Source organism: Rhodohalobacter sp. 8-1, from assembly GCF_038150125.1.
GTDB lineage: Bacteria > Bacteroidota > Rhodothermia > Balneolales > Balneolaceae > SW132.
On sequence record NZ_JBBVMF010000012.1, the window covers coordinates 1 to 115,343 of the forward strand.

Annotated in this window: 90 protein-coding genes and 1 pseudogene (1 of these 91 running past the window's edge); 56 read left to right on the forward strand and 35 right to left on the reverse strand. The window is 44.4% G+C overall.

What is annotated here, in order from left to right:
• Window positions 1–155: 155 nt before the first annotated feature.
• From AABW11_RS12750 to AABW11_RS12760, 3 genes are all read left to right on the forward strand, one after another.
• Window positions 156–1,679, forward strand: a complete 1,524-nt coding sequence (locus AABW11_RS12750; RefSeq protein ID WP_340105494.1) for an acyl-CoA dehydrogenase family protein — start codon at window positions 156–158, stop codon at window positions 1,677–1,679.
• A 64-nt stretch (window positions 1,680–1,743) separates the two neighbouring features.
• Window positions 1,744–2,412, forward strand: coding sequence for an SIR2 family NAD-dependent protein deacylase (locus tag AABW11_RS12755; RefSeq protein WP_340105495.1), 669 nt, complete (start codon window positions 1,744–1,746; stop codon window positions 2,410–2,412).
• A 1-nt stretch (window position 2,413) separates the two neighbouring features.
• Window positions 2,414–3,304: an SGNH/GDSL hydrolase family protein gene (locus tag AABW11_RS12760; protein ID WP_340105496.1), complete on the forward strand. Its 891-nt coding sequence runs from the start codon at window positions 2,414–2,416 to the stop codon at window positions 3,302–3,304.
• A gap of 88 nt (window positions 3,305–3,392) precedes the next feature.
• Here AABW11_RS12760 and AABW11_RS12765 read toward each other — a convergent pair whose 3' ends face one another.
• The 3 genes from AABW11_RS12765 to AABW11_RS12775 form a co-directional block, all read right to left on the reverse strand.
• Window positions 3,393–3,878, reverse strand: coding sequence for a BAPKO_0422 family outer member beta-barrel protein (locus AABW11_RS12765; protein WP_340105497.1), 486 nt, complete (start codon window positions 3,876–3,878; stop codon window positions 3,393–3,395).
• A 98-nt stretch (window positions 3,879–3,976) separates the two neighbouring features.
• On the reverse strand, window positions 3,977–4,642 hold the full coding sequence (locus AABW11_RS12770; RefSeq protein ID WP_340105498.1) for a hypothetical protein: 666 nt from the start codon (window positions 4,640–4,642) through the stop codon (window positions 3,977–3,979).
• Between the two features lie 59 nt (window positions 4,643–4,701).
• Window positions 4,702–5,397, reverse strand: a complete 696-nt coding sequence (locus AABW11_RS12775) for an SDR family NAD(P)-dependent oxidoreductase (RefSeq protein WP_340105499.1) — start codon at window positions 5,395–5,397, stop codon at window positions 4,702–4,704.
• Between the two features lie 188 nt (window positions 5,398–5,585).
• Between AABW11_RS12775 and hisC the strand changes: the two genes are divergently transcribed.
• The 6 genes from hisC (at window position 5,586) to AABW11_RS12805 (ending at window position 13,182) form a co-directional block, all read left to right on the forward strand.
• Entirely contained in the window at window positions 5,586–6,680 is a 1,095-nt protein-coding gene (hisC, locus tag AABW11_RS12780) for a histidinol-phosphate transaminase (RefSeq protein WP_340105500.1), read from the forward strand.
• A 17-nt stretch (window positions 6,681–6,697) separates the two neighbouring features.
• Window positions 6,698–8,785: an alpha-ketoacid dehydrogenase subunit alpha/beta gene (locus tag AABW11_RS12785; RefSeq protein ID WP_340105501.1), complete on the forward strand. Its 2,088-nt coding sequence runs from the start codon at window positions 6,698–6,700 to the stop codon at window positions 8,783–8,785.
• A gap of 140 nt (window positions 8,786–8,925) precedes the next feature.
• Window positions 8,926–10,764: a sensor histidine kinase gene (locus tag AABW11_RS12790; RefSeq protein WP_340105502.1), complete on the forward strand. Its 1,839-nt coding sequence runs from the start codon at window positions 8,926–8,928 to the stop codon at window positions 10,762–10,764.
• Between the two features lie 213 nt (window positions 10,765–10,977).
• Window positions 10,978–12,210: a 6-bladed beta-propeller gene (locus tag AABW11_RS12795; RefSeq protein WP_340105503.1), complete on the forward strand. Its 1,233-nt coding sequence runs from the start codon at window positions 10,978–10,980 to the stop codon at window positions 12,208–12,210.
• 376 nt (window positions 12,211–12,586) lie between these two features.
• Window positions 12,587–12,793 (forward strand): type II toxin-antitoxin system VapB family antitoxin, encoded by a 207-nt coding sequence (locus tag AABW11_RS12800; RefSeq protein ID WP_340105504.1) that lies wholly within the window; start codon window positions 12,587–12,589, stop codon window positions 12,791–12,793.
• Complete coding sequence (locus AABW11_RS12805; RefSeq protein WP_340105505.1) at window positions 12,793–13,182, forward strand: PIN domain-containing protein; 390 nt, start codon at window positions 12,793–12,795, stop codon at window positions 13,180–13,182. The genes AABW11_RS12800 and AABW11_RS12805 overlap by 1 nt, the downstream gene beginning before the upstream one ends.
• Window positions 13,183–13,292: 110 nt before the next feature.
• On the opposite strand, the gene AABW11_RS12810 is transcribed toward AABW11_RS12805, so the two are convergent.
• A complete protein-coding gene (locus AABW11_RS12810; protein WP_340105506.1) occupies window positions 13,293–16,550 on the reverse strand; it encodes an amidohydrolase family protein in 3,258 nt (1,085 codons plus the stop codon).
• A 433-nt stretch (window positions 16,551–16,983) separates the two neighbouring features.
• Here AABW11_RS12810 and AABW11_RS12815 point away from each other — a divergent pair, with 433 nt between their 5' ends.
• The 3 genes from AABW11_RS12815 (at window position 16,984) to AABW11_RS12825 (ending at window position 19,396) form a co-directional block, all read left to right on the forward strand.
• Complete coding sequence (locus AABW11_RS12815; protein WP_340105507.1) at window positions 16,984–18,153, forward strand: BF3164 family lipoprotein; 1,170 nt, start codon at window positions 16,984–16,986, stop codon at window positions 18,151–18,153.
• An 82-nt stretch (window positions 18,154–18,235) separates the two neighbouring features.
• Window positions 18,236–19,036 (forward strand): 6-bladed beta-propeller, encoded by an 801-nt coding sequence (locus AABW11_RS12820; protein WP_340105508.1) that lies wholly within the window; start codon window positions 18,236–18,238, stop codon window positions 19,034–19,036.
• Between the two features lie 27 nt (window positions 19,037–19,063).
• Window positions 19,064–19,396 (forward strand): hypothetical protein, encoded by a 333-nt coding sequence (locus AABW11_RS12825; RefSeq protein ID WP_340105509.1) that lies wholly within the window; start codon window positions 19,064–19,066, stop codon window positions 19,394–19,396.
• Window positions 19,397–19,465: 69 nt separating this feature from the next.
• Here AABW11_RS12825 and hisE read toward each other — a convergent pair whose 3' ends face one another.
• Window positions 19,466–19,765: a phosphoribosyl-ATP diphosphatase gene (gene hisE, locus AABW11_RS12830; protein ID WP_340105510.1), complete on the reverse strand. Its 300-nt coding sequence runs from the start codon at window positions 19,763–19,765 to the stop codon at window positions 19,466–19,468.
• 5 nt (window positions 19,766–19,770) lie between these two features.
• The gene (gene hisF / locus AABW11_RS12835) at window positions 19,771–20,544 is read right to left on the reverse strand and encodes an imidazole glycerol phosphate synthase subunit HisF (protein WP_340105511.1); all 774 of its coding nucleotides are present in this window, start codon (window positions 20,542–20,544) and stop codon (window positions 19,771–19,773) included.
• Window positions 20,545–20,992: 448 nt separating this feature from the next.
• Between hisF and priA the strand changes: the two genes are divergently transcribed.
• The gene (gene priA, locus AABW11_RS12840; RefSeq protein WP_340105512.1) at window positions 20,993–23,416 is read left to right on the forward strand and encodes a replication restart helicase PriA; all 2,424 of its coding nucleotides are present in this window, start codon (window positions 20,993–20,995) and stop codon (window positions 23,414–23,416) included.
• Between the two features lie 154 nt (window positions 23,417–23,570).
• Window positions 23,571–24,548: a DNRLRE domain-containing protein gene (locus AABW11_RS12845; protein WP_340105513.1), complete on the forward strand. Its 978-nt coding sequence runs from the start codon at window positions 23,571–23,573 to the stop codon at window positions 24,546–24,548.
• 2 nt (window positions 24,549–24,550) lie between these two features.
• Here AABW11_RS12845 and AABW11_RS12850 read toward each other — a convergent pair whose 3' ends face one another.
• Window positions 24,551–25,429 (reverse strand): hypothetical protein, encoded by an 879-nt coding sequence (locus AABW11_RS12850; protein ID WP_340105514.1) that lies wholly within the window; start codon window positions 25,427–25,429, stop codon window positions 24,551–24,553.
• A 366-nt stretch (window positions 25,430–25,795) separates the two neighbouring features.
• Between AABW11_RS12850 and AABW11_RS12855 the strand changes: the two genes are divergently transcribed.
• The 9 genes from AABW11_RS12855 (at window position 25,796) to AABW11_RS12895 (ending at window position 36,378) form a co-directional block, all read left to right on the forward strand.
• On the forward strand, window positions 25,796–26,413 hold the full coding sequence (locus AABW11_RS12855; protein ID WP_340105515.1) for a hypothetical protein: 618 nt from the start codon (window positions 25,796–25,798) through the stop codon (window positions 26,411–26,413).
• A gap of 131 nt (window positions 26,414–26,544) precedes the next feature.
• Window positions 26,545–28,467, forward strand: a complete 1,923-nt coding sequence (locus AABW11_RS12860; RefSeq protein WP_340105516.1) for a CBS domain-containing protein — start codon at window positions 26,545–26,547, stop codon at window positions 28,465–28,467.
• 48 nt (window positions 28,468–28,515) lie between these two features.
• Complete coding sequence (locus tag AABW11_RS12865; RefSeq protein WP_340105517.1) at window positions 28,516–30,417, forward strand: CBS domain-containing protein; 1,902 nt, start codon at window positions 28,516–28,518, stop codon at window positions 30,415–30,417.
• Window positions 30,404–31,561, forward strand: a complete 1,158-nt coding sequence (locus AABW11_RS12870; protein WP_340105518.1) for a succinylglutamate desuccinylase/aspartoacylase family protein — start codon at window positions 30,404–30,406, stop codon at window positions 31,559–31,561. Before AABW11_RS12865 ends, AABW11_RS12870 begins: the two co-directional genes overlap by 14 nt.
• An 86-nt stretch (window positions 31,562–31,647) precedes the next feature.
• Window positions 31,648–32,520, forward strand: coding sequence for an SMC-Scp complex subunit ScpB (gene scpB / locus AABW11_RS12875; protein ID WP_340105519.1), 873 nt, complete (start codon window positions 31,648–31,650; stop codon window positions 32,518–32,520).
• A gap of 79 nt (window positions 32,521–32,599) precedes the next feature.
• On the forward strand, window positions 32,600–33,058 hold the full coding sequence (locus tag AABW11_RS12880; RefSeq protein ID WP_340105520.1) for a MerC domain-containing protein: 459 nt from the start codon (window positions 32,600–32,602) through the stop codon (window positions 33,056–33,058).
• A complete protein-coding gene (locus AABW11_RS12885; RefSeq protein ID WP_340105521.1) occupies window positions 33,055–33,384 on the forward strand; it encodes a hypothetical protein in 330 nt (109 codons plus the stop codon). The genes AABW11_RS12880 and AABW11_RS12885 overlap by 4 nt, the downstream gene beginning before the upstream one ends.
• Before the next feature lie 611 nt (window positions 33,385–33,995).
• Window positions 33,996–34,184, forward strand: a complete 189-nt coding sequence (locus AABW11_RS12890) for a hypothetical protein (protein WP_340105522.1) — start codon at window positions 33,996–33,998, stop codon at window positions 34,182–34,184.
• Window positions 34,185–34,551: 367 nt separating this feature from the next.
• On the forward strand, window positions 34,552–36,378 hold the full coding sequence (locus AABW11_RS12895) for a DUF5060 domain-containing protein (protein WP_340105523.1): 1,827 nt from the start codon (window positions 34,552–34,554) through the stop codon (window positions 36,376–36,378).
• Window positions 36,379–36,631: 253 nt separating this feature from the next.
• Here AABW11_RS12895 and ppgK read toward each other — a convergent pair whose 3' ends face one another.
• Window positions 36,632–37,420, reverse strand: coding sequence for a polyphosphate--glucose phosphotransferase (ppgK, locus tag AABW11_RS12900; protein ID WP_340105524.1), 789 nt, complete (start codon window positions 37,418–37,420; stop codon window positions 36,632–36,634).
• Window positions 37,421–37,540: 120 nt separating this feature from the next.
• On the opposite strand from ppgK, the gene AABW11_RS12905 reads away from it, so the two are divergent.
• Window positions 37,541–39,595, forward strand: coding sequence for a prolyl oligopeptidase family serine peptidase (locus tag AABW11_RS12905; RefSeq protein WP_445263774.1), 2,055 nt, complete (start codon window positions 37,541–37,543; stop codon window positions 39,593–39,595).
• A 365-nt stretch (window positions 39,596–39,960) separates the two neighbouring features.
• Here the strand turns inward: AABW11_RS12905 and AABW11_RS12910 are convergent, their stop codons facing one another.
• Window positions 39,961–41,517, reverse strand: a complete 1,557-nt coding sequence (locus AABW11_RS12910) for a sugar porter family MFS transporter (RefSeq protein ID WP_340105526.1) — start codon at window positions 41,515–41,517, stop codon at window positions 39,961–39,963.
• Window positions 41,518–41,712: 195 nt separating this feature from the next.
• Here AABW11_RS12910 and mnmH point away from each other — a divergent pair, with 195 nt between their 5' ends.
• Genes mnmH through AABW11_RS12925 form a run of 3 tightly spaced genes read left to right on the forward strand, consistent with a single transcriptional unit; the run spans window position 41,713 to window position 44,059 of the window.
• The gene (gene mnmH, locus AABW11_RS12915; RefSeq protein ID WP_340105527.1) at window positions 41,713–42,735 is read left to right on the forward strand and encodes a tRNA 2-selenouridine(34) synthase MnmH; all 1,023 of its coding nucleotides are present in this window, start codon (window positions 41,713–41,715) and stop codon (window positions 42,733–42,735) included.
• Window positions 42,732–43,763 (forward strand): selenide, water dikinase SelD, encoded by a 1,032-nt coding sequence (gene selD / locus AABW11_RS12920; RefSeq protein ID WP_340105528.1) that lies wholly within the window; start codon window positions 42,732–42,734, stop codon window positions 43,761–43,763. Before mnmH ends, selD begins: the two co-directional genes overlap by 4 nt.
• A gap of 56 nt (window positions 43,764–43,819) precedes the next feature.
• The gene (locus AABW11_RS12925; RefSeq protein ID WP_340105529.1) at window positions 43,820–44,059 is read left to right on the forward strand and encodes a hypothetical protein; all 240 of its coding nucleotides are present in this window, start codon (window positions 43,820–43,822) and stop codon (window positions 44,057–44,059) included.
• A 61-nt stretch (window positions 44,060–44,120) separates the two neighbouring features.
• Here AABW11_RS12925 and AABW11_RS12930 read toward each other — a convergent pair whose 3' ends face one another.
• The 8 genes from AABW11_RS12930 to AABW11_RS12965 all read right to left on the reverse strand — a co-directional run bounded on the left by AABW11_RS12930 (window position 44,121) and on the right by AABW11_RS12965 (window position 53,180).
• Window positions 44,121–44,612 carry a hypothetical protein gene (locus AABW11_RS12930; RefSeq protein WP_340105530.1) on the reverse strand — a complete coding sequence of 164 codons (492 nt, stop codon included), beginning with the start codon at window positions 44,610–44,612 and terminating at the stop codon, window positions 44,121–44,123.
• The gene (locus AABW11_RS12935; RefSeq protein ID WP_340105531.1) at window positions 44,560–44,808 is read right to left on the reverse strand and encodes a hypothetical protein; all 249 of its coding nucleotides are present in this window, start codon (window positions 44,806–44,808) and stop codon (window positions 44,560–44,562) included. Before AABW11_RS12935 ends, AABW11_RS12930 begins: the two co-directional genes overlap by 53 nt.
• A 585-nt stretch (window positions 44,809–45,393) precedes the next feature.
• Complete coding sequence (locus AABW11_RS12940; RefSeq protein ID WP_340105532.1) at window positions 45,394–47,199, reverse strand: FG-GAP repeat domain-containing protein; 1,806 nt, start codon at window positions 47,197–47,199, stop codon at window positions 45,394–45,396.
• Between the two features lie 55 nt (window positions 47,200–47,254).
• The gene (locus AABW11_RS12945; RefSeq protein WP_340105533.1) at window positions 47,255–48,334 is read right to left on the reverse strand and encodes a YncE family protein; all 1,080 of its coding nucleotides are present in this window, start codon (window positions 48,332–48,334) and stop codon (window positions 47,255–47,257) included.
• A 172-nt stretch (window positions 48,335–48,506) separates the two neighbouring features.
• The gene (locus AABW11_RS12950) at window positions 48,507–50,876 is read right to left on the reverse strand and encodes a choice-of-anchor B family protein (RefSeq protein ID WP_340105534.1); all 2,370 of its coding nucleotides are present in this window, start codon (window positions 50,874–50,876) and stop codon (window positions 48,507–48,509) included.
• Between the two features lie 290 nt (window positions 50,877–51,166).
• Complete coding sequence (locus tag AABW11_RS12955; RefSeq protein ID WP_340105535.1) at window positions 51,167–51,610, reverse strand: RES family NAD+ phosphorylase; 444 nt, start codon at window positions 51,608–51,610, stop codon at window positions 51,167–51,169.
• Between the two features lie 26 nt (window positions 51,611–51,636).
• Window positions 51,637–52,089: a type II RES/Xre toxin-antitoxin system antitoxin gene (parS, locus tag AABW11_RS12960; RefSeq protein WP_340105536.1), complete on the reverse strand. Its 453-nt coding sequence runs from the start codon at window positions 52,087–52,089 to the stop codon at window positions 51,637–51,639.
• A 497-nt stretch (window positions 52,090–52,586) separates the two neighbouring features.
• On the reverse strand, window positions 52,587–53,180 hold the full coding sequence (locus AABW11_RS12965) for a hypothetical protein (RefSeq protein ID WP_340105537.1): 594 nt from the start codon (window positions 53,178–53,180) through the stop codon (window positions 52,587–52,589).
• 181 nt (window positions 53,181–53,361) lie between these two features.
• On the opposite strand from AABW11_RS12965, the gene AABW11_RS12970 reads away from it, so the two are divergent.
• From AABW11_RS12970 to AABW11_RS13005, 8 genes are all read left to right on the forward strand, one after another.
• Entirely contained in the window at window positions 53,362–55,641 is a 2,280-nt protein-coding gene (locus AABW11_RS12970; protein ID WP_340105538.1) for a TonB-dependent receptor, read from the forward strand.
• A 73-nt stretch (window positions 55,642–55,714) separates the two neighbouring features.
• The gene (locus AABW11_RS12975; protein WP_340105539.1) at window positions 55,715–56,362 is read left to right on the forward strand and encodes an HmuY family protein; all 648 of its coding nucleotides are present in this window, start codon (window positions 55,715–55,717) and stop codon (window positions 56,360–56,362) included.
• 142 nt (window positions 56,363–56,504) lie between these two features.
• Window positions 56,505–58,205, forward strand: coding sequence for a sirohydrochlorin chelatase (locus AABW11_RS12980; RefSeq protein WP_340105540.1), 1,701 nt, complete (start codon window positions 56,505–56,507; stop codon window positions 58,203–58,205).
• Between the two features lie 256 nt (window positions 58,206–58,461).
• Complete coding sequence (locus tag AABW11_RS12985) at window positions 58,462–58,962, forward strand: hypothetical protein (protein ID WP_340105541.1); 501 nt, start codon at window positions 58,462–58,464, stop codon at window positions 58,960–58,962.
• 173 nt (window positions 58,963–59,135) lie between these two features.
• A complete protein-coding gene (mnmA, locus tag AABW11_RS12990) occupies window positions 59,136–60,272 on the forward strand; it encodes a tRNA 2-thiouridine(34) synthase MnmA (protein WP_340105542.1) in 1,137 nt (378 codons plus the stop codon).
• 57 nt (window positions 60,273–60,329) lie between these two features.
• On the forward strand, window positions 60,330–61,079 hold the full coding sequence (locus AABW11_RS12995) for a hypothetical protein (RefSeq protein ID WP_340105543.1): 750 nt from the start codon (window positions 60,330–60,332) through the stop codon (window positions 61,077–61,079).
• A 5-nt stretch (window positions 61,080–61,084) separates the two neighbouring features.
• Window positions 61,085–61,816 (forward strand): 5'-nucleotidase, encoded by a 732-nt coding sequence (locus tag AABW11_RS13000; protein WP_340105544.1) that lies wholly within the window; start codon window positions 61,085–61,087, stop codon window positions 61,814–61,816.
• A complete protein-coding gene (locus AABW11_RS13005; protein WP_340105545.1) occupies window positions 61,816–62,748 on the forward strand; it encodes a bifunctional metallophosphatase/5'-nucleotidase in 933 nt (310 codons plus the stop codon). Before AABW11_RS13000 ends, AABW11_RS13005 begins: the two co-directional genes overlap by 1 nt.
• A gap of 2,139 nt (window positions 62,749–64,887) precedes the next feature.
• Here AABW11_RS13005 and AABW11_RS13010 read toward each other — a convergent pair.
• The 3 genes and pseudogenes from AABW11_RS13010 to AABW11_RS13015 all read right to left on the reverse strand — a co-directional run.
• Window positions 64,888–65,757: an anti-sigma factor gene (locus AABW11_RS13010; protein ID WP_340105546.1), complete on the reverse strand. Its 870-nt coding sequence runs from the start codon at window positions 65,755–65,757 to the stop codon at window positions 64,888–64,890.
• A gap of 5 nt (window positions 65,758–65,762) precedes the next feature.
• Entirely contained in the window at window positions 65,763–65,858 is a 96-nt protein-coding gene (locus AABW11_RS20155) for a hypothetical protein (protein ID WP_445263775.1), read from the reverse strand.
• Between the two features lie 53 nt (window positions 65,859–65,911).
• Window positions 65,912–66,307, reverse strand: a pseudogene (locus tag AABW11_RS13015) (sigma-70 family RNA polymerase sigma factor); the annotation flags it as partial.
• Window positions 66,308–66,704: 397 nt separating this feature from the next.
• Between AABW11_RS13015 and AABW11_RS13020 the strand changes: the two are divergent.
• Together AABW11_RS13020 and AABW11_RS13025 are read left to right on the forward strand one after the other, a co-directional pair.
• Window positions 66,705–67,580 carry a DUF808 domain-containing protein gene (locus AABW11_RS13020; protein WP_340105548.1) on the forward strand — a complete coding sequence of 292 codons (876 nt, stop codon included), beginning with the start codon at window positions 66,705–66,707 and terminating at the stop codon, window positions 67,578–67,580.
• 111 nt (window positions 67,581–67,691) lie between these two features.
• Complete coding sequence (locus tag AABW11_RS13025) at window positions 67,692–68,876, forward strand: metallophosphoesterase (protein ID WP_340105549.1); 1,185 nt, start codon at window positions 67,692–67,694, stop codon at window positions 68,874–68,876.
• A 33-nt stretch (window positions 68,877–68,909) separates the two neighbouring features.
• On the opposite strand, the gene AABW11_RS13030 is transcribed toward AABW11_RS13025, so the two are convergent.
• Window positions 68,910–69,974, reverse strand: coding sequence for a branched-chain amino acid aminotransferase (locus AABW11_RS13030; RefSeq protein WP_340105550.1), 1,065 nt, complete (start codon window positions 69,972–69,974; stop codon window positions 68,910–68,912).
• A 101-nt stretch (window positions 69,975–70,075) separates the two neighbouring features.
• On the opposite strand from AABW11_RS13030, the gene AABW11_RS13035 reads away from it, so the two are divergent.
• The 4 genes from AABW11_RS13035 (at window position 70,076) to AABW11_RS13050 (ending at window position 76,771) form a co-directional block, all read left to right on the forward strand.
• Entirely contained in the window at window positions 70,076–71,422 is a 1,347-nt protein-coding gene (locus AABW11_RS13035) for a M24 family metallopeptidase (RefSeq protein WP_340105551.1), read from the forward strand.
• 142 nt (window positions 71,423–71,564) lie between these two features.
• A complete protein-coding gene (recQ, locus tag AABW11_RS13040; RefSeq protein ID WP_340105552.1) occupies window positions 71,565–73,745 on the forward strand; it encodes a DNA helicase RecQ in 2,181 nt (726 codons plus the stop codon).
• Window positions 73,746–73,762: 17 nt separating this feature from the next.
• Window positions 73,763–74,437, forward strand: coding sequence for a uracil-DNA glycosylase (locus AABW11_RS13045; protein WP_340105553.1), 675 nt, complete (start codon window positions 73,763–73,765; stop codon window positions 74,435–74,437).
• A 660-nt stretch (window positions 74,438–75,097) separates the two neighbouring features.
• Window positions 75,098–76,771, forward strand: coding sequence for a T9SS type A sorting domain-containing protein (locus AABW11_RS13050; protein WP_340105554.1), 1,674 nt, complete (start codon window positions 75,098–75,100; stop codon window positions 76,769–76,771).
• A gap of 337 nt (window positions 76,772–77,108) precedes the next feature.
• Here the strand turns inward: AABW11_RS13050 and ppc are convergent, their stop codons facing one another.
• Window positions 77,109–79,904, reverse strand: coding sequence for a phosphoenolpyruvate carboxylase (ppc, locus tag AABW11_RS13055; RefSeq protein ID WP_340105555.1), 2,796 nt, complete (start codon window positions 79,902–79,904; stop codon window positions 77,109–77,111).
• Window positions 79,905–80,175: 271 nt separating this feature from the next.
• Between ppc and AABW11_RS13060 the strand changes: the two genes are divergently transcribed.
• The 5 genes from AABW11_RS13060 (at window position 80,176) to AABW11_RS13080 (ending at window position 84,315) form a co-directional block, all read left to right on the forward strand.
• A complete protein-coding gene (locus tag AABW11_RS13060; protein ID WP_340105556.1) occupies window positions 80,176–81,528 on the forward strand; it encodes an MFS transporter in 1,353 nt (450 codons plus the stop codon).
• A gap of 311 nt (window positions 81,529–81,839) precedes the next feature.
• Complete coding sequence (locus tag AABW11_RS13065; RefSeq protein WP_340105557.1) at window positions 81,840–82,025, forward strand: histone H1; 186 nt, start codon at window positions 81,840–81,842, stop codon at window positions 82,023–82,025.
• Between the two features lie 115 nt (window positions 82,026–82,140).
• Entirely contained in the window at window positions 82,141–82,293 is a 153-nt protein-coding gene (locus AABW11_RS13070; protein WP_340105558.1) for a hypothetical protein, read from the forward strand.
• Between the two features lie 71 nt (window positions 82,294–82,364).
• Window positions 82,365–82,844 carry a PH domain-containing protein gene (locus AABW11_RS13075; protein WP_340105559.1) on the forward strand — a complete coding sequence of 160 codons (480 nt, stop codon included), beginning with the start codon at window positions 82,365–82,367 and terminating at the stop codon, window positions 82,842–82,844.
• The gene (locus AABW11_RS13080) at window positions 82,837–84,315 is read left to right on the forward strand and encodes a PH domain-containing protein (protein ID WP_340105560.1); all 1,479 of its coding nucleotides are present in this window, start codon (window positions 82,837–82,839) and stop codon (window positions 84,313–84,315) included. Before AABW11_RS13075 ends, AABW11_RS13080 begins: the two co-directional genes overlap by 8 nt.
• A 28-nt stretch (window positions 84,316–84,343) precedes the next feature.
• On the opposite strand, the gene AABW11_RS13085 is transcribed toward AABW11_RS13080, so the two are convergent.
• A complete protein-coding gene (locus AABW11_RS13085) occupies window positions 84,344–84,715 on the reverse strand; it encodes a response regulator (protein WP_340105561.1) in 372 nt (123 codons plus the stop codon).
• A 321-nt stretch (window positions 84,716–85,036) separates the two neighbouring features.
• On the reverse strand, window positions 85,037–87,949 hold the full coding sequence (gcvP, locus tag AABW11_RS13090; protein ID WP_340105562.1) for an aminomethyl-transferring glycine dehydrogenase: 2,913 nt from the start codon (window positions 87,947–87,949) through the stop codon (window positions 85,037–85,039).
• 392 nt (window positions 87,950–88,341) lie between these two features.
• On the opposite strand from gcvP, the gene AABW11_RS13095 reads away from it, so the two are divergent.
• From AABW11_RS13095 to AABW11_RS13105, 3 genes are all read left to right on the forward strand, one after another.
• Window positions 88,342–90,327, forward strand: a complete 1,986-nt coding sequence (locus AABW11_RS13095) for an LVIVD repeat-containing protein (RefSeq protein ID WP_340105563.1) — start codon at window positions 88,342–88,344, stop codon at window positions 90,325–90,327.
• Between the two features lie 165 nt (window positions 90,328–90,492).
• A complete protein-coding gene (locus AABW11_RS13100; RefSeq protein WP_340105564.1) occupies window positions 90,493–91,635 on the forward strand; it encodes a YncE family protein in 1,143 nt (380 codons plus the stop codon).
• A gap of 98 nt (window positions 91,636–91,733) precedes the next feature.
• On the forward strand, window positions 91,734–92,564 hold the full coding sequence (locus AABW11_RS13105; RefSeq protein ID WP_340105565.1) for a ZIP family metal transporter: 831 nt from the start codon (window positions 91,734–91,736) through the stop codon (window positions 92,562–92,564).
• Between the two features lie 64 nt (window positions 92,565–92,628).
• On the opposite strand, the gene AABW11_RS13110 is transcribed toward AABW11_RS13105, so the two are convergent.
• Together AABW11_RS13110 and AABW11_RS13115 are read right to left on the reverse strand one after the other, a co-directional pair.
• Complete coding sequence (locus AABW11_RS13110) at window positions 92,629–93,267, reverse strand: DUF2459 domain-containing protein (RefSeq protein ID WP_340105566.1); 639 nt, start codon at window positions 93,265–93,267, stop codon at window positions 92,629–92,631.
• 54 nt (window positions 93,268–93,321) lie between these two features.
• The gene (locus AABW11_RS13115; protein WP_340105567.1) at window positions 93,322–94,248 is read right to left on the reverse strand and encodes a 2-hydroxyacid dehydrogenase; all 927 of its coding nucleotides are present in this window, start codon (window positions 94,246–94,248) and stop codon (window positions 93,322–93,324) included.
• A gap of 693 nt (window positions 94,249–94,941) precedes the next feature.
• Between AABW11_RS13115 and AABW11_RS13120 the strand changes: the two genes are divergently transcribed.
• From AABW11_RS13120 to AABW11_RS13130, 3 genes are all read left to right on the forward strand, one after another.
• Window positions 94,942–95,364 carry a LexA family protein gene (locus AABW11_RS13120; protein ID WP_340105568.1) on the forward strand — a complete coding sequence of 141 codons (423 nt, stop codon included), beginning with the start codon at window positions 94,942–94,944 and terminating at the stop codon, window positions 95,362–95,364.
• Between the two features lie 44 nt (window positions 95,365–95,408).
• On the forward strand, window positions 95,409–96,677 hold the full coding sequence (locus AABW11_RS13125) for a Y-family DNA polymerase (RefSeq protein ID WP_340105569.1): 1,269 nt from the start codon (window positions 95,409–95,411) through the stop codon (window positions 96,675–96,677).
• A 368-nt stretch (window positions 96,678–97,045) separates the two neighbouring features.
• The gene (locus tag AABW11_RS13130) at window positions 97,046–97,912 is read left to right on the forward strand and encodes a M28 family peptidase (protein ID WP_340105570.1); all 867 of its coding nucleotides are present in this window, start codon (window positions 97,046–97,048) and stop codon (window positions 97,910–97,912) included.
• 51 nt (window positions 97,913–97,963) lie between these two features.
• On the opposite strand, the gene AABW11_RS13135 is transcribed toward AABW11_RS13130, so the two are convergent.
• Entirely contained in the window at window positions 97,964–98,251 is a 288-nt protein-coding gene (locus tag AABW11_RS13135) for a 4a-hydroxytetrahydrobiopterin dehydratase (protein ID WP_340105594.1), read from the reverse strand.
• Between the two features lie 225 nt (window positions 98,252–98,476).
• Here AABW11_RS13135 and AABW11_RS13140 point away from each other — a divergent pair, with 225 nt between their 5' ends.
• Complete coding sequence (locus AABW11_RS13140) at window positions 98,477–99,292, forward strand: CheR family methyltransferase (RefSeq protein ID WP_340105571.1); 816 nt, start codon at window positions 98,477–98,479, stop codon at window positions 99,290–99,292.
• Between the two features lie 65 nt (window positions 99,293–99,357).
• Here the strand turns inward: AABW11_RS13140 and AABW11_RS13145 are convergent, their stop codons facing one another.
• The 6 genes from AABW11_RS13145 to AABW11_RS13170 form a co-directional block, all read right to left on the reverse strand.
• Window positions 99,358–99,711, reverse strand: coding sequence for a metalloprotease family protein (locus tag AABW11_RS13145; RefSeq protein ID WP_340105572.1), 354 nt, complete (start codon window positions 99,709–99,711; stop codon window positions 99,358–99,360).
• A 365-nt stretch (window positions 99,712–100,076) separates the two neighbouring features.
• Window positions 100,077–100,244 (reverse strand): hypothetical protein, encoded by a 168-nt coding sequence (locus AABW11_RS13150; RefSeq protein WP_340105573.1) that lies wholly within the window; start codon window positions 100,242–100,244, stop codon window positions 100,077–100,079.
• A 34-nt stretch (window positions 100,245–100,278) separates the two neighbouring features.
• Complete coding sequence (locus AABW11_RS13155) at window positions 100,279–100,455, reverse strand: hypothetical protein (protein ID WP_340105574.1); 177 nt, start codon at window positions 100,453–100,455, stop codon at window positions 100,279–100,281.
• Window positions 100,456–100,537: 82 nt separating this feature from the next.
• Window positions 100,538–100,843, reverse strand: a complete 306-nt coding sequence (locus AABW11_RS13160; RefSeq protein WP_340105575.1) for a hypothetical protein — start codon at window positions 100,841–100,843, stop codon at window positions 100,538–100,540.
• A gap of 17 nt (window positions 100,844–100,860) precedes the next feature.
• The gene (locus AABW11_RS13165; RefSeq protein ID WP_340105576.1) at window positions 100,861–103,053 is read right to left on the reverse strand and encodes a peptidase domain-containing ABC transporter; all 2,193 of its coding nucleotides are present in this window, start codon (window positions 103,051–103,053) and stop codon (window positions 100,861–100,863) included.
• A 12-nt stretch (window positions 103,054–103,065) separates the two neighbouring features.
• Window positions 103,066–104,259 carry an HlyD family secretion protein gene (locus AABW11_RS13170; protein ID WP_340105577.1) on the reverse strand — a complete coding sequence of 398 codons (1,194 nt, stop codon included), beginning with the start codon at window positions 104,257–104,259 and terminating at the stop codon, window positions 103,066–103,068.
• Between the two features lie 478 nt (window positions 104,260–104,737).
• Here AABW11_RS13170 and AABW11_RS13175 point away from each other — a divergent pair, with 478 nt between their 5' ends.
• The 3 genes from AABW11_RS13175 (at window position 104,738) to AABW11_RS13185 (ending at window position 113,407) form a co-directional block, all read left to right on the forward strand.
• Entirely contained in the window at window positions 104,738–106,267 is a 1,530-nt protein-coding gene (locus AABW11_RS13175) for an MFS transporter (protein WP_340105578.1), read from the forward strand.
• An 85-nt stretch (window positions 106,268–106,352) separates the two neighbouring features.
• Entirely contained in the window at window positions 106,353–107,948 is a 1,596-nt protein-coding gene (locus AABW11_RS13180) for an AbgT family transporter (protein ID WP_340105579.1), read from the forward strand.
• 608 nt (window positions 107,949–108,556) lie between these two features.
• Window positions 108,557–113,407 carry a T9SS type A sorting domain-containing protein gene (locus AABW11_RS13185; protein WP_340105580.1) on the forward strand — a complete coding sequence of 1,617 codons (4,851 nt, stop codon included), beginning with the start codon at window positions 108,557–108,559 and terminating at the stop codon, window positions 113,405–113,407.
• 105 nt (window positions 113,408–113,512) lie between these two features.
• On the opposite strand, the gene leuB is transcribed toward AABW11_RS13185, so the two are convergent.
• Complete coding sequence (gene leuB / locus AABW11_RS13190) at window positions 113,513–114,613, reverse strand: 3-isopropylmalate dehydrogenase (protein WP_340105581.1); 1,101 nt, start codon at window positions 114,611–114,613, stop codon at window positions 113,513–113,515.
• A gap of 195 nt (window positions 114,614–114,808) precedes the next feature.
• Window positions 114,809–115,343: the 3' portion of a 3-isopropylmalate dehydratase gene (locus AABW11_RS13195; RefSeq protein WP_340105582.1), read on the reverse strand. Its footprint extends 47 nt past the window's final position; 535 of the gene's 582 nt are visible here — the last part of the coding sequence; its start codon lies off the right edge, out of view; it ends in the stop codon at window positions 114,809–114,811.

Consider the following 115,343-nt stretch of genomic DNA (forward strand, 5'->3'; position numbering starts at 1 on the left):
AGTAGGTCGCCGCCTCATCGTTTTTCCAAAGCCCCTCGTCGCTCCGCGACAGGGGCTTTTTTTTTGTTAAAAATGCATTTCAAGGACACGTTTTCTATATTTAAATAGTTATACAGTACTAAAAACTACTCAAAAGTATAAAAACGAGCATTATTGTGGAAATAGACGTAATTCAACCCGCTTCAGTAAAAAAAAACATCTCACTTTTTATTTCTGACTATAAAGAAAAGTTATCCGAACTTTTCACTGAAAGAAATAATGAAAATGAACTTGCAAGTACCCGAGGAATCCCACCTTATGTAATGCGTCAGGTTCTGGATTGTAAACCTCTATCTGCTTTTATTCCTTCTGAATACGGAGGAAGAGGCGCAATTACTTCTGAAGCTCTTCAAATGCTGGAAACGACTTCCTACCAGTCCTTACCATTATCCTTGATGATGGGTATAAATGGGGCCTTGTTTCTGCAACCTCTGGCAAATTATGGCCATCATGAGGCTCAGGGAACCGTTTTCAAAAAATTTATCGAAGATAATAACATGGGAGGGCTTATGATCACTGAACCCGAGTATGGATCAGATGCACTCCGTATGCAGACTGGCTTTACTCATGATGATCAAAGAGAAGAGTACAATATTGAAGGGTTGAAACATTGGGCAGGACTGACCGGCTGGGCTGATTATTGGTTAATAACTGCTAGAGGAGTTGATAAAGATGGTAACCTAAGCAGAGACATTGCCTTTTTTGTACATGATACGGCCCAAGGCGGAATAGAAGTCCAGGAATATTATAAAAATCTGGGCCTCTTAATGCTTCCCTATGGTAAAAATAAATTGGATATTACTGTACCTGAAGAGTATAGACTGCAACCAAATTCTACAGGTGTCAAAATGATGCTTGATATACTACACCGTAGCAGACTACAATTTCCGGGTATGAGTACGGGATTTCTTCATCGTATGATGGATGAAGCAATAGACCATTGTAAAGACAGAGTTGTAGGCGGTATGAGCCTTTTTAATTATGATCAGGTTAAAGAGCGTCTTGCAAATCTGCAATCATACTTTACGGCAAGCTCTGCGATGAGCTACTTTACATCTACAAATGTTCCACTTAAAAAGGACACATCAAAAATGGATCTTGCAGCAAACTCAATTAAGAGTGTTGCAACTGACTACATGCATGAAGCATCTCAATCTTTGATGCAGCTTGTAGGAGCTAAGGGGTACCGTGAAGACCACATTGCAGGTCGGTCTCTGGTCGATAGCCGTCCGTTTCAAATCTTTGAAGGATCGAATGATATTCTTTATCAGCAGATCTCTGAGTCTGTACTGAAAGGTATGAAAAAGTCTAAAGTTCAGAATTTATATCAATATTTGAAAGAATATTCTCTGACCAGCCTGGCTGCAGATCATTTCAAAGAGCAGCTCAACTTCAGAATTGATCAAAAAATTGCACAGCGAAAAATGGTTCAGCTTGGGCGAGCTATCGGACGTATTGTAACGATGAATATGACCATAAAATTGGGAGAAACCGGGTTCAACGGCGATCTTATCTCAAACAGCCTCAAAAGCTTAACAAATGAAATTGAGATGCTTGTCGCGCGATATAGCTCAGAACCACAACCGGATATTATTACAGATTATCACTCTGAAAGTAATTGGTCACAGTATCTTAAGTAAATAGTATTATAGAAATATTATTTCTCCAAAAAAAAAATCACTTGTCGTTCTATCTGGTGCAGGCATGAGTGCTGACAGTGGCCTGTCAACCTTCAGAGACTCCGGCGGCCTTTGGGAAGGCCATGATATTGAAGATGTAGCAACCGTTCGCGGATGGAAAAAAGATCCTGAACGTGTCCTTGATTTCTATAACAAACGACGAAAACAATCGGGTGAGGCTACACCAAATAAGGGTCATAAAGCACTGGCTGAATTGGAGGATTATTTTGATGTTTCCATAATTACCCAAAACGTTGATGATCTTCACGAAAGAGCAGGGTCTTCACAAGTGCTACATTTGCACGGTAAACTTAGCGAGGCAAGAAGCAGCCGTGACCCGGATCAAGTTATAGATATAGGGAGTGATCCGATAGATGTTGGAGATAAAGCAGAAGATGGAAGTCAACTGAGACCCAACGTGGTATGGTTCGGAGAGGCAGTACCAAATATTGAACCCGCATCTGCGATGGTTTCGCAGGCAGATTTGATGGCAGTTATTGGTACATCTCTGGTAGTTTATCCCGCTGCTGGTCTGATTGATTTTGCAAAACCGGAAATTCCTAAGTTTATAGTAGATCCTTCGCAACCACAGATTCAGCTTGGTGATAAATGGACCTACATTCCGAAGCCTGCTAAGACCGGCGTTCCTGAATTGAAAAAGATATTAATTTCTAAATTTAGTAAAGACGATTGACATGAAGAAAGCAACAAATGAAGAGAAAGAAGCATTAGAGAAATATTTGCTTCAATTCTTAAATATTGAAAAGCAGTTCCCACTTCTTCCAGGAATCTCAAATACAGAGGCAGTTGCTAATTTATTTGGGCTGGAAGAGTCTGAACTTATAAAGCTGAGGGATACGTTTAAACAAAATGCTAAGGAAGCTGCATTAGAACTTTTGAAAGACGATGATGTTACTGACTGGCTGGATCAACTCCCTTTTAAGCCTGATGATACGATTATTGCCATTGGTGATTCATCTACAGATGACCTGCAGAGCTGGTTTCAAATTTTAAGAGAAATATTAAATATATACGTACCAGAAGCTGATTTTACATTTATAAACGCAGGGCATACAAATGACACCAGCACGGAGGCATTACGAAGACTTCACAGAGATGTGCTGAGTTATGAACCTGATTGGGTAATTGTTTCATTGGGGATGTTCGATGTCATGCGGTTGTCGATAGCCCCAAAACGAACACTCCTGCCCTTATCTGAAACTTGGGAAAATCTGTCAACGATTGAGGATGCAATTCGTGAGGTCACTGATAACCCGGTAATCTGGATTACACCGCCACCTGTAATTCCGGGCCTGCTTGACAAAATGGAGCTTTTCGATTTTGATATTTCTGATGAAGACCTTGCACAAGTTCGTCAAATCATAGCGGGTAAAACGGGGTATATTGTAGATCCGACAGGCAAGCGGATGGGAAATCCACCGGAGGCATGGTACTACCTGAGTGATGGAATCAACCCATCCTTATCTGGACAAGTCAACACAACAAAAGCCATTTTGTACACATTGGCGACAACGAATGAGGAAAAAAAAGGGTCACAGATGGGCAGTGCCGAGTCACTTGAATAGGTGTTGGACAGTATAAAGAAATATTTATGAATTTGTTTCGGAGTTTTGGCAGGAGCAAGTTTGATTGATGTTTGGCCTGAATTCCTAATCAGAAATAGTATCGGATTCCTACGCCACCATTGCCGGCAAATTCTATGTCCGGGCTTATATCTATGATAGGGACAGCTTCAACGAATAGATCAAATGGCGCATTTTCGAATACGTAATTTAACCCCAAGGGCACTCTAATACCCGCAGTAGCATTACTTGAAAAGATAATCCGGGCGCCAACTCCGAAGTAAAATGCAAGATTTTCGTTGTCGTTGAACCAGTTATGGTGAAGATAATCGGCATGAAGATGAACGGCTTCGTTCCTGTCTGAAAGTGACCAGGCAGCTCCAATGTCGAATGCTGAACGGCTATCAAACCAAGACTTGACCGTTACACCAGTAGGCTCACCAAACATTAATCCAAGTCCAAAATTGTGGGTACCGTTATTATTGGCCTGTGCATGTGCTGTATCTGCAAAGCCGACGGTTGCCAACAATATTGCAAGCGCTATTTCTGCAAAAATTTTTTCCGACTTGCTTTTCATAAAGTCTTGATTATTGGTTTTAAAATTTAGAAAACCCTTTCTGCTACAGAAGAATAATTTTACAGACGGATTTTTGTGCAGCAATGAAGTCAATGCTTTCAGAAATTACCGCCAATCGATAATAATTTAACACCGGGATTTATTTTGTAACCCACAGATTTATTACCGGTTGAAAAGGTTTGATACAGCGCAGGTTCGCCAATGCCAATGTCCAATCTACCGGTTTCAAATTCTAGAACTGAGGAGCGGTTTAAGAAAGCGTTTGCGGTAAAATCGCTGTTGCGCTCTGACAGTAAAAAAGCATCGACCAGCCCGAGACCAAATCCCGCCCAAACACCTGCGCTGCCTCCGTACTGAAGTCCGTCAACGATAGGTTTGTTTTGAATCAACATCACTGCTGTTCCTAGTACAGCGCCTCCTGCTGCACCGTACATTGTATCAAGCAGTATTATTATGGATGAGTTATTACCATCATTAAAAAGGCCGGAAATGTAGAATTGCTGTCCTTGGGGTAGAGTGGCGATATCGTAAACAGCAATGCCTGCACCACCAAGAATACCGGCACCCAATCCGATTCGAAGGGGTGCGAAATCGTCACTATTTTGCAACCCCATCACACCAACACCTAAGAATGTACCTGTAACAGCCCCATTGAGAACATTCCCACCCAGCAGATCAACTGTTTGTGCAGATGCCGTTTTTTGGAATGGAGATAATGAAAATAGTAAAATACTGAATAGTATTGTTGTTACAGATATCTTCATAAAAGACTGATTTTTTAAATTTGTTAGGTGGTCTGTAATGTAAAAATTATTGGTTACGCTCAGGATGGATCCGCTAATGAAACCGGTAGTACTTTACCATTGTAAAATGTATGCCCATTTTCCAAAAAGTTACTAATATACCGGCCCATGTCTCCTGCTGTAACAGGTGCATCCATACCAGGGAATGCGGATTCAAGCATTTCAGTCTGAACGGCTCCCAGGCAAAGACAATTGCATTTAATTTGTTTATCCTGAAGTTCACCAGGTAAGCATTCTGAGAATATAGAGAGTGCTCCCTTTGCCACGCTATAGCCGGTTAAACCGGGAAATTTACTACTGCCCTGGAATCCTCCCATACTACTGATGTTTAAAATATGGCTTCCCGGATTAAGATATGGCAAAAGGTCCCTGGTTAGGAAAACAGGAGCAAGCAAGTTTACATTCAGTTGTTGTTGCCACTCATCATTCGTTAGTTCCCGGAATGGTTTGTTTATAAGAAGGCCTGCATTGTGAACGATTCCATCGAGAGTTAAACCCTTGTCGTTAAAATGTTGAACAAGTTCATTACGGTTCTGTTCCAAGGTGATATCTAAGGCGTTTGTATATATCTGTTCAGGATATAACCCCCGAAGCGACGATAGCTTGTCCTGGGATCTTGCGACTGCTGTAATCAGGTGATCGTTTTCAGCAAGATATTTGACAACTTCAAATCCGATGCCGCGACTGGCACCCGTAACTAAATAGTGATTGGCCATACTGACTATGTTTTGATTAAATTTAAATGTAAGAACAATATCATAATCATATCATTCAAATAATAAATTGCATTTGAAAGCGCTTTCTTTGTTTCTTCCCTGTGATTTAGTGATTTTTGAAAAGAATTAAAAATGCAGCTTCATTATAAAATGCGTTAAATGAAACTGGAAAAAGAGTGTGACTTATTTTGATTGAAATACCGAAACGAATTCGGAATTTGACACCCTATGTGGCCGGTAAAACAATTGCAGAAGTAAAAAGAAGGTATAATGTAGATACCATATCCAAACTTGCATCCAACGAAAACAGGCTCGGATGCAGCCCAAACGTGCATCAGTCTGTTGTAAAAGCACTGGAGGAGATTCAGGATTATCCAGACCCGCTTGCCTATGAGTTACGATTAGAACTGGCCAAACGAAATGGCGTAAATGAGAGCGAAATTATTGTCGCTGCAGGCTCGGAAAGTATTCTCTCAATATTATGCCGATCGCTTTTGAGCAAGTCAAATAATATAGTAACAGCTGATGCTACATTTGTTGGAATTTATGTGCAGGGAGGCGTAATGGGAGCCGAAATAAAAAAAGTCCCTGTTACATCTGGATATGAATTTGATACGGAAGCCATGCTGGAGGCGGTTGATCATAATACAAAGATGATTTATATCGCAAATCCTAACAATCCTTCAGGTACGTATATAGGGAAGGATGAGTACGCATCGTTTATAGACCGTGTGCCCGATCACGTGTTGGTTGTTGCTGATGAAGCATACTTTGAATATGCAAGGCATGTAGAGAATTACCCGCATGCACTGAATTACAGAAGAGAAAATGTGATTGTAACCCGAACCTTTTCAAAAGGCTATGGGCTTGCCGGGTTCAGAATCGGCTATGCCATTGCACATAATGACTTGATTAGCCAGTTGTTGAAATGTAAGCTTACCTTTGAACCCACAACACTGGCCCAGGCTGCTGCTTTGGCAGCGGTAAGAGACGATGAGTTTTTAGAAAAAAGTGTTTCATTAGTTGCGAAAGAGCGGGAAAAACTTAGGTTATTTTTTGATGATAACGGTGTTGAGTATGTACCTTCAATCTCAAATTCTGTTATGATGGTGTGCAACTCCGAGAAAAAAGCAGGGCAAATTACACAGGCTATGCTTGAAAAAGGAGTTATCCTACGACAGTTAAATGCATTTGGGCTCCCTCATTGTGTACGAATCACTATCGGAACGGAGCAAGAAATGAATCACTTCAAAAAAAGTTTTGTAGCGATTCGGAATAGTTAGTCAGATTTTTAATTTCTATGGCATCAAAAACAAATAATTTACCGGCGAATAAGATTGACTGGAAAGAGGTATCGAGATTGATGCTGCTTTCCCGGGCATTAGATGATAAAGAAGAAAATGAGCTGGTTCCCGATAAAAAAGTACTGTACCAATTTTCGGCCAGAGGCCATGAACTCGCTCAAATTATATTGGGTCAGTATTTAACTCAATCCAGAGATTCGGCCAGTGCTTACTACCGCTCCCGGCCGCTGATGCTTACACTGGGCCTTGCACTCGAAGATGCGATGGCAGCTCCAATGGGAAAAAGTGGTAGTTACAGCGATGGGCGGGATATTGGCGTGGTATGTAATCTTCCCGGTAACGGAGGCCCAACTGTGCTTCCTATGGCGGGAGATGTAGGCTCGCAGTACACGCCGGCAATAGGCTGGGCTCAAGGGATTGAGTATCACAGGAAAACACTGGGTAATGAAGAGTATGCAGGCGCCATTTCTGTAATATTAGGCGGCGACGGATCGGTAGCCACAAATGGATTTTGGTCGGCTATTACCATGGCAACGACACTGCATTTGCCGGTTCTATTTTTTATTGAAGATAACGGGTTTGGAATATCTGTGGGAAGTGAACTTCAGACGCCAGGAGCTAACATTGCGAATAATCTTCGATCGTTTAAGAACCTTCGCATTTTTGATGGTGATGGCACTACTCCCAATGATGCCGCAGAACTCATAGAAACGTCCGTATCGTATGTGCGCGATCGCAAAGGCCCTGCTTTAATAAGGTTGACGGTTCCGCGATTAAACGGGCACTCTTACCAGGATAATCAGTCATATAAAGATGATGAACTTATCAAAAAAGAGCAGAAGAACGATCCGCTCAAAAAGCTGAAATCGTTTGTTGTACCCAAAATTTTGTCGAAAGAGGAGTGGGAGAAACTTGAGCAAGAAACTAAATCAGAAGTAGATAGAAACGCCGAAAAGGCCTGGGACCGTGAAGAACCGTCTACTGACAAAGTGACCCGATTCGTAAAGTCAGACGGTGTAAACGGAGAGTCAGAAACTCTTCAGAAAGTTGGCGGGCTTCGGGTTGATGGATACCAACGGCCTGATGAGTCAGAAAAGACGGCGCCTGAGAAACAGAGAATAAATATTGTTGAGGCGGTTCGACGCACTTTGGATGTTGAGCTTCATCAAAATGACAGGGTGATTGTCTTTGGTGAAGATGTGGGAGAGAAAGGGGGCGTGCATGCAGCTACAATGGGTCTTCAAAACACGCATGGAGATGAGCGAGTATTTGATACAAGCCTTTCTGAAGAGGGGATTATTGGCCGCGCCGTTGGCCTGGCATATTCCGGTTTGATGCCTGTTGCTGAAATTCAGTTCCGGAAATACGCCGATCCTGCAACCGAACAGCTCAAGAATTGCGGAACTATACGCTGGCGGACAGCAAACAAATTCGCGGCTCCAATGGTCGTTCGGATGCCTGGTGGTTTTGCAAAATGCGGCGACCCGTGGCACAGCGAATCGAACGAAGTATTCTTTTCCCGTATGATAGGCTGGAGTGTGGCTTATCCCTCTAATGCTGAGGACGCTGTTGGATTACTGCGTTCAGCTATGAGGGGAAACGACCCGGTCATTTTCTTTGAGCACAGGAATCTACTGGATTCAAAAGCAGCACGAAAACCGTACCCGGGAGATCAGTATATTGTTTCGTTTGGGAAAGCATCACACCTGAAAAAAGGGGACGACTTGACCGTAATAACCTGGGGGGCCATGTGTGAGCGATGCATAGAGGCAGCGGATAACGGAGGATTTTCGGCTGATATTATAGATTTGCGGACTTTGTCTCCCTGGGATAAAGAAGCGGTTTTTGAATCGGTGAAAAAGACGAATCGTTGCCTGATTGTGCATGAAGATACACAAACGGCGGGTTTTGGAGCTGAAATATCATCTCAAATCACGGAAGAGTTATTTAAATATCTTGATGCACCGGTTCACAGGCATACAATGCCCGATATACCGATGCCCTACAATGTTGGCCTGATGAATTCAGTACTTCCTGATTCAGATTCAATAGAAAAATTGATGAATGATCTAATTAAGTTTTAAACTAATTATTCAAAAATAGTATTAATTTCTGCGTATTTTAGGATCATAACTAAGAAATTTATTTATTGAATTTTAGATATTCCGGTCGATAACTACGTTGACTTAATGCTCTGATTGGTTTTAACTATTCCCTGTTTTACATGCGTCTTGGAACAAAGCTTTTATCAAGTTTTCTGGCGGTAGCACTGTTAGTGCTTATTACGGGATCCCTATCATACTATCTCAGCAATGAGATTAAAAACGACCTCATCGATGAAAGCCAAAAAAGTGCAACGGAGCTCCAGATTCTGACGGAGATGACGGTTACCCTACAGAACACTATGTTATACACGCGTAACTTTCTCACGGAAAGTGAAAAATTGCGTCAAGGAGATCAATCGCTTAGTACCTCATCGCAGGTTCGCCAGGCTCGTGAGATGATACTTGAAAGCACGAATCGGTTTCAGGAGGCGCGTGACAATTATTCCGGCACATCTGATCGTGATGTGCTTGAAAACCAGGAACTGCTGGATCTTCATCAGCGAATGGACGTGCTGATGGACTCCCTGATGGTTGCCTACGGACCATACCGAGGTTTGATTGATGAACTTCTCGGGCAGGATATGGAGGAAGACTATGGCGAGGAAATATTCAACGTTACCATCGAGCCTTACTTCAGAAATACGCTGCTTCCGCTTTTGCAGAATCTTCGAAACAATTCTAATCTCTTTCTTGATTTGCAGCAGGCCAAGCTTGAAGCCAAGGCTGATCAGACTGTTCGGCGCATTATACTAATAACAATCCTCGGATTTGCCGCTTCGCTTCTGTTTGCGTTTATTATTTATCGATCGATAACCCAGCCCGTGAATACGCTTACCTCGGCAGCTAAAAAAATCGGGAATGGAAACCTTGATCAACGGATAAAATTAAGGTCGAAAGATGAGCTCTCAAGACTGGCTGATACGTTTAACCAGATGGCAGAAAACCTGAGTAAGAGTATGGTTTCACGTTCCTATGTGAACAATATCATCCAGTCAATGGGGGATATGCTGTTTGTGACGAATGACGAGGGCGTGGTCCAGATGTCGAATAAAACGGTACACCGGAAGCTTGGCTATAATAACGGTGATCTTAATAATTTTTCAGTCTGGAATATTCTTGAAGAAAACGAGAGGGATCGAATTCGGCAAACGATCTTAACGAACGACCTCGCTGTTAACGAGATCGAAACCAAAATTATATCAAAAGAAGGTCACATTCTTCCCGTAATATTATCCACCTCGGTTCTGAGTGACGAGGTCAGCGATGATGTTCGGCTGGTGTTTGTTGCGAGTGATATCAGCGTGCAGAAAGAGTCGGAGCTAAAGATCAGTGAATCGCTGCATGAAAAGAATATTTTACTGGCCGAAATTCATCACCGTGTCAAAAATAATTTGGCAGTTATTTCCGGCTTGCTACAGATGCAGATGTGGAATGTGGAAGATGAAAGCGCAAAAATAGCTCTTCAGCATAGTCAGCTGCGAATACAGTCGATTGCACTGGTTCATGAGAAGTTATATCAAAATGAGACTTTTGCCGATATCAATATTTCAGATTTTGCAAGAGAGCTTGTGGATGCGGTGTCTGAGTCGTTCAAGCAGCCCGAACAAGAGGTGGAACTAAACTACAACATGGATAATATTAAGATGAATATTAACCAGGCGGTGCCGCTGTCGCTGCTGCTGAACGAATGTATTGTGAACTGTTACAAGCATGCGTTTGCGGGACGAGACGCCGGCGAAATTGATATCGACCTGGGACTAAAAGGCGATAAGGTAAATATACAGGTTGCCGATAACGGTCACGGCCTGCCCGTTGATTTTGACTTCGAAAAACAGCAGTCGCTTGGCGTTACGCTCATCCGCACGCTTGTAAGCCAGCTGCGCGGCAATGCCCGCTACGAATCCAACGGTAACGGGACTCGTTTTTCCTTTGAGTTTAAGCTTGAAGAAGTGGCTTGACGGGGTTATTTATCTGACTTTTCTTTCTTAAAAAACCTTCAAGGTTTTGCTCCGAAGGGATCGTTTTGCGAGAATCCTTGGAGGTTTGGTGTCTTATTTATCAGAATTACAGACACTCATCTGAAATTTTTTTTATCAGAACGGTTGTAGTAATCCCGAAATTTTTCTGTATTTAAAAAGATAAAACCGTCCTATCTAATTGAAAGATCCGTCATGACGTTTGATCAATTTATAAAGAGTGAATTTGAATTTATCTCATCCTTTGGTCCCGTTTTTCTCACCTTCGTTGCCCTATTATTTAGTATTTCATTTGGGGCAGAAACAAGTTTTGCACAAGAACTGTCGGTCGATTTCCATGAAAAGAAATCTATTACAGAAGATCCCGACAACTTTTTTCTGAGTGCTTTAATCAGTGTGAATGTTGACAATGATTTCAACATGTATCTGTCTGATTATTCCCAGAATGTCGTTCTTAAGGTTGACAGTACCGGCAACTATATCGACACTATTGTGAAAAACGGTAGTGGGCCCGGGGAGGTAAATAGCATTTACTCTGTGATGGTAGATAAAAGACTAAGCAACGTAATTATAGCTGACAGGCTAAATGCAAGGATTTCAAAACTGGATCTGAATGGAAATGAAATGCAAGCCATAACGATAAATCCAAGTGAAAATAATATCCCTGTGGCTATGACAAAATTTACCGATGGCAATTATCTGTTTTTATTCTCCTTAAGCCCTAAACAGAACTTGAGGTCAATTAAAGGGATAGACACATTTTTCCATATTTACAATCTCGACGCCGGGGAAAGAACTCAATCGTTTGGAGACCGAGAGAACCTTTTGGATAGTCTATCATATTCAAATGGAATTGCCGCAGCTTTTACATCGTCAAGAATAGGTTCGGTCAAATTGTTAAGCGATGACCAACTTCTTTATGCACCTTATGTATATGGAGGAACTATGCTTAAGCATCGTAAAGACGATGAGGGAGACTGGAAGTTATCTCGTAAAGTAACAGGCAATTCACTGAGCAGGCAGGTAGCGATTGATTTTAATTTCGAGGACTATCTGGATAACAGAAAAGCATACAGAGATAAAACTCCTCGAAATATTAGTACTTCAATGGGCGAGGGAAAAAATGCGGCAGGCATCATCAATTATTACTCTGGTGGTATCTATCAAACATCTGATTATATAATGCATTTTTATATTTCTGAGGATGAATTTGAAGATACGTTCAGGCATACATTACATGTAGAATTGTTTGATGATGAACTCAATTTCTTAAGTTCGCATACCCTCTATGAGGGGCAGGTTGGTGAAATATTAGCCGGCGGCGTGACAGACATGGATAGCGAAGGCAATTTTTACATGCCTGTTCGCCACTTATCACAGCCTGAAAAAAATAGAGCAATGGTATTTAAACTGGAGATAACTGAGTGAGTTTATATAGAAAAACCTCCAAGATTTTGGAAGCCTTGGAGGTTTGGGTCGATCACTTAATTCTTAAGTTGAATTGATGTCCCTGTGACCCCTCAGATCATCTTCAGAATATTTCTGATGATGATCATCTCCCCTCCCCGGAAGTTGGGTCGCAAGCGCGAGGGGAAAGCTTGTTAATGCCTTTTTGCATGTTCTCTGCAATGAGAGTCGTTATTCAATAATATTGTGCTATTTAAGTGCTAAAAACAGCTTGTCCTGAATTGAAATGATCAAAATTATATAGAGAGAATGCTCTGAATATATTGAGTGTGGTTTGACATTTTCAGGCACATAAAGTATTGTTCATATATAATCATGCATTTATACATAAATATTTATGAGAACCACATTAGATATCCCAAAAGAGCTAATAGACGAAGCCATGAAGGCAACGGGCGCGAAAACGAAGAGTCAGTTGATTAGAAACGCGCTTCAGGCTGAAATCGACCGCGTAAAGCGAAAGCGACTGATTTCAAAAAAAGGAACGGTGGATCTGGATATTGATCTGGATATTGATCTGGATAGTATCAGAGACCGAAGCTGATGTCGAGATACAATGTGCTTATTGACAGCTCAGTATGGATTGAGTATTTCAAGTCCGGAGGGATCGAAAAGCTGGACCGCCTCATAGAGGAAGACCTCGCATGCATCAACGAACTTATATTCACAGAACTGGCATCTGCATTGACGTCGAGAAATGAGACAGCTATTCTTGAAGGACTGTTGGCACTATCGATGATTCCTCTAAATATTGACTGGGGAATTGTCCGCGATTACCAATTGATGAATTTGCAAAATGGGATTAACGAGGTTGGTATCCCTGACTTGATCATATTACAACAGGTCATAGATGAAAAAATAACATTGTTCAGTTTTGATAAGCACTTTCAATTGATGCAGAGCCGCCTCAATTTCGATCTGATTTTGAAATAAAAAAACCTCCAAGGTTTTGCCCCTACGGGATCACTTTGCGGGAAACCCTGGAGGTTTGATGCTATCTCTTAGTTCTTAAGCTGAATTGAAGTTCGTGACACCTCTCTGTTTTAATGCCCGTGAACATGTCCGTTTCCAAAGCCATCGGCTTCGATGATGGAGTGCCAGTCGAACTGTTCGCTGTAGCCTTCGCGCTCCCACCAGAAGGGCAGACGCTCGTTTTGGTAGTTGCCAATCTCATTCATGGTTGAGGCGTCATACAGCCGGCCGTTGACCATCGTATAAACCACATTTTCGGTGTCGTAGATATCTTCCAGCGGGTTGCCGTCAATCACAATGAGGTCGGCCAGCTTTCCGGGTTCTAACGATCCCAGGTGTTCGCCAACTCCGATGTAGTTGGCTCCATTTATGGTCGCCACTTTCAGCGCATCATGATTGCTCATGCCAGCCTGAGTGAACATCCAGGTCTCCCAGTGGGCAGCGAGTCCCTGAAGCTGTCCGTGCGCGCCGATATTCACGGTCACGCCGCGATCATGAAGTTCTTTGGCTGCTGCTGCACTTGCAAAGTGTCCCGCTTCGTACTCCTCTTCCGGCACCATGGTTCGGTGTCTGGAACGTGAATCTACCACGCCACGCGGCGTGTAAGTGAGCAGGCGCTCTTTTTCCCATACATTGGTGTGCTGGTACCAATAGTACTCACCGCTCATGCTGCCGTAGTTCACGACAAGCGTGGGCGTGTATCCTACATCCGATGCACCCCAAATTCTCAGGACATCTTCATAGAGCGGATAAATCGGCACGTTGTGTTCAATACCGGTATGGCCGTCAAGGATCATACTCATGTTGTGCGTGAAGGTTGATCCGCCTTCAGGCATCACATTTACGCCCAGTTCGCGGGCAGCTTGCAGGATTTGCTGTCGCTGATCACGCCGCGGCTGGTTGTAGCTTTTTACAGAGGTGGCGCCGAATGCCTGCGTTCGCCGGACTGCAGAACGAGCGTCATCAAGATTATTCACAACGGTTTTCTGCACGTTTTCAGCACCATAAAGAATACGTCCAGTAGAGAAAATTCTCGGGCCAATCATCGTGCCGGATTTTACCATCTCTGACTGAGAAAAGATCATTTCCGTGTTGGATGACGGGTCGTGTGATGTTGTAACGCCATAGCCAAGATTGGCAAAATAGTGCCACTGCTGCTGCGGGCTGAGTCCTTCGCGGAAGTTGCCGATATGGGCGTGGGCATCTACCAGACCCGGCATGATAGTTTTACCGTCTACGTCTTGAACAAAAGCACCATCCGGAATAGTGATCTCATCAACAGATCCGATCGCTTCAATCCGGTTGTCCTCAATCAGGATCGTGCCGTTTTCTATCACTTCATCACCGTTCATCGTAATGATGTGCGCATTCGTGAACGCAATAAAACCTGATGGTTTATCCGTTTCAAGCTCCAGGCCGATTGAAATGCCGTCGTTTGGTCCAAGCGGAAGTTCCTCGCCGGAATCACCGCTTAAAAAGTCGAATGCTTCTTCCAGCTCAATAGAGTAGTAGGTTTCACCCAGCGTCCAGTTCAGGCGTTCGCCATCTGCTGACCACTGAAGGTTGTAGCCGGCGTCCCGGGCCACGTGTGTGACAGGAAAAGATTTTGTGTTTGCATGTAGGTTCAGCTCCGATCCTGTTTTTGGCATCGGCGCGATGTATACCTTATAAAGCTCGGTGAATGCAATCCACTCATCATCAGGACTTGGCGTGAAATTGATGGCGTACTCTGATGTGAAATGGTGTTTTTCATCTTCGCCATTTAGATTCACACTTCGGAAATTGGTGTAAGCCTGGTAATAAATTCTATCGCCGGTTGAGTTAAATCGTGGCGTGCTGCCGCCATCGCTAATCATTGTCAACTCACCGCCGCTAACCGGCATTGTGTAAATGCCCGCGTTTTGAGTAAAAGCATATCCCTGGTGATTGTTGCCTGATTCCCGCCTGAAGACAAGCGTTTCCCCATCAGGAGAGAATGAAGGCTCCCTATAAATTCCTTTTACATCCGTAATGGTTTGCGGCTGTGCATTTCGTCTGTCCATCCGCAATGTTTTGATCTTTCCAAGTTCTCCATCATCCCAGCTGACGTAGGCAATCATATTTCCATCAGGCGAAAATGCCGGTTCAAATTCAAAGTTTTCTTCATCAGTCAGCCGCTCAGGCGTGCCGTCCGGAAGATCTTTTTTATATAGGTAGCCGGCGGCATTGAACACGAGTGTTTCTCCATCGGGTGACGTGACGGCGTGGCGAATGGCCTGAGCGGTAAATGTGTCGGGTGCGGGATCAAATTCATGCTGAACGGCTTCTGCGATATCGTGATTCATCTGCGCCGTAAATGGAATCTCTTCAATTTCAAGACTTTCAACGTTCAGCTTGTGGATGCCTCCCTGTGCCCAGAAGATGAGGTTCTCTCCGTCGGGCGTCCAGTTAAAGTTGGTATAGGGTCCGAAAATGGCCCATGCCTGCTGTTGGTCCATGCTTAGGCCGTCAAACACCGGCTTTTCAATGCCTGTCTCCAGGTCACGAACGAACATCACTGACTTGGTCCGTACCCGTTTGATGAACGCCATTTTCGATCCCTCAGGTGAAATAGTAGGCGAGATCGCGCCGCCGGGTCCACCGGTTACTCGTTCAATATCACCCTCTTCGCGGTCATACCGGTTGATTACATAAATTTGGCTGTTCGGATCTTTATTATACTGGAAATATCCGCCGGGATACACATCCTGGCTGTAGTAAACGTATCGTCCATCAGGCGAGACAAACGGCTGACCGGCATCCTGCTGATCATTCGGTCGTTCGGTGAGCTGTATCCCGGATCCGCCTGTTATATGATACATCCACATTTCGCCGGCACCCAGTGAGCGGGATGATGTAAAGTGTTTTCTGGCCACAAGATAGTTTCCGTCCGGCGTCCAGAATGCGTTGTTCAGCAGCCGGAAGCTTTCCTCGGTCACCTGCCGTGCATCCGAGCCATCACGGTTCATCACCCAGATGTTGTCACCGCCGCCGGCATCACTGGTGAATGAGATTTTGGAACCATCTGGGCTGAAACGTGGCTGAATTTCGTACGCCAATCCATCCCTCAGAAGCACTGCATCTCCGCCGTCAATCGGCATGATGTAAATGTCGCCAAAAAGGTCAAACACGATTTCATTGCCGTCCGGACTTACATCGAGGTTCATCCATGTTCCCTCTGACGTTTCAAAATTTACGTTTGTGGTTTCAGCCCTGTGTTGAGTTACATCCCATTCATCTTCACCTTCATCCTGGGCAAATAGATTTGTGGCGAATATCAGACAAAAGAGTAGAAGCAGAAGATGTTTCATAGTAAATATGTTTATTGAAAATCTGTTTAATTGATGTTACTAAAAGTTGAGGAGAATTTTGGGATATAATTGTAAGAAATTGTACAGAGGGTTCAGCTTAAAGCATTTTTAAAATTGTCTTTTTTAAGGTGTTGAGCACGATTACGGTTATCGCAATTCATTTGAAAGATAATTAGAAAGTACTCAAATCCAGCTCTTCATCATTGGAGTATTATTATGAACACTTTAGCTCGATTTTTGCAAATCTGTCTTTTCTGATAATTTTACTTCTCGTGCATTGCAAAATTGCCTGGGTATCGTTGATGAGATCATAGAAATGCCATTAACGTTATAAATGAACTAAATTGTGAAAAAAGAGTCTTGTCTTTTAAAAAAACAATCCGCATCATCATACCTACTATTAAAATCGTATTAAATTAAATTACTACAATCCATGATTCGATCGACTCACCTTTTCACATTATTAATAGTTCTTCTTGCAGCAATGTTTACCTCGTGCAGCTCAGGAACAATGGAGATTGACATTCCTGAAGATGTCGCCGAATTAGAAAATGTTGCTGTTTATTCCGGCGATGCAGCCCCTCTACACGATATTACCTTTAAACGGCAGGCGCGGTTTGGTGATAGTGGCGACATTTATATTGGATCAATGGCGGGCGTGGCGGTTACCGATGACGGCACGCTGTTCCTGGCTGACCGCACGGAAGCTGTCATACACATTTATAGTGCATCCGGCGAGTACCAATCATCCATTGGAGGCAAAGGTGAGGGGCCAGGCGAATTTCTTTCAATATCCAGCGTGAGATTGTACAATGGAAAGCTTTTTGCGCTTGATACTCAGCAGCAGCGCGTGTCTGTATTTGATGCAGCAGGGCAAAGCTATCTTCGGTCTCATACGCTCAGCGGGGGCACTCAGGATTTAAGTGGTTTTCCGGTGGCGGCTGAGCCATTATCAGACGGCCGTTTTTTTGTCCTGTACAACACCATGCAGCGAGAGGATGAAAAGTTTTATCGCAGGTATATGCCACGAATTATGGATGCAGAAGGAAATACCCTCGCGTCTGAATTTATTGAATTTCCACGTAGCGAAATGCTGATGCTTCAAAGTGATAATATGATTCGCATTACATCCCTTCCCTTCCTTGGAGAGTCTCATATAGGGTTCAATCAAAATAAGGAGGTTGTCACCGGGTTTTCAGATCGCCTTCTGTTACATGTGATATCGCTCGACGGAGATACGCTCCGATCGATTTATCATTCAAATTCGCCGCCTCTGCTCAATCGTGCCGAAATGCTTGCCAAAATAGAAGATGAAACTTCCAGGAAAGAGATTAGCGCAATGGATATTCCGGAGACACGGCAGGCGTACGAAACGTTTTACGTTGATGATGAAAACCGGATTTGGGTTTCGATAACCACAGAAGATATTGACGTAAATGACTGGTGGGTCCTGTCAGAATCAGGTGAAAAACTATCGGAATTCAGTCGTACTGCGACAGACAGGGTAATGTTCGTGAATGCCGATCACATATATTTTATGGAAACGGATGAGGATACCGGTTTACAGGAGATTGTGAAGTATATCTATAGCTTTGATGGATAGTTTGGAGAAAGGTGAAAAGGGAGAAGGCAAAAGTGAAAATGGGATTTAGGTTATTTTAACTATCATTAATAATATGGGTGTTATGGTTAGATTGTGTGTTAGTGCGTTGGTATTTGTGATTTTAGGGTGTTCGTCGGAACCGGAGATTGATCTTCCTGAAGAAGTGGCGGCGCTTGAGAATGTGTCTGTTTTTTTGGCTGATAGTGAGCCTGAGATGGAGTTGACTCTCACAAAGGAAGTAAGTTTCGGAGATACCGATGAACTGTTTCTTGGTGGTTTTCTCCGATCCGTTACGGATAAAGATGGCCGGGTAATTCTGGCCGATTTTCATCAAACACAGCTCCATCTCTACAATGCTGACGGTAGTTACAACCGCCCCATTGGACGCGAAGGTGAAGGGCCGGGAGAATACAGGCAGATCGGTACTATGCGAACTGGCGATCAATTTTTACACCTGATGGATCGCGGGCTAAATCGAATCACCCGCTATGATCTTGAGACCTTCGAAGTGGCGGGAGAAGCCTCTCTTGCGATTAAACAAACAGAAGGTGAGAACTTTCGATACCCTCAGGATTTTCACCTGACAGATAATGATGAGTATTTAATTTTAGTTGGCAGCGGATTCAGCGCCGGGGTGACTGATGACAGCCGCAGACCGACTGGTGGTCTGAAACTTGGCTGGAACGGCGATTCGCTCTCAACAGAAAGCCTGTTCTCATTTGATGCTTCCGAGGCCCTCGTGCATCGGGAAGGCGGCAGCATGAGGGTGATGAGCGTTCCCTACAAACGGTCCAGCGTTATCTCCTTTCAGAATAACCAACTCATACACGTTTGGAACGAACATTTTCTATTAAGCTTATATGATGAAAATGGTGAGTACTAAAGAGCTATTTATTATCCCTATCAAAACATGCCACTTGAAAGAGGAGAAGTACTGGAAATGTATGATGACCGCGACGAAGAGTGGTTTAGTATGGTACGAAATGACGACATGCCGGACACCTGGCCGTCATGGAATACATTTACGGTAGATAAGGAAGCCCGGATCTGGATTGAACGGCTGGTGGACGACTCAGAAAATACTGTTCTTCATGTACTCTCAGAAACAGGAGAACTCCTTTGCACAGTACGATGGAACAGGGAAAAAACCATTCAGGATATTAAGAATGGATACCTGTATTCATCGGAAGAAAACGACATGGGACTGCGCAAGATTGTTAAATATGCGGTTTCAATGGAGTGAAATATCAGGACCTAACACGAAACAAGTCAGACTCAGAGATTTCTCTTTTACCGAGTCTGTACAGTCAATCTATTTCTTACTCCGCAGCATCATCTCCTGAATCACGGTATCGAGCGGGATTCCACGCTCAACAAGAAGAACCAGCAGGTGATATATCAGGTCGGCTGATTCATTAATGACCTCAGACTGCTTCTTGTTTTTAGAGGCGATGACCGTTTCTACAGCTTCCTCGCCCAGTTTCTGAGCAATTTTATCAATTCCTTTTTTGAACAGTTTTGATGAATAGGAGCCTTTTGGCATCTCCTCTTTACGGCTGATGAGCAGTCGTTCGAGGTCGTACAAAAATTCAATTTCTTCTTTGGTATCCATATTTTTTAGTCAGTTGAGTTGTGAAGAATTCGCACGTCAATGCCTTCTTCCTGCATTTTCTTTTTTAATTCGTTGATTTCAATTTCCCTGAAGTGAAAAATACTGGCGGCCAGAACCGCGTCTGCTTTTCCGATGGTTACGGCATCACAGCAGTGCTGCTTGGTGCCGGCGCCGCCGCTTGCAATAACAGGGATTGTAATTTTTTCGTTAACCTCTTTGAGCAGATCCAGGTCAAATCCTGATTTCGTGCCATCGCGGTCCATGCTGGTCAGCAGAATTTCACCTGCTCCAAGCTGCTCTGTTTTTTGAATCCACTCGATAGCGTCGAGGCCGGTCGGTTTGGAGCCGCCGCTGATGTAGACTTCCCAGTGATCATCGGCCCGTTTTGCATCCACAGCAGCCACAATAGCCTGAGATCCGAATGCATCAGATGCCCGCGTAATAAGATCGGGATCGCGAACGATTGCGCTGTTCAGAGAGACTTTATCGGCCCCGGCTTTTAAAATATCTTCAATTTCATCAACGGTTTTAATACCACCGCCAACAGTAAATGGGATGTTAATATGCGCGGCAATGTCTTTAACCAAAGCAACCAGTGTTTTCCGTTTCTCCTTTGTGGCGGTAATGTCAAGGAATACAAGCTCGTCGGCTCCTTCTTCTGTATATCGCTGCGCAAGTTCCACTGGATCGCCTGCATCACGCAAACCGACAAAGTTCACCCCTTTTACGGTTCGGCCGTCTTTAATATCTAAGCAAGGTATAATTCGTTTTGTAAGCATAAATCAAGACAAAGAAGATAAAAAGATTTGCCGTAAAGTTGGATGGGAATCTCTTTATTTAACGAATGCGTTATCGTGAGTTTAATAGATGATCAATTGCCACATTAAGATACGTTATTTAGACCAAATTTAAATCGGTCGCGTGGAGAAACTTATGTGATGGGCTATTTCGTTAGATAAATGAACACGAATCAAATACGGAGAAACCATGGACAAGCCAGTAAAATGCCCTGAATGCGGAGCCTCAGCAATTGATCCCTGCCAAAAGAAACCCATCAAGCAGGATGAATGCGTTCGGCAAGAATAAATTGACATTAATTTTAGGATTTAGATAGAGCCGCGTTTCTAAAACGCGGCTTTCTTTATGTAAAGAAGTAAAACAATTGAGTCGCCGGGTGTACTGCAGGACTTTTATTCCATTTCAGTTTGAGATTCTTTAGTTTCGGGCATGCCAATCACATATGCCGACATTGCTTTTCCCACCGCTGTCCGACAAGTGTTTACCTACGAAACCCGATATGAAACCATTCAGCCCGGAATGAGAGTTTGGGTGCCATTGCGCAAAGAGTTCGCAATAGGAATGGTAGTGAATGTTCACACCGAAAAACCCTCCTTTAAAACGCGTTCTATTGAGCGGGTGCTCGACAGTGATCCCATCATGACACCCGGAATGCTGCAGCTCACGGAATGGATTCACAGGTTCTATTATTGCAGTTGGGGAGAGGCCATCCAGGCGGCCCTTCCCGTGGGGTTGAATTTTTCATCGGAAAAAGTACTCCAGGTGAAAAAGGGCTACAAGGGTGATCCCGATTCCAGGGACCTGGAAATGCTCGATGAAATAGAACAGAACCGCTACACTCAAAAGGCTGCAGAAAAAAGATGGCGGGAAGGGATTGAGAGGAAGCGTCTTAAGAAATTGATAAAAAAAGAATGGGTGACGGTTTGGGAGAAGCCACGCCAGCGAGTCGATTACAAAAAGATAAAACACTGGACTATTCCTGACTCTGTAAACCCGGAAGAAATTAAAGCAGAGTTATCGGAATCGGACAGGAACAATAAGTGGGTTCAGGCTTTTCTTGAACTTTCTGAAATGGACCTGCCGCTGCCGCATCGCGAGTTATTGGATGAAGGGCTGTTTACTCCCTACACGCTCAAACGGATTGAAAAGGAGGGATGGATTGTATCAAAAGATTTACCCGTAAAGGGACCTGAAGATTACAAAGGGATTCATCAACCCGAGCTCATTAAAACGCTCTCTGGCCAGCAGCAGGATGCTTTTGAACAGATAAAAGCGACATTGGAAGCCCGGGAGTTTAAAAGTTTTCTCCTGTTTGGCGTGACCGGTTCCGGCAAAACAGAGGTCTATATTCACGCTTTGAAATACGCGCTTGAGCAAGGCCGGGGTGGGCTTGTTCTGGTACCTGAAATTGCACTCACTCCACAAACAGTTCAGCGGTTTTTCCAGATCTTTGGTGACCAGATTGCTGTTTTACACAGCCGAATGAGCGAACGTGAGCGGTTTGAAGCGTGGAAGAGCCTGAGGTCAGGCGAGAAGAGAATTGCGATTGGGCCGAGGTCGGCGGTATTTGCCCCGGTACAGGATGTGGGACTCATTGTGGTAGATGAAGAACACGACACCTCGTACAAGCAATACGATCCGGCGCCAAGATACAACGCCCGGGATGTAGCTGTGATGCGGGCACATATGGAGGGCGCAGTTGCCGTTCTTGGATCGGCCACGCCCGGTATGGTATCCGTAAAAGCGGTGAAAGAGGGTAAGCATGATCTTCTGCACCTGCCGCTACGCCCTACTGGGTCAATGCCGGAGGTGAAGATTCTGAATATGATTGAGTATAAATCAGCCATGCGGGGGCCGCTCACAGTTGAACTACATCAAGAGATTGAAAAGTGCCTTGAGCGAAAGGAACAGGCTATTTTGCTCTTTAACCGACGTGGATACGCATCATACTTGCAGTGCGAAGATTGCGGCCACATACCGCAGAGTCCGGAAAGTTCAACGAGCCTGACCTATCACAAAAAGAAAAATATATTACTCTGCCATTACAGCGGGTATTCGCGGCGGGCCGACACGAGGTGTGAACTCTGTGGGTCAGAAAACCTGAAAACGAAAGGGAGCGGCACTCAGCAAGTGGAGGAAGAAATCGCCGAACTGTTTCCTGATGCGCGACTGCTGAGAATGGATCGGGATACGACATCCGGAAAGCACGGGCATCAAAAAATTTACAGGACGTTTCTGTCAGGTGAGGCAGATATTTTGATTGGAACACAAATTGTAGCCAAAGGCCTCGATTTTCCAAACGTGACTATTGTAGGCGTGATTAATGCCGATACGGAACTGGCATTTCCGTCCTTTCGATCTGGGGAGAGGATGTATCAGTTACTTAGCCAGGTAGCGGGGCGGGCCGGGCGTGCAGAGAAACCGGGCGTTGTGTATGTTCAAACCTGGAAACCGGAGCACCCTGCTATCAAGTGCGCAAAAACACACGATTTCAAAGCCTTTGCCCGGCATGAAATGGCCGAACGGAATATGCTTATGTTTCCACCATTCTCCCGGCTTGTGGTATTTCAGTTCAAAAGCCCTTCGTGGAGCAGTGTTCAGCAGATTGCGGAGACGTTTTGCGATGCCATTCGGCTCGTGATTGGTGAAGAGACAGTATCGGGCCCGTCGCCGTCGGTCATTGAATGGATGAACGGCCAGTACCGCTGGGAGGCAAACATCAAGCTAAGCCGCAATTTTAACGCCCACAATATGGAGCGTATTTTGGACGGTATTTTTGATCAGTATGGCCGAATGAAACCTAAAGGCTCAAGCAAAGTAAGAATCAATGTAGACGTGGATGCTGTGGAATAGAGATTAATTCAGTTTTTCTAATAGATAGATGCCCTAAGCAAAAAGCAAGACAGATTGTTAGAGACTTTTGATGATTATTGTCTCAATGTTCTGTTAATTGATTATATGAAACACGTGAGAGTTGGAAAATCTCAAAAAAATAAAATCAAAAGATATGAAATCAATATTACAGTCTATAGCCTGCCTGATGGTCTTAATACTGTCCTCAGGAACGATAATGGCTCAAAATGTTACTGAACTTACACCCTCAAAAAATAATACGCTTTACGAATCTGCGGAAGGAGATCTGTGTAATGGGACAGGTGATTATATTTTCGCAGGAGTCACAAAAAACGGAGATATCAGAAGGGCACTACTACAGTTTGATTTGTCAGAAATTCCTGAAGGTTCTCAGATTGAAAGTGCAGAGCTGAAGCTTGTGATGAACATGACAATTGCCGGCACGAAAAACATGACCCCCCATGAGGTGTTAACAGCATGGGGAGAAGGAAGTTCTGACGCAATCGGACAAGAAGGCGCTGGAGCGGAGGCTACACCGGGTGATGCAACATGGGTTCATACTCTCTATCCTGATCAAAACTGGAGCAGTACGGGGGGCGATTTTAACGATACGGTTATAAGCTCGGCTGATGTAGACGCAAATGGAAGCTATACCTGGGCCTCAACACCTGAATTTGTGTCTCTTATTCAAAAATGGCTGGAATCTCCGGAGGATAATTTCGGCTTGATTTTAATTGGAGATGAATCAGAAACAACAACAGCAAAACGGTTCAGCAGCCGGCATAATCCCAATGAAGGAGATCGGCCAATATTGAGAATTGAATATACCGCTGAGACTACTTCTACAGATATTTTTGCTGAGCGGCCTGACAGAATTGAGCTGCATCAAAACTATCCGAATCCATTTAACCCAACGACCACAATTTCATTTTCACTACCGGAAGCATCTTTTGCCGAGATTGCAGTTTACGATATGCTTGGCCGGAAACTTCAATCCGTTCTGAATGAACGGGTACAGGCAGGTAAGCACTCAGTTGCATTTGATGCATCAACGCTTTCAAGCGGCGTGTATATGTACATACTTCAAACAGAAAACCAGCAACTTACACGTCGGTTTACGGTGCTGAAATAAACTTATCTCCCGAATGGGATTGTTATCCCAAGCCAGGGAATTCCTACAAAGAAGCCGAGATCTTCAAGCGGACGAAGCAGAGCGAAATCCACGGCGAAATTTTCAGGCGCCCAGCGTACCCCGAATGAGACCATTCCGCCGGCGCCTGTATTCGGCACAAAATAGTTTTCACTGATTAGAAAAATACTCTTTCCTGTGCGGTACATGCCGCTGATATTAACAACCGGCGTGCTTGATATTTCGCCTTCTCCATAGGCGTATCCGAGTCCTATGGTGGCGTTTTTATCGGCGTTTCCGACTGTGCCAGTTCCATATAGCAGTCCACCACTTCCGCCATCTTCACCGATCACTCCGCCAACAAGTGCGCCAGCCGACAAATGAACTAAATCATTGGCGAGGGGAATTGATAGTTTTGGCATAATCCAAAAGGGAGTAACGGGTGATCCGAACAGAAACAGGGGGACGGTACCGGCTCCTAATGAAAAGTTATTTGTTATCCCGTAGTTGACGTTATTAAATAAGATCCATGTGTTTTGATAGTATCCCTGTCCTTTTTTTATGCCAAGTGCATTCGGCGCAAACAGGTAGCGAGTGCTTTGTGGATTTTCGTGCCAGTATTGGTTGTCTCGCATTCTGTCTCGATCAAGCAGCGTCATTTCTTTGATATTTTCCCGGCTGATTGTAATATCGCCGGCAGAGTCGGTTAGGATAGTGACATCTTCATTGGTCTCTGATATTAAATCTCCGATAAATACATTGCCGTCAACAGTCTCGATGCGGTAGGTTTCTGATTCCTGGGCTGCTACTGATTCTGGCGCAATAAAAAGAACGACACTAAGAATTGAGAATATTAAAATACTGATAGATTTAGAGGAGATCATTTTTTATTAATTAGGTGTATGATGGGGTCTGTAAATTTTAGTGGTTGGTAAAGCTCTGAGTTAAGATGTGATACCTTCATTAATCCGTTGAGTATCAAGGCAAAACGTTCATAGAATGCTTTGCAAACTCCTCTGTCGGCTGGTTTAGTTCCGAAGGAATACCTTTTGGGGCCGGCTGATAGGTGCCCTAACCCGTCAGTCAGCTCAAGCAGCTTACAGACGGGTAGTAATGCAAAACCCTATCATAAAATGTATGCTGATTTAAATATCATTGAAATTATTATATCATAATAAATTACTTTTCATTATCCTTGAAATTATAATGATTTGCTAATGTACATCAACACGTAAAATCCGGAGACCGATATGGGTATTACAATACACTATAGAGGGAAGATTGACAGAATTAATGATGTAGCTCAATTGAGCACAGAGATCAAGGAGTATGCAGATATTCTGCAGTGGGATTCACGTCAGTGGAAGGAGAATTGGAATTTGCCAAATAGTGCCGCCCTTGAAAAAAATAAAGATGGATTAGCACTCTCGGGCCATATTCCCATTCGGGGAATTTCACTATTTCCTGATCCGAATTGCGAGCCATTGTTCCTGACTTTTTGCAGGGATGGAACTATGGCGAGCAGCATGAATATGGTAATTATGGCTGAAAAGGACTTTGATTCGGACGGCATATGGCTGAGCACAAAAACTCAGTTTGCTTCAACAGATATACATATTTCAATCATCAAACTACTGAGATTTGTGAAGTCAAAATATGTATCTGACCTGGAAGTTCGTGATGATGGTAGGTATTGGGAAAGCGGGGACGCTGCGAACCTTGAAGAACGTTTTCAACGGATTGGCGCTGCGATAGATTCTCTTCCGGGTGCCCTCAACCTTATCCCCCAAAAAGAGTTAAAGAATAAGACTCCTGAAGAAATTGCCGATTTTATTGAGAATATGATCAAGAGAAAATTCGGGAAGTAAGTCTAAACGATTATCTGATTTGCAGCAAAAGGTGCGCAGATTGAAACGTGAAAGTGTGCTGTTAAAATAAGACTTGCTTTAAGGCCCAAATATTTAATTATTAAAGCATTCCTTCATTTAATAATTTTTCTATGGGCGAAGAGCGTGTTAAGGTACCTGAGTCGAAAGAACAGTCGCAAAAGTTCCTCAAATATTTGCTTCGTGATGTACGGGCGATGGGGCGTATGCTGAAAGAGGGTTGGTTTGAGATCGATAATATCCGGATTGGAGCAGAACAAGAGCTTTGCCTTATCGATAGAAACGCCAAACCGGCACCTATTGCCATGGAGCTTCTCGAGGTTCTCAATGATAAAAGCTTCACCACAGAACTCGCCAAATTTAATCTTGAGACGAACCTGGACCCGCTGCTTTTTGAGGGGAAATGCCTCTCTCAAATGGAAACTAATATTCAAGATAAACTCGAGTACATCAGGGAAACCATCAAGCAGTTTGATGGAGATGTGGCTCTCGCGGGTGTTCTGCCTACTATACGGAAATCCGATCTCGATATTGAAAACCTGACGCCACTGCCCCGCTACCGCGCTATTTGTGATGCCATCAATAAACTGCGGGGAGAGGAGTACGATTTGCGAATACAGGGAGCTGATGAGCTTTTGATGAGATTTGATACCCCGCTTCTTGAGGCATGCAATACCGGGTTTCAGGTACACCTGCAGGTTAACCCCGATGATTTTGTTCAAAAATATAACCTGGCCCAGGCTATCACCGGGCCGGTTTTAGCCAGTGCCGTAAACTCGCCGCTTCTGTTTGGGAAGCGCTTGTGGAAAGAGACCCGCATTGCGTTGTTTCATCAATCGGTGGATACGCGCCAGGTGGGGGATCATTTGCGGGAATCGAGCCCAAGAGTTACATTTGGTAACCAATGGCTGGAAAAGAGTATTCTCGAGATTTACCAGGAAGATATCGCGCGATACAGGGTGATACTAAGCTCAGAAATTGACGAAGATGTTGAAGCCATGATGGCTAATGGTGAAGTTCCCAAACTGATGGCACTGCAGGTTCATAATGGAACCGTTTACCGATGGAACAGGCCTTGTTATGGTGTGAGCAACGGAAAGCCGCATCTTCGGATTGAAAACCGTGTGTTTCCCTCTGGCCCAACTGTGACCGATGAGATTGCTAATGCAGCATTTTGGCTTGGCCTGCTGAATGGTATGGATAATGAGTACAACGATATCACAAAAAACCTCGATTTTGATGACGCAAAAATGAACTTTTTTGCAGCATCAAAGCTCGGGCTCGATACTAAGTTCAAATGGGTGAATGATTCGCGTTACTCGGCCGTGGATTTAATCTGCAAAGAACTTCTGCCGCTCGCCCGTGAAGGTTTGCAGAAGACCGGTATTGACGAAGGTGACATCGCCAGCTATCTCGATGTGATTGAAGAGAGAACGGAGGTAGCACAAACCGGTAGCTACTGGATGGTTCAATCTTATAACTCTCTCAGCAAGTCAGTCACCCGGGAACAAGCGCTTACTGCCGTTGTGAACGCGATGATCAAAAATCAGAAAAAAGGAGAACCGGCGCATAAATGGGGACTTGCTAAGCTAAGCGATATGGAGATGTGGCAGCCATCGAGCCTGCTGGTTGAGGAGTTTATGACCACCGACCTGTTTACCGTTCAGCGAGATGACATTATTGAACTGGTAGCCAATTTGATTGACTGGCGCCGCATTCGTTATGTGCCCGTTGAAGATGATAATAAACATCTTGTGGGCCTGGTAAGTATGAGAATGGTGTTCAGAGAATATAATAATATAATCCACGGGCAGGGCGAGGCGAGTACATCGGTTGATGATGTGATGATCCGAAACCCGATTACAATCCACCCGGAAGCATCAATCCTGGAAGCGGTTGATATTATGGATTCTCAAAAAATTGGCTGTCTTCCCGTTGTAAAAAACAACAGACTTATTGGTATTATTACAGAACAAAACTACATGACAATCACAAAACGACTTTTAAAACGTTTGCATAATGATGCAGAAGGCTAACACTTCCATCAACCCCCATCGGAAAATTAGAAATAAGGACGACACTATATGGGAACGCAAGACATCTCTATTGCGAGGGATCCGCAGTCCAAAAAAAGGTTTCTGAAGCACCTGCTACATGATGTTGAAGCAATCGAAAAAATCATGGAGCGTGGTTTGTTTGAAGCGGGTATCACAAGGATCGGGGCTGAACAGGAATTTTGCCTCGTTGATAAACATTTTAAACCGTCGCTGAACGCACTGGAAGTACTCCAAAAAGTGAATGACAGCCACTTTACCCCCGAACTTGCGCGGTATAATCTTGAAATAAATCTTGATCCACTTCCGCTGACGGGTGATAGCTTTTCGAAGATGCACACGAAACTCGACTCTCTTCTTGAAAAAGCGTCGAATGCAGCCGCGACTATCAACGAGCAGATTATTCTGGCTGGCATTTTGCCAAGTATTGATTACCGGGCGGTGCAGCGGAAATATATGACACCTCGCAAACGATATGAAGAACTCGGCCGAATTATCCTTGAGCTACGGGGTGAGGATTTTGAACTGAATATTACCGGGGTGGATGAACTCATGATTTCGCACCAGAATATTCTGTTTGAAGCGTGTAACACAAGCTTTCAGTGTCACTACCAGGTTCAGCCCGATCGGTTTGCGGACTCTTATAACTGGGCTCAAATGCTGGCTGGCCCGGTGTTGTCGGTCGCAGCAAATTCACCCATTCTGCTTGGCAAACAGCTTTGGTCAGAAACACGAATTGCCCTGTTTCAACAAAGTATTGATACAAGGGGGAAAGGGTATCATCTGCGTGAGCGGGAGCAGAGGGTGACATTTGGGAACCGCTGGATAAAAAATATTGGTGATGTCTTTAAAAATGATATTGCTCGTCACACGCTTCTCTTTTTAATGGAAATTGAGCGCGACTCTCTCGATCTGCTTGCTTCAGGAGAGATCCCAAAACTTGAGGCGTTACAGCTTCATAACGGAACAATTTACAAGTGGAACCGGCCCTGTTACGGTGTTAATGATGGTAAGCCGCACCTGAGAATTGAGAATCGGTATCTGCCATCGGGGCCTACCACTGCAGATGAAATTGCAAATCTTGCATTTTGGTCCGGCCTGATGGCAAACATGCCCGACTCGTATGCGGGCAATTGGGACGCTCATGACTTTGATGACGCCAAAGAAAATTTCTACAAAGCGGCTATGTGGGGCATTCAAAGCGGAATGGTTTGGGATGGAAAGTTGATGTCTGCCACAAAGCTGATTCTCGATGTGTTGTTGCCGATGTCGCGTAAAGGGCTGGAGATGATGGGTGTTCATGAAAAAGAGATCGAACACTATCTTGATATTATCAGGGAACGAGCCGATAAAAAAGCTACAGGCGCGCGGTGGATGGTAGGCAGTTTCAGGCGGCTGAAAGAAACACTGGATAGAGAAGAAGCATCCGTTGCACTGACCGCAATTATGGATAAACGACGGCGGTCTGGCGTTCCGGTGCATGAATGGAAACTGGCATCGCTTCAGGAAATTGAATCCGTAAATATTCAGTACGATGTGGTTAGCAACGTGATGTCGACCGACTTGATTACTGTTACTAGCGATTATATAGTAGAATTGGTCCTGAAAATCATGGAATGGAGAAATATACGTCATCTGCCTGTTGAGGATAACGACGGACAATTAAAAGGTATCATTACAAAAAAGCGATTGGATCGTTATCTTGAAGGCTCGAAAGATGCCAGGCAGATAACCGCCGCAGATGTGATGGATCAACATCCGACAACCATCAAGCCGGATGCTGATATTAGGTACGCCATGCTTCTTATGCTGGATGAAGGAATCAGCTGCCTGCCTGTGATTGAACAGGGTAAATTAATTGGCATAATAACTGATAAAGATACGCAGAGTATCTGGAGTAAGATCAAAAAGAATTCACATGCGAAACAGTGAACCACAGGACGTGATAATACAGGGGACAGAGCGAATTCGCTGGAGTGTGCCCGGTAAAGAAGAAGGGCCTGTTATGGTAGTTTTTGCAGGAATTCACGGAAATGAAACTGCAGGAATTCATGCGATAGACTCTGTGGCTTCTGATCTTGATGAAGCAAATAGCGATCTGAATGGATCTGTCTATTCTATTACCGGAAATATGAGGGCCCTTGAGCTCGGCGTTCGGTATGTGGATACAGATCTTAACAGACTGTGGGAGAATGGGTTTGATCGGTCTCAATATTCCCCGTCAGGCACGGCCAATCACACAGTTGAATATAAAGAAAGTCTTGAAATTAAACGGGCGGTGGAATGGATTCTGGATAAGCACCGTGAGAAAGCGTCCCGGTTCATTTTTATAGATCTCCACACTACATCTTCAGAAAGCTGCGCATTTATCCTGATTAATGATACGCTTGCCAACCGGGAACTTGCACGGAAATTTCCCGTTCCGCAGATCCTGGGTTTTGAAGAGAACATTCATGGAACGTTACTGAGCTATATCAATAATATCGGGCATTTGTCGCTGGGCTTTGAGGCGGGAGCACATACAGACGAGGCTTCAATTGAGCGCAGTAAAGCTTTTTTATGGCTTGCCATGCACTGGCTTGAAATCAGGCGGCTCAGCGATTCGGATGTTGAATATTATGAACATCAGCTCGACATTCACCCAAATGTTCCAGATTCTTATTACGAGGTTAATTATCACAAAATAGTGAATGATCCCACCAAGTTTGAGATGAAGAGCGGGTTCCAAAATTTTGACATCATAAAAAAAGGAACGCCGCTCGCAAAAGAACACGGGGAAGTTATCGAGGCCCCGGTCTCTGGCAGAATATTTATGCCGCTTTATCAAAAAAAGGGCCGTGATGGATTTCTGATCATTAACGAAGTATCGCCATTCTGGCTAAAACTGTCGGCCTATTTGCGAAAAAGCTTTGTCCATAAATTACTGAGGTTTCTGCCCGGTGTTTATGTTGTAAACGAGCGTGCCTTCAAAATTGACCTGACCGTTGCAAAATTTCTGGTTAAAGATATTTTTCACCTGTTTGGATATCGTGTGGTCAGAACCGGTGAAGACACTGTTATTTGTTATCGGCGTTAATTTTAGTTTTGCTGATTCCCCTCTATCTTGTTCGGTAATTCTTACTCCCATAATCAATTATCTTTTATCTAATATCTATCTGAATCATGCTTGATTACCGATTTGTAGATGGTACCCGACTAACCTCCGTAGTGGAAGCCCTGATATTTTCAAGTCCGGAACCGCTGTCATGGGAAAAACTTTCGGAAATTATTCAGAAGGATGAAGAAGAGCTTTCTCTTGATTATGAAACAATTCAGAGAATCGTGACCCGGCTGAATGAGCGGTACGAAGAGAACGATTTGTCGTTCAGGATTGAGGAAACGGGCGGCGGATTTACGTTTGTAACGCAGCCCCGGTACCATCCATGGCTGAGTATTTTTCAGCACGAAAATGCATACCGGAAATTATCGCAGTCGGCCATTGAAACGCTTGCCATTGTAGCGTATCGGCAGCCGATTACCAAGCCGGAAGTAGACCAAATTCGCGGCGTGGATTCGGGCTATATTCTGCGTCAGCTACTGGAAAAGATGCTGGTAAAAGTTTCAGGGCGGGCCGATTCACCGGGGAAGCCGCTGCTTTACAAAACAACAAAATATTTCCTGAAACACTTCGGAATTAATTCAGTAGATGAGCTGCCAAAACCGCGCGAAATCGACGAAATTCTGAAAGATGATGATATGGCCGATCACCGGCGCTTACTGATGGAGCGGCAGATGGAACTGGAAGAGGGAGATGCAAAAGAGATGATTGAGTATTACGAGGAAGAACGGTCGGCAGAGTCAGGCGAATCCGCTGACGAAAATGCTCTGACTGATCAGGATAATGACTCTGAACAAAGTGAAGAGAAGTTAAGAAAAGTAGATGATACCGATGAGAGGGAAGATGATATACAGGGCAGCATAGATCATGAAGAAGAAGATTCAGGAGCGAGTGACACTGACACCGATTCATATTCGTCAAACGGTTCTGGTAAATAACATCCAATCAGCTTCTTGAATCACACAAATAAAGTGTGTACTTTTATACACACTTTAATATTCATTCACTACATTCCTTTTGACTGAAAAATCTGCAACAGCCTCAGTGCTATGGGATCGGTTCGGAGTAGGAGTTTCCACCATTTGCGCGATCCACTGTCTTTTCTTCCCGGTGTTGATTTCTTTACTGCCGGTGACGACATTCCTGCCAGCGATGCATGACTGGGCTCATCCTGTATTTATTATCACGCTCATTCCGATCGTTTACTTTGCATCCCGCCGGAGCCACTACGATCCAAAAATTGTATCATTTTTAACCGGAGGTTTTATCATTGTACTGATTGGCTGGCTCGGGGGGCATCTGCTTTTTGGTTATGTTTTTGAAACAGTAGTCACGCTTTTTGGAAGTGTTATTTTGATTGTGGGACACTGGTTCAACTATCGACACCATCGACAGTGCAAGAATCATTCGCATGAACACCATCCGGTTGCGGAGAAAATGGCCGAAAGTCAACATCAAAAGGAGACTGCAGAATGAAGCGTCTCAACTTTACACTCGATGACGACACGGTAATGCTCTTGGAAAAGCTTGCCGGCAAGTACTACGGCGGTAATAAATCGCAAACAGTGCGAGCAGCCCTGGAAAGTCTGGCTTCGCATGCGGGTCAGGAGGGGTGGGTTATTAAAGGCTACACGCCGGTGAAAGCTGATCATGAAGTGAGTTGTCACAGCTGTGGAAACGAACAAAACGAAGGAAATATGCTGTTCAAACCGGTATTTGAGCGTGGCAGCAGTCCTGGCGCAATTAAGCGCATTCCCAGCGAGGAGTGGGTAGAGTGCCCGGATTGTTTAGAGACGAAGTAAGGGCCCTAAATTGCAGAGATTGAGTTGCACGTTCCTGAGTGTCCTGCGTCTAAAAGATCTTTACTTTGAATTAGCCACTCTTTATGGTTCATTTTGTTGTTGAATCGACGTCTATATATTTTAATAAATACTGCTCATTTCCTGTTCTCAGCAATTCGAAACAGAATTTGAACCTGCTTCAGAGAAACCAGCACATTATTTTGCCACTTTAGGGATTGCTCAGGACGCCGCTTTTCTGCAAGCTGATTGTGACAGTAAACAGTGCCGCCTCTATTTCTTTTTAGGTGGAAAGGCCCTTTGGAGAAAAGCTGCAGGTCACCACACACCCGATTTCTATATTGATGAAAGCAGCATGAAATTAGGCGTGCAGGCGATGGCCAATCTTGTGACTGGCTATATGGATAAGGGTATGGGTAGTGCAGGTAACTGATACAAGGCATCTCGTTGCGACTATCAATATTCACAAACCGGTAGAATCTAGCGAGTAATGGCCTGAAAAGTTGCTAAAGAGATCAAATAAGCTGTATTACTAATCAGTTGAGTAAGTAGGAGTTTAGCGAATCGCGGCATTCAAACCTGCTTAGGTTTCTAAAAAAACAGGAGAAAACGGTATGGGTATATTCTGGGAGTTGATGCAGGAGAACGAACTGGATGAACAAAAGTCCAGGGCTGATACACTGGAGGAGAGAGTGGATCAGCTGGAAACAGATCTTGATAAGACACGCAAACTGCTTCGGAAAACGCTGGAAGCCCCGGAGCACCATATCCAGAAATATATTGATGGTGACGGAGCTTATTAGTTGATGGTAGAAGGTTAATAGTCGATAAACTTTTCAAATTAAGATCCATCTACCATTGACTATTGTATATTGGCGACACGCTTTTTCAAGTATCACAAGACTCAGGGCTCATACTTAAATTGCCATCACCGGAATATTACTTTACTTCGTCCTGAAGTTCCCAACCCTCCGAAAGAGTTAAAATTCGGCTCCCACGATTACCACTTTGTCAGGTTCAACTAAAATCACTTCATCGCAATCTGAACCGGGTTGAAATACTGAAGTTTGTGCTGGCAAGAAGCAATAAAAGAGAAAATAGTTTTTCATTTTGAAAGGAATTTGATTTCATTAAAAGGCAAAACATATTAAAATACTGTTCCTTTATTATATGGAGATTAAAAAAATAAGCCTTTTTGTTGTCTTAGCTATCTTCTTGCTGAGTTGTAATGTCAGGCAATCCTCTGTCTCACAGATTCAGCAATGGCATCCTTATACCATTTCATTTGAAGGTCCTGCAACCTCAGAAGATAGTTCTGAAAACCCCTTTATGCAGTATTTACTGCTGGTTGAATTTGAGCACGAAGAGATGACAAAAGTAATTCGCGGTTTTTACGCCGCCGATGGTAACGCCGCCGAAACCAGTGCGGATTCAGGTTCAGTTTGGCAGGTTAGTTTCAATCCTGACCAAATTGGCGAATGGACGTATAATGCCTCACTCTTTAGAGGTGACAGCATAGCCATATCACAAAATATTGAATCAGCTGAGCAAATCGCACTTTCAAACAGCAAAGGTACATTTAAAGTTATCCCTTCTCAGGAACCATCCCCGGATTTCAGGGCTCAGGGAAGAATTATTGCAGAAAACGGATTCTTCAAATTTGAAAATTCCGATAACTATTTTTTGAAGGCCGGAGCTGATAGTCCGGAAAACTTTCTGGCTTATGAGGACTTCGACAATACCTACCGGATGGAAGCTCTAAACAAAGAGGGTGAAGCCCAGACAACAGGAGAAATCCATCGTTATGAACCCCATGTACAGGATTGGAATCCCGGCGACCCGACGTGGCAAAATGGAAAAGGAAAGGCAATTATTGGCGCGACCAACTACCTGGCTTCAAAAGGAATGAATGTGGTTTACTTTCTTACGCTGAATATAAAAGGTGATGGAAAGGATGTATGGATGTACCGAAGCACCGATGATTTTTCCCGGTTTGATGTGAGTAAATTGGCACAATGGGAAATTCTGTTTCAGCATATGCAATCGAAAGGAATTATGCTGCATATTGTATTGCAGGAGACCGAGAACGAAACCATGCTGGATGGTGGCGATATGGGTCCTTTGAGGAAGTTGTACTTTCAGGAACTGATCGCCCGGTTTGGGCATCACAATGCTTTGGTCTGGAATTTAGGAGAAGAAAATGGGCCTGCTCCCTGGGTTGAAACCGGAGCGCAAACCGATGCTCAAAGAAAAGCAGCAGCCAGATTTTTTAAAGAGAATGACCCGTATAATCATCCGGTTGTCATCCACACACTGCCGAACGAAGATTTGCGGGCACCGGTCTTAGCCCCTTTGCTTGGTTTTCCCTACCTGGATGGCATTTCGCTTCAGCATTACGAGCGCGAGAGTGCTGCGGAGGTAGTGCAAAATCTTAAGGAAAAGTCAATTGATGCCGGACATGAATGGCTTGTAACGATGGATGAAATCGGGATGTGGCATACAGGTGCCAAAGTAGACGCGGCCGATCCCAACCATCCCAGCCTTACTCATTTAGTGCTGTGGGGAACATTATTATCGGGGGCTGCAGGTGTGGAGTGGTACTTTGGAGCCAACAGCCCGCATAACGATCTGACATCCGAAGATTGGAGACAACGTGACCAATTATGGGAGATAACCAATCATGCAAAACTGTTTTTTGAGGAGCATCTCAACTATTGGGAAATGGAACCCAATCATGGATTAATAAATAAAACCAAAAGTTTTTGTTTGGCTAAACACAATGAGATCTATGCGGCGTATATCCCAAACTATTCCGAAACAACCGTAGACTTGAGTAAGGCGACCGGCGACTTCGATATTTTTTGGTACGACCCTTTAAAGGGAGGTACACTGCGAACCGGTTCGGTAGAACGGATCCAGGGAGGAAGTATGCAAAACCTCGGTCTCCCTCCAACAGAGAATAAAAAAGACTGGGTAGTGCTCATTCGCAAAAGCTGATGGAACAGGGGCCTCGCGTTGCGAGGTGGTTATTGGTTGTTTGGTTAATTCGTGTATTGGTTGTTCGTTATCGGGAAAGGGTTTGAGCTAAAAAAATAACGATCAATTTTCGCTTCGAGCTTCTCCAATTAGTTGAGAAGTGATATTTTACTTTTCAGGTCTCCCGTCTCACGACTCACTACTTAAAAACATCCAGCAAACCGCCCAAATGAAACTTGAAAATAGAGCATGCATCAAAAATAAGATTTCTTTACTACGAACTATGCTTAGATGAAGCAGCAAGCGCAGCCCCGATAATACCCGCGTGGTTTCGGTTTTTGGCAGGAATTACGTCTGTATCAAGGTTAAGATAGGGTTTGAACTTACTAAATTTTTTACTGACCCCGCCGCCAATAATGATCGAATCAGGCCAGAGGAGGAGTTCAATAACCTGAAGGTATTCATTCACACGGCCGCCCCACTCTTCCCAGCTCAAATCTTGTTTTTTGCGAATAGAATTTGCCGCGTAATCCTCGGCCGGCATATTGTGAAGAGGGATATGACCCAATTCCGTGTTCGGTACTAAATGCTGGTTATGAAACAGAGCGGTTCCAATTCCTGTGCCGAATGCGGCCATGACGATCGTGCCGTATCGATTCTTTCCCGCTCCAAATGTAACCTCCGCACAACCGGCAGCATCTACATCATTTACAAGATGGGTAGGGCAGCCTGTTTCTTTTTCTATCTGTTCAGACGCATTTACACCAATCCAGGAGTTGTCGATATTCGAAGCTGTCTTTACAATTTCATTCTTAACCGCAGCCGGAAAACCGCATCCAACAGCTGCTTTCCAGTCAAAATGGTTAATAACGGCTTCAATGGTTTTGATCATTGTTGCAGGAGTGGCCGGCTTAGGAGTGGGGATTCGGTATCGTTCGGTTATCAGTTTGCCTTTTTGGGTATCTACTACAGCTCCTTTAATTCCCGATCCGCCTACATCAATTCCTAATATTTCCTTAGTTGATAATAATAAAGAACCATTGGAATTAGAAGAGTTTATCATAAAACAACCTGTGTAAATTTTTCCGCATAATAGAAAAATCGGGCTATATTGCTTCGAGTTTGTGATCTACTCAACAAAAGCTGAAAATTCTCACTGACAGATTTCATTACCGAAATAACCATGAATTATTTGAAACAACCTTTTCTCCTTTTCTGGACAATTGCTCTCATTCTTATTTCACTACCTTTTCTGACATCTGCACAGGATAAACCCGCATTCAGCGCACTTGATGTGTTTGATCTGCAGTGGGTGGAGGATCCACAGATTTCTCCTGATGGAGATCATATTGTTTATTCAAGGAGAGGGTTTGATATCATGACCGACTCCCGGACATCGTCACTTTGGATAATCAACAGTGATGGCAGCGGACACCGCAAGCTAACCAGCAGAAGTGAGGGAGAAGGAAATGCCATTTGGTCTCCGGACGGCGATCGCCTCGCGTTCAGCAGTTCAGACGAAGAACACGGCAGTGAAATATTTATCCACTGGTTGGAGAGTGGCGTCACTGCTCGCGTAACTCAGCTTGAGAACGGGCCCGGAGGCATGGCCTGGTCACCGGATGGCAGCCAATTGGCGTTCACAATGAAAGTGGAAGAGAGCAACCCTGTACTTGTTACAGGGCCGGAAAAACCTGACGGGGCAGAATGGGCTCCTTCACCGAGAGTTACGACACGATTGAACTATGAGCAGGATGGATCAGGATATATCTCTCCGGGATACCGCCACATTTTTACCGTTTCCGCTGATGGTGGCGCCGTTCAGCAAGTTACCTCGGGAGATTTTAATCACGGTACTCCGGTATGGGCTCCTGAAGGTGATCGAATCTATTTTTCAGCAAATAGAAATGAGGATCACGATCAGGCGAGCGGCTATCGTAACTCAGAGATCTACTCTGTTGACCTGGAAAGTCGCACCATAACGGCGCTGACGGATAGATTTGGCCCGGATAGTGGGGTGGTCGTCTCGCCAGATGGAGAGACAATCGCTTATTTGGGATTCAATGACCGTATTCAAACCTACCAGATCAATCATATCTACCTGATGAATGCTGATGGATCTGATAAACGAATGGTTGAAACCAACCTGGATCGCAGCCCTGAGATGTTGAGCTGGAAAGCTGACGGCAGCGGACTCTATTTCATGTATGATGATGAAGGAGTTACCAAAGTTGCCGAAACTGATCTGAGAGGAAACATCACACAGCTTGCTGAAAATTTGGGTGGTACGGCAATAGGCCGGCCATATGGCGGCGGGTCATACTCTGCATCAGATAACGGAGTGCTGGCAATGAACCTGACCAGTCCCGAGCATCCCGCAGAGCTCGGTGTGCTATCTGAGAATGGAAATGTTCGTCAGATCACAAATCTAAATGCCGGCCTTCTGGATAATCGCATGCTCGGGCAGGTAGAAGATATTCGGTATACCTCATCTGTAGATAACATTGATCTCCAGGGATGGCTGGTATATCCACCAGATTACGACGAAGAGCGAACCTACCCATTGCTCGTTGAAATTCACGGAGGCCCCATCTCTAATTATGGCCCTCGATTTTCACCCGAGGTACAGCTCTATGCAAGTGAGGGTTATGTTGTCTTTTATCCAAATATGAGGGGGAGCACCAGCTATGGAGAAGAGTTTGGCAACCTGCTCTATCATGACTATCCGGGCGATGATTACCAGGATATTATGGATGGCGTGGATTTGTTAATTGAGAAAGATATTACGACTGAAGACAGTCTTTACGTGACTGGTGGAAGTGCGGGAGGAATTATGACCGCGTGGATTATAGGCAAGAACAATCGGTTTGAGTCTGCGGCGGTTGTGAAGCCGGTTATGAACTGGATTAGCAAAACCCTCGTAGCTGATAACTACTATGGATATGCTGAATATCGCTATCCCGGTCAGCCTTGGGAAGAGTTTGAAACCTACTGGGAATATTCACCGGTATCGTTGGTGGGAAATATAGAAACGCCCACGCTTGTGATGGTTGGAACTGAGGATCTTCGTACACCGCTGTCAGAAGCCAAGCAGCTGTATGGCGCGCTGAAAATCAGGCAGATTGATACAGCCCTGGTCGAGATACCGGGAGCAAGCCATTTTATAGCCAGCCGGCCAAGTCAGCTAATCACAAAAGTGAATCATGTACTGGCTTGGTTTGATAAATATCGGAAGTAGTGGCAGATGGTAGAAGAATAATAGCAGATAGACATGAGTTGTACATGACAGCGTCTGCAGGTCCTGTCAGCGTCTCTGTTTTGCTTAGTAGATGGTAAAAGTCAAAAGTAGATGGATCAAATAAAAACCGCCTAAATTTCTCAAGGCTATCTACTATCGAATTTCGATTATTGTCGAATTTAATATAATCGTATTTATATAGAGGGAAGTACTGGGCATAGTTACCGTGATCACCATTATCCTGTTTGCCAGGTTAGGCGTTCGTTTGCTTGTCAGATATTATGAGACAGTCAAAGAGAAAAAACAGCAATAAGCCCTGAAATTTGATCGTCTATATCTGTAGTTTCACCCATAACAGGAATAAATTATTTTGCCAGGTAAATCTCGAGTTCCTCAAGTGATTTCCCTTTTGTTTCCGGGACTACTGTGATAATGAAGATCAAACCGGCTACCGCAAACAGGCCATAAATCAGGAATGTGATTGAACTCCCAAAATTGGCAAGCTCCCATGGAAACACAAGCTGCACTCCAAAGCTGACGGCCGAATTGATGAGTCCCACAAATGAGATTGCTAGCCCGCGAATATAGTTCGGGAAGATCTCAGAGAAAAGGACCCACATGATGGGGCCAAGTGAGATAGCAAATGATGCGACAAATCCAAGGATACAGATCAAAATAAGCGTTGCGTTAATATCAGCTGCTGCCGTTATTAACTGAGATTCATATGCTGCAGCTACACCCTCTCCCAAATTTTCCGAGAGTGCCTGTTTGAATGACAGGTCATTATCGTACACAACGCCGACCATCGGGCTTAGCTGCTGCTGATTGATTTCTGCAGGAAGCTCAGTCATAGTTTCTTGTTGCAGTGAATACGTTGCACTGCTAAATGCAAATGATAGAACCAGCATGCAGAGCGCTATTCCTCCCACACCGCCTATCAACAATGGTTTGCGGCCCAATCTATCGATAAAAAGGATCGCGAGCACGGTAAATACAAGATTGGTAAGTCCAACTAATATTGCCTGAACAAAAGAGGCGTCAGTACCAATGCCGGTCTGTTCGAAGATAATGGGAGCATAGAAAAAGACGGCGTTTATTCCGGTGATCTGTTGCAAAACTCCAATCACAACACCGACTAAAAGCACCAGCTTGAGAGCTGGCTTGAATAGATCCCGCAGCTTACGTTTTTCCTGATCTTTCTCTTTTTCAAAACTTTCTTTCACAAGCTTATAAACGTCGCCAGCCTTTTTTCTGCCGTTTACCTTGGTGAAAACGTCCATGGCCTCGTCATCTCTTTCCTTCATCATCAACCATCGAGGACTGTTGGGTACAAAGAATAGCCCGATAAAGTAGACGACTGCGGGAAGAGCTTCTAATCCGAGCATCCAGCGCCAATTGTAGGTGTCGAACTGAAGTGCCTGGGCCCACTCCATATCCGATTGTCCCAGCTGAAGTATCATATAGTTGGTGAAAAATGCGACCGAGATGCCCAGTACAATATTAAGCTGGTTGATGGATACCAGGCTTCCCCTGATTTTAGTTGGGGCAATTTCTGCGATGTACATCGGGGCGACAATCAATGAAGCTCCAACACCTAAACCGCCAATCATGCGAGCCACAACTAAAAACCAAAATGATGGAGCAATAGCGGACCCGATTGCAGATATCGAATAGAGAATCGCTGCAAGCGTAAGCACCCGTTTTCGGCTGATACGATCGCTGAGAGGTCCGGAAACCATCATAGCAAGTGTGGCGCTAAGGGTAAGTGACGCAACGGCCCAGCCCAGCTGAATTTTAGTAAGCTCAAATTCAAGTTCTATAAATCGATTCACTCCCGAAATGACGGATGCGTCAAACCCCATCAAAAAACCACCGAGTGCCACAACAAGCGATACTACATAGACATATTTTTTCTGACTCATAGAACCTGTGTTTTTTTCTTCTCTTTAGAGCATTTCAACAGTTCCTAATGTATGTGAAAATTTTGAAGGACGATAAAAAAATATGGAGCCCGGAATCTCATCAGAATGATTCTGCCGTGTTATAGTGTTTAGTGAAGGTGTTAGTAATGTTGATATCAAACATTTAAAACTCCATAAAAAGGCGTAGTTTCTGATATGAGTGTAGAAGTATCCATCAAAGAAGCTTTAGAGATTCAAAAGCCTATCATCGATGTCCGATCTCCGGGCGAGTTTGAAAGCGGACATATTCCCGGCGCTGTTAATATCCCACTTTTTTCAGACAAGGAGCGGGCACATGTTGGAACCATTTATAAACAGAAGTCTCGGGAAGAGGCAACCCAGCTGGGCTATAAATATGTAAAGCCAAAACTTGAATCATTTCTCAGCCGGTCCGGAAATGCGTCTCCTGACGGCAAAGTGACGGTTCACTGCTGGCGCGGGGGAATGAGGAGCAAGGCGTTTGCAGAGCATCTGTCAGATTACGGGTTTGAACGAGTACGTACTATAACCGGTGGCTACAAAGCGTACCGGAATCATGTACTGGATGAACTTGGGCGGCCTTTTACTCTAAATGTTCTCGGCGGATATACCGGCAGCGGCAAAACATATATGCTACATGAATTGGAGAATTTGGGGGAACAGATTGTGGATCTCGAAGGACTTGCCAATCACAAAGGGTCAGCCTTTGGTGGTATTGGCCAGGGTGCACAGCCTACTGTTGAACAATTTGAAAACAATCTCTATCACGAGATCTCAAAACTCGACAGGGGAAAACCAATCTGGGTTGAAGATGAAAGCCATAACATCGGGTCAGTTAAAATTCCGATGCCGTTTTACAACCAGATGCGTCAGGCGAGGCTTTACTTTATGGATATTCCAAAAGAGGAGAGGGCAAAGCATTTAGTGACGGAATATGCCAAGTGCGATAGTAAAAAACTGGCCGGATCCATTCATCGCATTTCGAGACGGCTGGGCGGGCTGCGGGAAAAAAATGCGATCGACTATTTAGAAAATGGAAACTATTACAAAACGGCCTTAATCACGCTGGCTTACTACGATAAATTCTACCTGAAGAGCATGGAAAGGCGCGACAATATTGATGTAAATCGCACGTCTCTTCCGACTGTTGATCACAAACAAAATGCACTAACTATTTTAAACATAGCCAGACAACAATGAATGATGTGAAACTAACTCAGTATAGCCACGGTGCAGGCTGCGGGTGCAAAATATCCCCGGCCATTTTATCAAAAATGCTGGTGACCGCACAACCTGATACAGATGATAAGCGTCTTCTTGTTGGAAACAGGAGCAGGGATGATGCGGCCGTCTATGATTTGGGTGACGGCACAGCGATCATCAGCACCACTGATTTCTTCATGCCCATAGTAGATGATCCGTTCACGTTTGGTAAAATTGCGGCTACGAATGCCATCAGCGATGTGTACGCGATGGGCGGTAATCCCATGCTGGCAATTGCTATACTGGGCTGGCCGATTGATAAGCTGCCGCCGGAGGTTGCCAGTGAGGTGCTTGAAGGTGCCAGAGCTACCTGCACCGAGGCTGGTATTTCGCTGGCAGGGGGACACAGTATCGACAGTCCTGAGCCTATCTTCGGACTGGCGGTTACGGGCCGTGTGCCGCTGAAAAAGCTGAAACGGAATGATACGGCAACTGCCGGATGCCGGCTCTATTTAACAAAACCACTGGGTGTGGGGATTTTTTCCACCGCCCAAAAACAGGGTAAACTACTGGATGAGCACGCCACCATTGCTCCTGACTCCATGACGATTTTGAACCGTATCGGAACCGAACTGGCATCGATTGACGGTATAAAAGCGATGACTGATGTGACCGGGTTTGGGCTAATGGGTCATTTGACTGAAATGTGCGAAGGAAGCGGGCTATCTGCTGAGATTGTGCTGGATAACATGCCAGTGTTTGAGAATGTAACTCACTACATCACTCAAAACTGTATCCCTGGCGGCACTCATCGAAACTGGGATAGTTACGGTAGTGGAGTCAGACTAAAAAACGAATCAGATAAATTAATACTCTGCGATCCTCAAACCAGCGGTGGCCTTCTGATAGCTGTTGAAGAGGAATCGGCCGATGAGGTTGAGGAATTATTGAAATCTCATAAGGTAGACCCGGCCTCCTTTGGGCATCTTTTACCTCAAACAGATGTTTTGATCCGGGTTGTGTAAAAAAGACAGTAACGATAAACCAGATTCAAGACTACTTCTACTTTAATTTTTTGCTTATGGATTGTCCAACGGGTAAAAATGTATTCACCACAAAATTCCTTGCTGAAACGGCTCTGATTGATATTCATATCCATCGAAACTTTCCGCCGGATCAGGGCCCGCAAAATGTTTACAAGTGTGAATTTTGTGGAGGCTGGCACCTGACCAGTAAATCTCTGAATCGAAATGAACGCCTGCAGGAGATGATAGATTCTGGAGAGATGCAGCGAAAGCAGCAGGCGAGGCAGTGGGAGTGAATCTGCAGCACAGTATCGGAAGTTGCCATATTCAATAATTTTGCAACAATTTTACGTTAAATTACAAAATATCCCGCCGAAATCGCTCCCGTAAATCTATAATATAGATTGCCAGCTCATCGCGAACCTCTTTGGCACGGCCGTGAAATTCAAAATAAATGTCTCTTCCAAGCAGTTCTTTTTTGCCGATCTCATGAAGAGCGTCCAGCATTTTGTTAGCTGCATTAAGTCCGCGCTTGCAGTTGGCGATGTTTCCGCCAAGGCTGTCAAGCTCAAAACCAAACCCGAATCCACCTGCAATTTTGGCCGCAGGAATCGTAATAGACCGGCAAAAGGTATTGACTGATTCGTCTTCTGAATCTGCGAGGTGTTCATCAACCATATTCATAGAATCGATCGTAAACTCAAACGCTTTTTGATAGATGGGTAAATTCTCAAAACTGTCAATTTCTGAAGGCTCGTAGTCGGTGTTGCGTTTCCATTCTTCACTCTCTTCATACTCATCGATGATAAAGGTCGTCCATCCACTCCTCATGTTCGTCATCCATCTCATCAAGCAGGTGAGTCCAGCCCATCTCTTCAGCAATTATTCTGTCGCGATCGGGATGATCCATGTACTTATCAAGCAACTGAGAATACTTATCCGTTCGTCTGTCTGATTCCTTGAAAAACTCTTCCCAGCGGTGCTCATCCCAAATCTCAGGCTCGTTCTCATCTTCATTCCCATTAAATAAATTCTTTTCACTCATGATATTCACCTTTTTTGTTTATAGTGTACTACCTCTTGTTCTTATCTCTGATAATCAGAAGTAAGTAAACATCACTTGAAATGACAAATCCAGTGCAGATAAATTATTTATGGCTCTACAGGAAAGTAAGTGGGTTAATGGTAAACTATATGAATAATTGCTTAGAACATGTTCAAAATTTTCTAAAATTATGGGTCGTTGCTTTTGTAGATCCTTCTCTTCGCCATCAACTACAATGGCTCGATCAGGATGACACGCTCGTTGGTAAGTACGGGGGCGGCGTGTGTAAAGTCGTCGTTTTACAATATCGCCTTGTCATCACGCCGCCTGAAACCCCAGCCTAATCATTGTCATTCTGAATAAAACGGTGGTTTTCCGTTTTGTGAAGAATCTGTAAATGCAACATATTTTGCTCTATCAAATAACCGGGTAACCTTCTGAATAACTGATCTTGTCTAATGAAACTGTGTATTGGATTATTCTATGTGCCCACAAACTTTCCTGTGGAACATTATTTTAAAAGAACATAGTTCTGTCGGTACCCATTGAACTGAATACTACTTTAAAAAATTGGGTTGATCTTCATTATTGAAATGAAAAGAATAAAACTCCACCCTCTCGATTACCTATCAAAAATTCAGGCTTAACATCGTTATTTAAATCTGTAATATGAGGAGCTGAAAATTGCCCTGACTGAAGCGCCACAGGCAACTCAGCTTTTTCAAATTCAGGTTTGCTGGCTGTCCCGGTGTTTTCGAAGTAGACGATGCCGTCAACTTTGGAGCCGAGGAAAAGATCGAGGTCGCCATCATTATCGATATCATACAGCGCAGGAACGCTTCTGTGCTGAACTTCTACACCGGAAAGTGCATCTTCCAGAAGCTGAAAATCCGGTTCTGAAGCAGTGCCTTCATTTCTATAGTAATGGACCCGGCCACCTGATGATCCAAGAATAAGGTCATAATCGCCATCGTCATCAAGGTCTGCCATGGAAGGCGCAGCGTTGCTTCCTCGCGGAAGTTCAAGCAATGTCTCATTTATTTCTTCAAAACCATCTCCAGTGTTTTGATAGTAAGCCACACCACCGCGCCACCGTCCGAGCAACAGATCGTCAAGTCCATCGCCGTTCAGGTCGGCCATTGCGGGTGCATAGTGATAGGCGTCAGGCAGATCTAGTGTACCGGATTGATAAAATTCAGGCGAGTCTGCTGTACCGCGATTTTCATAAATATAGACCAGCGACGAATTACGCTCACCGGGATCGATTTTATTGGCCAGGAGCAGATCCTTTTTACCGTTGCCGGTCAGGTCGCCGGTTGTTGCAATACTTTCATTACCCACATCAAGTGTGGTTAGAAATTGCTGAGTTTGAAGCGAAAAGTTGCCGCTGCTGGTCTGATCATAAAAATAGAAGTTTTCGGCAAGTGTCTGATTGGCATTGTAAGCACCACCGAGCACACCCAGGAAAAGAGCGATATCACCATCAGCTCCCCAGGGCGTCAGGGTTGGCGCATTGTATCCGCTGGTTTGAACAGGATTATTAGAAGGGAATGGCTGAGGTTCACCACGAAAGTCCGGATCTGATGGTGTTCCGCGATTTTCGAGCAGCAAGATGCTGGGTTCAAAAAAATCGCCCCAGAAAATGTCCTGGTCTCCATCCGAATCGATATCCATAAACGCCATGGTATTGGCTCCGTGGAGGGTGCCAAACTGTTTTACGATCTCGATGTCTTCAAAACGCTCCGTAATCAATACAAACCGAGGGATCATGTCATCGTCAAATCCGGCAGATTCGTAGCGTGTAACCGTTCCATCGAGTCTTCCGATAAACAGATCCTTGAACCCGTTATTGTCAATGTCTGTGACGTTGGGAATATTCTGGCGATCTGAAAAGATCGGCTCTCCGTTGACGTCTCTCAGCGTATCAGCCGCAAGCTCAAACTGCGGATTTTCTGGTGATCCCGCATTTCGATAATAGCGAATATAGCTGTAGGGCTGTTCGCTGAGCAGATCCATATCGCCATCGTCATCCAGGTCTACAAACCGAAACCACTCTCCAATATCCAAATCCTGGAATTTGTCGGTTTTCCAGGTGAGCCGGTTGCTGGCATCCCATCCGTTATTTTCGAAATATTTGAGGTCGTTGGTGTTCTCCTGGACAAACAGGTCCGGATAGCCATCGTTATTGATGTCGACAAACTGAGGCCGGGGAGCATTAAATCCGCCGAGAAACGGGAAGTCAAGCTGGTTGCCATTCTCATCAAATACCGGAAATGGATTCACCTGTTTCTGGAGACCATCAGAAGATTCTGAGGTGGTCTTTTGTACAGTTGAGCATCCGGCCATAAGGATGATTGATAGAATGCATAGCGGTAAAAATCGGTAAGTCATATAGCAACTTATAAGTGATTTAATTCTTCAACTTTGAGAGTCAAAAACGTACAGTTTAAAGTGTGCTCGTTCCAATGCCTGAAGGATAATTTCCAACTTCTATGACTTTCTCGATTTTCAGAGTCTCAGTATTTATGACGACAACGGTTCCCGGAAAATCGTCACCAGTTGAACCTTCCGGCTGATACGTGCCATCCAGATTGTTGTTGGTGACAAAAAGGTATGTGCCATCGTGCGACAATACGGCTCCGTGTGGCTGGGCAAGACCGTCTCCTTTGATCGTGGCTTCAACTTCCTTGGTTTCCAAATTTACAACTGAGACTGAGTGATCCTGCTTATTGCCGAAATAGACATAGTTTCCATCCGGAGAGAATACGGGATGCCATGGCATGGCCCCAACCTCAATCATATCCGTTACTTCTGGATTCATTGGGTCGCTGATATCAAATACCAGCAGCTGACCTGATACCTGTCCGGTCGCAACCATTACATCACCATTAGGGTGCACAGCGAAATTCACGAATACGTGCGTATTGCCTTCCACGGTTGTCAGGCTCGATTCGTCTTCGGTTGTGTTGATGGATAGAATCTGATTTGATGAAAGACTCCCTACAAAAGACCACTGTCCGTCAGGGGTGGTGGTAAGTGCGTGCGGACGATTGAAGAAAAGATCAATTTCATCAGACACAGACATATCGGAGCGATTCACAACGCCATAGCTTTGTGGTGGGTTCACGGCGCTCATCGACCGGCCGACATAAAGAAGATCTTCCTGAGGATGAAGCGCCATCAAGCCGGGCACTTCCAGTTCTGCCTGGGCTACGAGCTCATTTTCGCGGTTAAATTTCAAGACTCTGTTTTCACCAATAAGCGTTACGTACCAAAATGAGCCGTCAGACTCCGCAACGGCGTGGTGGGGTTTGGCATTCGGGGAAAAACCAAGCTCCTGCAGGTCAACAGTATCCGTAATCGATTGAGTGTTCGCATCAATAACCGTAATGCTGGCTGATCCCTGGTTACAAACATATATAAGCTGAGAGCGGCCATCACTCTGTGCAAAAGAGGAGGCGGCCAGAGAGAAGGCAAGAATTACCGGGAGCACTAACAGAAAATAGCTAAAGAATCGGGTTTTCATAGTTACGTCTCATTTATGACAAATTAAACAGATGCAATCAATAGAAGCATATTACCTCTGAAAGATTACCCATTATGGAGCAACCTTGTTCCTGCCGCACATAAAAAAGGCAACTTCAAGCCGTCTCCGTTCAGAGAAACTCAAAGCTGCCGTAATTTATTGCGAGTAATTTTTAGTCGCGATTCGCATCAAGGATGAACAGTCCCTCGTTGGAGCTGGTCATTAGCACGATATCATCAAAATAAGGGAAGTTGCTCCAGGTTCCGGAGAATCCGGCTGCATCTTCAACAAATGGATGCGTATCAAAGTAACCAACACGCTGTGGCTCTTCAGGATTTGTAATGTCTATTACCTGCAATCCACTTACATAATTAGACTGATACATTGTGTTGCCCAGAATGTACAGGTTGTGGTCGGATGCCGGATTTTCTACGAAGTATTCGTCCACAAATTGCGGATCATCGAGATCACTGACATCCCAGATAATGGTTCGAGTCTGGTCTACAAGTCCAGTCAGCTCATCCAGCTCATCATTCTGGAAAAAGTATCGATGATCTTCGGTTAACCATCCCTGATGAACGTAAGCGTGATCCGGATACGAAGCGGTTGAGAGTGCAACGGGATTTTCTTTATCCGTTACATCAGCGATACTAATGGCTGTTTCATTCGCTCCAAGACAGATTTCTTGTCCCTGGTGTTCTTCATCAGGTCCGTTATAAATAACACACTGTGCATCGTGCGTGTATCCGGTACCGCTTCGGCCCGTGGATGGATCCGCAAAACAGCCTGCAAATTCAGGGTTAGCCGGATCTTCGAGGCTGATCATGTGCAGGCCGCCACCGCAAGTTTGTCCGCCACCGCTGCTTCCAACAGCAAATGCATAACCGGTGTCTTCGTTAATGACGATGTTGTGAACACTATTTACATTGGTGTAGATATTGGTCTCTTCAAATAGAATAGGCTCGCCATCGAATTCCCGAAGCTGGGTCAGGTCAAGGACCTGCATACCGTGCTCGCGCGAGTTATCAGCAACAATATATACGTAGTTCTGATATACTTTCATGTCGCGCCAGCTGCTTGGCTGACCTGTTGCGGTAAGCGGGAGGTTTCCGATATAAATTGGGTTGAGAGGATCTGTAACGTCTACGAATGATGTTCCTTCATTCCGGCCGATAAGAGCGTAATTTTTGTCCGTTTCCGGATCCGTCCATCCCCACATGTCATTAAGCCGAACACCGCGGTCGCCGCCAATGGCACTGATAGGCAGAAAAGAGATCAGATCTACGTTTTCACAAAGATATCGATCAGCTGAGCCGTCATTACAGGCTACACGGTTTCCGGTAATCGGCTGAAGGACATCATCGCCTTCGCCAATCAAAATTTCCTGGGTCATCCACATACCGGAAGCATCACGCTCCATGATGGCAGCAGATCCGGCGCCAAAGTCCGTCCCTGTAAGACCAACAACCGCCAGGTCTCCTTCAACGGCAAGTGTACCGGCAAAGCGATCGCCTTCTTCCTGGTCAGATCTCATTTTAGATGCGCTGCTCCAATTGCCGTCCGCATCACGCTGAAACTGATAAACAGCGCCTGCACCGCTGTCGGCATTGGGTGCACCAATCCATACAGATCCATCGGCAAACTCAATTGCACTACCAAACGCATAGCGCGATTGCCCATCGAACGCCATCAGCCGGCTGCTTTCCATCCATTCGCCTGATTCTTCATCCATCGAGAAAATGATCACTGCTCCGGTGGCTGCGCTATGTCGGGGAGCACCGGCAAATATATGCCCGTCCATCATAGCGAGTGTGGCGCCAAAGTAACTACGCTCATCTGCCTGTCTGCTTTGAAGTGTTGATGTGTGATTCCAATCGTTACTGTCATTTTCATAAACGTGCAACACGCCACCATCACGCTGAGGAGCGCTTACTACCATATGATTGTCTTCCATCGCAAGGACTGATCCAAAGTTTGAACCGGTTGTATCAGGATTTGCAAGCGTGCCTACTTCGCTCCAGTCATCGCCTGATCGCTGAAAAACAACCACGGCTCCGGTTCCATTGGCATGGCCGGGAGCACCAACAAAAGCATGATCGCCATTAAGAAGAACACTGGAACCGAAATCGGTCTCTAATGTGTCATTCAGCGACAGCCTTGCAGTTTGAGTCCATTCACCGTCACTCATCTCAAAAATATATGCGGCACCGCGACTATCATTCGTTCCGGATGCTCCAACCAGTACCATGTTTCCATCAGTTGAAAAAATAGAACCGAAACTGTTTCCAATTTCACCGTCAGATGCCGAGAGGGTAGCCGACTGCTCCCATGTATCGCCATTTTTGACGAACTGGTAAACAAGGCCGGGTTGGTGATAGTTGGAGGGTTCACCAATTAAAATGGTTCCGTCCATTATATCAACGGACCGTGCAAACCCCTGCATCGCTTCAGATTCGCCATAGGCAGTCGATTGGGCTTGAATGCTGATACTCAATAATGTTAGAGGTAATAGTAATAGAAGAAAATTCAATAGTGATCTCATATAGATGCTTATTTCGATATGTGGTGAAATTTGAAAGACTCTTAAAATAGTGCGGACTGATTAAAAAACAAGAGATAGCTAAGAAAGATTGCCCTGAAAAATATAAAAGTTTATTAAAAGCTAATCTGATTGATTTAAAGCCATGTTAATTGCAACAATCAATCAACATCTGGATGATCTGGATAAAAGGAAATGTTGTGGAGTAAACTATCACATGTCATGGCTAATTATTAATCACTGACTGTATCTGATTCCTAATGGTATTCATTTCTCATAGTTACATTGTCGGCTCATAGACGATCATCAAACTCGAAATCACAAATCTCTTTCACGAAAACAGCGTCAAACTCCGGGTGGTTTGGGTTGATGAGTACGTTTGTTTCATCCCGGATGATTGATGAGGGAACGCGAAGCAGCAAACTGTTCCCGTTTTTTATCCATTCATCTCCAAGTTTACGGCATATCGAAAACCCGTTTCTTTTAAACCACATGTCAGGTAGTTCATCGTCAGAGATTTGTTCGGATGAGGCGTTTTCCGGAACGTTGATGACGGTAATTTTGAAATTTCCATTTAAGCCCTCACCTGATCTGTGCACAAGGTTTTCAAGACACGCCAGTGCGCGGGAAGATGCCGTGTAGATGACAAATACGCCCTTCGAGTTCCACCGTGCCGGATAACCTAACCCGCTCAGTTCGCCGGCCCACTTTGATGTAGTTATTCTGTAGAGTTCCACAATTCAGAATTTAATGACATCAAGACCTAAGCCAAAGCCCCATACTCTATTCGCAAAAGCTCGTCGCGAACCAGGTCTATGCCGCCGGATGTTTGTAAAAAAGTGAACGGGTGCTCGTTTTCTAAGCCCGCTGCCGGTTTGCGAAGCCAGCGGTTAAATGAGCCAATATCCCCAAATACCTCCTCTGCTTTTTGGTATAGGCCGATGAGTTTAAGAAGCTGTTCGCTGTTCATGGCATTGAGTTTTTTTCCTTCTTTCTGGTAGCGTTGGATTGTTTTAAATGAAAGGTCTAGAATGGATGAAAGCTCTTGGTTTGAAAGCCCCGATACATCTATAAGATCAAAAAAAGCGGATACAGATAGTCCAGTTCTTGCATGTTTTGCGGTCTCAAACTCATTGGTAGCGGAGACTTGATATTTTACCGCTGTTTCTTGTACCGTTAGCGGTTTGCCTGTTTTTTCTTGATATGAATGGGACATGTTTAACTCGTTTGTTAGACAATTGTCTTATAATGTTAGACAATTTTTTTTGATTTTGCAACTTTCTAACTAACGTTTTGTGTTTGCCAATAAGTGGCTTTGAAAAACCTGAGCGCAGTTTATCAACGTGCGTCTGACCATATTCGGGTCATCTAAATCAAATTTAAAATGTGCATCTAAATAAAAAAGGCCGGATATAACCCCGGCCATTTAAAAGCATATCGCCTATGTGTATCTAAAACTGAATCGTTAAATCCCCAAAGATTATACGCCACAATACAGCATTATAGAGGCACTGATATTTGTTTAAAGACTTTCAAGTATATTCAAAACAATTTCCTGGAATAATTGGCTAAAGGTATCGGTATAGCCGATATGAGATCAAGTGGTGACGATGCAGTAGTGATCAGGCGCTCCGATTTATTTATTGATTCGCCTTGTTGCTCTTGATAGTCATGAATCGATTTTAATTTTAAAAAAATGTTTGTGGGTCATGACTAAAACAGAGGGTTGTTCCGTAGGATTTTAAGCAGCAGCTGATACAAATCTTCCTGCCTGTAGTTATAACGAAATTCACACTCTTTCAGATGGTATTTATATGTGGATGAGTGAATTCCCTTGAACTTTGACAGCCTTGACTTCGCGTTTCCCCAAAAGCTTTCAATCCTGTTCAAAACCTTTCGTGTCGACTCATTTTTGCCTTCTTTTTTGCCTAAAAATTGATGTTTGCCGGTATTGACGTTTATCATCAGATCAAAATGCTGATGATATTGAGATTTAAGAACGTCGGCATCGTTGGTTTCTGCTATAGCGGTATAAATCTTGCCCTCGTACTCCTTCAACAGAATACAGCATTCGTCTATGTTGATGGTTTCCTCAATAGAATATAACCGTAGCGGCAAAGGGGATGTGGACTCGGAAAAGTGAGCAATTTTTCGTCGTATTTCGTTAAGATACCGGTTGATGGTATTCCGGTTCAAACCGGTCAGCTCAGCAATTTGAATTGCTGTTAAATCAAGAGAAAAGAACCGGACAATCTCACGAAATTTCTTCTCACTTATTTTAGAACGGTTCACATACTTGTTATTCATTAAATATCAGAAGTTTACGGCGAATTAAATATTCTGTTATAGTCATGACCGAATAATTAGCCGTTCTTTTAACGGCTTTCCTATGCATGATATACGCGTTTCTATTTCTATTTAGATTAAGTCTAAATAAACTTAGCCCATTAATTACGGACAACGCTAAAAAAACGCAACCATAAATTTCATGTTTAGAACAACCTTTCTCTCTCTGGTCATCTGTATCATATCCGTTCCGGTGATAGGTCAGTCAATCTCGGGCACTGTCACAGATGAGAAAGGTAACCCGCTTGGCGATGTGCATGTCCGGATAACGGACTCTGGCATAACGACGATTACAGGGAATGATGGTTCATTTTCTCTTCTTATTGAAAGCCTTCGAAAAAATGAAATAATTCTTACGGTGTCAAGAGTTGGGTACAGGCCTGTACGGATGACACTATCACGGCAGGAAATTGGAGATGGAGGGATCATTGAGATTCAGATGAAGCCCACTATTTATGAATCCGAGACGATGGTGGTTACCGCCACGCGGACGCTGAGAGATGTTGAGGATGTAAGTATTCCGGTGAGTGTGGTGTCCGGGGAGGAGATCAATCGGTCGGGCAGCATGCGGCTGAGTGATATTCTCAGCGAACAGACCGGCATGCAGATCGTCAATGATCACGGTACGGGCATCCAGATGCAGGGTTTTGATCCTGATTACACGCTCATTATGATTGACGGAAATCCCGTCATTGGCCGAACAACCGGAACTCTTGATCTTACCCGAATCTCGGTCCGTGATGTGCAACAGATAGAAATCGTAAAAGGCCCGTCATCAGCACTTTGGGGCAGCGATGCACTTGCTGGCGTCATCAACATTATTACAAAAAAGAGCTCAGAACCGGTATCCGGCGGACTCACAACGCGATATGGTGAAAATAACACGCTCGATCTCAACGGCAGCCTTTCGCTAAACAGGGCGGGATGGAACAACGATGTTTCCATCAACCGAAACAGTTCCGGCGGATATTCACTCAATCCGGAATCAGTATCTCAGACTGTTCCAAAGTTTGAAAACTACACGCTGCGATACAACACATCCTACTCATTCTCTGATCGTCTTGAATTTAAAGCCGGCATCCGGTATTTCCATGAATCTCAGCAGAGCCGAAGCTCAATTGAGAACGAGGACGAAGCGATTCAACTATTGCGAGGTGATGCGAACCGGCAGGATTTTATCGCCACACCATCTGTTTCATTCACGCCGCTGAGTCGCCTGAATCTTGAACTTGAATGGATGAGCAGTTTTTACGAGACAGAATCGGAACTTCGGTTTAGCGAATCAGGTGAAATGTATGATGAAACGCAGTTCAGCCAGTATTACAACAAACCAGAGCTGCAGGCTGGCTACCGGTGGAATAACACCCATCACTCCATGCTCGGTACTGGCGCTATTTTTGAGCGGCTTGATGCAGACCGTTATCCGAGTCAGCCTAAATTCACCACTCAGTTTATGTTTGCCCAGCACAGCTACACGCCTGTTCAGGAACTTGAACTAACCGGTGGTCTCCGGTTTGATTCTCACAGCGAATATAGTTCCCAATGGAGCCCTAAACTATCGGCACGATATAAAGCCACCGATTGGATCCAGTTTCGCGCATCGGCAGGCCGGGGATTTAAAGCTCCTGAGTTCCGCCAGCTCTTTCTTGATTTCACCAACTCAACCGCAGGCTACAGCGTGTTTGGCCAAAGTACCGCTGTCGAGGGAATTCGCCGGCTACAGGATGAGGGAAACATTGCTCAGATTCTGGTACCTGTCGAGAATTTAGATCAAATACGGGCCGAATCATCCTGGGCGGTTAACGCTGGGTTTGATATTGATCCGACCTCAAACGTCAGAATCAGGGTAAATCTGTTTCAAAACAATGTCAGTGATTTGATTGAGGCGGCACCCATCGCCCGGAAAACCAATGGGCAATCTGTGTTTACCTATTTCAATGTTGATGAAGTGTTTACGCGTGGACTTGAATCTGAAGTTCGCGTAAGAATTACGGATCAAATCTGGGGCTCACTCGGATATCAGCTGCTGGATGCAAGGCGGAAAATTGTTGAAGACCGGACCGTTCAGGATGATCAGGGTGAAATCGTTGAGCGAACCGATATCAGCTATGAGCCAATGTTTAACCGGTCTCGCCACTCAGGTAATGTGAAACTTTTTTACGAGTCAGGAAACGGATGGGGAGCAAACGTGCGAGGATCGCTCAGAGGGCGGTACGGCTTGTTCGATTCCAATGGCAATGAGTTTGTAGATGATGGGGAATGTGTACCGGGCCACACTGTCTGGAATGCCGCCGTTTTCAAAGAGCTGTTTGGCAACCTGACAATTCAGGCCGGAGCGGATAACCTTTTCAACTACCGGGACATCAATCAACCTTACCTCGCGGGTCGTCTGTGGTATGGCCAGGTAACAATGAACTTTTAACAAACCAATCCAATCCGCGGTTAATCGGAAATCAATTAAATAAAACCAACAATAAAAAACACAATTTATAACAATGCTTCAAAGAAATATACTTTTAACGCTATCTATATCAGTACTTGTTCTCTTCTCTGCCTGCAGCGACAGCATGACAGGAGCCGAGGAGGAGCCGGTGTCTGAGATCGACATTCAAACCGTAGAAAATCTTCATGCCCCATCAGACAGAAATAACCCTGATGCACTGCCGTATGTTTACTTCAGCCTGAAATCATGTGAAACGGTTGATGCAAGCGAAGTCAATACCGAGAACTGGGATATCGCATTCCGGGGAACATCCATCCTCGTAAATTCCGGTACGAGCGGTCCAGGTGAGGCCGGCGCCATCATGTTAGATGTGGCGTTCGACAATGTGGAAATAGCTCCAGCTGATGGGTACAGCATTGACAGCGACCAAGAACCGGCGATTACCGGAAGTGGTGGATGGTACACCTACACGGGTAATGGTAGTCCAGCGCATGCCGTCATCGCTCAGGATGATGTGACGATCATTCTTAAAACCGCAGATGGCAACCACTATGCAAAGATGCACATCATGAGCTATTACGAAGATAACCCGGACACCAGCACGGATGAGTTCGCCAATTTCCAAACGCGTCCCGACAGCCAGCATTACACGTTTAAGTACTCGCTGCAACAAACAGAAGGGCTGAGAGAGCTGAAATAATTGAAAGAACAGTCGCGAGGCGACGGCCATTGCCCGCGACAGCCTCTTGGTTGACGTGCCTCCGGAAGGGGGCACGCTTCTTTTTTTACCAACCATCATGCCACAATCCTTAAAATTTTTAACTCTAAACGTAACCCCAATCATGAAAAAAGTTATCAATAGCTGCTTATTGAGCATGAGCGTCCTGCTCTTTGCGATCAGTGTATCGGCCCAGCAAAGCAATACCGGTTTTCTCGTCATTGCCCCGGACCGCGGGTTTATGGGCAACCAGGAAGTTCGGGATATTCACACCACATTTAGTGACGAATATCTGTCGAGTCTGGCATTTATTACAAGTGAAGAGACCGATCGATTCCTGAATGAAGGAATTGAGAAACTGACCGAAAATCGAGTGAGCGAGATTGTCGTGATTCCTCTCTTTCTCTCCGGCTATCATCCATTGTACAAACTTGCTGAAGAACGCCTGACAAATGCAAGGCTGACTGATTTGCCATTGGAGATAACCGAAACAATGAGTCAAAGCTATCTGACGGCCGAAATTCTGGTTGATAGAATTGCCGAACTGAGCGAAAATCCAACAGAAGAGTCGCTCGTAGTCGTGGCAACCGGCGCATCGAACCAGGATGAAATGGATGGCATTACAGCTGATGTGGAAAAGCTGCTGCATATGAATCACGGTTTTTTTGACTTCAATAGTGAAACGGTGATCGTTTTTGATGATGGCGGCGGACGATCGGAAGCATCACAGGAAAGGCTAAGTGAGAAGCTGACATCAATCCAGGAAGAGGGACAAAAGCCACTGGTGGTTACGTTCGATCTCACACCAAAACTGGATGGGATGATGGCGTTTGGATCATGGATCCGGCCGCTCATCAGAAATCACGGTGCACTTTATAATGGAAATGACATCACGCCACATGAAAACGTGGGGCTATGGCTGGCAAAACAGGCAAACAGCTATCTGCCGGTCACAAAAGAAAATCTCGGCGTGATCTTTATGCCGCACGGATCCAACTACAATTGGAACCGCACGATGATGGATGCTATCGACGAGCTGCATGAAGAGTACATGATTGAACATGCGTTCAGTATGGGCGATGCCACGCTCGTTGATCGTGCTGTTGAAAAACTGGAGGCGAGGGGTGCGACGGCTATCACGGTGCTCAGAATCTTTTCTCTCGAATCGAGCTTCAAAATTTCCGTCGAGTATACGCTGGGCCTGCGTGACCAGGTGGGGCATGGCGGCATGATGCATATGATGAGCGGCCCTCCGCAGCGGGTGGTCAGCAGCAGCGAATTCTATACGACCGGTGGTCTTGAAGACTCTCCGCTTTTTGCTGAAGCACTCTTAGACCGGGCAATCGGACTGAGCGAAAATCCCGAAGATGAAACGATAATACTTGTCGGCCACGGCACGCGTACAGAAGAAGGGAACAACCGCTGGATGAACAATCTTGAAACGATTACCGCTCATATGGAGAAAACAGCGGACGAGATGGGCTACAACTTCAGAGACTTTAAATTTGAAAACTGGCGCGAGGACTGGCCCGATTTACGGGACAAACATATCAACAATGTTCGTGAGATGGTCAAAATAGCCTCGGAAGATGGTGGCACAGCCATTGTGGTGCCTGCAAGAACAACAAAAGGCGGCCATGCACAGCGATGGCTTTCCGACCTTGACTTTAAGCACGACGGTGAGGGATTTGCTCCGCATCCGCTGTTTGTAGAGTGGGTGGAAGGATTAATTCAGGAATCACTGAATCATTTTAACGCGGATAATGATATCTCCTCGGAAATGTCTGAACAATCCGTTGAAAATGTCGGTTACCACAGTCACTGATTAAGACATTTGGCAAAAGAAAAATTGAGAGCTTTGTAGAAACGGACTGAATTTATTACAGTACTGTTTCTCAAAGCTACTCAGTTTAATGATTTAAACTGATGTATAAGATGCATCTCGAATATGTAATTAATTTAGGGATAAAGCCCGGGGAGTAAGTTATCCATAAATTTCGGGCTGAACTCTGATATATTTATGTTAAATAAATGACTTCAATTGGCTGAGACTCATAAACTGATTACAAAAAATGAAGACTATGCAAAACAAGACCGTGTTCTTTTCAACTCTCTTGATCACACTACTCATCTTTATAGGGTTGGCTTGCACTTCTGATCGCAATTCAGGCTCTCAAGAAAACATAGAAAGTACCCAAATAGAGGTTGAAGAGATTCCACTGATTTACCACATGAGTTTTATCAGTCGCTATACTCAGAAGCTCTATTTTGCCGGGGAAGCTGATAATTGGGAGCTGGCCGATATATACAGGCATGAGATAGAGGAAATTTCAGCTGACATCGTTTCAAGAGGGGAGACGCATGATGGCATTAATATCAGTGAGTTGATGGAGTCGATGCTGCTTCCGCAAATTGAGCAGCTGGAAGAGGCAATCGATAGCGGAGACCGGGAGATGTTTATGGATCGATACAGTGTGATGATTCAATCGTGCAACAACTGTCATGATGCATCGGATTACGGAGCAGTGAAAGTCAAAGTACCGGATGTGAATCCGTATGCTCAGGATTTTAGCGTAGAGTAAGAAAACTGAATTTTGTAATGGACTATCAGCTTTAAATTCATATTCTGAGAAACGAATGTCCAATAACATATAAATGCAGACGTTAAACTCATCAAATTGGATGCCTTTACTTTATACGATTTACAAAGAAAAGTCGTATTTTGACAGGCTAATCGCGATAAAAGATTTCTACTATGAGTTCTAAAGGACGTGTTCTTGTGGCCATGAGCGGCGGAGTTGATTCATCCGTTGCCGCTGTAATGCTGCATGAGCAAGGATATGAAGTGATCGGAATAACCATGAAAACCTGGGATTACCACCGAAGTGGCGGTAATAACGGAAAAGAAACGGGATGCTGTACCGTCGAGTCGATGAACGACGCGCGGCATATCGCGGTCAAATACGGATTTAAGCACTTTATTGTTGATATCCGCGACGAGTTTGGCGATTGGGTCATCGACCGGTTTGTAGATGAGTACACCAGCGGACGCACACCAAATCCGTGTGTGCTCTGCAATACGCATATCAAATGGGCGGCGCTCCTCCGCCGGGCTGATAATCTTGGCTGCGGCTATATTGCAACCGGACACTACGCGAATGTCCGCGAAGAAAATGGACGCTATGTCATCAGCAAGGGAAAGGACCATGACAAAGATCAGTCGTACGCGCTCTGGGGTGTCCAGCAAAAGCATCTCGAGCGAACCATCTTTCCGCTTGGCAGTTATCGTAAGAAAGAAATCCGCCAAATCGCGGAAGATTTTGGTCTGCTAAACGTTGCCAACAAACCCGATTCCTACGAGATCTGCTTTATCCCGGATAACAACTATCACCGATTTTTGAATGATCGCGTAGACGGACTTGAGGAGCGTGTAGCCGGCGGCAATTTTGTGGATAAATACGGTAAAATTGTTGGCAAGCATAAAGGCTATCCTTATTACACCATCGGCCAGCGGCGCGGTCTCGACATCGCCCTCGGTTACCCGGTGTATGTTACCAATATTGATCCGGTCAATAACGTGATTACAATTGGTGAAAAGGAAGATCTTATCAGTACCACTTGCAAAGCCAAAGAGCTGAATCTTGTAAAATATGATGAAATTCCAGACGGCTCTATGGATGTCGTGGGAAAAATACGATACAATGATGCCGGTGCATCTGGAACGATTACGCAGATTTCCGAGGATGAAATAAAAGTGAATTTCCCTGCCGGTCGCGAAGCTATCACACCGGGACAGGCAATCGTATGCTACGAAGGTGATGATGTGGTAGCAGGCGGATGGATTCACAAAGTTAATATTGAAATAGATGAAAAAGAGTCGGTCCCGGCCTGAAACATTTCAATTCTTAACAAGTCTAATTCTGTGTACTCCAAACACAAACATATATTTATGAAACGTCTCTATATCCTGATTTTTCTACTTTTTGGTCTTGCGGCATCACCTGCATACTCACAGTTCGAAGGAGAAATATTGTTCAATCTCGAGCAGTATCAACCCAACCGGACGGAGAGCTCTCAGTTTAAATTGACCGCCCTTAATAACCGGATATTTATTTCATCTCAAAAAGATGTAGATGTTGTAACCGGTCTTAAATCTAATGGCTTACTTGTGAGGAATGATCTGCAGGATTTTGTCTTTAATACGGGAGAAAATCAGGCTCTGAAGGTGTCAAAATCTGATCTTGACGGTTTGATGAATATGATCGAGCGATTTTCGGGCTCATCAAGTAAAAGCAATAATGAGCAGTTAGATTGGAAAAATCGCATTATTGAAACCGATAATGTGAAACAACACCTGGGTTATGATGTGCAGGAGTTCAGGTTGCTGGGTGAAAATATCAATCAGTATGTGTCTATCTGGCTCACGCAGGATATTAAAGTTATTTGGGGGCTCATGACTGATGTCTGGAACAGGGCCGGAAACCGGTTTATTGATTCCGAATTTCCAATTGAACTCATCATGAATTCCAACAGTTTTCCTATGCTCGTAGAAGTATTCGATAATGGTCAGCTGGTGGCAAAGTTTGAATCATTAAAAGTGGAAACAAATAACTTTGACCGGTCTGTTGTGGAACTTTCAGAACAGAAACGGCTTGTTGGCCTCACAGAGTTAATGATGAATATGTTTCGCCAACAATAAGGCACATGCTACGATACCTGATTTTAGGATGGATACTTCTGATGGTGGCTGCATGCGGCACTCCGGAAAAAGCGGTAATTGATGATGCCGATGCTCCTCCGGCTTTAACCCTTGAGCAGCACGCCGCCGCTGAAGATTCAATCATTGCTGCGATGCTTAACAGTTACCGGGGCAGTTACAATGAGATAATGGGTGTGAAAATTGCAGAAGTTGCCCGGCCTATTTCATTTGGAAAACCAGAAAGCCCGCTTGGTAATCTTGTGGCAGATGCTCTTCGAAACAGGGCCTCCCGGGAAACCCGTTCGTTTGTAAATCTGGCGATGATTGGTGAGAGTTCATTTCGGTTAAACTTAGATGAAGGAAAGTTAACCCGTGGGGATGTACTGGAATTTATGCCTTACGATAACTCTCTGGTTCTTTTAAAATTAAAAGGTGAAAGCGTCTATAGCCTCAGCCAGGAGATAGCAGGACGTGGCGGGGTGCCGGTCAGCGGCCTGCGGTTCAGACTTGAAGGAAAAACAGCCAGGGATGTTCTTGTGAATTCAGGTATCATTGATCCTGAACAACATTATTGGCTGGCTACAAGCAGCTGGATTGCCGACGGGGGAGAGGATTTCATGGCCCTGCAAAAGCCTGTGGAGCGTGTAGAGCTGCCGCTGTCAATCAGGGATCTGTACATCGATTATTTTAGGAATCAGCGCATGATAGCACCGGAAACTGACGGGAGAATTCGCTGATGATGAACCGAAGAACTTTTTTGCGCCAGGCATTGACCATGAGTGCCGGTACAATGGTGGCCGGCAGTTCCCTCTTCAGAGGAAATACCCCCAGGAATAAGCTTACTATTCTGTATACAAACGATACCCATGCCCGTCTTGACCCATTTCCCTGTAATGCGATACAGTTTGCGGGCCTTGGTGGGATTGCCCGGCGTGCCAATCTTGTAAAACAGATCCGAAAGCAAGAAAATAATGTGCTCCTTTTCGATGCCGGCGATGTCTTCCAGGGAACGCCGTGGTTTGATGTTTACGGAGGCGAGGTTGATCTCGAGCTGATGAGCGAGATGAACTATGATGCCATGGCCGTAGGAAATCATGAATTCGACAATGGCCTACAGGCGTTCGCTGATGCAGCATCAAAAGCAGAATTCCCAATCCTTGCAGCAAACTACGGCACTCGAAACACGCCGCTTAATGATGTGATCCGACGCTTCTTTATAAAAGAGACGGCGGGAATTAAAATAGGTATTTTCGGTCTGGGCATTGGTCTTAATGGCGTTGTCGATCCAGAACTTTATGGCGCTGTTCGGTCACGTGATCCGGAAATTTGGGCCAACGGGATGGTCAGAAGTTTACGTGAATTCAATAATTGTGATCTTGTTATCTGCCTGAGTCATCTTGGATTTAGATATGGTAATCCTGGACGAATGGACGACGTCACACTGGCGGGGAAAGTTGATGGAATTGATTTGATCATTGGCGGCCACACCCATACGTTTTTAGATCAGCCGGAAATAATAACTTCTCCATCCGGTTCCAAAACGATTGTGACACAAATGGGGCATAGCGGCATACGTTTGGGGCGTATTGATATTAATCTCGATACCTATCTTGAAAACAGGGCGACTGATAGCATCCACTCAGAATTTTATACTATTGGCCCAACGTAAAGCGGGTCGCCGACCCGCTTCCTCCGAACCAAGTAAATCGATGAGAGATGTAAAAGGGAGAACCCGGTAAACTGCCTGCTAAGAACGACAAATAAATCCATTTACTATATCTTTCCTCCTCGGCTTAGGCAAGCCGAGCTACGTAGAGCGGGTCGCCGACCCACTTCCTCTGAACTAAGCGAATCGATGAGAGATGCGAAAGGGAGGACCCGGTAAACTATCTGATTAGAACGACAAATAAATCCACTGACTGAATCTTTCACCCCTCGGCTCAGGCAAGCCGAGCTACGTAGAGCGGGTCGCCGACCCGCTTCCTCCGAGCAAAGGAAATCGATGAGAGATGTAAAAGGGATGATCCGGTAAACTGCCTGCTTAGAACGATAAATAAATCCGCTGACTGTATCTTTCCCCACTCGGCTCAGGCGAGCCGAGCTACTTAGAGCGGGTCGCCGACCCGCTTCTTTTGAACCATGCAAGCCAATGAATATGGTGTATAAAATGGTGATCAGAAGGCATGATTAAACTTACACTGTCTAAAAATTCCGCCTTGCAATACGTATAAGACCATTGTCGCCAATCAGAAATAAGTTTTGCGTTTACAGGATTATTCAAAGTGTAAAGTATAGAGTTTTCGAGTTCTGAAACATCTCTTATCAGTCGATCAAAGTTTTCAGCTTGCCAAAATGATCCTTTTCTATTCAATATCTGGTTGCATTTTCTTGCAGTGAACTTTTTTAGGTTACCCAAAATGTGTGTGACCGGAAATTTTTCTGATTTCATATTTTCTTTAATACTTTTACCTACACAATCAATCTTCTCGTCATCAATGTGACGAAAGACTATGTGAACATGATTGGACATTACGCAGTACGCGTACAAATCATAGATCTTATAGTTTCTGAAATGAATTGAATTCTCCACAACTCTTGCAATATCAGGCAGTTTAAGCCAATGAGGCCCAGAAAGATTTTGGTCGAGATGTGATTCATATTTGGCGAATATCTGTCTCTCTATTTTGGACCTGAGTTTATCATCAGCATCTTTTCTTAAATCTTTTTCAAACTGCTTTCGATATGATTTCAACTCTTGTACGATGTGGACAGGCAGTGATCCAAACAACCGGAACGTTACAAAATATTCACCCCCCTTAAATTGTATATGCGGAAGATTTCTCTTGTAATACGCCATTTTCTTGATTTTTTATTTTTGATTATACTCTTGATTTATGTCTGAAAATCTAAAAGAAGAGATCTTACATCGCAATTATTATTTTTGGTAAACGTAAAGCGGGTCGCCGACCCGCTTCCTCTGAACCAAGCAAACCGATGAGAGTGGTGAAGCGGAATGACCCAGTAAGCTGTCTGCTTTGAACGACAAATAAATCCATTGACTGAATCTTTCCCCCCTCGGCTTAGGCAAGCCGAGCTACGTAGAGCGGGTCGCCGACCCGCTTCCTCCGAACCAAGCAAACCGATGAGAGTGGTGAAGCGGGATGACCCGGTAAGCTGTCTGCTTAGAACGACAAAAAATCCATTGATTGAATCTTTCACCCCTCGGCTTAGCCAAGCCGAGCTACGTAAAGCGGGTCGCCGACCCGCTTCCTCTGAACCAAGCAAACCGATGAGAGATGTAAAAGGGAGAACCCGGTAAGCTGCCTGCTTAGAACGACAAATAAATCCACTGACTGAATCTTTCCCCCTCGCTTAGGCAAGCCGAGCTACGTAGAGCGGGTCGCCGACCCACTTACTCTGAACCAAGCAAACCGATGAGAGTGGTGAAGAGGGATGATCCGGTAAACTGCCTGCTTAGAACGACAAATAAATCCGTTGACTGTATCTTTCCCCACTCGGCTTAGGCAAGCCGAGTTACATAAAGCGGGTCGCCGACCCGCTTCCTCCGAACCAAGTAAATCGATGAGAGATGTAAAAGGGAGAACCCGGTAAACTGCCTGCTTATAACGACAAATAAATCCGCTGACTGTATCTTTCCCCACTCGGCTCAGGCGAGCTAAGTTACGTAAATAAAAGAGGGCTGCCACCTTTGGTAAAATGACAGCCCTTTGAGGGGAATAAGATGAGAACTTAATCTCATATGATTTTAGAACGAAATGGGGATAAATAAATTGCAGTCTGGCTAAGATTAGTTTTGCTGGCCAACCAGGTACATATTTCCGGTAGGCTGAGGAGCACCGCCTTTCGGTTCAAGCGTAACGGCAAATGTGTTTGATATATCAGAGGGGCGCTCTTTCAGGCGGTCAATTCGATAAATCAGATCAGTTGATGGTTGTTCAAAGGAGAAAACACCCGCGCTGATTGGCGATTGCTGGTCCTTAATTAGCCACAGCTGGTAATCCTGATCATCTGCAGGTTCTGGCAAATTGGCAACTTGAAGCAGAGCCTGTTCATTTTCAAAATCCCAGATTATTTTTCCATAGCCATCTGGGTTCGTTTCCTGTCCGGCCATCAAAATAAGATTAACTTCCCGCGATTCGAGAATTGCCAGCAATTCCTCTTTGCGTTCAAGTTCGGTCTCAAGCTGAGTTAATAGTTCATTTCGCTGCTCCAGCTCAGACTGTAGTACCGATATCTGCGTCTCCTTTTGGTCAACAAGAGAGGATTGTTGCTGTGAATAAAGAGCAAGGCCGAGCACACCGGCCAACAGAACCGCAGCGGCTGCTTTAAAAGCCCAAATGGGTAAAACGTTGCCGTTACCGGACGATATATTATATTGCGATGGCGCCGAGCCACTCCGTCCGGCACTGCCTGATGTTTCACCTTCCGAGATGTCATCCAGGATTTTGTCGAATAAATCAACAGAGGGTTCAGTAGGATCCGCGGCAAGCGAGAGATCATCTTTGATCCTCACCATCTGCCGGTAAATCTCCATTTGTTTTGGAGATGCCTCATCAAGCATCTTCTCAAACGTGAGTCTGTCCTCCTCAGAAAGTGCTCCGAGAACATAGCCCGCACACAGAGATTCAAACTCGTTAGGTGTTTCCTGTTCGCTCATTCATATTATTCCGTTAACAAATCACGCAATTTAATCATGCCTTGCCGCATTCTATACTTGACTGTTCCCAGGGGAATGTCAATTTTTTCTGCAATTTCCAACTCAGATAAACCGTGGAAATATGAGATATAAAGAACCTGCCGTTCTTTTTATTGAGTTTCGCAAGTGCTTTCCGTACACCAACTGCCCGTTCGTTTATCTCAATTTTTTCTTCCGTGTTAGGATTTTCCGTACTTAAATTAAACGAATACTCATCGTCATTAATTATATAATCATCTTTGCGCTGATTCTTAAAAGCCCGCGACCGTGTTCTGTCAATCGCTCTGTTTCGTGCCCGTGTTGCAATAAAACTATACGCACTGCCCCTCGATGGATCGAACTGATCTGCCCGGTTCCAGATCTTTACAAAAATTTCCTGCAGCAGATCTTCTGCCTCTTCCCGGTTATGTAATATCCTGTAGATCATGCCGAAGAGAATCTTACTGAATCGGTCATAAAGCTTCTTTAGCGCGGTTATGTCACCCGACTGTACCCTAATCAGCCATTCCATTCTCGCTTTTCGTCGGAGGTGTGCCGGGCAAAACCAAAAACTTGCAGAAAAAACTGGAGTATCAAGATGCTGCTTGTCTATACGCAGAAAAAAAGTAGCCGGATTGATATGGATTGTATACCCGCTTGCTTTAGTCTGACTGATAGCTGTATTTAATTTCTTTAAATCGGGTGAATATGGTTTATCTTTTTGGCAATCGTGAAGGCGTCGAAAAAAATTGGAGTGGTCCAGACACCTTGAATCAAACAATTTAATTCACCGGATATATCTGTTGCGGTAAATGTGTTCTGGAGATATGTATAGGTACTGTTTTAAATAGATAACTGGAATAGAAGAATTCTTAATACCTTTTTTTTAACCAGGTTATTTACCTTCATTTAAAATTTTTGATGATATTATGGCCTCAGGAATTTTCGCGATCTTTGACGATATTGCAGCATTGATGGATGATGTTGCCGTAATGGGTAAGGTGGCTGGCAAAAAAACAGCTGGCCTAATGGGTGACGATCTTGCCGTAAATGCAGAAAAAGCCTCAGGGTTTATGTCTGCTCGCGAGCTCCCTGTGTTGTGGGCAATCACAAAAGGCTCATTTCTGAACAAGTTCATTATTCTGCCAGTTGCCTTTCTTCTCAGCGCTTTCCTCCCATCGGTGGTTACGGCCGTACTAATTTTGGGCGGACTCTATCTTGCATATGAGGGAGCTGAAAAAATATATGAGTATTTTGTTCCTCATACTCATCAAGAAGACTCACCGAAGCTGGAAAAACTCTCAAAAGACGAGGTGCTAGCCCGGGAAAAAGGAAAAATAAAGTCAGCTATCGTAACTGATTTTATTCTCTCTGTCGAAATCGTGATCATCGCATTAAGCTCTGTAGCCCAGGGGCCTCTGCTTACACAAATTATTGTAGTCACACTCATTGCTCTGATAGCAACAGTAGGCGTTTATGGAGTTGTTGCATTGATTGTACGGATGGATGAATTTGGTGCCAGACTAATTAGTATGAATGATCGGGAAAATACCCTTTCTGATAAATTAGGCCGGTTTCTGGTCTGGGCACTTCCAAAAGTAATTAAAGGTTTATCGATTGTTGGAACTATTGCGCTCTTACTTGTCTCCGGAGGAATTTTCACCCACAATATTTATTTCCTTCACGGCATATTTGATACCTTTCCCGCTATTTTCGTCGAATTTGTGTTGGGTATGATCGTTGGATTTTTAGTTCTTCTTGTTCTTACAGGAGGCAAGAAACTGTGGAAAGCCGCTTTCAAATAATAACCTATTCATCTCACGCAGATGGTCAAAAAAAAGGAATTTATTCCATGAACCGAATGAATAGAGTTTACGTTTTTGATCATTCAATAAGTTAATTGTAAATCTATAGATATGCCCTGGACACTTCGAATGACGCTGATCGTTACTGCAATGACCGCAGTTGCAATGACATATAATATTATCCGGTTACATTGGTATTCGAAGCAGACGTCACTCTATTCCTCATTTAAATTTTGGTTCCCTGCATCCGTTTCTGCTCTTCTGATTCTTGCATATCCCGTTTCCGGTTTCCTGATCCATTTTTTTGGAGGAGAATTTTCAAGAGATATCTACCCGGTATGGATGATAATTTTATTTTGGTACGGGTTCATTTTTAATGTCACACTATTCAACGTTCTCTTTCTGATCGATGTGCTAAATCTGTTGCTAACTAAAGTCATCAGATTAAAACGGACTCAGCTCCAGACGCTGCTGGGACTTGTGGCAATTATTCTCACGGCAGGAGTGCTGATGTTCACCTCCATCAAAACAGGAGTTGATACGTACCGGGTTCAAACTGAAAGTATTGAACATAACGTAGCTGTGCAGGCTCTGCCAAACACAGGGCCTCTTAGAGTTGCTCACATCTCTGAAATTCACGCAGACCGCTTCACATCGCGTGAAAAAATTGCCAGGTATATGGATCATGTTCAGGCTGCAAACCCGGATATCATACTGGTCACGGGAGATCTTATTTCTTCAGGGCTAAGTTTTGTTGAAGGGGCTGCACAAGAGCTCAAATCAGTTGCCGCACCGCTGGGAACCTGGTTTGTGATGGGAGATCACGACTATTGGGCTGGCCCTGATGACGTTACAGAAATACTGGAGAACCTGGGTATTAATGTCCTGAGGAATGAGAATGAGTGGATTGAGCATGAGGGAATTACAATCCGGCTGACCGGCATCACGGAAGTATATAGTGAAAGTATTGACAGAGAGCTATTCAGCGAGTTGATGGCTGAGCGGCAAAACGAGACCTACCGAATCCTATTTTCGCACCAGGCCACTGATGATTTGCTTGATGAAGCCCAAGATACCGGTGTGGATCTTTTCCTGGCGGGGCACACGCATGGCGGCCAGATTCGTGTCCCGTTTTTCTACCGTACGATCACCGCAGCCCAGCTCGAAACGGATTATGTTCATGGCTTTTATATGTTTGATGATATGCTTCTCAGCATTAATAGCGGCCTTGGCTATACATTGGCACCTGTACGCTTCAATGCCCCCGCAGAAGTCTCGGTTATTAATTTGGAGTAGATCACCATTTTACAAATTTTCCGATAACCGATATTACCCAACTTTCACAGGATGCACCCAGTTAAACGGATCATTGAGTTCTCCGTACTGAATGCCGGTGATAGTGTCATACATTTTCTTAGCAAACGGGCCAATGTTATCGCGATCCAGTTCTATTGTATCACCTTTATGGTGAATAAGTCCCACAGGTGAAATAACGGCCGCTGTGCCTGATCCAAAAATTTCCTCAAGGCTGCCGTCTTTATGGGCATCAAATACTTCATCAATTGAGATTCGCCGCTCTTCAACATCCACGTCCCACGCTTTAGCCTGTGCGATTACCGATCGGCGCGTAATGCCGGGCAAGACTGTTCCGCCAAGTTCAGGCGTAACCAGCTTACCATTAATTTTGAAGAAAATATTCATGGTTCCAACCTCTTCCACATATTTATTTTCTTTAGCATCGAGCCACAGAACTTGGGTGTATCCTTCGGCTTGAGCTTTTTGAGCAGGCAAAAAGCTGCCCCCATAATTCCCGGCTGCTTTTGCTTCTCCTGTCCCACCTTTTACGGCTCGTACGTAATTATCGGTAGTTGTAAGACTTACCGGGTTAAATCCTTCTTTGTAGTAAGCCGCAACAGGACTTGTTATCACCATATACCGGTACTCTTTTGCAGCTCTTGCAGCGATGTATTCTTCAGATGCAAATACAAACGGCCGTATATACAGAGCGTGTCCCTTAGTTTTGGGAACCCATTTGTGATCGAGGCGGATCAGCGCTTCGAGGGTATCTATGAAGATTTCTTTTTCCATAGAGGGAATACACATCCGCTCCGAAGAGTTACTGATGCGCTCGTGGTGGTCATCAAGCCGAAACAGATTGATGGTTTCATCGTCGACATAATATGCTTTCATTCCCTCGAATACAGCCTGCCCGTAATGCAGTGCATGCATCGACGGGTGAAAAGAGATAGGTGCGTAAGGCGTGATTTGAGGTTCCTGCCAGCTTCCGTTTTTAAACGTCACATCAATCATGTGATCAGAAAACTTTCGACCGAATTCAAGGTTATCGAAATCAACAGAGGAAAGGCGGCTGTTCTGTGTTTTGGTAATCTCCATGGTCGCAGGTATGAAATTTATATTTATCGCTAATTTTGCTTAAGATAAGAGGATTTTGAGAAACTGTTTAATCAAAACCGAAAAATTACAGGCACAATTTTATGACAAGACTCTCTCTTCTTTCAATTCTATTTTTGGTTTTAGTATCGGGTGCACTGAATGCACAAACGCGTAACGACATCACACCGCATATCCTGAAAATGGAGGACAGGGCTGATGTGATTGACAGATGGACTGAAGATAAACTCGATACCCTGGTGCCGGAGCTTATGCGCAGGGAGGGAATCGATATGTGGGTACTCGTAGCCCGGGAATACAACGAAGATCCCGTACTTTTAACAATGTTACCCGCCACTTGGCAATCTTCACGCCGTACCACCATTTTGCTTTTCTCTGATCCTGGTGACGGACAGCCGGTAGAACGGATGGCCGTTGCACGTTACAACATCGGATTTTTTGAAACGCAGTGGTTTCCTGATGAGCAGCCGGACCAGTGGGCACGGTTTGGCGATATTGTTGAAGAGAAGAATCCTGAAAGAATAGCCGTGAATTATTCCGATGATTTTGCCCTGGCTGACGGCATCAGTCACACCGATTTTATAAACCTCAGTAACAGTCTGAGTCCCGAGATGCAGGACCGTATTGTATCGGCCGAAAATCTTGCAATCGGCTGGCTGGAAACACGTACGCAAGAGGAGAAAATAGTCTATCGGCAGATAAACAGGATTGCACATAACATTGTAGCTGAAGGTCTTTCCGAACAGGTGATTACACCAGGCATTACGACAACTGAAGACGTACAGTGGTGGTACCGCGACAGGATCCGCGATTTGAACCTGACGGCTTGGTTTCATCCGTCGGTATCAGTTCAGCGGGAAGAGACACCTGAGGAGGATGGAGATTTTTCATCATCAGAAGGCAAAAATGTTATTCTGCCAGGTGACCTGATCCATGTTGATTTCGGGATTCAATACCTTCGCTTGTCTACCGATACGCAGCGTAATGCGTACGTTTTGAAACAAGGAGAGACCGAAGCACCACAAGGGTTGCAGGACGCACTAACAACCGGTAAACGCCTGCAGGATATACTCACAGGTCAGTTTCAAACCGGACGGGCCGGGAACGAAATACTTTCAAAAGCTCTCGAGCAGGCTGAGGCCGAAGATATCAATGCAACAATTTATACACATCCTATTGGGTATCACGGCCACGCTGCGGGGCCAACAATAGGGCTTTGGGATCAGCAGGGTGGTGTTCCCGGCAAAGGGGATTATCCGCTCTACCCAAATACGGCGCATTCCATCGAACTGAATGCGGAGGTGTATATTCCCGAGTGGGACAAACAGATTCTGATGAAACTGGAAGAAGATGCCATTTACGATGGAGAGCAAACCTACTATATTGACGACAGAGCGGAAGATCTTTACCTCATTCCAAGGCAGCTTTGAAAAAAATCGAATCAATTCTGTAAGGGAATCCAATATCCGGTATCTTATATATATGCAGCTGGAATCAATTTACTAAAAACATCAGGGTTGATTTCATACCGCATCATAACGTTATAATTTTATCTAAAACAGTTTTTATTTGATGATACAGCAGGCGAAAACCATTCTAAGAGACACATTCGGGTTCGATCAGTTTCGTCCCCTGCAGGAAAAAGTGATAACAGATGTTCTGAACAAAAAAGACACCCTCGTCATCATGCCAACGGGTGGCGGTAAATCCCTTTGCTACCAAATCCCCGCCATGATTTTCGACGGCCTCACCATCGTGGTGTCCCCGCTGATTTCACTCATGAAAGACCAGGTGGATCAGCTCACGCAATACGGAATTCCTGCTGTTGTTCTTAACAGCTCCATCAGTGAAGATCTCTATCAAACCAATGTTCAAAAAGTTCGCAGCGGTGAAGCTAAAATGCTTTATGTAGCACCCGAGTCGCTGATGATGGACCGCATCCGTGATCTTCTTGAAGAAGTGACGGTAGACTGTTTTACGATTGATGAAGCCCACTGCATCTCCGAGTGGGGGCACGATTTCAGGCCCGACTATCGCCAGTTGGCATCAATCCGCAAGCAATTTCCCGAGGCGGTTTGCGTGGGTTTGACAGCAACGGCCACGCCACGGGTTCGCGAAGACATCAAAGAAATTCTTGAGTTCAGAGAAGGCGGAACTTACGTGGCCAGTTTTGACCGCGAAAACCTGTTTCTGAATGTGGTAGACAAGGACGGGCCAGTTGATCAAATACTTGATTTCCTTTATACACGAAAAGGACAGTCCGGCATTATTTACTGCTTTAGTCGCCGCCAAACCGACGAAGTTTACCAGGATCTGAAAGATGAAGGACACTCAGTTCGTCCCTATCATGCGGGGTTGAGCGAACACCAGCGCGAGATTTATCAAAATGCATTTATTCGTGATAAAATTGACATCATAGTGGCAACGGTGGCCTTTGGAATGGGAATCGACAAGCCGGACGTACGGTTTGTGATCCATCACGATATGCCGCAGAACATTGAGTCGTATTACCAGCAAATTGGCCGGGCGGGACGCGATGGCCTGCGATCGGATTGCTTGTTGCTTTATAGCCATTCAGACCGCCAAAAGATCAACTACTTCATCAATCAAAAAGAGGGTGAAGAGAAAGAGGTGGCTAAAAAGCATCTTGAAGACCTGATTGACTACCTTACGACCAGTGAGTGCCGCCGTATCCCGCTAATGAAATATTTTGGCGAAACGTATCACAGCGATGAATGTGGAATGTGTGATAACTGTATCTCCATGAAAGACGACATGGAAGACTTGACGATTCAGGCCCAAAAGTTTTTATCCTGCATTGTGCGTACCGAGGAGCGGTATGGTGCAACCCATATTTCTGATATTCTCAGAGGATCAAAAGCGAAAAAAATCCTGGAAAACGGTCACGACAAGCTGTCGACTTATGGCATTGGGATGGATTTCAGTAAAGACCAGTGGATTCAGCTCTCCAGACTGTTGGTGAGGAGAGATTTTCTCAAAAAAGACCCTGAATATGGAAGCCTGTTGCTCACACCGAAAGGGAAAAAAGTTCTGAAAGATGAAGCCCGGGTCCAGGGAGTACTCGACCGCACGCAAACAGCAATTGACGGAAGCGCAGCCGCTCGAACATCTTCAGATGTTGAGGACAAATATGATGAAGCCCTGTTTGAAGAACTTCGAAAAAAACGTAAAGAACTTGCGGAAGCTCAGGACGTGCCGCCTTACGTAATTTTTCCTGATACGACACTCATGGAGATGGCCTACTTTTATCCTCAGCAAGAAGAGAGCCTGAACGACATTTATGGAGTGGGTAGTGCTAAACTTAAAAAGTATGGGGATGATTTTCTGGAAGTCGTGAAAACCTATTGCGAAGAGCATGGCATCGACGAACGGAAACGTGAGATTAAAAAGAAAAAGAAGAAAAAATCCTCATCTAAAAAACATGAGCAGATCGGCATTGATTATAACGAGGGCAAATCACTGGAGCACCTTGCAGAAGAGCACGGCGTGAAAATGCCAACTATTTTAAAGCATTTGAAAACCTATCTCGAAGAGGGTAATGACCTTCGGCAGGACGGAATTCTTGAGGCCACTGATTTGTCGCAGCGCAAGGTAGATGAAGTAATGGAGTCTATGGAAAAAGTAGGTCCTGAGCTTTTAAAACCTGTTTATGAAGACCTTGACAAATCCGTTGGGTACAGTGAGTTGCGAATGATGCAGCTTTATTACCTCGCCCAAGATGGCAACAAATAAAAATTGGATAAGTATCTGTGATTCCCCATTTCATTCATTCACTCAAGGATAAGCCAACACAACACCTGTTTAACCCATGGTTTGAACGGGATCTCGAGAATGATGTGACCTCAGATGCTCCGGTCATCCGTCGCCGTCAGCTCAGCCAGTATCTCGAAGAGCGCTTAGGACGAGCTAAATACCTGTTTATTGCCGAAGCCCTGGGCTACCAGGGCGGTCATTTTACTGGTATCGCGATGACATCCGAACGTATATTGCTTGGCCATCAACAAGACAAGTATGGAATAAAACCACAGGATGTCTTTAGTGGAGTTTCACCGGAAAGAACCAGTCGCCCGGAATTGATCGAGAAAGGAATGACAGAACCCACAGCCACAATTATGTGGGGATCAATGACCGATCTGGGGATTGATCCATATGATGTGGTGCTTTGGAATGCCCTGCCGTGGCATCCGTACAACCCGGAGAAAGGGTTCCTGAGTAACAGAACACCAACGGCGGAAGAGATGTCAGCAGGCCTGCTGCACCTTCGGAAGTTTATTGACCTTTTTGAAAATGTGCAGTTGGTGGCTGTTGGACGTAAGTGCGAAGAAAGTATGAACGAGCTTGGCAAAAAGTTTACTGCGGTCCGTCATCCCGCCAATGGCGGAGCACCTAAATTCAGGAAGCAGGTGCGCGACCTTATGTTATGAATCTAAGTTCGATAATTAAATCATAGAGAAAAGAGTCACCCTTACCCCGCGAGGGAGAAGAGGGGGAATTAGGAGAATGTTTATTGGAACTATGAAGAATCCGATGGACACCCCTCTGAATCCTGACATTACCCATATAATTTTAAATAAGACCGAATTTAACACTTCAAATAGTTGATTATAATTGATTTAAAATCGTTATGTCTTTTTTCAATATAATTTCCTTTAAACTTGTCTTAGCTTGTACAAATACTGCAAAAACAGATTTTATGGGTAATGTCAGCCTCTGAATCTCCCCTTTTTAGAGGCTGTGAGAAAATAATGTATCAACTGTAAATTAAATTACTTGATGTAGCCACGAAGTCCTGTGGACACCAAGAATCACAAAGGGTTAATTGTTGAAATTATTAAACTTAGGGTATATTCGTGACTTTGAGCTTTTGTGGTTAAAATGAATAACCTAAGGATTTAATTGGTAGTTCTTTCACACTCCCTTTAAGGGAGACTTCTATCCCGATCTTTTTAAAAATTTATAAATCGAACTGAGGTATTGAACAAGAAGAAATGTAATAGCCACAAATTGGGTTCTTTTGAAATCAGATAATATTTTATATTAAGTAGATTTTAAATCGATCTATTTATCAATTGTACAGATACTCCATGATTTACAAATTATTTAAGCTTACGATGCTTTTCTGGCTGGCAGCAGGTATTTCCAGCGCCAGCGCACAAACAATTGATCCGGCTGATATTTTAATAAAAGATGCGCCTGAGCTGCAGCATGTTTGTATTTTTGAACCCACAGACTTTAACGTCAACAGGGCTATTGCTCATGCAGATATCGTTGGGAAAACAGCATCAAGCAGGAGAACATCCAATTTCAACGTAACCTATTTGAGTTCCTGTGGAGGCGATACCTGGCCTTCTCAAGCGTTATCTGCGTTTGAGTACGCCATGAGCATCTGGGAATCTCATCTCGAAAGTACCATTCCGGTAGAAATTGAGGCAACCTGGCAAGCATTGGATTCCAATGTGCTGGGGTCTGCCGGCCCTACACGTATTGCGCAAATTCCGCCGATTGGAGAAGATAATACGTGGTACTCTATTGCACAGGCGAGTGCTATGACGGGCAGTGATATAAAATCATCCGCAGATGTAGATTTTGATATTCGAATAAATATTAACTGTGATTTTACCGACTGGTATTTCGGGCAAGATGCAAATCCTCCGGCAAATTTGATAGACTTCGTAACGGTAGTGTTACATGAAATCGGACACGGAATTGGCTTTATTGGCAGTATGTCCGGCGATGAAGATTTAGAAAATGCAGGCTGGGGATTTCAAAATTCGAATGGCGTTGCTCAGCCAATTATTTTTGATCAGTTCGCCGAAGATGGTGAAAATGTGTCTTTGTTAAATGAGTCGGTCTATCCAAATCCTTCGTCAGAGCTGTACGATGCGTTAACAGGGTCGTTTGGCGGTGTCTTTTTTGATGGAACAGACGCAAATATCGTAAACTTTGGAAGCCCGGTCCGGCTTTATTCGCCGTTTCCCTGGCAGGGGGGTAGCAGCTATTCTCACCTTGATCAGGATACATTCGGGGATAGTGAAAATGCCCTTATGAGGCCCAGGCTTGATCGCCAGTTTTCAATACATACTCCCGGTCCTGTAATGTGTGGTATGCTTAGCGATATGGGCTGGCCACTCGGCCAAAATTGTTTTGACCTGATAGGCGTAGAGTCGATTATTTCGGTTGAACAGTCTGAGCTCAATTTTGGCGTTTCTAATGTGTCTGAAATTGAAAATCAAACACTCACGGTTAGTAATGATGCATCTGCTGAGGATGCACTTAGCGGACAAATTGTGATAGAAAGCCCAAATTACACTGTTTCAGAAAATTTCCGAACCTTTACTATTGAGCCCGGCAGCAGCCTTGATGTTCCGGTTCGGTACATTCCTCAGAGCATAGACATGCATGAGGCTGAGTTAGTACTGACGCACAATTCATCAAACCAACCCAACCCGCTGCGAATTTCGCTGACTGGTGAAGCGCTTGAACGGAATAGTATGTATGTTCTGGATCAAAACTATCCAAATCCGTTTAATAGCCAAACCCAAACCACTATCGAATACGCTCTCACCGGTACATCAGACGTACTGCTTGAAGTATATAACACAACCGGTCAGCGCATATCAACACTGGTCGATGAAGAGCAAGGGGAAGGCCGATACATCGTAGACTTTGGTGCATCGGGGCTTGCAAGCGGTGTTTATCTGTATAGGATAATTGTTGATGGCGAAGCCGATACACGGAAGTTGCTTCTTGTAAAATAATATCCGTTGAACATACTACCCTTATCCTACTCTTCAGAAGGACGAAATTTTGATATATTAACGGCATTACAAAAGGCTGATGTTCTCAAATTCAATTTCTTCAATCTCAGCCTTTCCAGTAAGAGATTATTACTATGATACTTCAGCGAAACTACTAAAGTCTAAAGCTCTCCATTCCAGTTCACTAAACCTCAACCTTTCCATTAGAAGCGCATATTGCGGATGCCTTCGCAAAACTACTAAAGGCTGAGGTTCTTCAATCCAGCTCACTAAACCTCAATCTTTCCATCAAAAGCGCATACCTTCATAAAACTAATTCGGTATGACGCAACTTTCATCACCCCGTACTCTGCATTGCAGCAGCTACACCGTTTATACTTAAAAACAAAGCATGACGCAACTTTTTGAGCTCTTCGTCATTGTCTGCTTTTTCCCATCGGTTCAGCAGTTCAACCTGAAGTACGTTCAGCGGATATGTAAACACATTCCGGAATTTGATTGAATTCTGAATCACTTTCCGTGTGTCGAGAATGGCATCTTGTTGGGTGATTTTCAGCAGTAAATCACGTGTCTTGTAAAAATCGTCCATAATAAACTGATGATGGCGTTCCTGGTCACTCCGTTCTGCATATATGTTGCTCGTGAGAGGATGGTTTCGGGCTATTTCCCGCTGTGCATTGTCAATAATGGTATTAAAAAAGCTCCAGCTTTTGTACCAGTTTTGCAGGGTCTCAAGTATATCAGGGTCTTCCTGAAGTAATGGTTCTAGAGCGGCTCCAAGGCCAAACCAGCCCGGGACATTATACCGAACCTGTGTCCAGCCAAATACCCATGGGATAGCACGCAGATTATCAAACTGTAAACCGTTTTCACCTCCCCTTGAGACCGGTCGTGATGCGATCGGCAGATTACCAATATGTTCAACCGGTGTAATTTTTTTGAACCAGTCCCAGAATTCCGGATGGTCAATAAGGTCCCTATAGGCAGCCATTGAACTGTCGGATATTTTATCCATAATCTGTTCGGTTCCATCACCTTTCTCTAAAGCTTTCTGACCCTCTCCGGCGGTAACGCGTGCAACGGCGTTAACAATCTGCTCAAGATGCCGGCGGGCAATTTCGGGTAGTGAGTACCGGAACGATATAATCTCTCCCTGTTCGGTGAAACGAATACGCCCGTTATTACTGATGGACGGCAGTGCCAGAATTGCCCGGTTCGATCGTCCGCCGCCGCGCCCTACTGAGCCACCCCGGCCATGAAATAGCCTGAAGTCGATCTTATGCTTCTTCAATACTTTACCAAGTCTGAGCTGAGCTTTTTGAAGTGCCCAGTTTGCCATCCAGTAACCACCATCCTTGTTGCTATCGGAATATCCCAGCATGATTTCCTGGAAACCGTTTCGGGCTTTCACATGCTGCTCGTAAATTTCATCTGTCAGGATCTTCTCCATCAGTTCTGAACTGCGGTCCAGGTCATCAATTGTCTCAAAAAGAGGCACAATATCGATACTGCTGTGCACCTTTTCGCCGTCCCATCTCCATAAGCCGGCTTCTTTTGCCAGAATAGCCACTTCAAGCAGGTCACTTACATCGTGTGTCATGCTAATGATATAGCTTCCAAACGAGTTTTTGTCCACATCTGTCATCGTTCGGATCAGCTTAAAAACTGAAAGAATCTTTTCCGTGCCGGATTTAAGTTTATAATCAACCGGGCTGAGCGGCCTGGGGTTGCGTAATTCACTTGTCAGAAGGTCAAGTTTTTCCTCTTCGTTAAGTTTGGTGTAGCCTTCTTTCACATGGGCAACTGATAGAAGGTCTTCAACTGCTTTTTCGTGAATCTCACTGTGCTGCCTGATATCAAGTGCTGCGAGATGAAATCCAAACGTTTTCGCCCGTATCCTAAGGTCGTTAAACTGACCAAAGGATGCTACATCCTGCAGCCCGCTTTCAATGAGCGAGTTATAAATTAAGTCAAGATCCTCTATAAAATCTTCTGCTGAATATTCTTTAGCGGTATCAATGATGGTCTGCTCATTTTCTCCAATAGCCGAGAGCAGCCGTTCAAGGCGATGCATCATATGGGTGAGCTTTCGGCGATAGGGTTCATTTTTGTAAGACCGTTTGAACCGGCCGCTGAGCGGAACTTCTTTATCATCCTGTTTCAACGATTTCAAAAAAGCCTCGGGTACATCAACAAGATTTTGAGAGATTGAAAGGTATCGTCTCGTCTCCCTCAGCTCTTTGAGGTACATTTGGAGGGTTATTTTTCGGTGCTCAGTCAGCGTATTCCAGGTTACGTCACGCGTTACATTCGGGTTTCCGTCGCGATCGCTGCCAATCCACGACCGGTATTTAAAAATAATTGGCAGGTCGGGCACTTTACCATATTGCCTGTCGAAGGCAAATCGTATATCATCATAGAGCCTGGGTACTGTACTCCATATTGTATTGGTAAAGAAAAAGAGGCCGTTTTCCACTTCATCCTCCACCGTTAATCGTTCCGACCGAACTTCATCCGTTGAAATCAGGAGAGCAATTTCATTTAAGACCTGCAGTAAAATTCCTTCCTTTTCATTTGGGGTTAGTCGCGCATCATCCAGCTTATCAATCATGGATGTAATATTTTCCTGCTTATTCAGAATACTCCGCCGCCGGGCTTCTGTGGGGTGAGCCGTAATAGTTGGCTGAATATCGAGCTTTTTGATGAGCTCTAGCGATTGTTCGTAGCTGTAGCCGTTCTTTTTAAATCCACTCAGCAGTTCGGCAATACTTTCCGGGCGCGGATGATCCTGGTCTATCTTCTTAGCTCGTTCGCGATTAATCCGGATAATTTCATGCTGCTCAAGAGAATTTACCAGATGGAAAAAGATGGTGGTAAGCCGTAAGAGGCTCGTGATTTCATCAAGCTCCAGTGAAGCTATTTTTTCCTGAAGCTCTTCGTTTGCTTTGCCGTCTTCTTCAAAGGCCTCTGCCGCTTTTTGCGGTAACGTTGATGATAGTTCCCTCAGGGAAGTAGCGCCTTTTTGCTCCAGAAAATCTTCCAGAAGGCCGGTCAAAGCAATCATTTTTACTGTTAACGGCTGGCTGATATCTGAAGATGTGGCAAATTTTTCAATCGTCTCTTTCCAAGTCATAAGGATGCAGGAATTTGTGGTTTTTTATTGATAGCCTATTAGATACCCATTCTGCAGCTTAATATCATCTTGATGAGGATAAAATTCTAAATAAAAGCGCTTTCAATGTCAGTTGTTTCGATATTATCCGAGATTTTAGATTAGTATTTACGATTAATAAGTAAAAAATTAAACCAGTTTTTAGAACCACGGAAAAAATGCGTAAATAGTGGCAGTTTTAAAACGACCCGAAGTCGTGTAAATAATGACCCATTTCAGAATTTGAATCCTCATGATGAAACGCCATCGAGATGATATTCCGCGCGCATCCAAAAAAGAGATTTTTGGATGGGCTATGTTCGATTTTGCAAACCAAGCCTACACGCTCCTGATTATCACTGTGATTTTTCCGGTGTTGTTTACAACAGTTATTGTAGGGGATGCGGGCGATGACTACCGGCTTGGAAATCTGCTATGGAGTGTTGCTCTGGGACTCAGCTATTTTATGGTTGTTTTAAGCGGGCCTGTGTTTGGGGCTATCATGGACTATTCTGCGCTTAAGAAACGATTTCTGTTTCTTAGCTACGTATTGACAATTGTGGCAACATCACTTCTCTATTTTGTTGAACCGGGGATGATTGTTTTGGGTGTGATACTGATTATCATTTCAAACTTCGCTTATGCAACAGGCGAAAGCTTTATCGCGGCATTTCTGACCAGCCTGGGCCCGCCAAAAGATTTGGGGAAGATATCAGGATTTGGATGGGCATTGGGTTACATCGGCGGTCTATTTTCTGCCGGATTTGTGATTGTTTATTTAGGGGACGCAACGGCTGAAAACTTTGATCGAATTCGCTGGGTAGGGCCATTTGCTGCTGTCTTCTTTATGCTAGCCGCTATTCCAACATTCTTATGGGTTAAAGAGCCTGGCAAACGAAGAGAGCTTCCGAAAGGCGAAACACTTATATCTATGGGCTTTGTTCGCCTTGGCAGAACCATTCGTGAAATTAAGCAGTACTGGGACCTGGCTGTTTTTCTTGTTTCTGTCTTCTTTGCAATGGCGGGAATCTATATCGTCATCTCGTTTGCATTTATTTATGGTGATCAGATTGTAAAGTGGGATGAGAGCGTCCGCATACTGATGTTTGTGATCGTTCAAATTACCGCGGCGATTGGAGCCATTGTGTTTGGCTACATCCAGGACAGGATTGGGGCCAAACTTACATATAACCTGACTCTTGGCCTTTGGTTTCTTGCTGTGCTGGGAATTTGGGGCGTCACAGACTTCACGGTCTGGTTTAACTCCATATTTGCTACAAATATCGAGGCTCAATATATGTTCTTGTACATCGGTGTGCTGGCAGGATTGAGTTTGGGATCGAGCCAGTCGGCAAGCCGTGCTCTTGTGGGAATATTCTCTCCGGAAGAAAAATCTGCAGAGTTCTTTGGCTTCTGGGGATTATCGAACAAATTAGCTGGGGTATTTGGAATTATTGGCATCGGTCTCCTTCAGGCACAATTTGGTCTGAAGACCTCCGTGCTTTTTTGTGCCGCGTTATTTTTACTGGGAATTCTCGTGAACATTTTTGTCAATGAGCAGCGGGGACGGCAGGTTGCAGATCAATATGAAGGGTATGACATATAGCAGATACTGATAAGAGTAAGCTTTTATATGTTATATTTTCATGTTTATTCGCTTTAATCCAATAAAAAACAATGACTTGTGAATTAATTTTGGTTTAATAAATTAATTCTTTGAGTGAGGGGTATCGTTAACCCGGAGTAGTTGAAAAAACCTATTTTTGGATTTCTGACTAAAAAAAGATGCATTTAATGCTCAGAATGGTATCTTGAGCAAGTTTTGACAGCAACTATAGAAGCTGTTTCAAATTAATCTTTTGACGAATATCGTTTCGTCATTTAATAAATAACTAACTGACAAATTGGAGTATATTTATGAGCAGAATTGAAGAAGTAAAGAGCCTGATGACTGAACTCGAAGAAGACATGGAAAAGTTTTACGATAAAGGAAATAAAGCTGCCGGTACAAGAGCACGTAAGCAGCTACAAGACCTTAAGAAACTCGCTCAGGACATTCGTCTCGAAATTCAGGCTAAGAAAAACAAAGAAGATAATGCTTAGTTGTTAAGTCTGTACAGTTTTAAAGCCACGCATAGCCGTGGCTTTTTTTTATTCAAGGAACGTAAGGACAGTGGGTTTGCATTGTTATTAACAAGAGTTAACTAACCCCTTATCTATGGAATCACTTCTTTTAATTTCCGGAATTTTTGTGTCACTAATTGCCGGATATGGTTATTACATCATTTTTACAAAAGAACAAGCTGAATTTGAAGAGAAGAGAAAAAAAAGTACCAGGTATCGTACCAATGAAGAGTTCATCAAAAGCTAATTGACGTTATTTATGGTTTTCTATCAGCTATACAAAGCGTAAGTTTGGAGTAAATTATTAGTATAGATTGAATGGATAAATCATCTTCAAAAAAATTAGCTCCGGCTATTATAGGCGTCTGGCGATGGGGCAGTGCAATTGGTTATCTTTTTCTGCTTGGCTTGCCCGTTATTTATTACTCAATTTTCGGGATGCAGAATATTCACTTTTGGCTGCTGATAGCCATAAGCCTGGTTGTAATGGCATTGTGGATCACTGCCGTATTTATCGTACCTCCAATCAGCTGGACTCGTTGGAGATACAGTATTAACGAGAATGAAATTGATCTTCTGCGAGGGATTATTGTAAGGAAAGAGACACTTATTCCGCTGAGCCGCGTACAGCATGTAGACACTCGGCAGGGACCTCTTTTGCGTTGGTTTAACCTGTCGTCCGTAACAATTTCAACGGCTGCCACAACGCATGAAATTCCCGGACTTGATGACGTGATCGCCGACAAGGTTCGGAAAGAAATTTCAATGTACGCAAGACTTGCTGAAGAAGATGTATGATTTTCAACGGCAACATCCAATAGCAGCTATCAGTCGTGCTTTTACGATGATTCGCGGCAATCTTATCACAATCATCGTATTTCTGTTCATCGGAGCCCAAAGCGAGTCATTTTCTTTTTTATTGATGATCGGTGGCGGCTTTCTGCTGTTGATGATTTCTGGTGTCCTGGATTGGTGGCGTTTTCTGTTCAAGGTTGAAGAGGGAGAGATGCACATCAAACGCGGTATTTTTGTCAGAAAGAATATTTATCTCACAAAAGACAGGGTTCAGGTTATCGATATTTCTTCTGGAGTGATACAGCGTTTGTTCGGACTGGTAAAAATTGATATACAAACGGCCGGATCTACCTCAAGAGCCGCCATAATTGAAGCCGTACCGCTTGAAACGGCCAAAGAAATAAAACAAAAACTTAGTAGGAACGGGAATGGCCAAGCCGAAGATGAGCAAGCTAAGACAGATAGCAACCGGGTAAATGTATACGGCCTGCCCAATAAAGATCTTTTAATTGCTGCCTCAACATCAGGACGATTTGGAATCGCACTTTCTGTTTTGGGAACACTTTTTTCGCAAATTGAACCCGTAATTCGCGAATCGAACCTTTTTGAATACCTGTTTTCGCTCTTGCCCAGCCAGACCGATACGTTTATGATTATCACCATAATTGTCATGTTTGTAAGCGTGGCCTGGCTTATATCATTTTTTAGTACTCTATTTATGTATGGAGACTTCAGCCTTGAAATTAATGACGATGAAATGATAATCTCAAGGGGTATACTTGAGAAAAAGAGAATTACGGTTCCTTATAAGAGGATCCAGGCTCTGTTTGTCACCGAGGGCATTATTCGTCAGCCTTTGGGCTACTGCTCTGTTCATATACATAGCGCGGGATATGGAGATGAACAGGGATCAGGTGCAATCGTTCTGTTTCCTTTGATCAAAAGGGATAAAGTGGAATCACTGATAGAAAAAGTTGTGCCTCATTATGATGTTTCCCTTCCGGGAATTACACCTCCTAAACGGGCTCTCCGTCGATATATATTCAGGTCAGCGGCAATTTTAACAGTAGTAACCGCCGTTCTATACTGGATATTCTCACTTACAAACTGGATATGGCTCATACCGATTCTTTCGGTCTGGTGGGGCTGGCTAAAGTATAAAGATGCAGCAATCGGGTGGGACGATGCCAACGTAGTGATAAGTAACCGCAAACTGGCCAAAAACATCGCTATCGTAAAACGGGATCGAATACAGGATGTCTCAGTATCAGCAAGCTGGATACAGCGCTTCAGAAATTTATGCAGTACAGATGTACATGTTGCGTCGGGAGATCACGGTAGTTCGTTTTCTATAGATGATATAGAGGAGAGTGACGGAGAGCGTTACTTGAATGCCATAAACTCAAAACTATTAGTGGAGAGACAGTTGCCGACAATGAAGGCATCAGAGCCTGTGATACTGCCGGGCTGGTAGACGTTTTTTATCTTACTTTAAGACAGGATTAGGCAGAAGGATTTTCGACGCCGTTGATTGCAGATTTCAGATCGTGGATGTTTACCGGTTTAATCATGAAAAATGAATTTTGAACCTGCGAGGCTCTTTTTCGTGTATTCAGATCAGACTGGCCGGTGATATAAATAACCGGTGCGTTTGAGTGGTTTCGAATCTGTTCCATTGCCTGAATTCCATTGATATCATCAGCAAGCTGGATATCCATAAAAATCAGGTCCGGGTTATGTTTCTGAATAGATGCCACGGCTCCAGAGCCGGTTTGTGAAATCTCTAAAACGTCTAAATCCAATGAGTTAGCCATTTTTTCCAGTACAATGCCTAAAAGCTGATCGTCTTCTACTATTACTACTTTTTTGTTCATGAATTTATCTTATCTCTGCTATTTAAGTTGACTCAATGTATTGCTTTTTGCCTACGGGAGGGGTTAAAATTTTATAAGATATGAAACTGTTAAACGACTCTAAGACTCAGGACAAAATGCAATATGATATCTAACTGAAGTAATAGTTTAACATATAAACAAAAGAAAGAGGGCTTTACAATACAGACCCGAAAACTCTGACAAACAGCGTGCAGACGCGTAGGTGACAGCTATCGGACGATTTCATCGTTCTCATAAAAAAAGCCATATTCTCTCGAATATAGCTTTTCATCATAAAATCAGCGATGCCTCGATGCCTTCTTATGATATTGAGGCGATCGGCTGGCCTTCGGCATACTCTTCAATCGGCACGCATGTACACATCAGGTTTCTGTCGCCATAGGCGTCATCCACGCGGCTAACCGACGGCCAAAACTTGTTGAAACGGAGTTCCGGAATTGGGAACACGGCTTTTTCGCGAGAGTAAGGTCGATTCCATTCATCGTTCAGCGCAGTTCGCATGGTATGCGGTGCGTGTTTAAGAACATTGTTTTCAGAATCGGCATCGCCATTTTCAACTTCTCTGATCTCTTCCCGGATATGAACCATGGCATCACAAAATCGGTCCAGTTCAGCTTTAGATTCACTTTCAGTCGGTTCAATCATTAATGTTCCGGGTACCGGAAACGACATAGTTGGCGCATGAAAGCCGTAATCCATCAGGCGCTTAGCCACATCAACAGATTCAATGCCGGCGCTTTGCTTGAATCCCCTTAGGTCAACAATAAATTCATGAGCCGAATGACCGCCTTTTCCTGTGTAAAGAATAGGGTAATGGTCTTTGAGGCGATCCTTAAGGTAATTCGCATTCAATATGGCAACCTCAGTTGCACGGGTCAGGCCGGCCGCTCCCATCATGCGGATATAAGCGTGCGAGATAGTGAGTATGCTTGCGCTGCCAAAAGGGGCGGACGCTACGGCATCAATCGCCTGGTCACCGCCGGTGGAAACAAGCGTGTGACCCGGTAGAAATGGACTCAGCTTTTCAACAACACCGATGGGTCCCATGCCGGGACCGCCGCCACCGTGAGGAATACAAAACGTTTTATGCAGGTTAAGATGGCAAACATCGGCCCCGATCTGTGCCGGTGATGTTAGCCCGACCTGTGCATTCATGTTCGCACCGTCCATGTAAACCAACCCGCCATTTTGGTGGATTTCTTCACAAATTTCCCTGATGTCTTCTTCAAATACACCGTGGGTAGAGGGATAAGTGACCATCAGGGCAGCCAGGTTTTCCTTGTTAGCCTCAATTTTATTACGGAGATCGTCAAGATCGATATTTCCCTGATCGTCGCACTTTGTAATCACTACTTTCATACCAGCCATAACGGCACTTGCCGGATTGGTACCGTGTGCTGATGAGGGCACTATGGTTACATTTCTGTGTTCGTTGCCATTTGCGATATGGTATGCACGAATGGTCATAAGGCCGGTATATTCACCCTGGGCCCCGGAGTTTGGCTGGAACGACATTTTATGGAATCCCGTAATTTCGCACAGCCAGTCGTCAAGCTCCTCAAAAAGCTTATGATAGCCTTCTGCCTGATCAGCGGGTGCAAACGGGTGAATTTTTCCAAATTCAGGCCATGTCAGCGGGATCATCTCAGAGGTGGCATTCAGCTTCATGGTACAAGATCCAAGTGAGATCATACTGTGGGTCAAATCCAGATCTTTATTCTCCAGCATTTTCAGATATCGAAGCATCTCATGCTCGGAATGAAACTCATTGAATACCGGATGCTCGAGGTAAGCTGTTTTACGCTCCAGGTGTTCCGGGTAATCAACATCAATCAACTCCGACGCTTTCTGAAGGTCAAAGGCTGAGTTAGTACCTGTCGCTGAAGAAAAAATGGACAGTATATCTGCAACATCTTTAAGCGTTTTGTTTTCATCGAAAGATATGCCAATAGTACCACCGTCGTAGCGCAGATTAATTTTGTTCGATTCAGCTTTTTTGCGGATCTCATCAATGACGGACGAATTGTCGACCTGCAGCGTTAAGGTGTCAAAAAACTGCTCGTTCTTTACAGTGATGCCCAACTTTGAAAGTCCGGCTTCTGCCAGTTTTGCAAGTCCATGAACACGCGAAGCAATTCGTTTTAATCCTTTTGGACCATGATAAACAGAATAGAAACCTGCAATCACAGCAAGCAATACCTGGGCCGTGCAAATGTTTGATGTTGCTTTTTCACGCCTGATATGTTGCTCGCGCGTCTGAAGGGCCATCCGGTACGCGGGGTTGCCTTCAGCGTCTTGTGTTACCCCGATGATACGACCCGGAATTTGGCGTTTAAACTCGTCTCGTGTTGCAAAAAATGCGGCATGAGGGCCGCCATATCCCATGGGCACACCAAAACGCTGGCTCGATCCAACAACAACATCGGCTCCCATTTCACCGGGGGATTTCAGCAGTGTAAGGCTTAGAAGGTCGGCAGCAACCGTTACATATACACTGTTCTCATGAGCTGATGCGATAAGCGGAGTATAATCTTCAACAGACCCATCAGATCCCGGGTACTGTAAAAGGATGCCAAACAATCCAGGGTCCGTCACATCCAGATCGGCGACGGGTCCAACTTTCAATTTGATATCCAGCGGGTCGAGCCTGTTTTTTAGAACAGATAATGTTTGCGGGTGGCAGTTTTCACTGGCGAAAAATGTGTTCGCTTCCTTTCTCTTTTTTCCTTTTCGTTTTCCATGAAGCATGGACACGGCTTCTGCAGCTGCTGTGCCTTCATCAAGCAGCGAGGCGTTGGCAATCTCCATTCCTGTTAGGTCGCTGACCGTTGTTTGAAAATTAATCAAGGCTTCAAGCCGTCCCTGCGCGATTTCGGCCTGGTAAGGAGTGTAGGCCGTATACCAGCCGGGATTCTCAAGCACGTTTCGAAGTATCACATTAGGTGTGATGGTCTCGTAGTAGCCCATCCCGATAAATGATCTGAAAATCTTATTTTTAGACGCTGTATTACGGACATCCTCAAGGTACTCATCTTCGGCAAGGGCCGGTGGAAGGTTAAGGGGCTTGTCCAGCCTGATTTTCTTTGGAATTGTTTCACCAATCAATTGGCTAAGGCTGTCCACATCAGAATGCTTAAGCATTTCTTTTATTTCCGCTTCTGATGGCCCGATGTGGCGATTTTCAAATGGTTCTTTCGTGAACTGTATTGGCATAATTGTAAAAGCTGCTGTTATGATGATTCCGACGCCCAATCAGAACAAAACGAATGGGATAACGGTTTCTTTTTTCAGAAAAATTACGGAAGAAAAGTACCGTTTAATTGTCATTATTTAGCCTGTTGTACTTCGATAAATTCAAGCTTTAAAGATAAGATTTTTGCAGTATCAGAAAACTAATTTCGATATACATTTTATACTGTATTAGCGACGTTGCACAAAACCGTTGTAATCCGTTGAGCTGTACTATTGTAAGACGGGAGACGTTTTGCGAGATGTGAGACAATAACTAATATCCATCAAAGATTTTTACATAATGTGTCTTGTAAAATCTCGCCATTAATGCTAAATAATGGCATCGTCAAACTGTAACCGAATAAAGCACATATATGACTGTATTTTTTAAAAATATCATAGCAAGTTTAGCTGTTTGCCTACTTGCAGTTACTGTACAAGCACAGGACATTACAATTCAATTTGAACCTTCAGAACCGATTCTTGAAGTGGGAGAAGAACTTCAGCTGAAAGGAAAGGCTGTAGATGCGGAAGGTAACGTGCTTTCAGAAGATCTCAGATTCTTTTCGCGAGCCAGGAATTCTGTGGGTATGAGCCGTGATGGTTTGATGACCGCAATGTATCCCGGCACATTCACAGTGTCGGCTCTATACACTGATGACGATAATAACAGGGTGATCGAAAATCTTGAGGTAACTATAAATTATCCGCCGCTGGAGTCGATCACATTTACGAATGTACCAGACCGAATGTACACAAATACCGCACTTCAGGTTGATTTGGAGGTGATGGACGAAGCAGGTCTAACACGAGAAGCAGCAGATGTAACATTCAGCGTGAATAATTCACTCGCCAATATTGATAGATTTGGTCTTTTACAGTTGCAGGAACCGGGACTGGTTACACTGACCGCATCAGCTGAGAATATTGAAACGACAACCCAACTTCGTATTGTCGAAAATCCGGTAAGGTCTGTAGCGATTGGCAACGAGGTGATGGAAGCCCGAACAGGTGATGTATTACGGATAAATGCCACAGCGTTGGATAGTGATGGAAATGTGGTTGCGGATGCACCGGTTGAATACTCTTTTATTGCCCGGCCTGATGATACCCTGGGCCAAAGTGCCGAAGGGCAGGTAGCGCAGGATGGGAGATTTGTAGCCAATTTACCGGGCTATTTCACGCTAATTGCAAAAAGTGGAAATTCGGTTGCCAGGCAGACAGTTCGAATCAATGAGCGCAATATAAAAATGCGGCTTGAAATGGTTGGACACTCACTCGTTAATAGCGTTCACACATCCGACCTCTGGGTTTGGGAAGGGCAGGATGGTCGTGATTATGCAATTACAGGGACATGGGGCGGCAGCGGTGATACCTACTTCTGGGATGTGACCGATCCAGCCAACATGGTTCCAATTGATACTGTAACTGTTGATGCGCGTACAGTAAATGATGTGAAAATTTCGGACGACGGATCGCTTGCCGTCATTACACGTGAGGGAGCATCAAACCGGCGAAACGGTATTGTGATTATGGATGTATCTGATCCTCATAATGTGAGTATTATTTCGGAATATACGGAAGACCTTACCGGCGGTGTTCATAACTCATTTATCTATGAGAACCACGTATACGCCGTCAATAACGGCCGAAAATACGATATCATAAATATTGATGATCCGGCAAATCCCTATACGGTCAGCCAGTTTGAGCTGGATACCCCCGGCCATGCCATCCACGATGTGTGGATCGAAGACGGTATTGCATATTCGTCGAACTGGAGCGATGGAATTGTAATGACAGATGTAGGCAGTACGCCGGAAGCAAAGACTCCCGAGGGTCATGAGCTTGGTGTGGGATCTCCATCAAACCCGGTGAAGCTCGGTCAATATTCGTATCCAAGCGGCTGGAATCACGCGGCCTTTCCTTTTAAAAGCGAAAGTACAGGTGATTTTTACGTAATCGCAGGAGATGAAGCTTTTCCAAGTGGTATTAATATTGAAAACGAGCCAACGGTACCGGCCGGGTGGCTTCACTTTGTAAAATTTGATGGATGGGAGAATCCGGAAGAAGTAGCCCGTTATGAAATTCCTGAAGCAGGGACTCACAATTATTGGGTTGATGGAGACCTTCTGTATATCGCCTACTATAATGCCGGGCTTCGCATCGTGGATATTTCCGGTGAACTGATGGGGAATCTTTATGACCAGGGGCGCGAGATTGCTCACTACATAACAACAGATCATGAAGGGTATGTGCCAAATGCCGCGATGGCATGGGGACCGCAGCCACATAAGGAACACATTTTTGTATCTGACTGGAACTCGGGAATTTGGTCTTTCCGGTTGGTTGAGGATTAATTCAAAGACTCAGTTCAATGAATTATATTTCAATTATTTAGAAAATAGTCTCCCCTGACAAGGGGAGATTTAAAGGGGGTGTCCATCAGAATGTAACACTGTGATGAACAACCCGTTTTAAAGGGAGCCTTATATTTTATCTAATTCAGGAAAAACAGGATTATCATGAAAAGACTATTTATCACGACTCTGTTTACATTTCTTTTATGTTTGATATCCGTTCAGCTTCAGGCACAGCAATACAAATTTTATGTAGCCGCTGAATCTGAAGACAAGGTATACAGGGTTTCATTTGATGCGGAAACGGAATCAAGCACCATCGAAAACACGATTTTGGTCGGAGAGTATCCTACCGAAAACGAAGGACCTCATGGCATCGGCGTTGATCCGTCGGGCGACTATTGGTTTGTGAGTATGGGGCACGGTGTGCCGTTTGGCCACCTGTATAAATATGAAATCGGAACCGACCGGAAGATTGGCCGTGTGGAGCTGGGAATGTTTCCGGCTACTCTGGATATATCGCCTGCTACCGGCTGGGTTTACATTGCTAATTTTAATCTGCATGGTCCGCACGAACCAAGTTCTGTGTCTATTGTTGATGGAACAACCATGGATGAGATTGAACGTATTGAAACGGGCGTGATGCCACACGGCAGCCGGCTGAATACTGATGGGACCTTGCAGTATCATGTGTCGATGATGACCGATGAGCTTTACGAACTTGATGCGATAGAAATGGGCGTTAGCCGCGTATTGAAATTGACGGATAGTGATTCTGGTACTGCTATGGATCACGGGATGCATCAAACCGGCGATGGCACAGAGAAGGGTATGGGCGATCATGACAATCAAAACTCACATCAGCCCAAAGTAAAACCTACGTGGGCCAGCCCAAATCCGGAGAAACCTCATGTTTATGTAGCAGGCAACGGAAATGATAAAATCTACGTGGTAAACATCGATTCCTGGACAGTATCTGATGTTTGGGACTCACCCGGCAAAGCGCCGTATAATCTTGAACCCACACATGCGGGTGACCGGCTGGTTGTAACGTACAAAGGGGAAGGAGCCGTGGGTATTTGGGATACAAACACTGGTGAGCAGCTTAAAAAAATTGCAACAAGCAGAAAAGTGACGCATGGAGTGATCATCTCTCCCGACGATAAATACGCATTCGTTTCATCTGAGGGTATTGGCGGAGAATCTGGAACAGTTGATATTGTTGATCTTCAGGCGCTTGAAATAGTAGATGTGATTGAGGTTGGAAAACAGGCGGCCGGTATCACTTTTTGGAAAATTGACGAATGAAGGCGTAACCTTTCCCGATGAGTCAATCGATTAATAAATATATTTTTAGCCTTGGCTAAAATTTGTATCTTTTCTTGAAATAAAGACTTGGAGAATAAATGGGCTGGATACCGGAATGGTTTTTCGATTTAAACCCGCTTTTACAGGCACTGATTGGTGGGCTGTTTACTTGGGGAATGACATCTGTGGGCGCTGCAGTTGTATTTTTCACGAAAAATGTCAGCCAGAAAGTACTCGACAGCATGCTTGGCTTTGCAGCTGGCGTGATGATAGCGGCAAGCGTATGGTCGCTTATCATTCCCTCAATTGAAATGACGGAAGCAATGGGTGGAATTGGCTGGGTTCCGGCAGCATCCGGATTCTTAGTTGGCGGGTTATTTTTAAGGGTGTGTGATGCCTTTCTTCCCCATCTTCATATCGGGCTTCCCAAATCACAAGCGGAAGGTCCTAGCACGAGCTGGCGACGGTCAACACTTCTCGTTTTGGCAATTACAATCCACAATATACCCGAAGGCCTGGCGATTGGCGTTCTGTTTGGCGGGGCCGCAGTTGGGATTGACCCAACAGGTACCGCAACCATTGCCGGTGCCATTGCGCTTGCAATTGGTATAGGGATTCAGAATTTGCCTGAGGGAACGGCTGTTTCGGTTCCCTTGAGAAGAGAGGGAGTGGGAGTCGGAAAAAGCTTTTACTACGGTCAGTTATCCGGTGCCGTAGAGCCTGTCTTTGCAGTTACTGGAGCACTTGCTGTGATTTATGTACAGCCTGTTTTGCCATTTGCGCTAGCTTTTGCGGCCGGGGCAATGATTTACGTTGTGGTTGAGGAACTAATACCGGAATCCCAGCATCATGGAAATACAGATCTAGCCACGTTAGGAACGATGGTTGGATTTGTAATAATGATGACTCTCGATGTTGCGCTTGGATAAAAAATGATCATCAATAACCGGTCCTGATCAGATTAAGCAGTTAATTTACAGGCTTTCAGCACATCTATCTTTGCTGAATAACCTGGCCATGCTTTTTTGCCTGCCGAATCACATTTCCAGATGTAACGGCATAAAAAGGTGTAATAGGAAACCCTGTTTTGCGAATAGCACGGGCTGTCCATTTGTTGGAGGTGTTTGGAAAATAATATCTTCCTGTTGCCTCAAAAAATATGCTGTTAGGATATAATCCATCGGCAAAAACCTGTGCCTCTCCATCAACCCGCTGGAATTGGTTTGATATGTACTCAGCCAGCTTTTCTGCACCCGGTTCTGTTACCATAACTCTTATGACAGTACTGGACGGAAAATATCGATCAACCGGACGATCTATGCCCACAACATGAAGCACGCTGGCAGTCGGGATAAAAGCAGCACGAATCATGAGCCAGAATCCTGCTTCGCTGTCCGTATAGTAGCGTTTGTCTCCCCAGCCGAACATCAGATGAGAAGTATTTGGTAGTCTATCATGATTTGGCAGTTGCGGTTTGATGTACTCAGATTCAATAGCAATTCCTACGTGCCAGCCATGGCTGATGATATAGACTGGAATCGGCCGTTTGTTTTCATCATCGGGGTATAGAGATGGAACCGGACCTGCACACCCTGATAATATTAGTATGAGAATAATCGGTAATTTTTTCATAGAGAATAACACCTGTTAGTATGCCTCATCAAAAACACATGCGGAAAAACAGGATTAATAACCCTTGTAGCGATCAACCCGATTTAACAGCTCCATACTTGAAAGCATCCGCTTGTAATTTTCCAGAATTAAATCTGCAACTTCCTCCGGTTCCGTCACAGAGGCAATATGGGGCGTGATAGTGATGGCATCCCGGCCCCAAAACGGATGTGACTCCGGGAGGGGTTCTTTTTGAAAGACATCAAGTGCGGCGTGATTTAGTAGTCCCATGTCCAGGGCATAAATTAGATCTTCCTCAACCAGATGCTCGCCACGGGCAACATTAATGAGAAAGCCGGGGCTGCTGAGCTTTTTAAATAAAGACAGGCTTAATATATCGGTTGTTTCTTTGGTGAGAGGCAGCAAACAAACCAGGATATTAGTGGCTGCAAGGAATGGGTCGAGCTGTTCTTTTGAATAGGTGACCACATTTGGAATCGATTTTTTAGAATTCGACCACCCGGACACATTAAAACCGTTCTCGGCCAGGCGAACAGCCACTTTCTTACCGATGTTGCCGAGCCCCATCACGCCAACCATTACATCTTCTTTTTTGTAATGTACGCGGGGTTTCCAATCGGCCCACACCTGTTGCTTATTGTAGTCGTGAATGTGGCGCAAAATGGCCAGGACCGAAAGCGTCACAAAATCACACATCTGGTCGGATAATGTGGGGGCAACTACACGGGTAAGTGCAACATGCTGCGGTATTGAGTCATCTTTAAGCAGATGATCGGCGCCAGCTCCAAGGGATGAAACAACCTTAAGATTTGGATACTGAGAAAACTGATTTTTTGGCTGTTTCCACGCTACGGCAAACGACACTCGTTTACGAGATTTGATATCGGGCCAAATTTCAACATCGAGATTGCTGTCGAGATCCATCAGCGCATCCCGGTAGGGTTCCATATTGCGTGTTCTTGAAATAAGCATAATTGACATATAGGACAATCTTATTGGTTATGGATCTGACAACTGATCATCAGGCAAAAAACTCTAAAGTAATTGTAACCCCAGTTCGATTCATCATCTTTCTCAATTATTCAAACAAAATTTTCCGCTGACTGGCGAAGATATTACTCCATTTACCTTCGCTAACGGGGTGCCTATCGATATTTTTTACAATCTAACACATCCCCAGGAAATCCTTTATATAAGGCTGTTAAAAAAATAACGAATTAACAGTACAAGAGATTCGTGATATCTCAAAACTCGTGCATCTCCGTGACTTTATGCCGTTGTGGCAAAAAATTACCGGATAGTATATTTTGATCAACAGTTTCATCACAACCTCATCAGCGGGAAACACTTTTATTCATAATTTAAGATTCGAATTTGAGTCTATAGACAATATTTATAAAAAACTTACTTCGCAACAGTCTATTTCCATGTCAGGAAATAAACCTGAAGCTCTCGGAGCAATTAAAATGCCGTTTATACTGTTTCGGGCCAGTAAGTTAGAGTAAGCATCACAAGTGAAGAGAGCATTGATTTGAAGGGTATGAACTGTATAGTAATCTGTTCTCGGTATTAAATGAGATTGTTAGATATAAGCTTTGGCAAAAAATCATCAAATTAATATTGCGGCGATGACTATATACACATATATTTTACATATAAACAAACCCCAAGTATATGTTACACCATCAAATGATTCCCGAAAAAGCGAAAACCCAGTCACTGAGAAAGAGGCAATCAATGGAGACGGGATTTCCATCACCTGCGACAGATCATTTAGAAGACAGGCTCAATCTCCATGATCATCTTGTTCGCAATGAGGCAGCTACATTTTTTTGCAGGGTTAGGGGAAATGAGGATGAAGAGCTCGGTTTCAAAGATGGCGATCTTCTGATTGTGGATCGTTCACTGGCGTATAAGCATCACTCACTTGTAGTAGCGATTATTGATGGCGAACAGCGCGTTTGCAGGCTCTGGAATAAAGGAAGACACTGGTCGCTGCAATTTGGTGATAACAGTTTTCATCATTTAGATCAAAACGGAGAGGCCCAGGATATTTTATGGGGCGTTATTTCCCATGTTGTGCACTCGTGCCTGTAAACGACCAATATTTTGCTCTCAAATGATGCTGATTAGATGTGAAGATGTATTACGCACTCATTGATTGTAACAACTTTTACGCATCGTGTGAGAGGGTATTTGATCCTGCGCTGCAGAATCGGCCCGTCACCATTTTGTCCAATAATGACGGATGCGTCATCGCCCGTTCAGCCGAAGCCAAAGAGCTCGAAATTCCAATGGGAATACCTGAATTTAAAATCAGGCCGCTCATCAGAAAGTATAATGTTGCGGTGCGCTCATCCAACTATGCACTATATGGAGATATGAGTCGGCGGGTGATGGAAACACTTCAAACTTGTACGCCAAATCTCGAAGTCTACAGCATTGATGAGGCCTTTGCTGAACTTTCAAGCAGTTATATGGACTCTCTGGAAGCCTACGGCCAATATATCCGTAAGAGGGTGCTTAAATGGACAGGAATACCAGTTTCAGTAGGAATTGCATCAACAAAAACACTCGCTAAACTTGCGAATGAAACGGCGAAAAAATACAAGTCACTCAATGGTGTTCTCGTACTCGACCAGCCTGAGAAAACCGAAAAGGTGTTGAGGCATGTACCGGTAGGCAATGTCTGGGGAATTGGACGAAATTATACCAAAACGCTTGAGAAACACGGTATACAGTCTGCATTTGATTTGAGCCTGCTTCCCGATTCCTGGATCAGGCAGACGATGAAGGTTACAGGTTTACGGACAGTTTGGGAACTGAGAGGAAAACCTTGCTTAACGGTAGAGCAGACCGTTGAGCCAAGAAAAGGAATATTGAGCTCCCGTTCATTTGGCCAGCCAGTTCGGAACCGGGAAGATTTAAATGAGGCGGTGACCCTATTTGCAAGCCGGGCGGCAGAAAAGTTAAGAGCGCAGCAATCAGTTGCGAGTACGATAACGGTTACCCTGGTAACCAGTAAATATGCAAATGAAGGCAGCCAGTATAAGTTTGGACTATCCGTGAGTCTGCCAAATGCCACGGCGGACACAACTGTATTTTCAAGTGTATCAAAGATGGCAGTCAACCGACTATTTGATCCATCAAAGACGTATAAGAAGGCCTGGGTAATGCTGACAGGAATTGTGCCCGAAAATGAAATCCAGGCGAACCTGTTCACCGAAACCGGCTATAGTTCAAGGATGCATAAACTGATGGAATCGATGGACGCCGTTAATGCCCGATATGGTAAGCAGACCATGGGAGTTGCTGGCGCCGGGGTGGGAGAAAATCAAAGCTGGCGTATGAAACAGGAGCATTTGAGTTCCCGCTATACCACCCGCTGGGACGAGCTGATGGAAGTATGAGACAGAAGTAACCAGGTGCGTTGATGACTCCGTTTTCTCAAATGAAATGTCCCTTAACCCTGAGTTCGCCTAATTTCTTGAATTTGAAAAGTTTCCTTAAAAAGATAGAATATTCCTTTGTATCTACTTTGAGAGAGAGTGAAAATAATTAACCCTCCCCACGCCATCATTTTGATAGTTCATCCTTTATATCTCCCCGCTAATAAGCCGCTTTATGTAAGATAGCGAATGACCGGGCTCATCTTTTGAAGTTTCATACAAAGGGCCAGAATGAGCCCGGACAGGATGAATTTTTAATGATAATTATTTCGTTTATTCTATAAAGGTGTACTGTAATATTAGTTTGTATTTAAGAACAGACAGAAGAGATGAGTAGTGATTATCAAAAATTACAAGAGTATGTGAAAGAACTTTCTGAGAAGCTTGTACCCAGAGATGCTGCCCATCCTGAGAATTTGAAGAAAGTGGCGGATTATATAGAAGAACGACTGAAGAGTTTTACGGATAGAGTTGAGAACCAGCCTTATTCAGCAGATGGTATGACTGTTCGAAACGTGCGAGCCTTTTTTGGACCTGAAACGGATGATAGAATTGTGGTGGGCGCACATTATGATGTTGCCGGCCCGTATCCCGGCGCCGATGACAATGCCAGTGGTGTTGCGGGATTGCTGGAACTTGCGAGGCTGTTGTCTGATGAAGAACTGCCGATACAGGTTGAATTGGTTTCTTATCCTCTTGAAGAGCCGCCCTATTTTTATACCAAAAAGATGGGAAGCTATATCCATGCAAAATCACTTAAGGATGAAGCTGTGAACGTTAAAGCAATGATTGCTCTCGAAATGATTGGCTATTTTTCGGATGATGAAGGAAGTCAGTCCTACCCGCTGTCACTGCTTCGGCCGTTTTATCCATCGGTTGGAAATTACATTGCGGTGGTAGGCAAGATGTTTCAGAAAGGACTCGTGCGGAAGGTGAAGAAAGCAATGAAGGGTGTGGCTTCGCTGCCGGTGGAATCAATCAATGCACCTAAGCTGGTACCGGGAATTGCTTTTTCTGATCATTTGAACTACTGGCGGCATGGGTTTCCTGCGGTGATGATCACAGATACAGCCATGTACCGGAATCCAAATTATCATTCACCGACTGACACCGCCGGTACACTTAATTATAGAAAAATGGCGCAGGTAGTAGATGGGGTGAAAGAATCGGTTCAAAAACTGGCTAAGGGTGAGTAAAGTAAAAATCCGCAACGTCTGCAATGGACTTCACGGATCTTGAAATAGAGATCATTTATACAGTTTATCCGCTTTGGCGGCCCAGATAAAATCGTTGTCGCTGAGCCCGTCAATGGCATGTGTATAGACTGTAACATCTACGTTGCCCCAGGTGAGCACGATTTCGGGATGATGCCCTTCCTCTTCCGACATTTCACCAATCTTGACGGTAAAGTCCAGCGCCTGTTTAAAATTTTCAAAATCATAACTTTTCGTGAGATGATGATTATCCACCAGGTCCCAACCTTCGTCCAGCCGATTGTAATAATCCTGAAGTTCCTCTCCCTTCAGAGGAGGAATATCGCCGCTACAGGGTTCACATTTTTACTCGGTAAGTTCTGCATCTTGCTTGTTCATAGTGTTAGGTAATTTAAGTGAGTTCTCTTGTTTTCGATGTACCATAACAACAGCACGGGTGGAATTTGTTCCGGAAGGAGATCCATGAAGTATCTAAAATATTCATAAATCTTGACTGCTGAAGGGGTCATTTGTGTTTGTGAATTACTTAACCAAATTGAATGATTGATGAGTTCAAAAAAAGGTGCATCGTTCCTCCAGTGGGCACTTCCGAAAATGGGTTACCGGTGGGACGGTTTTCGGAAGCCGCGAAATCAGGTGCTCAGCCGCATTCGGGACAGGATACAGGACCTTGGATTGGCAGGCGGATTTGATGAATACAAAAGGTATCTGGACAATCACCCGGAAGAGTGGGATACGCTCGATCAGCTTTGCGATGTCACCATCAGTAAATTTTTTCGCGACCGGAAGGTGTGGGACTATCTGCGTGATGAAGCTCTACCCGGGATTCTTAATGATGAACCTGCATCGATCTGGTCCGTTGGCTGCTGCAATGGGGAGGAAGCATACAGCCTGGCAATCATCTGTAAACAGCTGGCAGAAAAGACGGATAGAAATATAACCTCAAACGATATTAACATCCTTGCCACAGATCGAAATGAACAGGTTCTGAGTCGTGCAAGGAAAGGCTGCTACCCGGCGGGGGCGTTAAAAGAGCTGACGGATGATGAGATCAGCACTTACTTCAGGACACTCGATGATAAGCACGAAGACGATTACCAAATTGAGGAGAGATTAAAGAAGTTCGTTGACTTCGAAAAGCGCGATATCCAGGATTCACTGCCTGACCAAACCTTTGACCTGATCCTCTGCAGGAACCTGGTGTTTACCTATTTTACCGAAGAGCGCCAGGCAGAATTCCTGGACAATTTAAAACCCCGCATGAAAAAGCCGTCGTACCTGGTGATCGGTAGTAATGAATCCCTGCCCAAACCTGGGTGGCTTGACGTGGTGAGTGAGACGCATCGGGTGTTTGGGGTTTGATGACAATGTTTAATCCCATGAGAAATTATCATATGCTCTTTCTTTCAAATGCGGTAATTCTTTGCTCATTTCTTATGATGAGAAAGTGTAAGCTGGGTTTGTTCTACAATCTCAAACCCGATCCTATCAGGCATATCTTTCAATTTCTTGTCTGCCGGTATACCTTTTGTCCTTGCAATGAGCAGGAGATCTCCGCTCGCGCTGATTGTAAATAAAACTCCAAACGCTGTGAGACTGATTATACCATAAGTCATACCAAAACCGATTGGGATAAGACCTAATATTATCAGTGGCATAATGGCTCCGATCCTGAAACCGGGAACACTGATTGGTTCTTTGATATGGACAAATGGAATGCCATGCTGATCGTCGAATCCAAATTTGACGCCCTTAAACCTAGAGGGTAAAAAGAAAGACAAGAAAACATTCTTGGCTTTATGAATGTTTGATAAACTTCAAAGTTATTTATACGATTTTGAATTTTCTCTAAAGATAGAAAACTTTTCCAATAGCAGGGACGAAAGAAAAACTATAGAAATAAATATTATTATTTGAAATAAAAATTCAGTTAACGAATTGTTTTGAAATTCGTAAAATTTTGGAATGATATGATTAATTATCCTGAAAATAATTATAGATACTGTAAACAGTATTACATAAAATAGAAAAGGTTTTTTAGGTGGAGAGAAACTGATCATATTTTATTTTCTACAATTTATAATATCCCAAGAATCTTTTTAAAAAAGATTCTTGGTTTAGATTAGTAATTAATCTTCAATTAGTTTCACGCGGAATATGAACCATCTGTATAACCCTCTAATTCTTCAAGAACTTTATTCGTAGGTCTTGCCTTATACCAATAAATAAAATCTTTTGTCTTTTCGCATACCCAATCTGAAATCGGTCCGCCTGCTGATATTTGTCGAAGTTCATCTTGTTTTAAATGTCTCATAAATATATAATTTTTAGTTTTAAATGTTTAATTTTTAAGAACAGCCACATTCTGAAGAAGAAACTCCAGTAACCACACCGTCAACTACTTCAACGGTAAAATAACCCACTATTGCAGCAGCAGCAGTATATCCTGCCCAAGCGAGTAATACTGGGACACCACCATCAACATCAATTAACTCTTTACTATTTAATTCTTTAAGATTTTCCATAATATTTGATTTTTAAATTAGAAATTAACTATACAGCCAATCTTTTTTGATTGCACTTATATAATACCCCACCTCACTGCACCTATAAATACAGTGAAAAATAATTCCTGGAATTTTTGCCGCCGGATACTTTTTTCATCTCTTCAGTTTCAATTTCTGACTTAAATCCAATGGTTACACGGCCGGGGATTTCGTAGATATAGCTTCGCCTTCGCCTGTCATATCGAATAGGGCAGTCGAGTTCTGTTCTGAGCTCGTCCAGGAAAATGTAGAGCCATCGTTCAGAAATATTCAGCTTTTGCGCCAGCTCTTTTGGGGGGCCGGTAGATTTGCGGCGAATTAAGGTGTCCATGCGTTCAATTCTGTTGATGTAATTATAAAGTGCCATTAGTTTGCTCTTTGAGTTTAGATTTCCATGATGCTCTCTTTCAAATCCCCATTCAAAAACGGGAACTGGTTGTGCCATAGCTTCAAATAGTGCTTTCCCTGCGTCAAAAGCTCTCTGTGTGAGCCCTCCTCAACAAGCACGCCTTTCTCCAATACGCAGATCTTATCCGCTTTGAAGACCGTACTAAGCCTGTGTGCAATCAAGATGACGGTTTTGTCTCGTTCACGCAGGTAATTGATTGTTTGCTGTACGTATTGCTCTGAGGCTGAGTCAAGTGATGATGTGGCCTCGTCAAGGATGAGTATTTCCGGATCTTTATAGAGCGCTCTTGCTATCGCAATCCGCTGTTTTTGTCCGCCTGACAGTGACGCACCATTCTCGCCAAGGTAGGTCTCAAACCCATTTGGCAATTCTTCAATAAATGAGAGTATTCCAAGTTTCTTACATATGGTGATGATTTTCTCCAGATCCGGATCAAACCTGCCGACTGCAATATTATCAATGACGTTTCCGGCAAAGAGGTCAATCTTCTGGGGGACAACAGAGATGATTTGTCTCAGGCTTTGCATATCGATATGAGCGATGTTTAAATCACCGATGGTAACCTGCCCGGAATCAATCGGGTACATTTTCTGGAGAATGTTCACGAGCGTGGTTTTTCCGGACCCGCTTTCACCCACAAACGCCGTTACTTTTCCATGGGGAATAACCAGTTTCAGTTCTTTAAATACATCAACCCTTGAACCGTATCTGAAATTGACATTCTGGAATTTTATGTCTCCAACAAAGTCTTTTGTCAGCTCTACTTTTTGACCCTGCTCCTCTTTTTCAAGGTCCATAATTTCAAACAGCCGATCAGCTGCAATCAATGCATCCTGAATGACCCTGTTCATACCCACCAGCTCACTCACCGGGCCGGTGAAATACCCGATAACGGCGTAGAAGGAGAGGAGCTCCCCCGGCGTGATATCGCCCGCAAGAACGTATGTAGCGCCTACCCATAAAAGAATAATTGTAAAGATCCTTGAAGAAAACTGTGATGCATTTCCTGAAAACACAGAATTTAAACCGGATCGATAAACCGTTTTAAGCAGTCGCACAAACCGGGTTTCTGTTTTTATATTCGCAAAGTTTTCTAACCCAAACTGTTTAATAGTCGAAACAGAATTGAGAGACTCAACGAGCTGTGATTCCAGATCAGCAGCGTTTTCCATTAACTCCCTCTGGGTCTTTTTGTTCAGTTGATTGGTAATCAGGTAGATCAGTGAATAGACTGGAATAATCGCCAGCATCACAAGCCCAAGTTTCCAGTAGTAGGTAAACATCAGCCCGAAAGAGAAGAGCACTATAAAAATATTAACGACAATATTAATAGCGACGTCGTTTATAAATGCCCTTATTTTAACAGCATCATTTATTCTTGAGATAATTTCGCCTACCCGCATTGTATCAAAAAAACGTTGAGGTAGCTTCAATAGATGTTTGTAATACCCAAGAATGAGACGGGCATCGATTAGCTGGCCGGTTTTCAGCGTGAACACGGTTTTGGCAACGCCAATAAAAATTTGGAGCAGCACCAGGGCGATCATGCCCACACCAAGCAGATTTAGGAGGTTCCGATTTCCATCTATTAAAACATGATCAACAATGATTTGAACATAAATGGCAGTTGAGAGACCAATAATTGTAAATACTGCCGCGCCGATTGTAGCCTGAAGAAGGACTGTTCGGTGAGGTTTGAGCAAAAACCACAGCCGGCTTATAATAGATACTTTTTCGTTGCGGGCAGTGAATGATTCATCGGGCATAATCAATACCAACACACCGGTCCACTGTTTTTCAAAATCTGCGTGCGCCAGCTTGTGGAGTTTTCCATCCATCGGGTCCATCACTTCAATGAATTTATCTGTCGCTTTGTAGATCACTACGAAATGGTGTAGTGTCCCTTTTACGACCACATGGGCAATGGTGGGAGTCGGTATTTCAAACAGGCTCTCGAATTCACCTTTCACACCTTTAGCAGTAAACCCGAGAGTCTCGGCCGCTTCTATCATTCCAAGGATATTAGTCCCCTTTTTATCAGTAGATGCGTACTGCCGGATTCTTGAGATAGGCATTTCAAGTCCAAAATGGGAAGCGACTGATGCAAGACAAGCGGCACCACAGTCGGTGATATCGTGCTGTTTTACTCCGATTTTTCTCTTGTTCATAGTGACGGATGGTTAGGTATTTGATGATGTCATTTGATCTTCGGAAGTTGACCAGGACGGATTAAGCCAGTCATCCATATTATTATAAAGAAGCTGAAACAGGCTCCGGCGGCTGATAATAAATCGGGCCTGGATAGTCATTCCTTTCTTTAGTTGTCCTTTGAAACCATTGGATAGCTCCAGAAATGACTGGTCGATCGAACAGCGCACTTTAAAAAGGGGGCTGTTTTCAACCAATATCATGTCGGATGAAATGCTTTTAATCTTTCCGGATGCAGTACCCCATTGATTGTGGTCAAATGCGTCAACCTGAAGTCTTACGTCCATATTTTCACTAAGCAGGCCAATATCATTTGGGGGTATGTAAACTTCCGCTACGATGGTTGTGTCAGGAGATAATTCAGCAATAACCTGGTTCGTATAAATGAAGCTGTTAGCAGATAAACTGTTCAAATTTTGAAGTGTCCCTGAGGCCGGTGAAAATACCTCATACATTTTTTTCTTATTCTTTAGCTGAGACTGCTCAGATAGCAACTCTTCTACCTCGGTCTGAAACGCAGCTCCATCAAGACTCCACGTATTTTGTTGTTGTTCCAGGAAAAGCTTGAATTTATTCTCTTCCTGCTGAAGCAAATATTGACTTTCTTCCAATACTAATAGGCTTGTGGCACCTTGTTCATGAAGATGTGTTTCCCTCTCGAACGATCTTTTCTTCTGATCGATAGTCTCGCGATAATTCAGCAACTGCTGCCTGAATTCAAGGGCAGCTCGTTTGTATCGTTCTGTTTTTAAGTCAGGTGTAAACTCAAAAAGTCTTACTACATTTGATTTTAAAAGATTGATATCGGAGATATATGTATCCAGTAGCTCCTTCCGGGATTGAATAAAGCGGAGCCTGTCCCTGATATCTGCATCATCAAGAATGGCAATAACGTCTCCTTTTTTGATGTAGCTGTTTTCACCAACGGTCATCGATACAATATTTGCTGAAACCGGGGAAACGATTTTCATGACTTCATTAACTGGCCTTAGCATTCCCTGACCGCGTATTCCCACATCAACTTTTATGAAAGGAAGTGCACAGATCACACCAATAACTGAAAGTACAACGGATGAGTAAATCAGTTTTGATTGTACCGTATGTTTTGAAAAGTTACTTTCTTGTGAATTATCTATAATCTCTTTCGGAAATAGTTCTTGTTTCATTTTTATGTTTCCCCGTAAACCTGCTCTGTTAATTTTTAGTAGTATTCTCCCAAATTTTAGTAATACCCTTTTACTTATGAGTCAATTTGAGTGAATTCCTTACAGAATTTTTTGGGAAAAATAGTTGGGGAAAGATCAATAATTCATAATCAATTGTTGTAGTTAATTGAGCTACAATCAGTTATGAGTGTTCTTTTAGATCTCTGAAGGCAGGATTTTGATATTTGGCAAATTTGCAAGAATTTAGATTTCATTCATCTTGGCATCAATCTGAATGCAGATGAAGAGATAACCTTTTATATTTCTGCCAAAAAAGTTGTGGGTTGGTGGAGATATTTGTGAGCATTTTATTCAATTATCTAAAACATTTATCAGCTCAAATCTTATAATTCAAAACTAAAAACTGATTCACTTCCATTTCCCATTACCATTTAGTATCGTTGGCACTGCTCGATACTTCACAGAATTAGATTGATGCATGCTCTATATTCAAAATAAGTTATCTAACACGTTTTATGCCCTCCTTGCTTTGCCGGCTACCGCCATGGGATTTGCCCTGTCGGTTCAGATTGCAGCGCTCAGCTGGCTGCTTACCTATCAATATGGTCTGGAGATTTCTGATATCGGGCTGGTCTGGGCAACCGGCCCCATTGCCGGTATCCTGGGGCAGGTTATTATCGGGATTATTAGTGATAACGTTTGGGTTTGGAATGGCCGCCGCCGCGTCTTTATCGTCATTGGCGGAACACTTGCTTCATTGATGCTGCTTGCACTTCCGAACCTTGGCGTAATCCAGGCAAGTCTGGGTCTCGAAGCCATTCTCGGTATCGCCATTGTCATATCCATGATTTTGGATCTTTCCATTAACGTCTCCTTCAATCCCACGCGCTCTATTATTGCTGATGTGACTCCAGAAGGAAGGGAGAGAACGAAAGGCTTTACCTGGATGCAGACCATTTCGGGGACGTTCGGTGTGCTATCATACTTTATAGGCGCCACCGTCGGAAATATTGAGCTGATCTATTTTGGGGTTTTTCTTGTATTTCTCTTCTCCGTGATTCCGCCGTTTTTCATCAAAGAGCCAAAGTACCTGGGGCGTTACGGCGAGAACGAAGCTGACATCGACAAAGAAGAAAAAGAAAGTGACATTCCGGGCAGCGTCAATGATGCGTCCCTGGCAGAGATCATAAAAGGCATTCGACCGCTCTGGGGATTCTTGATTTACGGGATTTATGCCATCATACGCCGCCTTAGCGGCTTTGAAGTTCCGGGCTACTATTTTGAAATTTTTGCCCTCGGGCTCTCAATCCTTCTGATTGTGCAGGCATTGTTAAAATCAGAAGAGGGAAAAAGTAAAGAAGAAGCGGGTAAAATTGGATTTCAAAAAGTACTTGCTGCCCATTCATTCTCCTGGATTGGGGTCCAGAGCATGTTTATCTATTTCTTCGCTTTTGTTGATTTCAGGATGCCCGGCATGGAAAATGAGGATATAGGCACGGTCGTAAACTGGAGCTTCTTCTCTCTGAATCTTGTAGCAGCTATCATTCCTGTGCTTGCACTTGAACCTCTTGCCAATAAGTTTGGACGCGTGAAAACCCACGCCACGTCATTGATTATAATGGCAGCAGGTTACCTTGCTATCGTTTTTATAGGCAGTTCACCTTATGTTGTATACGGCTTGATGGCAATTGTTGGTATAGGATGGGCGTCGGTGATTAGCCTGCCGTTTGCCATCATGTCCCAGAAAATTCAGCAGAACAAGATGGGGCTATATATGGGGCTGTTTAACCTTTCTGTGGTTTTGCCCCAGCTGGTATCGAGTTTTGCTGTGGGAGACATCGTGGAATCAGTGGAAAATAAAACCATCTTAATTATCATTTGTGCAGTTACGGTGGCCTTCTCCGCCGGCGCATGGTATATGGTTAAGGAACCTGAGGATGATCAGACCGATAACCCGGTACTGAAAGACCGCGACATTGAAGAAGAAAAAGATAGTACGGCAAATTAATCGCCTAAAACGTTGATTCATTGTCTGAATCTCTTATTTTCAAGCAATCGATTTTGAACCTCTGAATAAAAACTGACGGATACTCGTGGCAAAACCCAATGATCAGTCCCAAAAGAAAACGCCCTCTTCTGAAGGTCAGGGAACGCTGTTTGATAAATTTCTAAACGGAATCGAAAAGGCCGGTAATAAGCTGCCTGACCCAGCCATGCTTTTTTTCCTTCTGCTGGTTATTGTATGGGTACTGTCTGCATTTCTTTCCCCGTTCGATTTTGATGCGGTTCACCCGCGAACTGGTGATGAGCTTGTTATCAATAACCTTCTCACAGGAGAGAATCTTGCAAGTTTCCTGGCTAATATGGTGAACACGTTTGTGCTGTTTGCCCCGCTTGGTATTGTGCTTGTAGCTATGCTCGGTGTTGGTGTTGCGGAACATTCAGGCTGGATTGATGCGGGCCTGAAGAAACTTCTCGGATTTACACCAAAATCTTTATTAACCCCAATGCTGATCCTGATTGCGATCGTCAGTCACACTGCAGCAGACGCCGGGTACGTACTGGTGATTCCTCTTGGAGGCGTGATATTTTATGCGGCCGGCCGACATCCGCTGGCCGGTATTGCCGCTGCATTTGCAGGCGTGAGCGGTGGTTTTTCAGCAAATTTTATACCGTCAGCCATCGACCCGCTACTGATGAGTTTCACGCTGGAGGCAGCCAGGATACTGGATCCCACAATTGAACTCAATCCGCTGAACAATATCTACTTTACAGGCCTTTCGAGCATTCTGATCGTTTCGGTCGGTTGGTTCATCACAGATAAAATTGTAGAGCCGAGGCTGGAAGGAATTGAAGTTGACGGAGATGAAGATGAAATGCCACAGCTCGAGACTGTGTCCGGCAGAGAAAGCCGGGCGTTTTGGCTCGGGTTTGGCGCAATGATTCTCGGTATTATTGGTCTGTTTTTGTGGGCCTGGCCGGAAGGTTCAGCACTCCGTGATCCTACTTGGGACAACCCCGAAGTTAGCTCCCTTTTTTCCTTCAATGCGCCTCTGATGCAGGCCATCGTGCCTCTGATTTTTATTCTTCTGTTGATTCCAGGCGTGGTGTATGGCTACGCCTCAGGTAAGTACAATAGCTCGAAAGATATGATCGATAACATGACCAAGTCGATGCAGAGCATGGGCTACTACGTCGTGATGGCTTTTTTCTGCGCGTTGTTTATTGATGCATTCGGGAAATCAAATATTGGTTTGATGGTGGCTTTAAAGGGCGCCAATGTCCTTGAAGCGCTGGCGCTTCCCGGCTCTGTCACGATTGTTGGTATTATATTTTTGAGTATGATCGTAAACCTTCTGGTTGGATCTGCATCCGCCAAATGGGCTCTGATCGCTCCAATCTTTGTTCCTATGCTGATGCAGTTGGGCATCTCACCGGATCTTACTCAAGCTGCTTACCGAGTGGGCGACTCCGTATCAAACATTATCACTCCACTGCTGCCGTACTTCCCGCTTGTGGTGGTGTTCTGCCAGCGATATGTGAAGAAGACCGGTATCGGAACTCTTATTTCCATGATGATTCCCTATTCCATTATCTTTTCGATTACATGGACTATTTTCCTTCTTATTTATTGGTGGATCGGAATACCGCTGAGTTTTGAAGCAAATTACGTGTACCCGGCGCCTTAATCAGTTGCTTATTCAGACCCGAGCATTTCCGGCGGCTGCCGGACTTCTGTCAGCATCGGTGCACCGTAGTGATTTTTCATCGGATGAATTCGCTTCATCCGGTGAATTATGCGAGCTATAAGTAAATCATGGTATAGAACTGAGAAGTATTGCTCCAGATAGGACCTGCAAGACCGCGAACGAAGAGAGCTGCTGGCAGAGTCTGGTCTGAGTATTGACTGCGAGCTTTTGATTTGAAGACGCCGACCTATCGACGGGAATATGCCCCTTAAAAACTCATCTGATGACGCTAAATTGTCGGATGAGGGTCTAATCAGTTCTGCTGATACCAAAAATAGAAACTCCACAGGCGCTCTCTTAGATGATCAGCAGCCTGAATCTGCTTTTCCCCAATAACCTTTATTAAGCCATTCTTATCATCTCTGAATAGTGCAACTTGCGTCCATCTTCTGTATTTCTTGAATACTGTTCATGCCAGGTGATAAAAATGGTTTGACATAGTTTTAATTTGAATGACGCATTACTAAGTGATTGAGCCTTTTCGGGGATTTCAATTTTCAGAAAAATTATCACTACATCAAACCTCAATTCAAAATCAAACCAGCCCCATGAGAGAGCTATTTATAGACAATGTTTCTAATCTATCACGCAGACTTAAGCCTATAATTCAGAGTATACTCATCCTTACGCTTTCGCTGATAACATCGCTGTCATACGGTCAGATTACCGTCACAAATACCGATGATTCAGGTACCGGTTCATTACGATGGGCCATTGATCAGGCGAATGCAAATCCTGATGCGAGCGAGATTGAGTTCGATATTCCAGGCAGTGGTCCTCATATCATCCAGCCGCAGACAGAATACGCATCATTTTCCGCTCCAATTAATATTGATGGCATGTCAGAGCCTGACTACACACTTGGCACACCAGCCATCGTAATTGATGGAAGCCAGATTGAAGATGGGGCCGGGCTCGTGTTCACCGGCAGTGCAGGTGGCAGCGACGTCGGTTCCATATCGATCATCAATTTTGAAAATTCTGGGATTCGAATAATCGGCGATGCTGTAACCATTGAGGGATGCTTCATCGGAGTTGACCCGGATGGTAATGAAGGGCCAAATGGAGTAGGTATTAGTGTCGTAAACTCAGTAAATCACCAAATTGGCGGAACTTCGATTTCGAGACGAAACGTGATTTCTGCAAATAGAGTAGGAATCGATTTCGAACCAGGAAGTGGCCTCAATACAGTTGAAGGAAATTATATAGGCACAACAACCGATGGGACTCAGGCACTCGGCAACAAATTTAATATTCGGATAGGGGGCAGCCATGACAATATAATAGGAGGGACGACGCCCCTTGAGAGAAATATCATTTCAGGAGCTTACCTTGAAACAGTTAATGGAAGGCAAGAAGGCGGAGCAGGAATCTTTCTCACAGCCGGCACTTCATCAAGTAACACTGTTGAAGTGTCTACAGGTAATATAATTACAGGTAACTATATAGGAACTGACGTTACCGGATCGGTTGCATTACCCAATGGGAGCGGCGGTGTGCTGTTGCTGGTTGGGTCAACTGATAACCAGGTTGGTGGTGAGAATACAGGAGAAGGAAATGTAATATCCGGAAATGGTCAGTATGGAGTATACTTTCAGGGAAATCCGGAACTCCAGGTGAGCAATAACACCGTACAGGGAAACTATATCGGAGTTGATGCTACGGGTACGGCTCCTGTTCCAAACAATATTGGAGTCTTTTTCTGGGCTGATAACAGTTCGAATATTATCGGAACAAACGGGTCAGCTTCCGGTGGCAATGTGATTAGCGGAAATAGCACGACGGGTATATTAATCTTAAATGGTGAGGACAATGTAATTAGCGGGAATTATATCGGGACGGATTACACGGGTATGGATGCAATCCCGAATGTTTTTGGTATTGAAAATCGCGGAAGCGGTGGTGTCATTGGCGGGACAGGTGCTGAAAGCAGGAATATAATTTCAGGCAACAGAAACACAGGTATAAATCTTGCACAAGCTTCAAATATAGTAGTGGAGGGAAATTATATTGGCTTAAACTCTGATGGCGACGATGCTATAGCAGGTCAGAGTCTTGGGCTAAGGGTCAATAGTGGCTCAGGACACACCATCACCGGAAATACGATATCAGGACATGAAAATCAGGCTATTAGAATAGATAATAATGTGAATGGTGACGTTGGAGCTGAAAATATTACGGTAACTGGCAACATGATCGGAACTGATCCTACTGGCAGTTCAGTAATTGGTAATGCAGGCACAGGGATCGATGTTGTGGGATCATCAAATAACACAATTGGAGGAGAACTTGAAGCTGACAGAAATATTATTTCTGGTAATGGAGGGGTCTTTGATGGAGTGTTTATCAGGGCTACCGGTATCACGCTTTCATCCGGATCAAACAACAATACAATAAGCGGCAACTACATTGGATCTGATGCAAATGGAGATTATGCTGAGGAGTTTACAAATTCATCCCACGGGATCCTGATCAGTTCCGGATCGTCAGGAAATATCATCGGCCTCGACGAGGGAGGCAACGGTGCAGGAAATGTGATATCAGGAAACGGAGCTCGAGTTAATGGTAATGGGATCTCTGTTACCGACAACTCGCTTCAAAACCGAATATCAGGAAATAGCATCTTTAACAATGGAGGAACGGGTATCGATCTGGGTGACGATGGCACGACGGCAAATGATGATGGAGATGCCGATACGGGCCCCAATCAACTGCAAAATTACCCGGTAATTGTCAGTTCATTGTATAATTTAAATAGTGATGAACTTACAATTGAGTATTCAATTTCGTCAGATATATCTGAGTCAGACTACCCCATTGAGGTTGAATTCTTCAAAAACCAGGGAAACCGCCAGGGTATTACTTACCTGGGATCTGATTCATATGAAGCGTCTGATGCCGGCACGGTGAAAGAGGTCACAATTCCAATAAGCGGATTAAACACGCTTAGTTTGGGGGAAGATGTCACATCCGTTGCAACCAGCGCAGATGGAAACAGTTCTGAATTTTCAGAGATATCAGAAGTAGTTGAGCTAATTTTACCACCTGGAATCGTGACGCTGTCATCGCCTCAGGATGGTACAACGGATATTTCAGTTAATCCAGGCCTGAGCTGGCAGTCCGTTTCCAACGCAGACACTTATGATGTTCAGGTTTCAACACAATCTGATTTTTCTACAACGGTTGAAGATTTTACCGGACTAACCACGACTCAGGCAAGTGTAGGAGAACTTGCTTATGAAACTGTGCATTACTGGCGAGCCCGGGCTGTCAATGAAGCAGGGCCAGGTGATTGGTCAGAAACGAGGTCATTCACCACAGAGGTAGAAATTACAGATCCGCCGGCTCAGGTAACGCTTGTCTCTCCGGCTGAAGGTGCCACCGATATAGCTCTGTTCCCGATCCTGAGCTGGGATTCTGCAGAAACAGCTGAATCATACACGCTCCAGGTGTCAGAACTATCAGATTTCTCCACATTAGAGACAGATTTTTCCGGTATTACATTTGCACAATTTGAAGTGGGTGAATTATCAACAGGAACTCAGTATTACTGGCGGGTGAGGGCTGTCAACGAAGTTGGTTCAGGCGATTGGTCTGAGGTGTGGTCATTTACAACGGAGGGAGGAGCGACGAACCCACCGGCAAAAGTTACGCTGGTGTCTCCGGAGGATGAAGCACAGGATGTTGATGTAATACCTTTGCTAAGCTGGCAGGCGGTTGATGATGCTGATTCGTATAGCCTGCAGGTCTCAGCATCATCAGATTTTTCAATGACATTTACGGACCTTTCAGATCTGACATCAACACAGTTGGAAGTAGATGAACTTGCTCAGGAAACGACATATTTCTGGAGAGTTCGTGCTGAAAATGAGGCTGGTATCGGAGATTGGTCTGATGTCTGGTCATTTACCACTGAACTAAGCCCGCCGTCAGTGGTAGTTCTTATATCGCCCGAGGATGATGCGCAGGATGTTTCGGTCATGCCTCTCATGAGCTGGGATGATGCCAATGGAGCTGAGACATACAGCCTTCAAGTCTCGACCTCCCCTGACTTTTCGACAACCGTCACAGATCTGACCGGTCAAACAAACACACAGATTGAAATAGGTCAGCTGGACTTTGAGAATGTGCATTTTTGGCGGGTACGAGCCGAAAATGAATCAGGGTTTGGACCATGGTCGGATGTATGGTCATTCACGACAGAGCAGGAACCCACAGAACCGCCGGCAAAAGTAACGCTTCTAACCCCTGAGGATGGATCAGTAGATGTTACAACCAGTCCCGTGTATACCTGGGAATCGATTGCCAATGCTGAAACATATACGCTTCAGATATCTAAGTTTGAGGATTTTTCTGAACTAGAAAATGATTTTACCGAGTTAAGGTCGACTGAGAGAATCATACGTAATTATGACTTTTCAACGCAGTATTTCTGGCGCGTTAGAGCATTTAATGATGGAGGAGCAGGCGAGTGGTCTGATGTTTGGACTTTTACCACCATGGATGAACCTATCACTGTTCCGGAAAAAGTGACGCTATCGTCACCTTCGGACGGTGCGCAGGATGTTGATGCATCTCCGTTACTCAGTTGGGAGTCTGTAGAAGGTGCAGAGTCTTATCGCCTGCAGGTAACTGATGGCACTGACTTTTCCACGATAGTTACTGATTTGACCGATCTGTCTGATACCAATGAAGAACTTGATCTGCTGGCGTACGAAACTGAGCATTTCTGGCGAGTGAGAGCGGTAAATGAAGCCGGCGAAGGAGAATGGTCAGATGCCTGGTCGTTTACTACGCAAGAAGAGCCTATGACGATACCTGACGCTCCGGTTTTAATTTCTCCTGAACAAAACGCAACCGATATTGAACTATCAGCGTCTCTCGAGTGGTCTGCTGCAGATGGAGCAGAAACCTTTATTCTGGAACTATCAGAGAATATTGGTTTTAGTAATCTTGTGGAAAATGCATCAGATATACCGGGCACTACGTTTCAAACCGGAGATTTGAATGGGCTAACCACCTACTTTTGGAGAGTCAGAGCCGTAAATGAGGTTGGCATAAGTAACTGGTCGGAGACCCGCCAATTTACAACCATGGAGGCTACATCTATAACAGACGTTTCTGATGGCATTCCACAATCACTCGAACTTTCGCAAAACTACCCCAATCCGTTTAATCCATCGACCGAGATAGAAATTGGTATTTCGGAAGCAGGAGAGGTTAGACTCACCGTTTATGATATGCTCGGACGCAGCGTTGGTGTGATTGTAAATGAAAATCTGCTTGCAGGCCGCTATTCATTCAGATTTGATGCATCAAACCTTACCAGCGGAACCTACATGTACAGGCTCGAAACCCGTTCCGAAACACGGACACGAAAGATGACACTGATTAAATGATGTCGAAAAAAAGTCCCTGTATCTCCAGCAGGGACTTTATTACTCTGTATATCCATTTATTCTGATGTCAAAAGAGCTTAGCTCTAAGCACAATCTAAGACGTCACTATTCCGCAACGCTCTCTGGTTTCAGCAAACTCTTCAACACCTGTTCACCCATCAGCTCTGTGGAAAGGAGGGTTTCATCATCAGATCCACTATAAATATCACCCGATCGATAGCCTGCGGCCAGAACTTCATCGATAGCCGTTTCAATATTTTTGGCGGCGTTGGAAAGATCCAGTGAATAGCGGCAGAGCATCGCGGCTGATGCAATGGCGGCCAAAGGGTTAGCTTTATTCTGTCCGGCTATGTCGGGGGCTGAGCCATGGACGGGCTCATACAATCCGGTTTTATCGCCGATACTTGCTGACGGGAGCATGCCAATGGAACCGGTAAGCATCGACGCCTCATCGCTTAAAATATCACCGAACATATTACCGGTGAGAATAACATCAAACTGTTTTGGATTGCGGACCAGCTGCATGGCGCAATTATCCACTAGCATATGTGTGAGTTCAATATCCGGATAGTCTGATGACAATTCTGATACTGTTTTTCGCCAGAGGCGGGACGTATCCAGAATATTTGATTTGTCAACAGAACAAACACGCCCATTGCGTTTTTTAGCTGCTTCAAACGCTTTTCGTGCCACACGTTCAATCTCTGATTTTGAATAGACCATGGCGTCAGTTGCAACAACGTCACCATCCACCTCTTTTGTGTGACGGGGTTTACCGAAATATATGCCACCAGTTAGTTCACGGACAATGAGAATATCGGTTCCTTCCAGGATCTCCGGTTTTAAAGAAGAGGCTCCCATTAACGCTGAATATATTTTGATAGGGCGGAGGTTCGTGTAGGTTCCCAGCGTTTTTCTCAATTTTAGAAGTGCAGCTTCCGGCCGATGTTCACTGAGTAGGTCATCCCATTTAGGGCCCCCAACAGCACCAAGAAGAACAGCGTCTGAGTTCAGGCATGCATCAAGGGTTTCTTCGGTTACCGGCTCTCCATGCTCGTCATAGCTGCATCCCCCAAACAGGAATTCTTCGGTTTCAACTTCAACGTCGTAGGCTCCACAGGCTGCTTTTAGAATAGATGTAGCTACTGATGTTACTTCCGGACCAATTCCATCTCCGGGTAGAAGTGCGATTGTTTTCTTTGTCATGAATTAGTCAATTAATTATTCCAAAAATGTGAAATTAAAGTCCCCCTTACCAAAGGCGGAATGAGGGGGATGTTCATCAGGTGTACTAATCAATTTAAAAACTTTTTGGTTGTCACGTAGTACTGAAAACACCCCTCTGTATCTCCCCTTTTTAGGGGAGAGTATCGGTCTTTTAAATGGATGTTAATCCAAATATCAGCTGCCTGCCGCTTCCATCATGCCGGTCTGGCGGGCGTAGGCAAATATACCGCCTGCTTCAACAATATCGGCGACGCTGCCAAGGGGACGAATTTTATACTCTTCATTTTGAGTAATGTTTTTTACGACCTGCTTTTCCTGGTCAATTTCCAGCTCGTCATGTGTGTGAACTTTCTGGCTGAGGTCTTCGAGGCTTTCGTAAGGTACCAGAAATCCGCCATCCACGGAATTCCGGTAAAATATACGTGCAAACGTTGGGGCGATGATCGCTTTTACACCGGCAATTTCAAGGCACGCGGGGGCGTGTTCACGGGATGACCCGCAACCGAAGTTTGGTCCGCCAACAATGATATTGAACTCACTCTCTGTTTCTTCTTCTCTTGTGAGCGGAATGTTTCCCTGTGGCAATCCTGATTCCTCATCTGGTACACCGGAAAGCGCATATTTACCATATAGTTTTCGCTCCTCAGGATCCTCAAGACTGTACACAAGGTGCGCGGCCGGAATAATCTGGTCGGTGTCAATATTCTTG

What these genes read in the sequence shown, in the direction of transcription:
- AABW11_RS12755 (WP_340105495.1), top strand. Translation starts at nt 1,744, where the DNA reads ATGAGTGCTGACAGTGGCCTGTCAACCTTCAGAGACTCCGGCGGCCTT.
- AABW11_RS12760 (WP_340105496.1), top strand. Translation starts at nt 2,414, where the DNA reads ATGAAGAAAGCAACAAATGAAGAGAAAGAAGCATTAGAGAAATATTTG.
- AABW11_RS12765 (WP_340105497.1), bottom strand. Translation starts at nt 3,878, where the DNA reads ATGAAAAGCAAGTCGGAAAAAATTTTTGCAGAAATAGCGCTTGCAATA.
- AABW11_RS12770 (WP_340105498.1), bottom strand. Translation starts at nt 4,642, where the DNA reads ATGAAGATATCTGTAACAACAATACTATTCAGTATTTTACTATTTTCA.
- AABW11_RS12775 (WP_340105499.1), bottom strand. Translation starts at nt 5,397, where the DNA reads ATGGCCAATCACTATTTAGTTACGGGTGCCAGTCGCGGCATCGGATTT.
- AABW11_RS12785 (WP_340105501.1), top strand. Translation starts at nt 6,698, where the DNA reads ATGGCATCAAAAACAAATAATTTACCGGCGAATAAGATTGACTGGAAA.
- AABW11_RS12790 (WP_340105502.1), top strand. Translation starts at nt 8,926, where the DNA reads ATGCGTCTTGGAACAAAGCTTTTATCAAGTTTTCTGGCGGTAGCACTG.
- AABW11_RS12795 (WP_340105503.1), top strand. Translation starts at nt 10,978, where the DNA reads ATGACGTTTGATCAATTTATAAAGAGTGAATTTGAATTTATCTCATCC.
- AABW11_RS12800 (WP_340105504.1), top strand. Translation starts at nt 12,587, where the DNA reads ATGAGAACCACATTAGATATCCCAAAAGAGCTAATAGACGAAGCCATG.
- AABW11_RS12805 (WP_340105505.1), top strand. Translation starts at nt 12,793, where the DNA reads ATGTCGAGATACAATGTGCTTATTGACAGCTCAGTATGGATTGAGTAT.
- AABW11_RS12810 (WP_340105506.1), bottom strand. Translation starts at nt 16,550, where the DNA reads ATGAAACATCTTCTGCTTCTACTCTTTTGTCTGATATTCGCCACAAAT.
- AABW11_RS12815 (WP_340105507.1), top strand. Translation starts at nt 16,984, where the DNA reads ATGATTCGATCGACTCACCTTTTCACATTATTAATAGTTCTTCTTGCA.
- AABW11_RS12820 (WP_340105508.1), top strand. Translation starts at nt 18,236, where the DNA reads ATGGTTAGATTGTGTGTTAGTGCGTTGGTATTTGTGATTTTAGGGTGT.
- AABW11_RS12825 (WP_340105509.1), top strand. Translation starts at nt 19,064, where the DNA reads ATGCCACTTGAAAGAGGAGAAGTACTGGAAATGTATGATGACCGCGAC.
- hisE (WP_340105510.1), bottom strand. Translation starts at nt 19,765, where the DNA reads ATGGATACCAAAGAAGAAATTGAATTTTTGTACGACCTCGAACGACTG.
- hisF (WP_340105511.1), bottom strand. Translation starts at nt 20,544, where the DNA reads ATGCTTACAAAACGAATTATACCTTGCTTAGATATTAAAGACGGCCGA.
- priA (WP_340105512.1), top strand. Translation starts at nt 20,993, where the DNA reads ATGCCAATCACATATGCCGACATTGCTTTTCCCACCGCTGTCCGACAA.
- AABW11_RS12845 (WP_340105513.1), top strand. Translation starts at nt 23,571, where the DNA reads ATGAAATCAATATTACAGTCTATAGCCTGCCTGATGGTCTTAATACTG.
- AABW11_RS12850 (WP_340105514.1), bottom strand. Translation starts at nt 25,429, where the DNA reads ATGATCTCCTCTAAATCTATCAGTATTTTAATATTCTCAATTCTTAGT.
- AABW11_RS12855 (WP_340105515.1), top strand. Translation starts at nt 25,796, where the DNA reads ATGGGTATTACAATACACTATAGAGGGAAGATTGACAGAATTAATGAT.
- AABW11_RS12860 (WP_340105516.1), top strand. Translation starts at nt 26,545, where the DNA reads ATGGGCGAAGAGCGTGTTAAGGTACCTGAGTCGAAAGAACAGTCGCAA.
- AABW11_RS12865 (WP_340105517.1), top strand. Translation starts at nt 28,516, where the DNA reads ATGGGAACGCAAGACATCTCTATTGCGAGGGATCCGCAGTCCAAAAAA.
- AABW11_RS12870 (WP_340105518.1), top strand. Translation starts at nt 30,404, where the DNA reads ATGCGAAACAGTGAACCACAGGACGTGATAATACAGGGGACAGAGCGA.
- scpB (WP_340105519.1), top strand. Translation starts at nt 31,648, where the DNA reads ATGCTTGATTACCGATTTGTAGATGGTACCCGACTAACCTCCGTAGTG.
- AABW11_RS12885 (WP_340105521.1), top strand. Translation starts at nt 33,055, where the DNA reads ATGAAGCGTCTCAACTTTACACTCGATGACGACACGGTAATGCTCTTG.
- AABW11_RS12890 (WP_340105522.1), top strand. Translation starts at nt 33,996, where the DNA reads ATGGGTATATTCTGGGAGTTGATGCAGGAGAACGAACTGGATGAACAA.
- AABW11_RS12895 (WP_340105523.1), top strand. Translation starts at nt 34,552, where the DNA reads ATGGAGATTAAAAAAATAAGCCTTTTTGTTGTCTTAGCTATCTTCTTG.
- ppgK (WP_340105524.1), bottom strand. Translation starts at nt 37,420, where the DNA reads ATGATAAACTCTTCTAATTCCAATGGTTCTTTATTATTATCAACTAAG.
- AABW11_RS12905 (WP_445263774.1), top strand. Translation starts at nt 37,541, where the DNA reads ATGAATTATTTGAAACAACCTTTTCTCCTTTTCTGGACAATTGCTCTC.
- AABW11_RS12910 (WP_340105526.1), bottom strand. Translation starts at nt 41,517, where the DNA reads ATGAGTCAGAAAAAATATGTCTATGTAGTATCGCTTGTTGTGGCACTC.
- mnmH (WP_340105527.1), top strand. Translation starts at nt 41,713, where the DNA reads ATGAGTGTAGAAGTATCCATCAAAGAAGCTTTAGAGATTCAAAAGCCT.
- selD (WP_340105528.1), top strand. Translation starts at nt 42,732, where the DNA reads ATGAATGATGTGAAACTAACTCAGTATAGCCACGGTGCAGGCTGCGGG.
- AABW11_RS12925 (WP_340105529.1), top strand. Translation starts at nt 43,820, where the DNA reads ATGGATTGTCCAACGGGTAAAAATGTATTCACCACAAAATTCCTTGCT.
- AABW11_RS12930 (WP_340105530.1), bottom strand. Translation starts at nt 44,612, where the DNA reads ATGAGATGGATGACGAACATGAGGAGTGGATGGACGACCTTTATCATC.
- AABW11_RS12935 (WP_340105531.1), bottom strand. Translation starts at nt 44,808, where the DNA reads ATGAGTGAAAAGAATTTATTTAATGGGAATGAAGATGAGAACGAGCCT.
- AABW11_RS12940 (WP_340105532.1), bottom strand. Translation starts at nt 47,199, where the DNA reads ATGACTTACCGATTTTTACCGCTATGCATTCTATCAATCATCCTTATG.
- AABW11_RS12945 (WP_340105533.1), bottom strand. Translation starts at nt 48,334, where the DNA reads ATGAAAACCCGATTCTTTAGCTATTTTCTGTTAGTGCTCCCGGTAATT.
- AABW11_RS12950 (WP_340105534.1), bottom strand. Translation starts at nt 50,876, where the DNA reads ATGAGATCACTATTGAATTTTCTTCTATTACTATTACCTCTAACATTA.
- parS (WP_340105536.1), bottom strand. Translation starts at nt 52,089, where the DNA reads ATGTCCCATTCATATCAAGAAAAAACAGGCAAACCGCTAACGGTACAA.
- AABW11_RS12965 (WP_340105537.1), bottom strand. Translation starts at nt 53,180, where the DNA reads ATGAATAACAAGTATGTGAACCGTTCTAAAATAAGTGAGAAGAAATTT.
- AABW11_RS12970 (WP_340105538.1), top strand. Translation starts at nt 53,362, where the DNA reads ATGTTTAGAACAACCTTTCTCTCTCTGGTCATCTGTATCATATCCGTT.
- AABW11_RS12975 (WP_340105539.1), top strand. Translation starts at nt 55,715, where the DNA reads ATGCTTCAAAGAAATATACTTTTAACGCTATCTATATCAGTACTTGTT.
- AABW11_RS12980 (WP_340105540.1), top strand. Translation starts at nt 56,505, where the DNA reads ATGAAAAAAGTTATCAATAGCTGCTTATTGAGCATGAGCGTCCTGCTC.
- AABW11_RS12985 (WP_340105541.1), top strand. Translation starts at nt 58,462, where the DNA reads ATGCAAAACAAGACCGTGTTCTTTTCAACTCTCTTGATCACACTACTC.
- mnmA (WP_340105542.1), top strand. Translation starts at nt 59,136, where the DNA reads ATGAGTTCTAAAGGACGTGTTCTTGTGGCCATGAGCGGCGGAGTTGAT.
- AABW11_RS12995 (WP_340105543.1), top strand. Translation starts at nt 60,330, where the DNA reads ATGAAACGTCTCTATATCCTGATTTTTCTACTTTTTGGTCTTGCGGCA.
- AABW11_RS13000 (WP_340105544.1), top strand. Translation starts at nt 61,085, where the DNA reads ATGCTACGATACCTGATTTTAGGATGGATACTTCTGATGGTGGCTGCA.
- AABW11_RS13005 (WP_340105545.1), top strand. Translation starts at nt 61,816, where the DNA reads ATGATGAACCGAAGAACTTTTTTGCGCCAGGCATTGACCATGAGTGCC.
- AABW11_RS13010 (WP_340105546.1), bottom strand. Translation starts at nt 65,757, where the DNA reads ATGAGCGAACAGGAAACACCTAACGAGTTTGAATCTCTGTGTGCGGGC.
- AABW11_RS13020 (WP_340105548.1), top strand. Translation starts at nt 66,705, where the DNA reads ATGGCCTCAGGAATTTTCGCGATCTTTGACGATATTGCAGCATTGATG.
- AABW11_RS13025 (WP_340105549.1), top strand. Translation starts at nt 67,692, where the DNA reads ATGCCCTGGACACTTCGAATGACGCTGATCGTTACTGCAATGACCGCA.
- AABW11_RS13030 (WP_340105550.1), bottom strand. Translation starts at nt 69,974, where the DNA reads ATGGAGATTACCAAAACACAGAACAGCCGCCTTTCCTCTGTTGATTTC.
- AABW11_RS13035 (WP_340105551.1), top strand. Translation starts at nt 70,076, where the DNA reads ATGACAAGACTCTCTCTTCTTTCAATTCTATTTTTGGTTTTAGTATCG.
- recQ (WP_340105552.1), top strand. Translation starts at nt 71,565, where the DNA reads ATGATACAGCAGGCGAAAACCATTCTAAGAGACACATTCGGGTTCGAT.
- AABW11_RS13050 (WP_340105554.1), top strand. Translation starts at nt 75,098, where the DNA reads ATGATTTACAAATTATTTAAGCTTACGATGCTTTTCTGGCTGGCAGCA.
- ppc (WP_340105555.1), bottom strand. Translation starts at nt 79,904, where the DNA reads ATGACTTGGAAAGAGACGATTGAAAAATTTGCCACATCTTCAGATATC.
- AABW11_RS13060 (WP_340105556.1), top strand. Translation starts at nt 80,176, where the DNA reads ATGATGAAACGCCATCGAGATGATATTCCGCGCGCATCCAAAAAAGAG.
- AABW11_RS13065 (WP_340105557.1), top strand. Translation starts at nt 81,840, where the DNA reads ATGAGCAGAATTGAAGAAGTAAAGAGCCTGATGACTGAACTCGAAGAA.
- AABW11_RS13070 (WP_340105558.1), top strand. Translation starts at nt 82,141, where the DNA reads ATGGAATCACTTCTTTTAATTTCCGGAATTTTTGTGTCACTAATTGCC.
- AABW11_RS13075 (WP_340105559.1), top strand. Translation starts at nt 82,365, where the DNA reads ATGGATAAATCATCTTCAAAAAAATTAGCTCCGGCTATTATAGGCGTC.
- AABW11_RS13080 (WP_340105560.1), top strand. Translation starts at nt 82,837, where the DNA reads ATGTATGATTTTCAACGGCAACATCCAATAGCAGCTATCAGTCGTGCT.
- AABW11_RS13085 (WP_340105561.1), bottom strand. Translation starts at nt 84,715, where the DNA reads ATGAACAAAAAAGTAGTAATAGTAGAAGACGATCAGCTTTTAGGCATT.
- gcvP (WP_340105562.1), bottom strand. Translation starts at nt 87,949, where the DNA reads ATGCCAATACAGTTCACGAAAGAACCATTTGAAAATCGCCACATCGGG.
- AABW11_RS13095 (WP_340105563.1), top strand. Translation starts at nt 88,342, where the DNA reads ATGACTGTATTTTTTAAAAATATCATAGCAAGTTTAGCTGTTTGCCTA.
- AABW11_RS13100 (WP_340105564.1), top strand. Translation starts at nt 90,493, where the DNA reads ATGAAAAGACTATTTATCACGACTCTGTTTACATTTCTTTTATGTTTG.
- AABW11_RS13105 (WP_340105565.1), top strand. Translation starts at nt 91,734, where the DNA reads ATGGGCTGGATACCGGAATGGTTTTTCGATTTAAACCCGCTTTTACAG.
- AABW11_RS13110 (WP_340105566.1), bottom strand. Translation starts at nt 93,267, where the DNA reads ATGAAAAAATTACCGATTATTCTCATACTAATATTATCAGGGTGTGCA.
- AABW11_RS13115 (WP_340105567.1), bottom strand. Translation starts at nt 94,248, where the DNA reads ATGTCAATTATGCTTATTTCAAGAACACGCAATATGGAACCCTACCGG.
- AABW11_RS13120 (WP_340105568.1), top strand. Translation starts at nt 94,942, where the DNA reads ATGTTACACCATCAAATGATTCCCGAAAAAGCGAAAACCCAGTCACTG.
- AABW11_RS13125 (WP_340105569.1), top strand. Translation starts at nt 95,409, where the DNA reads ATGTATTACGCACTCATTGATTGTAACAACTTTTACGCATCGTGTGAG.
- AABW11_RS13130 (WP_340105570.1), top strand. Translation starts at nt 97,046, where the DNA reads ATGAGTAGTGATTATCAAAAATTACAAGAGTATGTGAAAGAACTTTCT.
- AABW11_RS13140 (WP_340105571.1), top strand. Translation starts at nt 98,477, where the DNA reads ATGAGTTCAAAAAAAGGTGCATCGTTCCTCCAGTGGGCACTTCCGAAA.
- AABW11_RS13150 (WP_340105573.1), bottom strand. Translation starts at nt 100,244, where the DNA reads ATGAGACATTTAAAACAAGATGAACTTCGACAAATATCAGCAGGCGGA.
- AABW11_RS13155 (WP_340105574.1), bottom strand. Translation starts at nt 100,455, where the DNA reads ATGGAAAATCTTAAAGAATTAAATAGTAAAGAGTTAATTGATGTTGAT.
- AABW11_RS13160 (WP_340105575.1), bottom strand. Translation starts at nt 100,843, where the DNA reads ATGGCACTTTATAATTACATCAACAGAATTGAACGCATGGACACCTTA.
- AABW11_RS13165 (WP_340105576.1), bottom strand. Translation starts at nt 103,053, where the DNA reads ATGAACAAGAGAAAAATCGGAGTAAAACAGCACGATATCACCGACTGT.
- AABW11_RS13170 (WP_340105577.1), bottom strand. Translation starts at nt 104,259, where the DNA reads ATGAAACAAGAACTATTTCCGAAAGAGATTATAGATAATTCACAAGAA.
- AABW11_RS13175 (WP_340105578.1), top strand. Translation starts at nt 104,738, where the DNA reads ATGCTCTATATTCAAAATAAGTTATCTAACACGTTTTATGCCCTCCTT.
- AABW11_RS13185 (WP_340105580.1), top strand. Translation starts at nt 108,557, where the DNA reads ATGAGAGAGCTATTTATAGACAATGTTTCTAATCTATCACGCAGACTT.
- leuB (WP_340105581.1), bottom strand. Translation starts at nt 114,613, where the DNA reads ATGACAAAGAAAACAATCGCACTTCTACCCGGAGATGGAATTGGTCCG.